The 115,343-nt window shown below is 38.6% G+C and carries 91 protein-coding genes and 1 tRNA gene (1 of these 92 running past the window's edge); 67 read left to right on the top strand and 25 right to left on the bottom strand.

Going from position 1 to position 115,343, the window contains the following annotated elements:
- Positions 1-239: the end of a DUF5689 domain-containing protein gene (locus tag QPK98_RS09410; protein WP_310993001.1), read on the top strand. The gene continues 1,156 nt to the left of window position 1, outside the view; the window shows 239 of its 1,395 coding nt (coding positions 1,157-1,395); its start codon lies beyond the left edge, outside the window; its stop codon occupies positions 237-239.
- Positions 240-339: 100 nt separating this feature from the next.
- On the opposite strand, the gene QPK98_RS09405 is transcribed toward QPK98_RS09410, so the two are convergent.
- The 3 genes from QPK98_RS09405 to QPK98_RS09395 all read right to left on the bottom strand — a co-directional run bounded on the left by QPK98_RS09405 (position 340) and on the right by QPK98_RS09395 (position 5,311).
- Entirely contained in the window at positions 340-2,229 is a 1,890-nt protein-coding gene (locus QPK98_RS09405) for an OmpA family protein (RefSeq protein ID WP_310992999.1), read from the bottom strand.
- A gap of 23 nt (positions 2,230-2,252) precedes the next feature.
- Positions 2,253-3,170: a PorP/SprF family type IX secretion system membrane protein gene (locus tag QPK98_RS09400; protein ID WP_310992998.1), complete on the bottom strand. Its 918-nt coding sequence runs from the start codon at positions 3,168-3,170 to the stop codon at positions 2,253-2,255.
- Positions 3,171-3,295: 125 nt separating this feature from the next.
- Entirely contained in the window at positions 3,296-5,311 is a 2,016-nt protein-coding gene (locus tag QPK98_RS09395) for a T9SS type B sorting domain-containing protein (protein ID WP_310992997.1), read from the bottom strand.
- A 355-nt stretch (positions 5,312-5,666) separates the two neighbouring features.
- Between QPK98_RS09395 and hflX the strand changes: the two genes are divergently transcribed.
- A complete protein-coding gene (gene hflX, locus QPK98_RS09390; RefSeq protein ID WP_310992996.1) occupies positions 5,667-6,878 on the top strand; it encodes a GTPase HflX in 1,212 nt (403 codons plus the stop codon).
- Between the two features lie 46 nt (positions 6,879-6,924).
- Here the strand turns inward: hflX and QPK98_RS09385 are convergent, their stop codons facing one another.
- The 3 genes from QPK98_RS09385 to pyrH form a co-directional block, all read right to left on the bottom strand.
- Complete coding sequence (locus tag QPK98_RS09385; protein ID WP_310992995.1) at positions 6,925-8,190, bottom strand: DUF5686 family C-terminal domain-containing protein; 1,266 nt, start codon at positions 8,188-8,190, stop codon at positions 6,925-6,927.
- An 86-nt stretch (positions 8,191-8,276) separates the two neighbouring features.
- Entirely contained in the window at positions 8,277-8,831 is a 555-nt protein-coding gene (gene frr / locus QPK98_RS09380) for a ribosome recycling factor (protein WP_310992994.1), read from the bottom strand.
- A 123-nt stretch (positions 8,832-8,954) separates the two neighbouring features.
- A complete protein-coding gene (gene pyrH, locus QPK98_RS09375) occupies positions 8,955-9,662 on the bottom strand; it encodes a UMP kinase (protein WP_310992993.1) in 708 nt (235 codons plus the stop codon).
- 184 nt (positions 9,663-9,846) lie between these two features.
- Here pyrH and QPK98_RS09370 point away from each other — a divergent pair, with 184 nt between their 5' ends.
- Complete coding sequence (locus QPK98_RS09370) at positions 9,847-11,244, top strand: T9SS type A sorting domain-containing protein (protein ID WP_310992992.1); 1,398 nt, start codon at positions 9,847-9,849, stop codon at positions 11,242-11,244.
- A 124-nt stretch (positions 11,245-11,368) separates the two neighbouring features.
- Here the strand turns inward: QPK98_RS09370 and tsf are convergent, their stop codons facing one another.
- The 9 genes from tsf to polA all read right to left on the bottom strand — a co-directional run bounded on the left by tsf (position 11,369) and on the right by polA (position 24,785).
- Entirely contained in the window at positions 11,369-12,334 is a 966-nt protein-coding gene (gene tsf, locus QPK98_RS09365; protein ID WP_310992991.1) for a translation elongation factor Ts, read from the bottom strand.
- 97 nt (positions 12,335-12,431) lie between these two features.
- Positions 12,432-13,310, bottom strand: a complete 879-nt coding sequence (rpsB, locus tag QPK98_RS09360) for a 30S ribosomal protein S2 (RefSeq protein ID WP_310992990.1) — start codon at positions 13,308-13,310, stop codon at positions 12,432-12,434.
- 301 nt (positions 13,311-13,611) lie between these two features.
- Complete coding sequence (gene rpsI, locus QPK98_RS09355) at positions 13,612-13,998, bottom strand: 30S ribosomal protein S9 (RefSeq protein ID WP_310992989.1); 387 nt, start codon at positions 13,996-13,998, stop codon at positions 13,612-13,614.
- Positions 13,998-14,453, bottom strand: a complete 456-nt coding sequence (gene rplM, locus QPK98_RS09350; RefSeq protein WP_310992988.1) for a 50S ribosomal protein L13 — start codon at positions 14,451-14,453, stop codon at positions 13,998-14,000. Before rplM ends, rpsI begins: the two co-directional genes overlap by 1 nt.
- Before the next feature lie 295 nt (positions 14,454-14,748).
- Positions 14,749-18,201 (bottom strand): pyruvate carboxylase, encoded by a 3,453-nt coding sequence (locus tag QPK98_RS09345; protein ID WP_310992987.1) that lies wholly within the window; start codon positions 18,199-18,201, stop codon positions 14,749-14,751.
- 128 nt (positions 18,202-18,329) lie between these two features.
- Positions 18,330-19,418, bottom strand: coding sequence for a hypothetical protein (locus QPK98_RS09340; RefSeq protein ID WP_310992986.1), 1,089 nt, complete (start codon positions 19,416-19,418; stop codon positions 18,330-18,332).
- Positions 19,419-19,493: 75 nt separating this feature from the next.
- A complete protein-coding gene (locus QPK98_RS09335; RefSeq protein ID WP_310992984.1) occupies positions 19,494-21,089 on the bottom strand; it encodes a T9SS type A sorting domain-containing protein in 1,596 nt (531 codons plus the stop codon).
- Between the two features lie 149 nt (positions 21,090-21,238).
- On the bottom strand, positions 21,239-21,796 hold the full coding sequence (locus tag QPK98_RS09330) for a nucleotidyl transferase AbiEii/AbiGii toxin family protein (RefSeq protein WP_310992983.1): 558 nt from the start codon (positions 21,794-21,796) through the stop codon (positions 21,239-21,241).
- 148 nt (positions 21,797-21,944) lie between these two features.
- On the bottom strand, positions 21,945-24,785 hold the full coding sequence (polA, locus tag QPK98_RS09325; protein WP_310992982.1) for a DNA polymerase I: 2,841 nt from the start codon (positions 24,783-24,785) through the stop codon (positions 21,945-21,947).
- A 250-nt stretch (positions 24,786-25,035) separates the two neighbouring features.
- Here polA and QPK98_RS09320 point away from each other — a divergent pair, with 250 nt between their 5' ends.
- Positions 25,036-25,986 (top strand): isoaspartyl peptidase/L-asparaginase family protein, encoded by a 951-nt coding sequence (locus QPK98_RS09320; protein ID WP_310992981.1) that lies wholly within the window; start codon positions 25,036-25,038, stop codon positions 25,984-25,986.
- A 154-nt stretch (positions 25,987-26,140) separates the two neighbouring features.
- On the opposite strand, the gene QPK98_RS09315 is transcribed toward QPK98_RS09320, so the two are convergent.
- Positions 26,141-27,013 (bottom strand): cyanophycinase, encoded by an 873-nt coding sequence (locus tag QPK98_RS09315; protein WP_310992979.1) that lies wholly within the window; start codon positions 27,011-27,013, stop codon positions 26,141-26,143.
- Positions 27,014-27,109: 96 nt separating this feature from the next.
- Here QPK98_RS09315 and cphA point away from each other — a divergent pair, with 96 nt between their 5' ends.
- The 4 genes from cphA (at position 27,110) to QPK98_RS09295 (ending at position 34,915) form a co-directional block, all read left to right on the top strand.
- Positions 27,110-29,746, top strand: coding sequence for a cyanophycin synthetase (gene cphA / locus QPK98_RS09310; RefSeq protein WP_310992977.1), 2,637 nt, complete (start codon positions 27,110-27,112; stop codon positions 29,744-29,746).
- Between the two features lie 92 nt (positions 29,747-29,838).
- A complete protein-coding gene (locus tag QPK98_RS09305; RefSeq protein WP_310992976.1) occupies positions 29,839-30,600 on the top strand; it encodes a toxin-antitoxin system YwqK family antitoxin in 762 nt (253 codons plus the stop codon).
- Positions 30,601-30,669: 69 nt separating this feature from the next.
- Complete coding sequence (locus tag QPK98_RS09300; RefSeq protein WP_310992975.1) at positions 30,670-32,937, top strand: hypothetical protein; 2,268 nt, start codon at positions 30,670-30,672, stop codon at positions 32,935-32,937.
- Positions 32,938-33,223: 286 nt separating this feature from the next.
- Positions 33,224-34,915 (top strand): SWIM zinc finger family protein, encoded by a 1,692-nt coding sequence (locus QPK98_RS09295; protein WP_310992973.1) that lies wholly within the window; start codon positions 33,224-33,226, stop codon positions 34,913-34,915.
- A 47-nt stretch (positions 34,916-34,962) separates the two neighbouring features.
- Here QPK98_RS09295 and QPK98_RS09290 read toward each other — a convergent pair whose 3' ends face one another.
- From QPK98_RS09290 to QPK98_RS09280, 3 genes are all read right to left on the bottom strand, one after another.
- Complete coding sequence (locus QPK98_RS09290) at positions 34,963-36,273, bottom strand: sugar MFS transporter (RefSeq protein WP_310992972.1); 1,311 nt, start codon at positions 36,271-36,273, stop codon at positions 34,963-34,965.
- 85 nt (positions 36,274-36,358) lie between these two features.
- Positions 36,359-37,357 (bottom strand): isoaspartyl peptidase/L-asparaginase family protein, encoded by a 999-nt coding sequence (locus QPK98_RS09285; protein ID WP_310992971.1) that lies wholly within the window; start codon positions 37,355-37,357, stop codon positions 36,359-36,361.
- Between the two features lie 102 nt (positions 37,358-37,459).
- Positions 37,460-40,402 carry a GH92 family glycosyl hydrolase gene (locus tag QPK98_RS09280; RefSeq protein WP_310992970.1) on the bottom strand — a complete coding sequence of 981 codons (2,943 nt, stop codon included), beginning with the start codon at positions 40,400-40,402 and terminating at the stop codon, positions 37,460-37,462.
- A 101-nt stretch (positions 40,403-40,503) separates the two neighbouring features.
- On the opposite strand from QPK98_RS09280, the gene QPK98_RS09275 reads away from it, so the two are divergent.
- From QPK98_RS09275 to QPK98_RS09260, 4 genes are all read left to right on the top strand, one after another.
- Entirely contained in the window at positions 40,504-41,754 is a 1,251-nt protein-coding gene (locus QPK98_RS09275) for a metallophosphoesterase (RefSeq protein ID WP_310992968.1), read from the top strand.
- Between the two features lie 193 nt (positions 41,755-41,947).
- Positions 41,948-42,412: a PIN domain-containing protein gene (locus QPK98_RS09270; protein WP_310992967.1), complete on the top strand. Its 465-nt coding sequence runs from the start codon at positions 41,948-41,950 to the stop codon at positions 42,410-42,412.
- Positions 42,402-42,560, top strand: coding sequence for a hypothetical protein (locus tag QPK98_RS09265; RefSeq protein WP_310992966.1), 159 nt, complete (start codon positions 42,402-42,404; stop codon positions 42,558-42,560). Before QPK98_RS09270 ends, QPK98_RS09265 begins: the two co-directional genes overlap by 11 nt.
- Positions 42,561-42,708: 148 nt before the next feature.
- Entirely contained in the window at positions 42,709-43,005 is a 297-nt protein-coding gene (locus tag QPK98_RS09260; protein ID WP_310992965.1) for a thioredoxin family protein, read from the top strand.
- 1 nt (position 43,006) lies between these two features.
- On the opposite strand, the gene QPK98_RS09255 is transcribed toward QPK98_RS09260, so the two are convergent.
- Together QPK98_RS09255 and QPK98_RS09250 are read right to left on the bottom strand one after the other, a co-directional pair.
- A complete protein-coding gene (locus tag QPK98_RS09255; RefSeq protein WP_310992963.1) occupies positions 43,007-43,672 on the bottom strand; it encodes a polysaccharide deacetylase family protein in 666 nt (221 codons plus the stop codon).
- Positions 43,673-43,677: 5 nt separating this feature from the next.
- On the bottom strand, positions 43,678-47,001 hold the full coding sequence (locus tag QPK98_RS09250) for a protein O-mannosyl-transferase family (protein ID WP_310992962.1): 3,324 nt from the start codon (positions 46,999-47,001) through the stop codon (positions 43,678-43,680).
- Positions 47,002-47,466: 465 nt separating this feature from the next.
- Between QPK98_RS09250 and QPK98_RS09245 the strand changes: the two genes are divergently transcribed.
- A tRNA-Gln gene (locus QPK98_RS09245) sits at positions 47,467-47,539 on the top strand.
- A 381-nt stretch (positions 47,540-47,920) separates the two neighbouring features.
- Here the strand turns inward: QPK98_RS09245 and QPK98_RS09240 are convergent.
- The gene (locus tag QPK98_RS09240) at positions 47,921-49,207 is read right to left on the bottom strand and encodes an NAD(P)/FAD-dependent oxidoreductase (RefSeq protein WP_310992961.1); all 1,287 of its coding nucleotides are present in this window, start codon (positions 49,205-49,207) and stop codon (positions 47,921-47,923) included.
- Between the two features lie 265 nt (positions 49,208-49,472).
- Here QPK98_RS09240 and flxA point away from each other — a divergent pair, with 265 nt between their 5' ends.
- The 35 genes from flxA (at position 49,473) to flxY (ending at position 85,265) form a co-directional block, all read left to right on the top strand.
- Positions 49,473-50,999 (top strand): flexirubin biosynthesis tyrosine ammonia-lyase FlxA, encoded by a 1,527-nt coding sequence (gene flxA / locus QPK98_RS09235; protein ID WP_310992959.1) that lies wholly within the window; start codon positions 49,473-49,475, stop codon positions 50,997-50,999.
- Positions 51,000-51,060: 61 nt separating this feature from the next.
- Complete coding sequence (locus tag QPK98_RS09230; RefSeq protein ID WP_310992958.1) at positions 51,061-52,194, top strand: WG repeat-containing protein; 1,134 nt, start codon at positions 51,061-51,063, stop codon at positions 52,192-52,194.
- A 171-nt stretch (positions 52,195-52,365) separates the two neighbouring features.
- Positions 52,366-53,097 (top strand): flexirubin biosynthesis SDR family reductase FlxB, encoded by a 732-nt coding sequence (gene flxB / locus QPK98_RS09225; RefSeq protein WP_310993008.1) that lies wholly within the window; start codon positions 52,366-52,368, stop codon positions 53,095-53,097.
- A gap of 86 nt (positions 53,098-53,183) precedes the next feature.
- Positions 53,184-55,082, top strand: a complete 1,899-nt coding sequence (locus tag QPK98_RS09220) for an OmpA family protein (RefSeq protein ID WP_310992956.1) — start codon at positions 53,184-53,186, stop codon at positions 55,080-55,082.
- A gap of 131 nt (positions 55,083-55,213) precedes the next feature.
- Positions 55,214-56,434, top strand: coding sequence for a beta-ketoacyl-[acyl-carrier-protein] synthase family protein (locus QPK98_RS09215; protein WP_310992954.1), 1,221 nt, complete (start codon positions 55,214-55,216; stop codon positions 56,432-56,434).
- A gap of 2 nt (positions 56,435-56,436) precedes the next feature.
- Positions 56,437-56,679, top strand: coding sequence for a phosphopantetheine-binding protein (locus QPK98_RS09210; protein WP_310993007.1), 243 nt, complete (start codon positions 56,437-56,439; stop codon positions 56,677-56,679).
- 18 nt (positions 56,680-56,697) lie between these two features.
- Complete coding sequence (locus tag QPK98_RS09205; RefSeq protein WP_310992953.1) at positions 56,698-57,579, top strand: lysophospholipid acyltransferase family protein; 882 nt, start codon at positions 56,698-56,700, stop codon at positions 57,577-57,579.
- Between the two features lie 51 nt (positions 57,580-57,630).
- Positions 57,631-58,542 (top strand): dialkylrecorsinol condensing enzyme DarA, encoded by a 912-nt coding sequence (locus QPK98_RS09200; RefSeq protein WP_310992952.1) that lies wholly within the window; start codon positions 57,631-57,633, stop codon positions 58,540-58,542.
- A 5-nt stretch (positions 58,543-58,547) separates the two neighbouring features.
- Complete coding sequence (gene darB / locus QPK98_RS09195; RefSeq protein WP_310992951.1) at positions 58,548-59,681, top strand: dialkylresorcinol biosynthesis protein DarB; 1,134 nt, start codon at positions 58,548-58,550, stop codon at positions 59,679-59,681.
- Positions 59,682-59,784: 103 nt separating this feature from the next.
- The gene (locus QPK98_RS09190) at positions 59,785-60,222 is read left to right on the top strand and encodes a hotdog family protein (protein ID WP_310992949.1); all 438 of its coding nucleotides are present in this window, start codon (positions 59,785-59,787) and stop codon (positions 60,220-60,222) included.
- Between the two features lie 89 nt (positions 60,223-60,311).
- Positions 60,312-60,776: a hotdog family protein gene (locus QPK98_RS09185; protein ID WP_310992947.1), complete on the top strand. Its 465-nt coding sequence runs from the start codon at positions 60,312-60,314 to the stop codon at positions 60,774-60,776.
- The gene (gene DarG, locus QPK98_RS09180; protein ID WP_310992946.1) at positions 60,773-61,174 is read left to right on the top strand and encodes a flexirubin biosynthesis protein DarG; all 402 of its coding nucleotides are present in this window, start codon (positions 60,773-60,775) and stop codon (positions 61,172-61,174) included. The genes QPK98_RS09185 and DarG overlap by 4 nt, the downstream gene beginning before the upstream one ends.
- Positions 61,175-61,321: 147 nt before the next feature.
- Positions 61,322-62,341, top strand: coding sequence for a BtrH-related acyltransferase DarH (gene darH, locus QPK98_RS09175; protein WP_310992944.1), 1,020 nt, complete (start codon positions 61,322-61,324; stop codon positions 62,339-62,341).
- Positions 62,342-62,449: 108 nt separating this feature from the next.
- Positions 62,450-63,193: an ABC transporter ATP-binding protein gene (locus QPK98_RS09170; RefSeq protein WP_310992942.1), complete on the top strand. Its 744-nt coding sequence runs from the start codon at positions 62,450-62,452 to the stop codon at positions 63,191-63,193.
- Positions 63,186-64,451, top strand: a complete 1,266-nt coding sequence (locus QPK98_RS09165; RefSeq protein WP_310992941.1) for an ABC transporter permease — start codon at positions 63,186-63,188, stop codon at positions 64,449-64,451. Before QPK98_RS09170 ends, QPK98_RS09165 begins: the two co-directional genes overlap by 8 nt.
- On the top strand, positions 64,441-64,875 hold the full coding sequence (locus QPK98_RS09160; RefSeq protein WP_310992939.1) for an acyl-CoA thioesterase: 435 nt from the start codon (positions 64,441-64,443) through the stop codon (positions 64,873-64,875). The genes QPK98_RS09165 and QPK98_RS09160 overlap by 11 nt, the downstream gene beginning before the upstream one ends.
- Positions 64,872-66,023: a beta-ketoacyl synthase N-terminal-like domain-containing protein gene (locus tag QPK98_RS09155; RefSeq protein ID WP_310993006.1), complete on the top strand. Its 1,152-nt coding sequence runs from the start codon at positions 64,872-64,874 to the stop codon at positions 66,021-66,023. Before QPK98_RS09160 ends, QPK98_RS09155 begins: the two co-directional genes overlap by 4 nt.
- A gap of 29 nt (positions 66,024-66,052) precedes the next feature.
- Positions 66,053-67,126: a methyltransferase gene (locus tag QPK98_RS09150; protein WP_310992937.1), complete on the top strand. Its 1,074-nt coding sequence runs from the start codon at positions 66,053-66,055 to the stop codon at positions 67,124-67,126.
- 55 nt (positions 67,127-67,181) lie between these two features.
- Positions 67,182-67,799, top strand: a complete 618-nt coding sequence (locus tag QPK98_RS09145) for a 3-oxoacyl-ACP synthase (protein ID WP_310993005.1) — start codon at positions 67,182-67,184, stop codon at positions 67,797-67,799.
- On the top strand, positions 67,796-68,053 hold the full coding sequence (locus QPK98_RS09140) for a phosphopantetheine-binding protein (protein WP_310992935.1): 258 nt from the start codon (positions 67,796-67,798) through the stop codon (positions 68,051-68,053). The genes QPK98_RS09145 and QPK98_RS09140 overlap by 4 nt, the downstream gene beginning before the upstream one ends.
- A gap of 109 nt (positions 68,054-68,162) precedes the next feature.
- Complete coding sequence (locus QPK98_RS09135; RefSeq protein WP_310992933.1) at positions 68,163-69,365, top strand: beta-ketoacyl-[acyl-carrier-protein] synthase family protein; 1,203 nt, start codon at positions 68,163-68,165, stop codon at positions 69,363-69,365.
- 211 nt (positions 69,366-69,576) lie between these two features.
- Entirely contained in the window at positions 69,577-69,846 is a 270-nt protein-coding gene (locus QPK98_RS09130) for a hypothetical protein (protein WP_310992932.1), read from the top strand.
- A gap of 373 nt (positions 69,847-70,219) precedes the next feature.
- Positions 70,220-71,284: a beta-ketoacyl synthase N-terminal-like domain-containing protein gene (locus tag QPK98_RS09125; protein ID WP_310992931.1), complete on the top strand. Its 1,065-nt coding sequence runs from the start codon at positions 70,220-70,222 to the stop codon at positions 71,282-71,284.
- On the top strand, positions 71,278-72,054 hold the full coding sequence (locus tag QPK98_RS09120) for a polysaccharide deacetylase family protein (RefSeq protein ID WP_310992930.1): 777 nt from the start codon (positions 71,278-71,280) through the stop codon (positions 72,052-72,054). The genes QPK98_RS09125 and QPK98_RS09120 overlap by 7 nt, the downstream gene beginning before the upstream one ends.
- Positions 72,047-72,673 carry a flexirubin biosynthesis/transport protein LolA2 gene (gene lolA2 / locus QPK98_RS09115; protein ID WP_310992929.1) on the top strand — a complete coding sequence of 209 codons (627 nt, stop codon included), beginning with the start codon at positions 72,047-72,049 and terminating at the stop codon, positions 72,671-72,673. Before QPK98_RS09120 ends, lolA2 begins: the two co-directional genes overlap by 8 nt.
- A complete protein-coding gene (gene lolB2, locus QPK98_RS09110; RefSeq protein WP_310992927.1) occupies positions 72,651-73,277 on the top strand; it encodes a flexirubin biosynthesis protein LolB2 in 627 nt (208 codons plus the stop codon). Before lolA2 ends, lolB2 begins: the two co-directional genes overlap by 23 nt.
- 3 nt (positions 73,278-73,280) lie before the next feature.
- Positions 73,281-73,646 (top strand): ApeI family dehydratase, encoded by a 366-nt coding sequence (locus QPK98_RS09105; protein WP_310992926.1) that lies wholly within the window; start codon positions 73,281-73,283, stop codon positions 73,644-73,646.
- A gap of 52 nt (positions 73,647-73,698) precedes the next feature.
- Positions 73,699-74,199, top strand: a complete 501-nt coding sequence (locus QPK98_RS09100) for a hypothetical protein (protein WP_310992925.1) — start codon at positions 73,699-73,701, stop codon at positions 74,197-74,199.
- A gap of 5 nt (positions 74,200-74,204) precedes the next feature.
- Positions 74,205-74,855: a hypothetical protein gene (locus tag QPK98_RS09095; RefSeq protein ID WP_310992924.1), complete on the top strand. Its 651-nt coding sequence runs from the start codon at positions 74,205-74,207 to the stop codon at positions 74,853-74,855.
- An 88-nt stretch (positions 74,856-74,943) separates the two neighbouring features.
- The gene (locus QPK98_RS09090) at positions 74,944-76,137 is read left to right on the top strand and encodes a DUF2062 domain-containing protein (RefSeq protein ID WP_310992923.1); all 1,194 of its coding nucleotides are present in this window, start codon (positions 74,944-74,946) and stop codon (positions 76,135-76,137) included.
- The gene (locus QPK98_RS09085) at positions 76,130-79,831 is read left to right on the top strand and encodes an MMPL family transporter (protein WP_310992922.1); all 3,702 of its coding nucleotides are present in this window, start codon (positions 76,130-76,132) and stop codon (positions 79,829-79,831) included. The genes QPK98_RS09090 and QPK98_RS09085 overlap by 8 nt, the downstream gene beginning before the upstream one ends.
- Positions 79,828-81,366, top strand: coding sequence for a phytoene desaturase family protein (locus QPK98_RS09080; RefSeq protein ID WP_310992921.1), 1,539 nt, complete (start codon positions 79,828-79,830; stop codon positions 81,364-81,366). Before QPK98_RS09085 ends, QPK98_RS09080 begins: the two co-directional genes overlap by 4 nt.
- Before the next feature lie 14 nt (positions 81,367-81,380).
- Positions 81,381-82,259: a cupin-like domain-containing protein gene (locus QPK98_RS09075; RefSeq protein WP_310992920.1), complete on the top strand. Its 879-nt coding sequence runs from the start codon at positions 81,381-81,383 to the stop codon at positions 82,257-82,259.
- Positions 82,260-82,264: 5 nt separating this feature from the next.
- Positions 82,265-83,926: a C45 family autoproteolytic acyltransferase/hydrolase gene (locus QPK98_RS09070; protein WP_310992919.1), complete on the top strand. Its 1,662-nt coding sequence runs from the start codon at positions 82,265-82,267 to the stop codon at positions 83,924-83,926.
- Between the two features lie 52 nt (positions 83,927-83,978).
- Positions 83,979-85,265, top strand: a complete 1,287-nt coding sequence (flxY, locus tag QPK98_RS09065; protein ID WP_310992918.1) for a flexirubin biosynthesis putative acyl-CoA ligase FlxY — start codon at positions 83,979-83,981, stop codon at positions 85,263-85,265.
- Positions 85,266-85,380: 115 nt separating this feature from the next.
- Here flxY and QPK98_RS09060 read toward each other — a convergent pair whose 3' ends face one another.
- A complete protein-coding gene (locus tag QPK98_RS09060; protein WP_310992917.1) occupies positions 85,381-86,202 on the bottom strand; it encodes a universal stress protein in 822 nt (273 codons plus the stop codon).
- Between the two features lie 163 nt (positions 86,203-86,365).
- Here QPK98_RS09060 and rimP point away from each other — a divergent pair, with 163 nt between their 5' ends.
- From rimP to infB, 3 genes are read left to right on the top strand one after another with little or no spacing between them, the layout of a single operon-like run.
- A complete protein-coding gene (gene rimP / locus QPK98_RS09055; protein ID WP_310992916.1) occupies positions 86,366-86,827 on the top strand; it encodes a ribosome assembly cofactor RimP in 462 nt (153 codons plus the stop codon).
- Between the two features lie 10 nt (positions 86,828-86,837).
- On the top strand, positions 86,838-88,070 hold the full coding sequence (gene nusA, locus QPK98_RS09050) for a transcription termination factor NusA (protein WP_310992915.1): 1,233 nt from the start codon (positions 86,838-86,840) through the stop codon (positions 88,068-88,070).
- A 59-nt stretch (positions 88,071-88,129) separates the two neighbouring features.
- Positions 88,130-90,994, top strand: coding sequence for a translation initiation factor IF-2 (gene infB / locus QPK98_RS09045; protein WP_310992913.1), 2,865 nt, complete (start codon positions 88,130-88,132; stop codon positions 90,992-90,994).
- Between the two features lie 463 nt (positions 90,995-91,457).
- Here infB and QPK98_RS09040 read toward each other — a convergent pair whose 3' ends face one another.
- Positions 91,458-91,853 (bottom strand): SPOR domain-containing protein, encoded by a 396-nt coding sequence (locus QPK98_RS09040; RefSeq protein WP_310992912.1) that lies wholly within the window; start codon positions 91,851-91,853, stop codon positions 91,458-91,460.
- A gap of 224 nt (positions 91,854-92,077) precedes the next feature.
- On the opposite strand from QPK98_RS09040, the gene QPK98_RS09035 reads away from it, so the two are divergent.
- From QPK98_RS09035 to queG, 11 genes are all read left to right on the top strand, one after another.
- Positions 92,078-93,409, top strand: a complete 1,332-nt coding sequence (locus tag QPK98_RS09035) for a c-type cytochrome (RefSeq protein WP_310992911.1) — start codon at positions 92,078-92,080, stop codon at positions 93,407-93,409.
- 31 nt (positions 93,410-93,440) lie between these two features.
- A complete protein-coding gene (locus QPK98_RS09030) occupies positions 93,441-96,506 on the top strand; it encodes a TAT-variant-translocated molybdopterin oxidoreductase (protein ID WP_310992910.1) in 3,066 nt (1,021 codons plus the stop codon).
- 39 nt (positions 96,507-96,545) lie between these two features.
- Positions 96,546-98,348, top strand: a complete 1,803-nt coding sequence (locus QPK98_RS09025) for a helix-hairpin-helix domain-containing protein (protein ID WP_310992909.1) — start codon at positions 96,546-96,548, stop codon at positions 98,346-98,348.
- Between the two features lie 2 nt (positions 98,349-98,350).
- The gene (locus QPK98_RS09020) at positions 98,351-98,887 is read left to right on the top strand and encodes a DUF3341 domain-containing protein (RefSeq protein ID WP_310992908.1); all 537 of its coding nucleotides are present in this window, start codon (positions 98,351-98,353) and stop codon (positions 98,885-98,887) included.
- 1 nt (position 98,888) lies between these two features.
- Positions 98,889-99,551 carry a c-type cytochrome gene (locus tag QPK98_RS09015; protein WP_310992907.1) on the top strand — a complete coding sequence of 221 codons (663 nt, stop codon included), beginning with the start codon at positions 98,889-98,891 and terminating at the stop codon, positions 99,549-99,551.
- 27 nt (positions 99,552-99,578) lie between these two features.
- Entirely contained in the window at positions 99,579-100,946 is a 1,368-nt protein-coding gene (locus tag QPK98_RS09010) for a quinol:cytochrome C oxidoreductase (protein WP_310992906.1), read from the top strand.
- 21 nt (positions 100,947-100,967) lie between these two features.
- Entirely contained in the window at positions 100,968-102,038 is a 1,071-nt protein-coding gene (locus QPK98_RS09005; RefSeq protein ID WP_310992905.1) for a cytochrome c oxidase subunit II, read from the top strand.
- Between the two features lie 19 nt (positions 102,039-102,057).
- Positions 102,058-103,884, top strand: coding sequence for a cytochrome c oxidase subunit I (locus QPK98_RS09000; protein WP_310992904.1), 1,827 nt, complete (start codon positions 102,058-102,060; stop codon positions 103,882-103,884).
- 234 nt (positions 103,885-104,118) lie between these two features.
- Positions 104,119-105,141 carry a Holliday junction branch migration DNA helicase RuvB gene (gene ruvB, locus QPK98_RS08995; RefSeq protein WP_310992903.1) on the top strand — a complete coding sequence of 341 codons (1,023 nt, stop codon included), beginning with the start codon at positions 104,119-104,121 and terminating at the stop codon, positions 105,139-105,141.
- Positions 105,142-105,187: 46 nt separating this feature from the next.
- The gene (locus QPK98_RS08990; protein WP_310992902.1) at positions 105,188-106,519 is read left to right on the top strand and encodes a cytochrome P450; all 1,332 of its coding nucleotides are present in this window, start codon (positions 105,188-105,190) and stop codon (positions 106,517-106,519) included.
- Between the two features lie 2 nt (positions 106,520-106,521).
- On the top strand, positions 106,522-107,448 hold the full coding sequence (queG, locus tag QPK98_RS08985; RefSeq protein ID WP_310992901.1) for a tRNA epoxyqueuosine(34) reductase QueG: 927 nt from the start codon (positions 106,522-106,524) through the stop codon (positions 107,446-107,448).
- A 51-nt stretch (positions 107,449-107,499) separates the two neighbouring features.
- Here queG and QPK98_RS08980 read toward each other — a convergent pair whose 3' ends face one another.
- Positions 107,500-109,374 carry a BamA/TamA family outer membrane protein gene (locus QPK98_RS08980; protein ID WP_310992900.1) on the bottom strand — a complete coding sequence of 625 codons (1,875 nt, stop codon included), beginning with the start codon at positions 109,372-109,374 and terminating at the stop codon, positions 107,500-107,502.
- Positions 109,375-109,571: 197 nt separating this feature from the next.
- Between QPK98_RS08980 and QPK98_RS08975 the strand changes: the two genes are divergently transcribed.
- The 5 genes from QPK98_RS08975 to QPK98_RS08955 all read left to right on the top strand — a co-directional run.
- Positions 109,572-111,872, top strand: coding sequence for an NADP-dependent malic enzyme (locus tag QPK98_RS08975; protein WP_310992898.1), 2,301 nt, complete (start codon positions 109,572-109,574; stop codon positions 111,870-111,872).
- An 810-nt stretch (positions 111,873-112,682) separates the two neighbouring features.
- A complete protein-coding gene (locus QPK98_RS08970) occupies positions 112,683-112,913 on the top strand; it encodes an RHS repeat-associated core domain-containing protein (protein WP_310992897.1) in 231 nt (76 codons plus the stop codon).
- A 91-nt stretch (positions 112,914-113,004) separates the two neighbouring features.
- Positions 113,005-113,568: an REP-associated tyrosine transposase gene (locus QPK98_RS08965; protein ID WP_310992896.1), complete on the top strand. Its 564-nt coding sequence runs from the start codon at positions 113,005-113,007 to the stop codon at positions 113,566-113,568.
- 150 nt (positions 113,569-113,718) lie between these two features.
- The gene (locus QPK98_RS08960) at positions 113,719-114,174 is read left to right on the top strand and encodes a hypothetical protein (protein ID WP_310992894.1); all 456 of its coding nucleotides are present in this window, start codon (positions 113,719-113,721) and stop codon (positions 114,172-114,174) included.
- A gap of 712 nt (positions 114,175-114,886) precedes the next feature.
- A partial coding sequence (locus QPK98_RS08955; protein ID WP_310992893.1) for a transposase occupies positions 114,887-115,343 on the top strand: 457 nt, incomplete at its 3' end.

Here is a 115,343-nt window from a genome sequence, read left to right as displayed (position 1 = left end):
AATTAACTACAAACTTTACGGGTGATGTTACTACTACAGACTGGACTAGTTTGAATGCCATTATTTCAACAGGCCATACCGATGGATATGGACCCGAATTTACATTTTCAGGGCCGATTAATCTGTCGGCTTATGTTGGAGAAACAGTTCATATCGCCTTTCAATATTTAGGATCTTCTAGCGGTGGCACCAACACGACGTACCAAATAGATAATATTTCGGTTGTTGATAATCCTTGAGAACAACATTGAATTAAAAAAACCTTCGCAATAATCGATTTCTCGAATCTGCGAAGGTTTTCGGTTGGTTATTTAATTGAAACCGTTAAGAAGTTTATCTCTACTTCTTCACCACAATAAAGTCTGAACGTCTGTTTTTATGGTGCTGTTCTCTGGTGCAATTTGGAGCACAATCAATGGCTGGTCTGCTTTCGCCGAAACCTTCTCCACTAATTCTGTCTTTTGCAATTCCTTTAGACAGTACATACTGTACAGTACTTTTAGCACGTCTATTAGATAGATCCATGTTGTAAGCGTCAGAGCCACGGTTATCTGTATGACCTTCTACTTTGATTACCATATCTGGATTTTTCTCCATTAGTTGTACTAATTTATCTAATTCAAAAGCTGCTTGTGGCTTGATGTTGTGTTTGTCAAAGTCAAATAAGATAGGGTTTAATTTTACCATATCATCTTCAACAATTTCATCAATTGGACGAAGTGCTATACGTACGTTCACCTCACTCTCATCGGTTGAAGGAACGGTTTCCGAATTGCTTTCATAGCCGTCCATAAATGCTTGCACCACATGATTTTGGCTACCATCTATGGCTAACATGGTTTTTCCTTCTGTATCTGTATCTTGCGATTTTAGCTTATTCTCACGATCGTCGTATAAAGCTACACGGGCCCCTGATAACGGTTGATTGGTGTTTGCATCTACAACCAAAACATTAAGCTCCACAGCGTCTGTTTTTCCAATCAAGTAAATATCATCAGATCCTTTTCCGCCTAACCTGTCAGAAGAAACATAACCTATTTTAGTTTCTGGGTTGTAGATAAAGGCAAAATCATCTGCGCTACTATTGGCGCCTATACCCAGGTTTTCAGGTTTTGCAAATGCATCGTTTTCTGCTTTAGCTGAATAAACGTCTAAACCGCCAATGCCCAAGTGTCCATCACTACTAAAATATAGGGTACCGTCAGAATCTACAAATGGAAAACCTTCGTTCCCTTCCGTGTTAATGGTGTTGCCTAAGTTTTCAGGCACTCCAAAGGTACCGTCTTCTTTTATTTCTACCTTATACAAGTCTGCATTTCCAATGCCTCCTGGACGGTTGCTTGAGTAGTATAGCGTCTTTCCGTCTGGGCTAAGCGCTGGGTGGCTGTTGGAATATTCCTTATCGTTAAAAGGTACAGGTTGGATGTTGCTCCAAGTACCATTTACATTTTCGGCGTAGTATATATTTAGTTGGTTTATACCTTGCGAGTTTTTCTTGTATTTTCCACCGTAGTAATCGTTTCGGTCAAAATACATTCGCTTTCCATCTGCAGTTATAGCCACAGAACTTTCATGGTATTTTGTGTTTACATCTCCTTTTAGAAGCTTCGCATTTTTTACCTCGCCATTGGCAGAAACGGTACCTTTATAAATCTCTAAATAGGGTTCTTCGTTCCACCCGTAAACTTTTCCGGTAATATTTCTTGCTGAGCTAAAATAGAAATCGTTTCCTACAACAGTTCCGCCGAAATCAGAATACTTTGAATTTAAATCCTTAAGATTGGTTACAAAATATTTCTGAGCATCCCGATCCATAATTTTAGGAAGGTAGTTTGGGTTTTCCATAAATGCCACAGCACGAGAATCGTCAGGAACCATTTTAGAAAACAATCTCATAAATTTGTTGTATTCCTCAAACTTGCCATTGGCTTTTAAGGTTTGAGCATAATTATAAACGGTTTCAGAGGTAATACCTTCGTCATTTATGGCCTTTACATAATATTTTTCGGCATTCTTGGTGTCGTTTACAAAATAGTAGCTATTCGCTAAACGCACATATACATAGGTAGTTTTTTCACCCTCATCTAAGAGTTTTTTATAAGCCTCTGTAGCTTCAGTATATTGAAGGCGATCATATTTTTGATCGGCTTTTTTTGTATTACGATTTTGGGCAGTTACCATAGAGGTACTAACTGCTATCAGTAATAGTATTGTATAAATCTTGTTCATATTATATGAAGTTTTTTTTGTTATTAGAAGAATCTTGGCGAACGTAATACTCTTGGTTTAAAGTATAGATCAAAGGCAAAGTACACTTCGTGAGAAGTTCGTGCAATTGCTGAGAGTCCTCCAGAAACATGATCATAAGCATAACCAACTTTAATGTTGTCGGTTAGCTGAAAGCCAATTAGGCCGCTAAATGTTTGCTCAAGTCTGTAAGATACTCCTAGTTCAAAAGTGTTGTAAAATAGAGCATTCACGTTCATGTCGTACGAAGTTGGTGCGCCACCAGCTCCTTTTGCCATAATAGAAGGCTTTATTCTTAGGTTCTTATTGATATCAAAAATATAACCAGCTGTGGCAAAATAATGGTTTACCTCAGAGCCGTACTTGATACCGTTTTCGTCTAAATGAACCGATTTGAGCATGTTAGGAACCGATATACCTACATAAAAGGCGTTGCCATATAAAAAAGCACCAGCACCAACATTAGGGTAGGTATTGTTTATATCTTCAGAAAGGAACGGGTCATTCGGATCTTGTAGTTCCAAGCCTGAGAGTCCCACCTTATGGAATGTTGCTCCTGCCTTAAGCCCCAACGCAAGTTTTATGGTATTACTTACGGGCACAGTATATGAGAAATCTGCATAAACATTGGTCTCTTGTACTGGTCCCACTTCATCTCTAATGGCTGAGACACCAACACCTACTCTATCACTAATGGGTGAATGTGCCGCGAAAGCGAAACTAATAGGATGGCCATCAAAACTTGACCATTGATCTCTGTAGAGTGCGGTAAAGGAAAGGCTTTCCTTTGATCCTGCATAGGCGGGATTTACCACATTCATATTGTACATGTATTGTGTGTATTGAGGGTCTTGCTGAGCCTGAGCGTCTTGAAATAGCAATACTGCCATCAATACTATTAAGCTATATATATGTTTTTTCATCTGTAGAAAATATTTTATAAAATGGAAGATGGAATGCCCAAAAAATTCATCTTGTTTTTATTTTGAGTTGTGTTAATGGGCATTTCATATTTATCTATTTTGATAGTTAGAAAGAAGTTTTGCGTCTAGTTTGCTTTCCGGTTTAGGTAAATCCAGCCGGTAGTTCGTCCTCCATAAACAGCATCTACTTCTTTAAGATCAATAACATAGAAATAGGTTCCCGTTGGGAGCTCGTTGTCTCTATTGGTTTGGCCATTCCATTGGTTGCTATAATTGCGTTGGTCAAAAACCAAAGTTCCATATCTGTTGTAGATTTTAAGCTTAACGATTCCACTTCGGTCGTTTAACCAGCTAAGTTCTAAAGAATCATTATACCCATCGCCGTTTGGTGAAATTCCTTGGGTGATAACACAATTTGTAAGATCGTATAGACTTACATCTACTGAATCTGTACCTGTACATCCGCCAGACGAAATTACAACAGAATACGTTTGGGCTCCCATTGTTCCTTCACCTATCATAATGTCTACCGTACTATTGGTTTCACCAGGTAAAAGGTCACCATTTAGATACCATTGATACGTAGCATCGCTTTCTCTGGTTTTGGCAGTTAGTGTATGCCCTTCTTTTGGACAAGTCTGGAAATCATCATCAACAGTAACAACAAGGTCATCTTGAGCTAGAATTTCTATCTCGTCACTGGTAGCGCAACCGGCCACATCAACATCTACACTATAAATTCCATAATCTGTGGCAGTGAGTGTTGAGCCCGACGCTTCTACGATTACCTCACCATTTAGACTCCATACATAAGTAGCATCTTCAGGGTTGTAATTTGAAGGAGCAGCGTCAAGAATTTCAGGTTCTGCAAAACATGTTTCAATGTCAGCTCCCAAATCAACTTGGGGTAATTCGTTAAAAATAACAACTACGGAATCGGTAACAGTAACATCGCCAATAGTAACATCTACTGAATACGTGTCAGATGTAGTTACGGTTATACTTTGGGTAGTTTCGCCTGTGCTCCATAAGAATGTGGCTTCAGCTGGGTTACCATCTGTAATTTCTGCCGTAATTTCATAACTTGGTACATCACAGAATTCTTGGTCTTCTCCAAGATCTACCGTAAAGGAGTCTGGTTTTGTAACTGTAATATCATCGGTTTCAGTTACCACATCGCCATTACAGTTGGTGTAGATAGCTTGAGCTGTATAAACGGTTGTGGCTTCAGTTGGGCAAACATTAATAGTTCGCTCGTCACTGATAAAAGTACCATCAGCATCTAACCATGAAAAATCTACATTAGAATCACCATCTGGTGTAAAGCGCCAAGCTTCGTTTGAGGCACTCCAGTTTCCGGTGTTTCTTCCTGGAGGCGTGAAGCCTTCGGTACCACCTTCGTTTTGGATACCTACAACAGCGTTTCCGTCATTCCAAGTACATTGGTCTGATCTTTCTTCTATATATACTTCTACCACATTGGTGGTTTCGTAAATAACTACTTGCGATGTTAAGGAAAGGTCGTTACAACTATAATATGGTACCCCTGGAAAGTTAACTACCATAGTTCGGCATGGTGCTTCCCCAAAAACAGTCCAATTTATATTGCCAGAACCTGATATTGATGGATCTACATCCATAAAGGGTCCAAAGATTGCTGCTGAAAATAACCCTGGATCTGGAACAGATTCGTCAAACGACCAAGTGCAATACCCTCCAGGAGTGTTATTCGCTAAATCGAAGGAAATTACTGCGTTCGAGCCAATTACCATTTCGGTATAGGTTTCACCAAAAAAGCAAAAGTCAAACGGTAAGTCAATTGCATCAGACCATACATCGTCTGTGTTTACTGACACCGGTGTACCCCCTGTAGAAGGGAAGGGTGGGTCGAAAGGGATGGAAGAAACCGCATAACTAGTGGTTTCTCCAGTTTCCAGATAACTCGCGGTTATATCTGTACAAAGTTCGCCTGGTTCTAGTTCAATATCCTCCCCAGCAAATACGTTAGGACATCCAGGTCCTTGCGCAAATGCAGAAAATGATAATAAGAAAAAACTAAAAATCGCGAGAGCTTGCGTTCTCAAGTTGGCTTTAAAAAATTGAAGACAACTCTGTAAATAGAGAGGTAATTTTTTATTCATAAAGTTTTTTTTGTAGTGAATGTAAATTTTTGTGCATTAACTATTATTTAACACGAAAATAGTCAATTTTTATGAAAAATAAGAACCTCAGCGCTTAATTAATTTATTGAGTTATAAAAAGACGACAAGTCTTCTGCTCTTGGTGATACTTATAAAATGCTATAATTATTAATTTTTGTATTCTAATTCTTTTGATGATAAGGCCTAGATGCAATGTTTTAATGAAAAACGATGTTAATTGCTTCCAAAGTACAGAAAATCCTTTCCTTGTGTTTTGTACATTTGCAGTTGTGCGGCTTTTGTGCTACCTTATAGTATTAAGATTTAACCAAGGCGCTAAACCTAATGAGAATATATGATTGAACAAACAAACATTTCTTATGAAAATACAGTGTTAATCGGGCTGATTACACAATATGAAGATGAGGAAAAATCAACGGAGTATTTAGACGAATTGGAGTTCTTGGCCTATACGGCTGGGGGTGAGGTCTTAAAGCGATTTACCCAAAAAATGGATGTGCCAAACCCTAAAACTTTTATAGGAACGGGAAAATTGGACGAAGTTAAAGATTATGTGAAGGAACACGAGGTTGGCGTTGCCATTTTTGATGATGAACTTTCTCCTGCACAACAAAAAAATATTGAAAAAATCCTTCAATGCAAAATAATAGATAGAACCAACTTGATTCTTGACATTTTTGCGCAACGTGCCCAAACCAGTTATGCCCGTACGCAAGTAGAATTGGCGCAGTATGAATATCTATTGCCTAGACTGGCCGGTATGTGGACGCACTTGGAACGCCAGCGCGGTGGAATTGGAATGCGTGGTCCTGGTGAGCGTGAAATTGAAACCGATAGACGGATTGTTCGCGATAGAATCTCATTGCTAAAAGATAAATTGAAGAAAATAGACCGCCAAATGGAAGTGCAAAGGGGTAACCGCGGCGCTTTGGTACGTGTGGCACTGGTGGGTTATACAAACGTGGGGAAATCTACCGTGATGAATGCGGTTAGTAAAAGTGAGGTTTTTGCCGAAAATAAGCTTTTTGCTACCTTAGATACCACCGTTCGGAAAGTTGTATTGCGGAACTTGCCTTTCCTTTTAACCGATACCGTTGGTTTTATTAGAAAGCTGCCTACATCTTTGGTTGAATCTTTTAAAAGTACGTTAGATGAAGTTCGCGAAGCCGATTTATTGCTGCATGTGGTTGATATTAGCCACCCTTCATTTGAAGACCATATTAATTCTGTCAATAAAACCTTAGAAGAAATTGATTGCGTAGACAAGCCAATGGTAATGGTTTTTAATAAAATTGACGCCTATCATCCCGAAAAAATTGATGCCGATGATCTAATAACCGAAAAGACTGAAGCTCATAACACTTTAGAGGAATGGAAACAAACCTGGATGGCAAAGTCAAACGGTGACGCTATATTTATTTCGGCATTAAACAAGGAAAATTTTGATGAATTCAGAAAAGTGCTATATGAAAAAGTGAAAGAAATACATATTACGCGTTTTCCATATAATAACTTCCTGTACGATGATTACAGCCAAGAGGAGTAATTGCAAATGTTAGTTTTAAGGAAGGAAGCAAACTGAGGTTTTACAACTAGATTTTCAAGTTAAAAGTAAACTTGAACGAAATATTATCTTCAAACTTTGGCAAGTGGTAATATCCATAACGATAGGCGGCACTGAGGCCAAAGCCTAATACAATTTTGTTTATTTCCAGACCGCTTTCGCTGTATAGCTGATCTAAGGTATTAAAAGGAATCCCAAAATGACGGTCTGTATTGGCCATATCTCCCCAAGCATGTCGCGTAACAAAAACAAGTTCGGGTTTCCAGTTTTCTGATAGTTTAAATCTTCGTAAACTGTGTTTAATTTGAAGGCTTGTTAATTTATCTGAAAAAAATTCGCCAAAATACATGGTTTCAAAACTATGTACGCCAGCTACCGAAAAGCGATCGCTTATCTTCGCCTTATTAGGTTGGTTGGGGTAGGAGTGAAATAGATGCGTTAGAGGCACATCGCCTGTTGCCAAGGAGCCTTCCAGCAAAATACTGGTTGAGGAAAGATTTGTGCGCTTTATAAAATAATCAAGCTTTAAGGTGAATTTGGTATAGTTGAAATCGCTGTTGGCAATGCCTTTAAGCCCTTGCGTTACTTGTGCACTTATTTTTGGGAAGCCGTCAAAATATTCTTTGGTGCCATCTTCGTTCGTGAAAAAATTTGTTTTTGGGCTTATTCTGAAAGAGAGGGTGGCTTCGGCCAGGCTATAGTCTCTAAAAGGCACGCCATCATTTATAAAATAATAGCTTTCAACATTTTCAATTTGGCTGTGAGCTATGCGAAATTCTGAAAGTATTTTAGGCGAAAGCTCACTGGCAATATTGGCATTCCACTTTTTGTATTTATAAAACTGGGTAATATTAACTAGTCTTGGTTCAAAAAGAGAATACACGCGGGCATCGGTAAGATAGTCAGACGTTCCTATTTCCTTAATGTCGTCTGCATAATAAAGGCTTATCCAGGCTTTTTTTTCCTTATTTACACGTGCGCTTCCGCCCAGACTGTATTTTAACGCACGGTCTTTAAAGCCGTAAGCTACATAACCTCCAAATTTATATTTTTCAAATAGCTTATCATTTGTTAGGCCGCCTATTCCAATTCTAAAACCTTCGTAGTTGTTGTATTTAATTAAGGTTTTAAGATCAACGTCAAAAAAGGCTATGGGAAAGTAACCTGTGGAAAGAGGATGCTCTAATTTCTGCTCGATTGTTGAAATTGTGTCCTTTCCTGTTTTTATTGCAGGAACTTGTGCATAGATCAAAAACCCATTAAAAAATAAAAAGAGGAAGCAGAGTTTTTGCATAGAATTGAAAAGGCTGACGTTATTGACTTTAAAATATAATAAAGCGGTATTTGAACCGCTTTATTATATTGCGAATTACGTCTGGGTTAAACCGTCATAATCTCCTTGTCTTTTTGAGCCAATATTGCATCAATCTTCTTGATATGTTGGTCTGTAATTTCCTGAATATCGTTTTCTAGGCTTTTTTGAAGATCTTCTGAAACATCTAAGTCTTTGAGTTCGTTATTTGCGTTTTTACGATCGTTTCGAACGCCAATTTTAGCTTCTTCAGCGGCAGCTTTTGCCTGTTTTGATAGCTCTCTCCTTCGTTCCTCGGTTAATGGCGGAACATTAATAATTACGCTTTCGCCATTGTTCATAGGGTTAAAGCCTAAATTTGCAAGGTGAATACCGCGCTCAATTTCAGGAATCAATGATTTTTCCCAAGGTTGGATGGAAATGGTCATGCCGTCGGGTGTGTTTACATTGGCAACTCGACTCAATGGGGTTGGGCTGCCGTAATAATCTACCATAACACTACCAACCATAGAAGGTGATGCTTTTCCGGCACGAATGTTTGCCAGTTGTTTTTCAAGGTGTTTTATGGCATTTGCCATAGCTTCTTTTGTGCTGTCAATTAAGAAATCTATTTCTTCTTCCATAGTAATTAAAATTCAACCCTTTTATTGCACTTCTACTTTGCTTGTTAACTGTGCCAAGGGATGATGGGTTAAATATAACAATATTACAAATAAAACAAAATATTCGTCAACTTGAGCTTGGTCTTACAAATTTACTTTTGTTCCAATTTTTTCTCCGGAAACAACTTTTAATAAGTTTCCTTGGGTATTCATATCAAAAACAATAATTGGAAGCTCGTTTTCCTGGCTTAAAGTAAACGCAGTTGTGTCCATTACTTTAAGGCCTTTTTGTAGTACGTCTTCAAAACTGATAAAATCAAATTTTGTAGCAAGGTTATCTTTTTCAGGATCGCTGGTGTAAATGCCATCTACGCGAGTACCTTTTAAGATAACATCCGCCTGAATTTCAATGGCTCGTAAAACGGCTGCAGAATCGGTAGTAAAGTAGGGGTTGCCCGTGCCACCGCCAAAAATAACCACCCGTCCTTTTTCTAAATGGCGTATTGCTTTTCTTTTTATAAAAGGTTCGGCAACTTCATTGATGTTAATTGCGCTTTGCAATCGGGTAGGCACGTCTTCATTTTCTAAGGCACTTTGCAGCGCCAAGCCGTTAATGACCGTTGCGAGCATACCCATGTGGTCGCCCTGAACGCGGTCCATTCCGCTACTTGCTCCTGCTAAACCTCTAAAAATGTTTCCGCCGCCTATAACAATGGCTACTTCTACTCCCTTTAGGGTTATTTGTTTTATTTCTTGTGCGTATTCCTTAATACGAAGTGGATCAATTCCATATTGTTGATTACCCATTAAGGCTTCGCCGGAAAGTTTTAAAAGAATTCTTTTGTATTGCATAATTGAGATTTGCTGGCTCAAAAATAACTAAAATATTTGATGCGCTAAGGATAATCAATAAAAGTAGTTTGTGCTAAATTCTTTAAAAGAACTTGAATTTTTCACGCTTTTTTTGATGACATGCTTTATAGGGCTGCGATGTTAATATAAGAAACACACAATAAATCCTTAAAACCTTATAATTATGAAATCACAACTATTTTATGTACTGTTACTATTTTCAACCGTGACCTTGGCTCAAAATAAAGAAAGTAAATTGCCGCCAACCCCGGTTTCGTTTCATCCTATCACTATGGATATAACAACTTGTATTTCAGATGAACAAAGGCAGGCGGTATTACAAGATATTAAAGCTAACAGACAGATAATTCTTGATAATAATCCAGATGCTTTTCAGCAACGAACCACTACACATCCACTATTTACCTTGCCGCTTCGGCCAAAAGATGGCTTTGAAGACTATGGGTACTATTCTTTGTTTAATCAAGTAGATCACGACCCGGTTGCAAACGGTAATTTGCTGGATTACAACTGTGGTGAACGCACCTACGACTGGGTTTCGGGTAATCACGGTGGTACTGATTATGTGGTATGGCCCTATCCATGGAAGAAAATGGACGACGATGTAATGGAGGTTATCGCTGCAGCTCCTGGGGTAATTATTCAAAAAGAAGATGGCAATTTTGATAGAAACTGTACCAACAATGGAAATCCGAACTGGAATGGAATTATTCTAGAACATGCCGATGGTTCACAAACTTGGTATTGGCATTTTAAAAGTGGAGCGATTACCAATAAAAATGTAGGCGATTCCGTGGCCCAAGGCGAATATTTAGGTGGCGCGGGAAGTTCTGGAAGTAGTGATATTCCCCATTTACATTTTGAGGTGTTTGATGCTAATGGCGATAGAATAGACCCTTACGCAGGCCCTTGCAACAGTATGAATACTGAAACCTGGTGGGCAGAACAACCGGATTATTTTATTCCAGAGATATTAACGCTCTCTACTCACAATTCAGACAATTTTGATACCGATTGCGGAATTACCGAGAACACGTACGAAGAGCTTAATTTTCTGCCAAATGAAACAATACGTTTCCGAATTTTCTATCGCGATTTACAAACCGATGCCAGAACACATATTACGGTTACCAAACCGGACGATAGCATTCTTTATGATTATAATTTTGACTCTACCTGGCCAGATTACACGGCAGCTTGGGCCGAATGGAACTTTCCGGTTGAGAGTTCGTGGATGGACGGCGTTTATACTATCACGGCCGAATTTGGGGGGAATACTTATGAAACTATTTTTGGGGTAAATACAAATCTTGGCCTTGAGGATTTACAACAGGCCGAAATAAAATTATACCCAAACCCTACAAATAACAGGATAAGCCTTGATGCTCCTTTTCAAATTGATGCCGTCCAGATTTATGACCTTATGGGAAGGAAGGTTATAGACGTAACACCTTTAGCTGAAAAATCCGAAATGGATCTAAGCCATTTAACTCTTGGAATTTATATGGCCGTAATTTCTTTCGAAGGAAAACAACTGGTAAAAAAGATTGTAAAGGAGTGATAGGAGTGATGTCGGAAAACGTAGAACTATCAACTTTGACAAAGTTTTGAACTTTGTCAAAGCTTACAAAAAAAAGAGGCTGATTGATTTCAGCCTCTTTTTAATATATAATAGTGTTTAAAGCTTAAGCCAAAGAAACTCTCTTAAAGCCAACTACTTCAACATCGCCGTATGTTTTTACGTATTCGGCAACGTTTTTCTTTTCGTCTTTAATGAAATTTTGGTCAAGCAATGCTTTTTCATGGTCCAATGTAGTGTTGTCACTAATAAAACGCTCCATTTTACCAGGAAGGATACGGTCCCAGATTTTTTCCGGTTTTCCTTCAGCTTCCAATTCAGCTTTTGCATCTGCTTCTGCTTTTGCCAAAACTTCTGGGGTCAATTGTGATCTGGAAATAAATTGAGGAACATTCTTTTTGGTTTTCCCTAAACGTCCTAATTCAATATTCCCTTTTTCAATTTCTGCAATACGTGCTTCGGTTTCCGACGCAACATATTCAGGGTCAAAATCTTTATAAGATAGCGTAGTGGCTCCCATAGAAGCAACTTGCATAGAAATGTCTTTTGCTAACTCGTCTGCATTATCAACTGCTTTTGAAAGACCGGTAAGGGCAGCAATTTTGTTAACGTGAACATAAGAACCTACAAATGGGGCTTCTAAGATTTCAAAACCACCGATTTCTATTTTCTCTCCAATTACACCAGTTTGTTCGGTCAATTTTTCTGAAACGGTCATCCCGTCAAAATCTGCAGCTAAAAACTCATCTTTTGAAGATGTACCCAAAGCAATTTCGGCCATTTTGTTTGCCATTTCAACGTACGAGTCGTTTTTGGCAACAAAGTCCGTTTCACAGTTTAAAGAAATGATAACACCTTTTGTACTGTCGCTATTTATCTTTGCAGCGGCAACCCCTTCACTAGAATCGCGGTCTGCTCTTTTTTCAGCAATTTTCTGTCCTTTTTTTCTAAGGATAGCAATTGCCTCTTCCATATTTCCTTCTGCCTCAACCAAAGCCTTTTTACAGTCCATCATTCCGGCACCTGTGGCTTGTCTTAGTTTGTTTACTTCTGCGGCTGTTATTTTTGCCATTTGTATAAAGTTTTAGGTTTAATATTAAAAAAAGTCGTTTAATTTATTTTCAATATAGAAAAGAACCAAACGACTTTCAGATTTTTAAAAATCGAAATTATTCTTCTTCTTTAAGAACTTCTTTCTTAGACTTCTGACGAACAGGCTCCTTAGCTTCCTTCATCGCTTCTACATCTTCTTTATCAGTAGATGGAACTTCAGCAGCTTTTTTAGCTGGCTTTGCCGGCTTATCTTTTTTAGCAGCCTTTTTCATGTTTTCTTCGTCATTCTTATCTTTTCCTCCTGCTTTTCTTTCAGCAAGACCTTCGATAACTGCTTCAGAAACAAAGCTCATAATGCTCTCAATAGATTTTGAAGCATCGTCATTAGATGGAATTATATAGTCTATTATACGTGGGTCACTATTTGTATCTACCATTGCGAAAATTGGAATGTTCAATTTTAGTGCTTCGGCAACTGCAATATGCTCACGGGTTGTATCTACAACAAAAAGTGCTGCGGGAAGACGGCTCATATCTGAAATAGAACCTAAGTTTTTTTCCAATTTAGCACGAAGACGATCTACTGCCAAACGCTCCTTTTTGGAAAGCGTGTTGAAAGTTCCGTCTTTCTTCATTCTATCAATAGAAGACATTTTTTTAACCGCTTTACGGATAGTTACAAAGTTGGTAAGCATACCACCTGGCCATCTTTCTGTGATGTAGGGCATGTTTGCCGCCTTTGCTTTTTCAGCAACTATGTCTTTTGCTTGCTTTTTTGTAGCTACAAAAAGGATTTTGCGACCACTGGCTGCAATTTTCTTAAGAGCCTCACTGGCTTCTTCAATTTTTGCAGCGGTTTTGTAAAGGTTGATAATGTGGATTCCGTTACGCTCCATATAGATATACGGGGCCATGTTCGGATTCCATTTGCGGGTTAGGTGGCCAAAATGCACACCAGCTTCTAGTAAGTCTTTTACTACTACTTTTTCTGCCATTTTTGTTTTAGTTTACGTTCTGTGAAAGGATAGCAACCGGCTCTTTAATGGGTACTCCTTCGCTGACGCTATGGGAGCACAAAACAGAGCTTTGGTTTAGATGCTAAACTAACTTCTACATCGTCTGAAGCTTTGGCGAAAGAGAATTCTCCTTCCCTGAAGCTACGAAGCGTGTAGATAACAGCTTTTTTTAATTAATATTGATTATGAACTTGGGTAAAAAGTTATTAGGTTACTGAGTTATTACTTGCGTAGTTTGAAAAAACCGACTAAATAACTCAGTAACTCTATAACTAAATAATTATCTCTTAGAGAATTGAAATTTCTTACGAGCTTTCTTCTGACCGAATTTCTTACGTTCTACCATTCTTGGGTCTCTTGTTAATAAACCTTCTGGCTTCAAGATTCCACGGTTTTCGTCATTAAGTTCGCACATTGCGCGGGATAGAGCAAGGCGAATTGCTTCTGCCTGACCAGTAATTCCACCGCCAAATACGTTAACCGAAATATCGAAAGTGTCTTCGTTTTCAGTAAGCATTAAAGCTTGCTTTACTTTATACTGAAGGGTTCCAGTAGTAAAGTAGTTGTTCAACTCGCGCTTGTTGATCGTGATGTTTCCTTTACCTTCTTTTAGGTAAACACGTGCAACAGCGGTTTTTCTTCTGCCTATTTTATGAATTGTCTCCATTACTTGTTGTCGTTAAGGTTAATAGTTCTAGGTTTCTGTGCTTCCTGTCCGTGATTTGCATCTGCATACACTTTTAGGTTTCTGAACATTTCCGCGCCCAATTTATTTTTTGGGAGCATTCCTTTTACAGCTTTTTCAACAAGCCTTGCAGGGTCTTTTTTGTACAATTCTGTAGCGTTAAGACTACGTTGTCCACCAGGATATCCAGTGTGACGAATGTAGGTTTTGTCTGCCCATTTGTTTCCGGAAAGGTTTATGTTTCCGGCGTTGATAACAATTACGTTATCACCGCAATCTACGTGCGGGGTGAAACTTGGTTTGTGCTTACCGCGAAGTAATTTAGCAACTTCGCTTGCAAGACGACCCAATGCTTGCCCGTCCGCATCTACTACCAACCATTCTTTTACAACGGTGTTTTTGTTAGCAGATACTGTTTTGTAACTTAATGTATCCATTTAGTTCTTTGTCAATCGTTAATAAATCATTGTTTTCTCACCCTAAGACATAATTTTGCCTAAGAGGGGTGCAAATGTAGTGTTATTTATTTGAAAAACAAGCGGTGGGATGAAAATAGTAAGAAGAGATTAGCGGTGAGCGGGTAGAGCTATGAGAAAGTATCTTGTTGTTGAAAAAATTTACGTTTTATTGGTGTTGCAAGCTGTTATTAAGCTTCAATTTCATTTCAATAGACCTACAAGGATCGCTCGTTCCTCGCTCATACCTTGCAGGTCGTTGGATTTCATCATAAGCTTATTCAAGTGTCAATATCAAATCGCCTTTCATTACCATTGTTCCAGGTTCTAAGCTAACCGATTTAACTTTTCCTGCATTATTGGCGGTAATGGTGGTTTCCATTTTCATGGCCTCGATTATAAAAAGGTGGTCGTTTTTCTTTATTTCTTGACCTTTCTTTACTAAAACCTTATAAAGACTTCCTTGCAAGGGTGCGCCATATTGATTCACATCTTCTTCGTCAGCTTGAATATGGACTTCCTTTTTAACTTCAATAGACTTGTCTTTAATTTCAACAAATCGGTTTTCGCCATTTACCGAAAAGAATACAATCCGGATTCCTTCTTCATTTGGAATACCCACAGAGAGCAGCTTTACAATAACCGATTTACCCTCCTCTAGCTCTATAATGGCTTCTTCCTGAAGTTTCATGCCGTAAAAGAAGTTTGTAGAAGCGAGAATAGCCGTGTTTCCGTATAACTTATATTTTTCGTGAGCATCCTCAAAAACTCGTGGATATAGGCTATAGGAAAGGAAATCTTCAAATTCAATGGGGCGGGAAAAGCCTTTTTGAAATTTCTTTTTAAACACGTCGTATTCCGTTTTAAAATCTATAGGCTCTAAATGGGCATTCGGCCGGTCGGTGTAAGGAGTTTGATTTTTAAGGATAATTCGCTGAAGTTCCTTCGGGAATCCACCCAATGGCTGCCCTAAATCTCCTTTAAAAAAATTGATGACAGATTCGGGAAACGAAATGTCTTCGCCGCGTTCCATAATATCGTCAGGATACAGGTTGTTGGTAACCATAAAAATAGCCATATCGCCAACTACTTTAGAACTTGGAGTAACCTTTATAAGATTCCCAAACATTTTATTAACCAAACCATACATTTTCTTTACTTCACCAAACCGATCGCCAAGTCCGAGCGCTTCAGACTGGGGCCGTAAATTTGAATATTGTCCTCCTGGAATTTCGTGCTGATAAACTTCGGCCGTTCCTGCTTTTAGGCCAGACTCGAACGGATAATATACTTCGCGTACATCTTCCCAATAATTTGAAAATGAATTGAGCGTCGGGATATCAAATTGGTGTTCGCGCTCTTGGTTTCGCATCATTTCAACTACCGAGTTAAAGTTGGGTTGCGAGGTAAGCCCAGATAGGCCTCCTAAAGCTACATCAACCACATCTACGCCAGCTTCAATAGCCTTTAAATAGGTGGCAGATTGTATAGATGAAGTGTCATGTGTGTGCAAATGCAACGGAATATTGACAGTGTCTTTTAATGCCGAAACTAATTCATTGGCGGCATAAGGTTTTAACAGACCAGCCATGTCTTTTATCGCAATCATGTGAGCACCAGCGTTTTCAAGATCTTTTGCCAGTTGGGTGTAGTATTTTAAGGTGTATTTGGTTTCTTTTGGGTCAAGGATATCGCCAGTGTAGCTAATAGCTGCCTCTGCAATTCCGCCAGTTTTATTTCTTACATAATTGATGCTGGGTTCCATGGCCTTTACCCAGTTTAACGAATCGAATATTCTAAATACATCAATTCCGTTTTCCCAAGAGGTTTCAATAAACTTCTCGATTAAATTATCGGGGTATGCTTTATAACCCACTCCATTAGAACCGCGAAGAAGCATTTGAAAAAGAATGTTCGGCATCAGTTTCCGGAGTTCGCGCAGACGGGTCCACGGACTTTCATGTAAAAACCGTAAACCGACGTCGAAAGTGGCGCCGCCCCACATTTCTATACTAAATGTATTGGGATGGTTCTTGGCAAAACTCTCGGCTACTTGCAGCATATCGTAAGTTCGCATTCGTGTAGCTAACAATGATTGGTGGGCATCGCGAAAGGTGGTATCTGTGTAATGAATCTTTTTTTCGTCTTTTAGCCATGCGCAGAATTTCTCTGGACCCATTTCGGTAAGTAGGTCTTTTGTTCCTTTTGGATAACCGTTTACTCCTTCAACTTTTGGAATTTTTGGAGTTCTGAATACTTTGTTTTTGTCTATGTTTTTTACATCAGGGTTTCCGTTTACAATTACTTCACCTAAATAATTTACAATTTTTGAGGTACGATCCTGGGGTAATTTCCATTCGAAAAGTGCTGGGGTATTGGCAATAAAGTTAACCGTGGCTGCTCCACTTTTAAAGGTATCGTGTTGTATTACATTCTGAAGAAAACGGATATTGGTCTTTACCCCGCGAATTCTAAACTCTTTTAGGGCACGCACCATTTTCCGGCCGGCTCCGTCTAAAGTTCTTCCATGTGCCGAAACTTTTACAAGCATAGAGTCAAAAAACGGACTCACGCTATACGATTGATAAATGCTACCAGCGTCTAGTCGAATTCCCATCCCCGCGGCGCTTCTATACGTAGTTATGGTGCCGTAGTCTGGGGTGAAGTTGTTTTCTGGATCTTCAGTTGTAATCCGGCACTGCATGGCAAAACCATAGGTTTCCAGAGTGTCCTGATCATAAATTTTTATCTGCTTGTCACTTAGTTTATAGCCGCCAGCAATAAATATTTGAGTTTTTATCAAGTCTATTCCAGTTACCATTTCGGTAACGGTATGTTCCACTTGAATCCTTGGATTCACTTCAATAAAAAATACGTTGTCTTCGGCATCTACCAGAAACTCTACGGTCCCAACATTGTTGTACTTTACTTCTGTAGCTATTTTAACCGCGTATTTATAGAGCAGTTCTTTAACCTGTGCTGAAATATTAAAAGAAGGTGCAACTTCAACAACCTTTTGATGCCTGCGTTGAACCGAGCAATCACGTTCAAATAAATGCCGAATGGTACCGTGGTTATCAGCTACAATTTGAACTTCCAAATGCTTGGGGTTCTCAACATATTTTTCAAGAAACATAGTATCGTCTCCAAAAGCGGTTAGCGATTCATTTTTGGCAGATTCAAAGTTATTCTGCAAGTCTTCGTCAGATCGTATTACCCGCATTCCCCTTCCGCCTCCACCGGCGGCAGCTTTTAGCATTACCGGATAGCCAATGGCATTAGCTTCAGAAAGTGCAATTTTTAAAGAGGATAACTTTTGCGTATTGCTCTTAATAGTTGGCACATCACATTCTTCTGCAATTTTCTTGGCAGTAATCTTATCGCCAAGCGCATCCATTACTTTAGGATCAGGACCGATAAATACAATTCCGTTTGCTGCACAGTTTCTTGCAAAGTCTGAGTTTTCAGATAAAAATCCATATCCCGGATGAATGGCATCTACATTTTTTGCTTTTGCAATGGCAATAATTGCGTCTCCGTCTAAATAAGGTTTTAGTGGGGTGTCGTTTTCACCAACTTGGTAGGCTTCATCTGCTTTGTAGCGATGTTGCGAATAGCGATCTTCATACGTGTAAATTGCAACTGTGGTAAGGTTTATCTCGGTACAGGCACGTAAAACTCTAATGGCAATTTCACCACGATTAGCGACTAAAACTTTTTGTATTTTCATCAAAAGGACTTTTAAAGGATAATATTAAGGCTATAAAGATAGAAAACACAATGCCCCAAAATGTAAAAATGTGAAAATCTTTACAGTATAATTTTAAAATGTAAAAATGAAGATAGCTCCCAGATCCATTACTTCTTTTGTTTTTGGCGTGCGCGTTGCTCTCTTCTTTTCTTTCTTATAATATAAGGGTTTTCACTTTTATAATTACGAATTACAAACTCTAAGGCACTTTGCAGAACCTGCCCCATATTAGCTGCTTTCTTAAAGTTAACATCGCCAGTGAGTGCGAAGAGATCCATTTGTAACTGCTCCACTTTTTCTGGTGGCGAAATAGTGTCGTTTTTCATACAGGACATCAAGCCTTTTAACCGTTTTTTCTCGCTCGAGGCTCGTTTTGCCAATAAGGATCTTTCTTCACTTATATATTGGTCTATGGAAGTTTGGTGGAGTAGTTCCATGGTCATTTCAACCAATTCGTTGTTTTCCTTTAAAAACTGGGGCTTATAGACTTTTGCATTGCCTTCGTAAGATTGTTGGTCAAAATCTATGGCCCGTATTCTATATTGAATTCGGTCAAAATCGTGGGTAAGGACCATAACATAATTGTAGGAGCGCATATCGCCTAGTAAACGTACGAAGCAGCGTTCGTTGAACTTTACAAATTCCTTGGCTATTTCTACTTTATCGCGCTTAGTGCATTCTTCTAAATGGTTGTTTATAAAATCGTCTCCCGGAATGCCCGAAATGTGTTCCTCTATTAACGTGTTTTTCCGAACCAAAAAGTTGATGTGGTTTGGCGAAAGTAGATCTTCCAGTTCCAGGCCGTAAATACGCGAGGCATCGGCTTTTTTAATGTAGAAATAGAGGTAATTGTCGTTTAGAATATTGCGCACTTTTATTCTAAAGGGTTTTGAATTACCAAAAGTGCAAAAATCTATACGGTCTATATTTAGGAATGGCAAAATGGTATCGCCACCATCAGAGTGCAAAATGGAATACACTTTTTTTAAGCTCTGGTTGATTTCTTCGGTTTCAAATTCAGAATAATAAACACTTACCCACAAGGTATCCTTCCCGTTTTTGTCATATACCGTTACCGAGCCCTGAAACCGCAACAGATCGTCGTAATAAATTGGGATTTTAATGGTGCGGCCGTGACGGGTTAAGTATTTTAAAAGCGCCGGCGAAATAGGATACGCGGGCTTCTTTTTAGACATGAGCTTTTGATTGTTCTCCATAAGTGTGGGAAATATGGCATAAAGATATGGATTTTCAAAATTCTGAATTCTGTATTAGTTTTTTACAAACTTTTTTAAAGCTACATTTTTTCCAGAATAAAATTGAATATAATAAACCCCCGAAGCCAAGCTGGAAACATCCAAGGTTGGAGAAATACTGTCAACATCCAACTGCAAAACTTTACTGCCCGTCATGGTGTAAATGTTTATTTGGTTAATTATTTTGTCTTGGGTGTTAAGTTGCAATGTGTTTGTTGTTGGGTTGGGGTAGAGGGTTATTGCGGTGTTGAATGGGTTTTCTTCAAGGCTTAAAGTTTGGGCATGTTTTATGATCCAGAAATCGGCTTCTCCTCTGCTGTTTTCTGTTTTATCGCCTGAAATATTTGAAGCTGAATATCCTCCTAGAAAAAAACTATTATCATTAGTTTGAAATAGTGAATATAGTCCATCAAAATTGGCTCCTCCTATCGTGTTTTGCCATTCAATTATCCCTACATTATTGATTTTTAATAACCAAAAGTCTTCATCACCCTGAGAATTTTCGGTCTTGTTGCCAGAAAGATTAGACTTTGATATTCCTCCTATAATGTATCCTCCATCATTTGTTTGTGAAATAGATTTTATTTGTTCTCTATCATTACCACCAATTGTTTTTTGCCATTCAATATTACCTACATTATCAATTTTTAAAATCCAAAAATCTAAATCGCCATAAGAATTTTCAGATTTTTCTCCAGAAATATCCGAATTTGAATTACATCCTAAAATATATCCGCCATCGGCAGTTTGCTTAATGCGATATCCTTCATCTCCGCCAGCTCCTCCAATTGTTTTCTGCCATTCAATATTAAATGTTGAATTTAATTTTATTATCCATACGTCTAGAGATCCCCGAGAGTCTTCTGTTTTATCACCGGAGATGTTGGAATTAGAACTTCCTATTAACATAAACCCATCGTCATTACTTTGAATTATATCATGCGGAGCATCAAAGTTAGAACCTCCTATAGTTTTTTCCCATTCAATAATTCCTGTTGGGCTTAGCTTTATGCTCCAAAAATCTACATTACCTTTAGAATCTTCACTTTTATCACCAGATGTATTATTATCGGAACTACCAGTTAGCATGTAACCACCGTCACTTGTTTGGGATATGGATTCAAGTATTTCATAGTCTATAATATTTTCATCACCAGCTCCAATAGTGTTTTCCCATTCTATTGCACCAAATGCATCTAATTTCACCACCCAATAATCTGTAAATCCTAAACAATTTTCACTTTTATCACCAGAAATATTTGAATTAGAAATGCCTCCAATAATATACCCATTATCAATAGTTTGAGAAATTGAGTATGGACGATCATCCGAAAAACCACCTATTGTTCTTTGCCATTCAATATTATGTACATTATCTAATTTTATTATCCAAAAATCAGTGAGACCAATACTAGCGTTAGTTTTATCTCCAGAAATATCCGATTCCGAAAATCCTCCTAAAATAAAACCTCCATCGCTCGTTTTATTTGATGCTAATAAAAAATCTCCTTCACTCCCGCCAATAGTCCGCTGCCAAAGAATATTAGGGTCTTGGGCGTAAAAAGAAAATACTGAAAATAATAATGCTAAAAGGGTAATGGTCTTTTTCATCCTAAATTTCATTTGGGTTTTCGGGCACAATATATATATAATTGCAATCAAAAATTAATATTTCTAAAATGGAAAGATTTTAAAATGGGGGATAAAACAAATTAAATGTTTTATAAAAGAATGCTTTTGAAATATTTAATAAAACTTGTTTACTCCAACATTACAGTCTCTGTGAGAATGGTATTTTTTACTTTTCCCCACTCTAAAGGTTCGGTCATAATGGGCATTTCCTCATTTTCGGCATCTTCAAAGTAAACCAAGCTTTTCAATAGCAGAAAATGGGAGCCATCTTCATATTTTTTATTATAGAATTCCATCATTTCTTTTAAAGAAAAGGTTTGCAGAAGAAAATACAGATCAATAAAATCTTTTTTGCTTCCCCGTCCAGAAATGGCATTGAGCTTCATAGCTGCAATATCTTCCAAAGAAACTAAACGGATAGAATCAACTGTTTCAATATTTTTTAAAAGAGGATAATGGTAATTTACAAAATCTACTTTTAAACCATTGACAGCATATATTATGATATTTTTACTCTTTTTTAGGACAACAGGATTTCCAAATTTGGAAAGTTCTTGGGCAAATTCCAGTTCGTTAATTTCAGAGCTTCCGAACATATCAATAGCAACAGAAAGGCGGTGCCCAATTTGAAGTGCCAACGCGGTGCCACCCACAAGATTGAAACCTTTAAGAGTTTCAGGTTGCATGACATTGGAGATTGAATGAGTATCAAATCTTTGAAAGAAAATTGATTTCGTTTATCAAAAATATCGAAAATAATGTTATGACCAACTTTTTGGTCCCGATAGCAATCGGGATGGGATTTGTTTTTTTGGAATTTTCGTATCAAGGTGTTTAATGCGCCTCCAGCCAATTTTCGCCAACGCCCAGATCCACGTCCAATGGTACAATTAATTGGTAAGCGTTCTCCATTTCGTGTTTTACCATGGTTTTTAAATCTTGCAATTCGGGTTTATAAACATCAAAAACCAGTTCATCATGAACCTGAAGCAGCATCTTGCTTTTAAATTCCTTTTCTTCCAGTTTTTTATGGATGCTTATCATTGCAACTTTGATGATGTCTGCTGCACTTCCTTGTATTGGCGCGTTTACGGCGTTTCGCTCTGCTGCGCCACGAACCATTTGGTTGCTTCCGTTAATGTCTTTTAAATAGCGTCTTCTTCCCAAAACGGTTTGTACATAGCCGTGTTCGCGGGCAAAAGTTATTTGTTCACTTATATAATTCCGAAGTTTTGGATAGGTTTTATAATAGGTGTCTATCAACTCCTTGGCTTCGGTTCGGGAAAGGTCGGTTTGGTTGCTTAGGCCAAAAGCCGAAACGCCATAAATAATCCCGAAATTCACGGTTTTGGCGTTGCTTCTTTGCTCGCGGGTTACTTCTTCTATCGGAACGTCAAAAACCTTGGCGGCCGTGGAAGCGTGAATATCTTCGCCATTTTTAAAGGCTTCTATCATATTGTCTTCTTCGCTTAAAGCCGCGATAATCCGAAGCTCAATCTGCGAATAATCCGCCGCCATTAAAACGTAATCTTCATTCCGTGGCACAAAGGCTTTTCGCACCTGTCGTCCGCGCTCGGTCCTGATCGGGATATTCTGAAGGTTCGGGTTGTTGCTGCTCAATCGGCCCGTTGCGGCAACGGTTTGCATATAATCGGTGTGTACGCGACCTGTTGTTGGCTCAACCTGTTCTGGTAGGGCATCAACATACGTACTTTTTAACTTTGCCAATCCGCGGTATTCAAGCACATCGCGAATTATCTTGTGGTCTTTTGATAGTGCGGAAAGTACAGCTTCCGCCGTGGAGTATTGTCCTGTTTTTGTTTTTTTCGGTTTGTCGATCAGCTTCATTTTTCCGAAGAGAATCTCGCCCAATTGTTTTGGAGAGGCAATGTTAAAAGTTTCACCAGCCTCTTCGTAAATTCCTTTTTCCAGCTGAAGAATATCCTTGTCTAAGGCATCGGCCAGACTTTTAAGAAAATCCTGATCTAAGTTAATCCCTTCCAATTCCATTGCTGCCAAAACGCGAAGTAAGGGAACTTCAATTTCATCGAATAATTTTTGGGTGTTGGCATCGCCCAGTTCTTTTTCAAAATGTTCTTTTAGCTGAAAAGTAATATCGGCATCTTCAACGGCGTACTCGGTTTGTTTATCAACTTCAACCTCGCGCATACTGCGTTGGTTTTTACCTTTCCCAATCAATTCCGTGATGGGAACGGGGGTGTAATTGAGGTAAGTTTCACTCAACACATCCATATTATGGCGCATATCTGGGTTTATAAGATAGTGCGCAAGCATGGTGTCAAACAATTTGCCCTTTACGGTAATATTGTATTTTGCCAGCACTTTTATATCGTATTTCAAATTCTGACCTATCTTCTGAATGGATTCATCTTCAAAAAACGGACGGAGTTCTTCCAAAAGTTGTTGTGCTTCTTCACGATTTTCAGGGAAAGGAATATAAAACCCTTTTCCTTTTTCCCATGAAAATGCTATCCCGACCAATTCGGCTTCCAGAGGGTTCAAACCAGTGGTTTCGGTATCAAAACAGACACTTTTCTGCTTCAATAAATTCTGAATAAAAAGTTTAGTACCCATGCCTTCTTTTACCGTTTGATAAAAATGTTCGGTATTTTCAATTGTGGTACGCGAGTTATAATCTGTTATTTCTTCGGAAGTGTTTCCGCCGCCAAAAAGTGAGAATTGTCCGCTGCCAGCAGTTTTTTTCTGGTCATCTGTGGCCTTTTTCGGTGCAGAAGCGGTTTGATCTTTTGTATCTGAATTTATGTTTTCTGAAGAAAATAATTTTAAGAATTGATCTTTTAGCCTTCTAAACTCAAGGTCTTCAAAAATTTGTTGCACTTTTTCGCCGTCTGGCATGGAGAGCTCAAAGTCCTTTTCATTAAAAGTAACATCGCAGTCGGTAATAATGGTTGCAAGCTTTTTAGATAGCCTTCCGAGTTCTGCATTTGCTTCTACTTTCTCTTTCATCTTTCCTTTTAGGGTATCGGTATTATCCAGTAGCGCTTCCATAGAACCGTATTTTGCAATAAACTTTTTTGCTGTTTTATCGCCTACGCCTGGTAAACCGGGAATGTTATCACTGGCGTCGCCCATCATCCCCAGATAGTCAATTACCTGTTCGGGACGTTCAACTCCAAAGCGTTTTTGAACTTCCGGAATGCCCCAAGTTTCAATTGCGTTGCCCATTCTAGCGGGGCGATACATAAAGATATTTTCAGAAACCAATTGTGCGAAATCTTTATCTGGCGTTACCATAAAAACCTGATAATTTTCTTTTTCTGCCTGTTTTGCCAGCGTACCTATAATATCATCGGCCTCTAAACCTGAAAGTTCTATGCAGGGAATGTGCATGGCTTTGATTATTTCCTGAATTATGGGTACGGATTGTTTAATTACATCTGGCGTGGCATCGCGGTTAGCTTTGTAGTCTTCAAAGAGCTCGGTGCGCTCGGCACTTCCGCCTTTATCAAAACACACGGCAAGATGGTCTGGGCGCTCGCGGCGAATAACGTCAAAAAGTGAATTGACAAAGCCCAAAATGGCTGAGGTGTCCTGACCTTTAGAATTGATGGTCGGGTTTTTTATAAGCGCATAATACCCACGGAAAATAAGGGCGTAAGCATCAAGAAGGAAAAGACGTTTTTGGGTGGTCATTAGAATATGATTTAAAAATGGTGACTGAGCATTACGGCTTTGCTCAATATAAATTCCGTTGAAGTCCAAAAATAAAAATAACCCCCCACAATTAAGGTCTTTTCTGTGAAAAAGAAATAATCCATCTTGGGCTATCCGGTTTTTGAAACCTGTTTGGTCATTTTACATCTATATTTAAAACCAAAGTGTACTTTTGTGAAATTTAAATTAAGATTCAATAATCAAAAGATAGCCTTCGCGGGCAGGAATTATGAGTAAAAAATTTTCAATAGCCATTCATGGTGGTGCCGGAACACTAGTAAAAGGATTGATGACGCCCGAAAAAGAAGCGCAGTACACTGCGGCACTACGCAGCGCCGTTGAAAAGGGGTACGAGGTGCTGGAAAACAAAGGTAATGCGATGGATGCGGTTGAAGTTGCCGTAAAGCACTTAGAAGATTCACCGTTGTTTAACGCGGGGAAAGGAAGTGTTTTTACCAATGATGGCACCCATGAGATGGATGCTTCAATTATGGACGGAAACACCTTGCACGCAGGGGCGGTTTCACTGATTACGGGTATAAAAAACCCTATTTCCTTGGCGCGAGATATCATGGATAAAAGCGATCACGTGTTTTTGGCGGGAGATGGAGCAATGCGTTTTGCTAAATCCTTGGATTATAAATTGGAATCGCCTGAATATTTTTACGACGAACTTCGCTATCAGCAATGGCAGGAAATAAAAGACAGCGATTCGTTTCAGTTGGATCACAGTGTTAAAAAGGACAGTAAATTCGGAACCGTAGGAGCGGTAGCCTGCGATGCAGATGGCAATCTTGCCGCTGCAACTTCAACAGGCGGAATGACCAATAAACGCTGGGGCCGCGTTGGTGATAGCCCAATGATTGGTGCTGGAAATTATGCAAATAACAAAACCTGTGCAGTAAGTTGTACGGGTAGTGGTGAGTTCTTTATCCGTGGGGTAGTGGCGTATGATGTTTCCTGTTTAATGGAATACAAAGGAATGTCTTTAGAAGAAGCTTCTGCTGAGGTGATAAACAAACGGGTTTTGGAAATTGGCGGTGATGGTGGCCTAATTGCCGTTGATGCCGAAGGGAATATTGCAATGCCCTTTAATACCGAAGGAATGTATCGCGCATTTAAAACTTCGCACCACGACGGACAGGCCGAAGGCAAAATGGAAGTGCGTATTTATAAATAAGTTACTTGAGTATTGAAACTTCTATAAAAGAAAAGCCTGCAGTTTCCTCATGATTAAAAATGAGAAACCTGCAGGTATTACACTTACTGACTACTGATCAATGCGTACTGAATACTGACCACTGACCACTGACCACTGCGTACTGACCACTGGATCATAGCGTTTCCGCATCGGTCATTTCAAGATGGATAGGCGAAATATGTACGCGCTTTTCTTTAATATCTAGTTTATCGCCGTTGGCTAAAATATGTGTCTTTAAATTGGTTATAGACATAGGGGAGCCTTCTGGTACTGCATCGCGGTTGTTGTGTATTAGCCTGCGCGGATCAAAAAGAATGACCATTCCTGAGCCAATTACTTCACATTCGTTACGGTTTTTTATTACCATTCCGGTGTCTTCTGCTAGGCCTATGCCAACTTTCATAGGGAATTTTGATACGGCTTCGGCCAATCGTCCAAAACGTCCACGACGTATAAAGTGCGAATCGATAATAAAGTTTGGTATCAAGCTCATGCCTTTCCCCATTCTAGTTGCACCTTTGGTAAACGCTTCTTGCACGCCTCCACCGGTAATCATTTCTTCACTCATACACATAGCGCCGGCACTGGTTCCTGCAATTACAAAATCTTCGTTTTCGTATTTGTCTTTTATAATGTCGTGTAAGAGGGTTCCGCCAATATATTTCACTATTCTAGATTGATCACCACCAGAAAACATAACGCAATCGGCTTTTTTCATCAACTCCAAAAATTCTGGCTTTTCTGCATCTTCGCGGCTTCTAATGTCCATAACATGAACATTGTTACATTCCAGTTTGTTAAAAGCATCTAGATAGTTTTCGCTTACTTCAACCGGAATACTCGATGCTGTTGGAATTACAATTATTGTAGGGTCAACACCGCCGCTTTCGCGCACTACTCGGGAGAGAATCCCATCTTCTACATACTCTAAGGTGTACTGTTCGTTTTCACCATTTCCTTTGTCTTCATTTCCACCAATGGGAATTAAGGTTCCTTTTACGTTCATGGATTTATTTGATTTGTGGGCAAAAATACGCTAATTGTTAGAAAAAATAATCATATATTTATCAAATTCATATCAAACAAATAAAAACACCAACTTATGCGAATTAGAGAAATCAACGCTATGCGAGGACCTAACTATTGGTCTGTTCGTCGTCATAAACTAATTGTAATGGTTCTGGACCTAGAAGAAATGGAGGATTACCCATCCAATAAAGTAGAAGGTTTTAGTGAAAGGCTTCAGGCCAAGTTTCCTACCATGTACAGTCACCGATGTAGTGTTGGGGAAGCTGGTGGTTTTTTTCAACGGGTTGAAGACGGCACTTGGATGGGGCATATTATAGAGCATATTGCGCTCGAAATACAGACCTTGGCCGATATGGATACTGGTTTTGGAAGAACTCGTGGTTATGGCGAAACTGGGGTTTATAATGTAGTTTTCAGTTATATTGAAGAAAATGTAGGTCGTTATGCAGCAAAGGCAGCGGTTGATATATGTCAGGCTTTAATTGATAATGAAGAATACGACCTAGAACCCGATATTCAACGTATGCGTGAAATTCGTGAAAGCGAACGTCTTGGCCCTAGCACTGGTTCTATCGTTGAAGAAGCTGAAAGTCGTGGTATTCCTTGGATTCGCCTAAATAAATATTCGCTTTGCCAACTTGGTTATGGCGCCAATCAAAAACGTATTCAAGCTACCGTAACGAGTGAAACCAGCAGTATTGGGGTTGAACTTGCTTGCGATAAGGAAGATACAAAATACCTTTTAGAGCAAGCCGAAGTACTTGTGCCTCGTGGCGATATTATTGCGCGCGAAAGGAGTCTTGAGGAAGCCTGCCGCTACGTTGGCTTTCCATTGGTAATTAAGCCTATTGATGGCAACCACGGAAGGGGAATTACCGTAAACGTGAAAAATTATGATGATGCCTTGGTGGCTTTTAGAGAGGCAAAAGAGGTTTCGCATAAAATAATTATCGAAAAATATATCCAAGGTGAAGATTACCGCCTGCTCGTTATAAACAATGTGTTGGTAGCTGCTGCAAAACGCACCCCAGCAAATGTTGTGGGCGATGGAAAATCTACCATTGCAGAACTTGTAGAAGAAGTAAACAAAGATCCTAGACGTGGTTATGGCCATGAAAATGTACTTACCAAGATAACTATTAATAACCTTACCAAAACCATTTTAAAAGAAAAAGGGTTTACCGAGGATTCTGTGCCACCCGAAGGTGAAGTTGTAATTTTAAAAGACACTGCCAACCTAAGTACGGGTGGTACTGCCGAAGATGTTACAGATATTGTCCATCCGTCTAATGTTTCAATGGCAGAACGAATTTCAAAAATAATCGATTTGGATATCTGTGGAATCGATATTATGACCACAGACATCAGTCAAACCTTGGAGGAGACTGATGGAGCGGTGCTTGAAGTAAATGCAGGTCCAGGGTTTAGAATGCACTTAGCACCAACTACGGGCTTGCCTCGAAATGTGGCGGCACCAGTAGTTGATAAGTTGTATCCTATTCATGGCGATACAGGCCGTATTCCAATTGTTTCGGTGTCAGGGACTAATGGAAAAACCACTACTACACGGCTTATTGCTCATATTGCAAAAATGAAGGGCCACAGGGTAGGTTATACCACCAGTGATGGAGTTTACATCCAAAATAGATTATTGATGACGGGCGACTGTACAGGCCCCGCAAGTGCCGAATTCGTGTTAAAAGATCCAACGGTAAACTTTGCCGTACTGGAATGCGCCCGTGGCGGGCTCTTACGCGCAGGGCTCGGATTTAAGAAGTGTGATATAGGTATTGTAACCAACGTGGCGGCAGACCATTTGGGCTTAAAAGGAATCCATACTATAGATCAACTTGCAAAGGTAAAAGGCGTAATCCCTGAAACCGTTTTACCCGATGGATATGCAATATTAAACGCCGATGATGATTTGGTGTTTGATATGCGCCGGAATATAAACTGTAACCTCGCATTGTTCTCTATGGATGAGGATAATCCACGTATAAAAGCACTTCAAAAGTTAGGTGGTATTACTGCGGTCTATGAAAATGGATATATAACCCTGTGTCGCGGAACCTGGAAAATGAGAATTATGAAAGCCGAAGATATACCATTAACCTACGGTGGAAAGGCAACTTTTATGATCCAGAATGTGCTTCCGGCCGTTATTGCTGCTAATATTAGGGGTATAGGTATGGAAGATATAAAAGTGGCGCTGCAAACCTTTATTCCATCTGCAAATCAAACCCCGGGACGCTTAAATATGTTTGAGTTTGAAAACTTTAATATTTTATTAGACTATGCCCACAACCCAGCAGGAATGCGCGCGCTACAAAATTTTACAAACAATCTTGAAGCCACGGTAAAAGTTGGGATTATTGCTGGAGTAGGTGATAGAAGAGACGAAGATACCAATGAAATAGGAAGTATTGCCGCTGAAATGTTTGACGAAATTATAATCAGGCAAGACAAACGCCTTCGTGGTCGTACTGAAGAAGAGCTTATAAAACTCCTTAGCGACGGAATTAAAAAGAAAGACCCAAAGAAAAAAACAACTATTATCCCTTCGGAAAAAGAGGCGATTACCTATGCAGTAAAAAACGCCAAAAAAGGCTCCTTGATTATTTTGTGTAGCGACGTTATACCCGATGCGCTTGAATTGGTTACCAAGTTTAAAGACATGGAGAGCAGAGGAGAATTGGTTTTTTCGGAATAACTTATTTAAACGAAATTATTAAGTATAAGAAGCTGGAAAGTTGATGTTTCGGCTATATTATATTGGTAAAAACTAAAAATAGCAGGTTAAAAATGCGCAGCAGTAACATATATTTATTTTTTATAAGTATGCTTACTGCTGTGTTTTTAGTTCAATGTAAAACAATTAACGAAGACGATGTAAGAAAACATCAAACTCCTATTCAAGACAGTACAGAAGAGCCTTTTAAGGATTTCTATCCTTCCGGAAAACTCAAAATTGAAGGACAATATATTGACAATAAAAAAACCGGAAAGTGGGTGTCGTATTATGAAAACGGGGAAGAGCGCGCAATAAAAAATTATCTAAAAGGCGAACTGAACGGCTATCAAAAAATGGATTACTCCCAAGTTTTGTACATGGAGGGAAATTCAAAAGATGGAGTAAAAGTTGGAACATGGAAAAGCTACTTTAAAGAAAATAAGCAGCTTAAATACGTAAAACATTTTGACGATAAGGGAAACGCAACGGGTGAATGGAAAACGTATTACGAGACTGGTGAACTTTATCTAATTGAAAACTATTTGAATAATAGGCCCCATGGAAAACAAGTAGAATATTTTAAAAATGGTAACATAAGCAGTGTCGGCAAAAACCTTGATGGACAAAAAGAAGGCCTGTGGAACTATTATTATGAAGACGGAACGCTACGCAGCGAAAGAGCGTTTAAGAATGGCGTAGCAAACGGAAAGTATATCGATTACTTTAAAAACGGCAAAGTTTATACAATAGGAAATAAAGAAAATTTTAAAAAAGTAGGGGTTTGGAAAACCTTCAATAAAGAAGGAGGTTTAATTGAAACAGTTACGTATTGAAAATTTTAAACTGAAGGGTGGGGAGAACTTGGTTATATATAAGTGTTGCCTGCAAGCTGAAAAAAACATATGGAACTAAAATACATTATTGAGATTTGTGTTGCAGTTGACATTGCGATTCTAGGTATTGCGTATCCAATAATTGTAGATAAAATCTCAAATATTGGAGATAAATATTCCTCAAATTATCTTTCCGAATTGTTTAGTGTAGAATTTCCTCAAAGAGCGCTTTTTAAAAAATACAACTCACTTTCTTTTTTTAAAATTCTACTATATTTGACAATTTCATTATTCCTGTTATTAATATTTCCTTTAAGGCCTATTTTTTCTACAGATATATTTTGGCTGGATTGGGTTATAGGTAATTCAGCTGAACTTTTAGTTTTAGTTACAACTTTAGCACTCACTATATCATTTTTTATATGGCTTGATAAAGTAGTATTATATAATGGGAAGTCAACAACTCTTCTAAAAAGGATAATTCGAAAATATCGTAAACTAGATGAAGTTAGTCCTTTAAAATCTTATCATCTAAAAACAATTAATGAACTTACATATTATGCCTTAAATAAACCAGATAAGCATATTCAGGAAACTCTGACTGAATTCTATTATAATGAATTTTCGAAAATAAGACGAAATCACGATAAGACTAAACCATTAGAATATCCATACGAACTTTACGAATTTGTTCACAACTTATGCTTTGAAGTTATAAATCAAAAAATCGTAAGGCTACCTGTAATCGAACATCGTGCAGTAAGTGGATGGTGGCTTCTGGGAGAGGACTTTGAAGAGATTACAATCTCGGAAACAACATATTATTGGATATGGAGAAATTTGACTTTGATTTGTAGGACTGACAAATATGTTAAGGCCTATTGGTCTACAGCACATCAATATTTTGATTATAAATTAAAAGCTATTAGAGAAGACTATGACTTCGAAAAAGGAGAAATCATAAATATCAATGAAGTTGAAAAAAGATATGAAGAAAGACGTATATTTTTAGAATTCCATTATGCTCTAGGTGGACTATTAATGTATATAAAAAACTATACGACTATTAATTACCTATTTAATTATACACAATCATCACCACCTAGTTATGCTCTCCTACCAGAGACAATGACTGAAATCTTTATCTTTTTTGAAGAATTTCGTAATGAGTTTAAAAATCGAAAAACTCCAATTGATTTAAAATATTACTTTCCAGAATTAGATAATCTTGGTAATAGACGACAAGTTAATTATTGGATTTGTTGTTATATCACCCTACTTTTCATTAGACAATTCGCACAAAACGAGATATATACATTTCAGGACTTTACTGGACAGCCAACCCTTCCGGAAGATATTTTAGAATTGAATAATTGGTATGACGGTGTTTCATATTTCGAGAAGTGTTTAACAGATACTATTGATAATAGTTTATTGATGAATGCTGTTGGTTTTGAGAATATTGTCAAAGAGAAAAGAACGAATTTCCTTTGTTTTTTACAAACATTAAAGGAAAATATCAAAGATAGAATTGGGACAGAAAAACTAAATGCACATTTATCCGAAGAAAAAATTGAGGCGTTTAATCAAAAAACTAAAGATATCATAAACGAGGCTTTTAAACAATATAATAAAATCTTCATTCCACTAGACAATACAATTGAAAAAGATGATTTAAAACTAACCTTGCAAGGTTCAAAATTATTGTTCTCCAAATCAGCTTTTACTGACAAAGACATTCCGAACTTAAATTTCGATAGAGTTTTAGCCAACCAAATAGCAAATGGCACTATTAAAAAATATATTCCTAATTCGTTTTTAATTTCAAGAACAAGAAGATTTCTCTTAGAAGAAGCAACTCTTTTAGATGGCATAAAGAGACTTAAAATTAATAAAAACGAGTTTGTTATTGTTGGAGTAAATTTATCGCAACATTTAGAGAATGTAATTTCAAATTATAAAGATATTCTGATTAAAATACCTTCCACAGAATATCAAGTTAAGGATACTCTTTACGTAATAAATAAAAGAGATTTACCAAGTATTGAATTTAGAGAGTTGTCAAGTGAATCAATTGAAGATAATGATTTAAAAATTATTGATAATAATATAAAACTATATACATCTATAGTTGAAATTGATGATGATGAACAAAAAGAAAAATGGAAAGAAATTAATAATCCAAGAGATATAAATGTCAATGTTAGTGTTACAATTGCGTTTCTAGCTTTAATTTTATGGAATAAGAAGCGCGATATTGTTCAACTAAATATTATTTCTCCTTATAGAGAACAAGGAATACCAAATTCATTAAACGAAATATTGCCATTCGAATAAAAAGCCAGCAGGTAACACTGTATAAAAAAAATAGGGCAAGTAAGTGCTAAACCCAATGTTTCGGGAGCAAAAGATTTGGCTTGTGGATAATGCGAAAGGTAATTGCTTATTTAGAGCCCTACTTCTTTTATAATAAGCGTTTTAAATGTTAATTTTGCACTTATTACTTGAACTTAGATCAATCTGTTTGCGGACAAAATAATGTTACAGAATTAAAAGCAGTTTTAGAAAAAATTGACCTAAACCTTTAAAATTCAATTTAACACGCTCCTAACTTCTAAAACCTATGAAGATACCCATAGACCAATTTGAACAATATATAGACGAAACTATTCTGAAACGAGGTCATTCCTATTTTAAAAATGGCAATGTGGATGCTGTAGAGGAATTGAGCGACCATAATTTTGAAGCCATTGTTTCCGGAACGGACAATTATCGGATAACATTTTCAATTGAAGACCGTCATTTTATGAATGCTTCTTGCACCTGTCCGTATGATTACGGCCCTATCTGTAAACACATGGTAGCCGTTTTTTTGTATGTTTTACAGGAGGAGCTCGGTTTGGATGCGCCAAAGGCCAAAAAACCACGTAAAAAACGAAAGACAATCCAAGACCAGGTTTCGGAAATTTTAGCGGAACTTTCCCCTAACGAATTAGCGGATTTTTTAAAGGAACAAACTGAAATGAATCGGGAGTTTCGGGAGCTTTTTTTAGCAAGGTTTGCCCACCTTACACAAAAAACGGACAAAAAATTCTACCACGCCCAAGTAAAACGTCTTTTAAGAGCGGCCAAGGGGCGTCATTCCTATTTAGATTATCAAGGGGCAAGGGAAGCTTCCATTCTGGTGTCCGAACTCTTGGATACCGCTTCTGGATTCCTTCAGAAAAACAAACATCTCGATGCCTTTAATATGGCTGCAGCGATACTTGAGGAAATGATTAAAGCACTGGATTTTGCTGATGATAGCAATGGCGATATTGGATATTGCATAGATGGGGCGTATGAGATTTTGAATACACTTTCGAGAGAAGAAGATCTTCCTGAAAAATTTAGGAAGCATTTTCTTGAATATTCCTTAAAGACGTATAAGAAAAAGCTTTTCAAAGGGTGGGACTGGCATTTGGGAATGCTGGGAATGGCGGTGTCACTGGTTCGGGATCCAAAAGAAATAGTAACCCTGAAATCTCTTTTAATTGCGGTTGATAAAGAGGAGTATGATTATGAATTCCGTGAAGCTCAAAACCTGATGTATTTTCTTATTGGGAAATCAGAAGGAGAACAGAAGGCGTATTCGTATTTGCTCGAAAACTTAGATAATTACAATTTCAGAAAGAAAGCTATTGACCAAGCTATCAAAGCCAAGGAATACCAACAGGCCATTACTTGGGCCGAGGAGGGAATAGCACAGGACACCAAAGATAGACCTGGTCTCGTGCACGATTGGCAAAGAAGGTTATATCAGGTTTATAAAGAAAAAGAAAACACCGAAAAAGCCGTTCATTATGCCAAAGCGCTTTTTATAAGCAATTTCCACAACGAATTGGATTATTTAGAAGAGCTCCGAAAATTGATTGCTAAAGATGAATGGAAAGATTTTATAGAGAGTTTATTAGCAGAAATAACCAACAGCCGCGGATATGCCAAAAGGGTACTAGTTGAGAAAATTTTGATAGCCGAAAAAATGTGGCCGCAACTTCTGGTTTTCGTCAAAAAAGAAGTGGGGCTGGAGCACCTTCATAATTACGAAAAATATCTGTTGAATGACTATCGCAATGAAGTGATAGCGTGCTATGCGTTGGGAGTTCAAAAATATTTAAAAGATAATATAGGCCGTAAATATTATCGGCGTGCCGCCAAATACATCAAGCATATAAAAATTTTGGGAAACCCAGAAAAGGCAAACGAACTAAAAACTGACTTGATGGAGCAATACGACAATAGACCGGCACTATTGGAAGAGTTTGCAAAAATTTAAAAACAGGGAGTTTTTCGTGCTCTCAAGCTGTAAAACCGTTTTTAGTTTCAGGACGCTAGACTACTTCTTCTTTTTATAATTCCGAAGAAAAGAATATAGCCATAACACGCAATCACTAAGAATAGCGCTATTTTAAATCCGAGATTATCAGTTAAAAATCCGTATGCCGGAGGGATTATTGCTCCACCAACAATTGCCATACAAAGCAACCCAGAAGCCTGGGGCTTTAAATCGCCTAAACCGTCAATGGTCAACGCAAAAATGGTAGGGAACATGATGGAGTTAAAAAGACCTACTGCAAGAATGGACCACATAGCCACTAACCCAGTGGTGTTTATAGAAACCAGCAACATCAATACCGCGAGAAGTGCAAAAACAGATAGCACTTTAGGCGGAGCTATTATTTTGGTTAAATACGCGCCAATAAACCGCCCTACCATAGCCCCGCTCCAATAAAACACTACAAAGGCACCTACAATGGCCTTGGCGTCAACAGTGCTTAAATCTGTGTTTAGAAGGCCTGCAGCTATGGCATTCATGGTTTCGTTTTGCAAAATTATTTCAGAAAGGTTCATGCTCGTAAAATAATTTACCAAATAGCTGCCAATGGCAACTTCCGCACCAACGTAAACGAAAATCCCGAGCGCACCCATCATCACAATTTTATTTTTTAATAGCTTTCCATAACCTCCCACGGGCGTTTTCTCCAAGATTGTTGGGAGCTTTATAAATACGAAGAGCAGAGCCAAAAGGCCAATAAACCCTGCAATATATAGAAACGGCGTCTGTACGGCAGATGCTTCGGAAATGTAATAGTTATTTCTATCGATATCTGTTAAAACTGAAATTTCTTCAGAAGACTTTATCGTGTCGCTCAGCAAAAAGGAAGCGCCAATCAAGGGAGCAATCGCAGTTCCCAACGAGTTGAAGGCTTGCGAAAGATTCAGTCTGCTGGAAGCGCCGTCTTCACTTCCCAAAACGGAAACATACGGGTTGGCGGCTACTTGTAAAACCGTAATACCGCCTGCCAGAGTAAAATAAGCAACCAAAAATATCCAAAATACCCTTTCGGAAGCGGCTGGGTAAAAAAGTAAGCATCCTACGGCCATGGTAACCAAACCAACAATAATTCCTTTTTGATACCCAATCTTAGAAAGCAGTGCTCCCGCTGGGACCGAAATAACCAAATAGGCAAGAAAAAATGCAAACTGTACCAATCCTGCCTGAAAATAACTGAGTTCGAAAACGTCTTTTAACCGCGGGACCAAGCTGTCAACAAGAACGGTGATAAACCCCCAAAGAAAAAACAGGACGGTTACAGTTATAAAGGCGGCGCGGAAAGATTTTTTTTCGGTCATAGGAAGTTTGTTAATGATATGCTTTGTGCTCTCTGTGCCTCCGTGGTGTAAATTTTACCACAGAGCCGCAGCGGACACAGAGAATTTATTTTTTATTATAAAATTCAGAAGGAATATTCTCGTTTTTATCACCTTGATATTTGGTTACGGAAAAACCATCGTGAATGGAATAATATCCAGTTTCACCTTTTTTGTTCACTGCGATGTAACCTACCTGAAAATTGCTGTAATCTGGATTCTTCTTAATAATTCGTCCAATCGCTTCTTCGCAAGCTTCTTGGGGTGTTCTTCCTTGTCGCATTAGTTCCACAATCAAGAAACTACCCACGGTTTTTAAAACTTCTTCACCCATTCCTGTAGCCGTGGCGCCACCAATTTCATTGTCAATAAACAACCCTGAACCAATTATTGGGGAATCGCCTACACGGCCTGCCATTTTATAGGCCAAACCACTTGTTGTGCAGCCACCAGAAATATCACCATTTTTATCAATGGCGAGCATGCCAATAGTATCGTGGTTTTCAATGTTGATAATGGGTTTGTATTCTGAAGTCTTTTTCCACTCCTCCCAATCTTTTTTCGATCTTTCGGTAAGTAGGTCTGTGGGTTTAAATCCTTCAGAAATAGCGAATTGTTCAGCTCCTTTTCCCGCTAAAATTACATGGGGTGTGTCTTCCATAACTTTTCGTGCAACGGAAATGGGGTGGAGTATATTCTGAAGATAAACCACCGCGCCATAATCGCCGTCTTTGTTCATAATGCAGGCATCCAAGGTGACGTTTCCATCGCGATCTGGCAAGCCGCCAAGCCCTACCGATTGCCCATCGGCATTGGCTTCTTCAACCATACAACCTTTTTCTATGGCGTCTAGGGCAGATTTTCCTTCCTGTAGAACGCGCCAAGCTTCGGCCGTACTTTCTTTTACATTCCAAGTAGCGATAACCAGAGGGAAGTCTGCTGCTTCAAATTTCGGATTTATAACTTCAGCAGTTGACGCTTCAACTTCCGAAGCGAAAACTGAGCTGCCAACTACAACTCCCAAGCTGGAAAGGGTGGCGTTTTGTATAAATTTTCTGCGTTTCATGGAAAAATTAGTTTTTGGTTTTAAGTTTCTTGTTTCAGGTTTAGTCGTGGCTCTCTTCCGTCTTGCTTCTTGTTTCAAAACCCTTTGGGGTTTAGTCTTGACTCAATTAACCTCAATCTCATCCACAAAAATCCAAGCTTTTCCGCCATATCCTAGATGTCCTTTTGGTAAATCGCCGAGGTTTTTTGCTTTTATTTTTATGAATTGAATGTTCTTGCCTATATCAAATTTAATCGTTTTGATTTCTACTTTTTCCGATGGTTTTTCAGATTCTATTTTTTTAACGGATAGTTCTGTAAAGTTTTTTCCATTTTCTGAAACATAGCAGGTAACTTCAGTTGGATAAAAAATCCAGCTGCGTTGATCCTGTAGGAATCCAACAGAAACTGATTTCACCTCTTTTCTTGAACCTAAATTTACAGTAGCATCTAAATCTATATCGTGATAGCCCTGCCAAGTGCCCGTTCTAAAATCATTAGCGCCATGGATGCCGTCTATCAACGCGTTCTTGCCGCCGCCATTGTATTGGTTTGCATATTCGGTTTTGAGTTTTAGGCTGAGGTTTGGGTCTATCTTATAGAAATGCGTGGTTAATATTTCGCTTTTGCGAGCTCCTTCTTTGGCATAAGTTCTTAAAACACTTTCTTTAGAAATAGTAAAAGGAGCTGCATATTTTTGATATTCTGAATTATCTAGCGAATAATAAATTTCACTTTTTGATTCAGAAACTCCTAAGGAAACTTCAGTCTTGTTTTTAAAAGCGATATCGCCTTCTGCAATAAAAGGTGCGGGAACAATTAGATTTTCTGTTATTTCGGTTTTTGGAATGTCAGCATCTTTTGTAGCCCATGTTGACGGTTTATCGGTCATGTTAAAAACCAGTTTTCCGCCGTTGATAACTTCAGAATGATAAATAAAACTTCGGTTTAATGACTTTCTGTTCAAAGTTGCCGAAGCGATATACTTATTTTTATCGGAAATATCGTTTGCGATAACCTCAAAGGTTTTTCCATCGGCAAGATTGATTTTTGCACTTTCAAACAGCGGCGTCCCGATTATGTATTCATTGCTTGCGGGGGTTACAGGATAAAATCCTAAGGCGCTAAAAATATACCAAGCGCTCATCTGCCCGCAATCTTCATTGCCGGATATTCCGTCTGGACTGTTTTGATATTGTGCAGTTAAAATTTCATGAACGCGTGCTTGTGTTTTAGCTGGTTTATTGACGAAATTATAGAGATATGCCATATGATGGCTGGGTTCATTGCCATGCGCGTATTGCCCAATTAAACCAGTAATATCTACTTGATGACGGCCAGAGGTTGCTACTTCGGCGGTAAAAAGTTTATCCAGTTGAGTTTCAAACGCACTTTTGCCGCCCATCAAATTTATCAAACCAGTTAAATCTTGCGGTGCGTAAAAGCTGTATTGCCACGAGTTTGCTTCGGTATAGTTAAAGTTGACCTCATACGGATCAAAAGGTGCAAACCATGTGTTCCGGAAACGACCGCGCATAAATTTTGTTTCGGGATCGTACACGTTTTTATAGTATTGCGCTCTTTCAGTATAGGTTTTGTAATCTTCTGTTTTCCCCATGGCTTTGGCCATTTCGGCAATTGTCCAATCGTCATAGGCGTATTCCAACGTTTTTGAAACGGATTCACTTTCTTCTTCCACGGGAATAAACCCAAATTCCTTATAACTTTTTAACCCTAATTGGTCCTGGGTTGCAGCGTGTTTCATTGCTGTAAAGGCTCGTTCGGCATCAAAACCGCGAATACCTTTTAAATAGGCGTCAGCAATTACGGGCACGGCGTGATAACCAATCATGCAACCCGTGTAATTTCCTGCCAAAGGCCAAATGGGCAGGATTCCGCCTTCGTCGTGTTTTGCCAAAAGCGAGTTTATAAAATCGGTGGTTCGTTCTTGCTCAATGATAGTATATAATGGATGTGTGGCGCGGTAGGTATCCCAAAGTGAAAAAACGGTGTAGTTTGTAAAATCCGTTGCTTGGTGAATTTTTAAATCCATTCCCCGATAACGTCCATCAACATCTTGATAAAGGTTCGGCGCGATCATAGTGTGGTAAAGAGCCGTGTAAAAAATCGTTTTTCTGTCAATGCTTTCTTGGTTGTTGAGCCCTCCGGCTTCGTTCAGGGTAAGCTCAGTCGAAACATTGATTTTATTCAGTTGATTTTCCCAAGCTGCTTGGGCTTCCTGTTTTATCTGTTGAAAAGATTTCTCCCCAATTTCAGCTTCCAAATTGTTTTTAGCTCCAGTTTCATCTACGGCCGAAATTGCAATTTTTATATCGAGTTCATTGCTTTCTGAAGCATCAAATTCAAAGGCTGCAATTACTTTTTCGCCATCGGTTCTATCGTTTAAGTAGGTAACTTTTTTATAAGGTCGGGAAAACTGAATATTATAAAACAAGCGTTGATCCAGTGCCCAAGCTTCAGAATGTCGATGCCCTGAAATTTCGGTTTTTGAAATAGTTTTTACTTCCGAACTCAGTACTTTATCGCGATGTTCTAGATCTAAGATTACAATTTGTTTGGAATCCTTTGGAAAGGTGTAATGATGAATTCCGCTTCGTTCTGAAACTGTCAGTGCTACATCAATATTGGTGTCGTCCAAATGAACTTCATAATATCCAGGCGAGGCTTTTTCGTTTTCATGCGAAAACTGTGATCCATAGCCTTTTTTTCCATCTGCGCCATTGTTAAAAATAATGGCATTCGTAGGCATCAGCAACACATCGGCATAGTCGCTCACGCCGGTGCCGCTAAGGTGAGTGTGGGAGAATCCGTAGATGTAATCGTCGCTGTAATGATAACCGCTACAGCCGTCCCAACCATCTAGGCGAGTATCGGGGCTCAATTGCATCATTCCAAACGGCATTGTAGCACCGGGATATGTATGGCCGTGACCACCCGTGCCGATAAAGGGATTTACGAAATCGGTAAGAGTTTCCAGCTTAGCGTCTGCTTGCGAAAAACAGATAGAAGCCAATAAAATAACAAGAAGGGATAAGGGCTTGTACATTGTAAAAAGTTGAATGCACAAGATACTAAAACCGTTAAAATAAAGTGAAGTTGAGTTTTAGTATTTTAAAACGGCCTACCTTTAAAAATTTTTCTTACTCTATGCGCTGGTTCATATTTATAGTCCTTTATATTTTAGTTGATATTTACGCCTTTCAAGCGGTAAAAACACTTACCAAAAACCCTTGGGTTTACGGTGTGTATGTTTTTCTGTCGGTTGCTATTTTAGGGGTTTTGGTGTACGAGATTACCACCTTGGGCAAGGGCAAGGTCTTAGACATAAATACCATGTATGCTTTTGGGCTTTTTCTCACCTTTTTTGTACCCAAGCTCTTGCTTATAATTTTTATGTTTAGTGAAGATATTGGTAGATTTTTCGTGGGCACTTTTATGAAAGTTGCTGGAAGTAGCGATGTTCCGTTTATGGCTTCGCGCCGAAAGTTTGTTAGCACCATTGCCTTGGGAATTGCTGCCATACCTTTTGCTTCTCTGCTCTACGGAATGGTTAAGGGCAGATATAATTACAGAGTTTTGAAATATTCCTTGGAATTTGACGATCTGCCAGACGAGTTTGACGGCTATACCATTACGCAATTAAGCGATATCCACAGCGGTAGTTTCGACAATCGTGAAAAAGTGGAATACGCTATAAATTTGGTAAATGAACAGAAAAGTGATGTAATTGTCTTTACTGGCGATTTGGTAAATAATGTAGCCGAGGAGTTAGATGATTGGAAACAACTTTTTTCAACTCTGAAAGCATCTGATGGTGTTTTTTCAATTTTAGGAAATCACGATTATGGCGATTATGTAAAGTGGGATACTAAAGAAAGCCAAGCCTTAAACCTTCAAAAGCTAAAAGACACTCAAAAAGAAATGGGTTGGGATCTTTTGTTGAATGAAAATAGATATTTACATAAAAATGATGCGAAAATTGCGCTGGTTGGTGTTGAAAACTGGGGAGAAAACGGATTTAAAAAGGCGGGAGATTTAGATAAGGCCATGGAAGGAGTTTCTGAAAGTGATTTTAAAGTTTTATTGAGCCATGATCCTTCACATTGGCAATCGGTGGTTAGGGAAGATCCGCGTAACTTCCATTTAACCTTAAGTGGCCATACCCACGGCATGCAGTTTGGTATTGAAATTCCGGGTATTTTAAAATGGAGCCCTATTAAATACAGATATAAATATTGGGCGGGGATTTATAAAGAATTTGGAAGGTATATTAACGTAAACCGCGGCTTTGGATACTTGGGCTATCCCGGACGCGTGGGGATGTGGCCAGAAATTACAGTTATTAAACTTAAAAAGAAAAGCCTCATTACTCCCAAGGGGGAAACCAATGCAGTGTAGCGAAATTCACTAAAGATATGTGGTTTAATAAATGCCATTTCATTTTAGTGAAAAATTAAAAAATCCCGCTCTTTGCCGCATTGAAAACACATAGGGCACTTATTTTATTATATTTGTGCATACAATTGTTGGTACAAGGCAGGAAAAATCGTGCTAAAATTGACCATCTCGCTGAATTTTGTAAATTTATAGAATGAAAAAACAGCGGATTTATTTAGACACGTCAGTTTATGGTGGATATTTTGATGACGAATTTCAAGAGTTTACTAAACCCCTATTTGAACGGATAAATAAAAGTGAATTCACAATTATATTTTCAACTATGCTTGAGGGAGAATTGGAATTAGCACCCGAAAAAGTTCGAAAATTAGTTCGTGAAATAGAAAATGAGGATACGGAATTTGTTGAAGAAACAAATGATGCTGTTGAGCTGGCTACTGAATATATATCGGAGAATGTAGTTGGCAAGATCAGTTATCCAGATTGTCTTCATATTGCATTAGCGACAATCAATCAAGTGGATTTACTCATTAGCTGGAATTATAAACACATTGTTAATATTCAGAGAATTAGAGGTTACAATTCGATAAATATTAAAAACGGATATAAACCATTGGAGATACGTTCCCCAAGAGACTTAATGGATTATGGAAGCTAAAGCAGAAAAAAAATTCGATGCCGTTAAAATGGCTCGCGAAATTAAGGGCAAATTGGATGCTAAATTATCCAAAATGACCAAAGAAGAAATTGTTGCATACTTTAGAGAGCAACGGAGGAAACCAAACCGAGTAAAGCCCAGTGCCTAATATTGTATAGGTAGATAAGCTATGGCTTGGTCTCTCCTCACTTGAAAAATCATGAGGATGTTACAAAGTCAGTTTTTATTTGATAAGATTGGTGCTAAATCATGCACAGCTCATGTACATAACCGTTCAACTTACAAACAAAAGACGTATGTCAAAATTTGGAGAATTAATTGAAACCCGTACCCCAGTCCTTTTAGATTTTTATGCCGAATGGGACGAGGCCTGCAAAGCCATGAACCCAGTGCTACGCGATGTAGCTGCGGCACTTGGCGAGGATGCGCGGGTTATAAAAATAGATGTTGATAAAAATAAAGAACTCGCAGATGCCTTGCGCGTGAAGGATTTGCCAACATTGATGATTTACAAAAATGGCGAAATGAAATGGCGCCAAAGCGGAGAACAAGATGCCGATACACTTGTTGGGTTGGTTAAGGAATATGTGTGATTCAATTGTGAATTGAGGCACATTTCCAGCCTTTTTCCGATATATGCTCTAAAACCTTGGGCAATACATAGCTAAGGTTTTTTTCTGCCTTTACACTATCGTGAAAAACAACAACACTTCCTGGTTTGATGTTTTTTATAACGTTTTCAAGACATTTTTCTGCTGAAATAGTTGTGTCAAAATCATAGCTCACAATGTCCCACATCACGATTTTATAGCCTTTCTTCTGAAGCATTTTTGCTTGTTCCGAAGTGATTCTTCCATAAGGTGGTCGGAATAATAATTTTGAACTGCTTCTTTCAGCATCCAACTTCCAGCTCTTATCAATTTCTAACTGTTTTTTAGCTTTTTCGGTGTTCTCAATATAAACCGATAGTTCTGTTTTCCAGCCGTTTAAATGATTAAAAGTGTGGTTGCCTACCGAATGTCCCTCGGCAATTACGCGTTTATAGACTTCAGGGTGCTTTTGGATGTTGTTGCCTATACAGAAAAATGTGGCCTTGGCATTGTGCTTTTTTAGTTCTTCCAAAACCCATGGGGTTACATTAGGGATGGGTCCGTCGTCAAAAGTGAGATATACGGTATTGTCTTTACGTGAAAATGCCCAGATCCGTTCAGGGTATAACCGCTGAATAAACCGGGGCATCTTTACTAATTTTAGCTTCAATCGTACTAGTTTAAAGGCGTTTCTAGTTCAGATTCCTTGGTGGGTTTCTGCTCCATTTGTTTTAAAAGACTAGAATCTACAGGGATTTCAAATCCTGAATCTTTTTGGATGTCATTGTCTAAATCCATTGCTTCGTCTGGGGAATAGAAATGGCGGAACAACTTTAAGTAATCATTAAACTCATTCGCTTCACTACGTCCAAATTCTTCGCTATCATAAATAGCCGCTACTTGCACCAAGCTACGATACCGCTCCATATTGGTTATAATTTCATCGGCAATAAGTCGTTGCCTGTTAAATTTCAATCCACTGTAATACAGTAGTTTTTCCTGATATTTTGCGGTTACATCATCATATACCTTTCGTGCTTTTTCAGTTTTATCCAATTCGTAATAACCAATAACAAAGGGCTCTAAAAGTGAGTAATACTCGTAGTATTTTATCGGCATTTTTTCCATTGCCAGATCCAGTATTTTTTCGGCCTTTTCATTTTTTCCTTCATTAATCAAGGCTTCGGCAAGACGCGCCAAGTTGCTTCGGTATGTTATTCCGTTACGACGGGTTTCGGTGTCGTGATATATATCTGGACTTCCGCTATTTCCCCAATCCCAACTCATAACAATATCATACATTTTATCGGCCTTTATTCGTCCCATATCAAATGGGCTTCTTTTGTCTATTGGCGTTTTTATTGGCACGAGTTTATAAACCACACCATCTAGTTGAAGATAGTCCTTCATCCATAGATAATCATCATCGCCAAAACTACCGCCGCTAAAGTAAATAGGGCGTTCCCAATCATTATTGGCAATAATATCTAGCATCATCATGCGGTTTTTATAAATAATATCGCCAGAAAGGGTAATATCTATGTAAGGCACAATTTTATCGGCATCTTTTTCAGTTACAATACCATTGCGAAGTACAGCTTCCTTATCTACCGGAATGCGAATTACTTTTGAAGGAAATGTATTGATAACTTGCCCATTTTGAAGTTCCATTTGCGTTGCCGGGCTGTCATTGGCAACAAAATTCATCCAGGTTTTTATATCGATAGTGTCCCTTTTGGTTTGCTGATAAATGAGGAAATCACGCGTTCCACCTCGGTATTTTTCATGGGTTAATTGCGAAGGAATTGGATCGCTGGTAAAGGCTTTCTTCTTCATATCGTCAATATACCAGTCGGTTTGGAATAAGCTGGTGTTTACAATTCTAACATCTTGACGATAGCCTTCCACATTTTGTGCATACCAGAGTGCGAAGGTGTCATTGTCTCCAATAGTAAAGAGAATTGCGTTTTCTTCGCAGGAATCCAAATACATTTTACCCATAGATTGGGCGGTGTATCTACCGCTACGGTCGTGGTCGTCCCAGTTTTGGGAAGCCAGTAAAATGGGTCCGGCTAAAATGGTTGCAACCATAACGATGGGCAATGCAATTTTTGGTTTTAAGTAATTCTTTGCCAGATCAAAAAGCGCATAGACGCCAAAACCAATCCATATAGCAAAAACATAGAAGCTTCCCACTAGGGCATAATCCCTTTCCCGCGGTTCAAAGGGGCGTTCGTTAAGGTATATTTTTAAGGCGAGTCCCGTAAAAAGGTAGAGTACCAATAACACCCAAAAGCTCTTTTGGTCGTTTTTAAAGTGAAAGACCAAGCCTATAATTCCTAAGATAAGCGGAAGGAAAAAGTAGGTGTTCCGGGCTTTATTGTTTTTTACATCACTGGGCAGGTTTTCTTGAGTGCCTAGCCTAAGTTCGTCTATAAAATTAATACCGCTAAGCCAATTGCCGTGCAGGTCGGTGTATTTTCCTTGCACATCGTCCTGTCTTCCCGTGAAATTCCACATAAAATATCGCCAGTACATATATCCAAATTGGTATTCGAACATAAACTGCATGTTTTGAAGAAACGATGGCCGTTTAATATCTAGATATTGGCCAAAATTCTTTAAAAACTTGTCGTAGTCCTGCGTATCAACCATGCCTTGGTTGTAGGCTTGCTTAAACTTATTGACTTCTGTTACTAATCTAGGCTCGTTGAGGTATTCACTTTTGACCGAAAAATCGAGTCCGCCTGTGAATTCCATATAATTGGCATTGTGCTCTGTACTCCACATTCTAGGCAGAATACCTTTTTGGGCATCATCGGTGTTCTGTCCTGCGTTTTTATAGTTGTTTACAATTATATACTTACCACTTGCGGTGTCTTTTTCGTAGTTCGGTTTTTCGTCTATATATGGGTTTTTTTCATCCAGACCTACGTAGGCTTCGGTAAAATTAGGACCGTAGAAAAGGTGTGTTGCCGGATACTGCTCGCGGTTGTAATAAGCCAAAAGCTCCCGTGCGTTGTTGGGGTTGTTTTCGTTGATTACCGTTCCCGCATTCGCGCGAATAGGAAGCATCAGCCAACTTGAGAAACCAATAAAAATAAAGAGTATGCACAGTACCAAGGTGTTAAGGTGTACAAAGCCTTTAGAACGACTATAACGCAATAGATAGTAAAATAAACCGATAAAAACGAGACCGGCAATAATGGTTCCGCTGTTAAATGGCATTCCTACGGTGTTGACAAAAAATACTTCCGCCGCACTAAAGAATTTCATTGTCATGGGCAGCAAGAAGATAAAAATAAAGAGGAGGATTGCTACACTAACGATATTTGCAACAACAAAGTTTTTTACCGTTACGGTTTTATAATGCTTAAAAAAGTATAGAAAACCAATGGCAGGAATAGTTAGCAGCGCCATAAAATGCACCCCAAAGGAGAGGCCAATAATAAAAGCGATTAGGATTACCCAACGGTTGCCACGGGGTTTAAGCATGTCGCGTTCCCAGCGCAAGGCAGTATAAAATAGAATAGCCATTAGGCAGGCTGCCATGGCATATACTTCGGCCTCTACGGCGTTAAACCAAAAGCTATCGGTATAGGTAAATGCTAAAGATCCAATTGCAGAGCTGGCAAGGATTGCCATTGCGTTGGTTTTATTGATTTCTTGATGTTTAGAAATAAGGTTGGTCAATAAAATACTGAGCGACCAGAACATAAAAAGGATGGTAAAGGCACTGGCAAAAACGGACATTAGGTTTATGGTTAGTGCGATATAGGTGGCATCTGGTGCAAATATGGAGAAAAACGCACCCAGTAATTGGTACAATGGAGCTCCGGGAGGGTGTCCAACCTCTAGATTACTTGAGGTGGTAATATATTCGCCGGCATCCCAAAAACTAGCGGTAGGTTCTACCGTGAGCCAATAAGTGGTAAGGGCGATTGCGAAGACAAGCCAGCCCGTGATGTTATTCCATTTTTTAAAGTTGAAAGAACCCATAATTACATTTAAATTTTAATGGCACGAATTTACTAATAATAAATATAGCCTCACATACGTAAATAGGGTAACGTTCAATATGCTATGATATTTTTTTCTAATGTAAATTATGATGCAGTAAAAGAACCTGTGTTTTCATCACGATTGCTTGGTTAAAGTGCCAATATAGCTTCAATTGCTAGAAAAAAAACGAAAAGACTAACCGGTAACTAGTCGAAAAGTATTTGTTTTTCAGAAATAAGACTTCTCTGTAAACGCTTTGTTTGAAGATTTCAATTACTCATAGCGATAACTATGAGAGCGCTTTAAGAGCTTGCGATAAAAGAAATTGCGCTAATAAATCTGGCGTCAACAAATTTTTTTTGAAAAAAATTTGCGCAAGCCAAAATATGTATTAAATTTGCCACTCCTAAGCGAGAAATTGTTTCTCTTCTTGGGTAGGCGAAAGCCTTAATTTATTGGAATTGGCCCATGGTGTAACTGGCAACACGTCTGTTTTTGGTACAGAAGAGTCTAGGTTCGAGCCCTAGTGGGCCAACGTAAATGATAACTCAATTTCCCTTTGGAGGTTGAGTTTTCTTTTTTGCATTAAGGCGATGGGGCGAGAAGCCTGTCCCGATTGGAACGCTAGTGAAACATCGGGAAGCCCTAGTGGGCCAACAAATAAAAAGTCCTGATCATTAATGGTTAGGATTTTTTATTTTCTGCTATTTTTTGAATAATCAAAACTTAGTTGGCCCACGTGAATGTGGGTGGTAAAAGCACAAAAGCTGGAAGCTTTTGTGCTTTTACCGTTTCCCTCCTCCACTCCTGATTTTTATTTAGGTTGGGACTTTTTTAGGATCAAACCCAATTGTTGTGTTTATACAAAATTTGCCGATTCCTTTAATTTACAAGCGCATAGCACGATAAAGTATGCCTATTTACCCACTTTCTCACTCTCCATATCAATAACCTTCGCCACCGTTTTTACCAAACGATCGTGATTTTTTACAAACGGATTAGTTTCATCCCAAACATAACCTGCGAGTACGGCACAAATTTGTTCTTTAATTACAGGGTTTTCAGGACGGTGGAAAAATATTTTCTGAAGATTGCCAGTGTACCACTCTTTAACATAGGTTCTAAAAACGTCAACGCCTTTCATAATATAACCGGTATAATCGGCCTCCCAATCAACTTTTTCGCCTTGTAGTTCTTTGGTTATTAATTTTGCAGCTTTTAATCCAGATTCCGTGGCAAAAGTAACGCCAGATGAAAATACAGGATCCAAAAACTCGGCGCTGTTCCCGGTGAGAGCGTAGCCTTTTCCGTAAAGTTGTTTTACAGCTTTTGAATAATTTTTAATCATGTATGGGTCAAAAAGAAACTCCAATTCTTTCAGTCTATCGTAATAATAATCTGAAATTTTTAGCATTTCCTTCATCTTTTCGGTATTTGTGCCTTTAAACGATTCTATAAATTCCGTGGGGCCTACAAACCCAATACTGGTATTGCCGTTTGAAAAAGGGATAACCCAAAGCCAAACATCATCTCGTACTACATCAAAAGTAATAATGGTTCCTTCGGTGCCTTTGGGGCGATTGGGTTCGTTAACATGCGTAAAAATCGCAGAATTTGCATCTAGGGAAGATGGCATATCCAAGTCTAAAAGTCTTGGTAAAACCCTACCAAAGCCGCTACTGTCAATTATGAATTTAGCTTTTATTTTATATACTTCGCCATTTTCATCTTTTACTGTTGTAATAGAATCGCCAACACCTTGAGGAGAGTGATCGCCATCTCCGAGGGGAGCTGAGGAGACAAACTCCACATTGGTCACTTCATGGCCAAAGGAAAGATCTACACCTTTTTTAACTATTTCCTTGGCGAGCGTATGGTCAAAATCTGCACGTGGAACCTGCCAGGTATAATCCCAGCCGGGCGTATATTTTTTACCAAAATCAAAATTACAGACAATACCATTCTTTAAGAAGCGCGCGCCAGACTTCACTTCAAAATCTTGTTCCATTAAGCAGTCTAGAAGCCCTGTTTCTTCAAAATGATCCATACAGCGGGGTAAAAGGCTTTCGCCAATTACAAAGCGGGGGAAGGTGTTTTTTTCAACAACTTTGCAGTTAATTCCGTTGTTTTGTAGGTAAGAGGCTGCCACGCAACCAGAGGGTCCCGCACCAATAATTAACACATCAACAGTAATAGTATCCATACAGCTTAAAAAGAAATTTAGTTAGTCTATACTTTTTTGATTCCTGCATAATTTAATCATTTTGTCTTTAAATCGGGGTGTTTTTTGTGTTGTATAGTACAATTATGTGTCTGTACAAGTTGAATAATTGGAGCAAAATGACAATTTTTTGGCAAATGGGAAAGGTTTAATCCATTTCGCCGTTAAAAAAACTATAAATTTGCAATCTAAAGTAATGCATTATTTTTGCTACTCACATTTAATCAACCTATTGATTCTATACTAAATGCCAATATTAAAAGGAAAACTGGAAATTGCCGATTTTGAGAAAACAATTTTCAAGAATGAAACCGTCCAACTTCACAAAGATATATTAGAAAGCACACAAAACAGCTTTGACTTTCTTAAAAAATTCGCTGAGAATAAAACTATTTACGGTGTAAATACTGGTTTTGGCCCCATGGCGCAGTATAAAATAAAGGACGAAGAGCGCATTCAGTTGCAATACAATTTGGTTAGAAGCCACGCTTCAGGCACCGGCAATCCAATTGAGCCAGAATACGTTCGTGCTGCAATGTTAGCCCGCCTCAACACTTTGAGTCTCGGTAATAGTGGGGTGCATCCTTCGGTGATAAACCTTATGACCCAGTTGCTAAACAAAGATATAATCCCACTTATTTACGAACACGGTGGAGTAGGTGCAAGTGGCGATTTGGTTCAGCTTGCCCATTTGGCTTTGGTATTGATTGGCGAGGGAGAGGTTTTTTATAAAGGAGAGCGGAAAGACACTGCTTCGGTTTTTAAAATTGAAAACCTAGAGCCCATTAAGGTTGAACTTCGCGAAGGCTTGGCTTTAATGAATGGCACATCGGTAATGACGGGAATTGGCGTAATAAATGTGCTGTATTCAAAAAACATTCTACAATGGATGATTAAGGCTTCCTCAGCTATAAACGAAATTGTAAAAGCCTATGACGATCATCTTTCACTTGAGCTTAACGAAACCAAAAGGCATAAGGGGCAACGCGAAATTGCTAAAAAGATGCGTGCTCATTTAACTGATAGCAAATTGACCCGTAAGCGTGAGCATCACTTGTACAACGGGTCAAAAAATGTAGAGGTTTTTTCAGAAAAAGTACAGGAATATTACTCCCTGCGTTGTGTGCCGCAAATTTTGGGCCCCGTGTTAGACACCCTTAATTCGGTAGAAAACATATTGATTGAGGAAGTTAATTCGGCAAATGACAACCCTATTATAGACGTTGAAAAACAAAATGTATATCACGGCGGAAACTTCCACGGCGACTATGTTTCTTTAGAAATGGATAAACTAAAAATAGTTGTTGCAAAAATGACCATGCTTTCGGAGCGCCAATTAAATTACCTGCTCAATTCAAAATTGAACGACATCTTACCGCCATTTGTAAACTTGGGGAAGCTCGGGTTAAATTTTGGAATGCAAGGCGTACAGTTTACCGCCACTTCAACCACCGCTGAAAGCCAGATGCTCAGCAACCCAATGTACATTCACAGTATTCCAAACAACAATGACAATCAAGATATTGTTAGTATGGGTACTAACGCGGCGCTCATTACTAAAAAAGTGATTGAAAATGCTTTTGAAGTGGTTGCGATTGAACTTATTACTATTGTTCAGGCCATCGAATATCTAAAGGTTCAGGATGAGGTTTCTTCCGAGACCAAAAAACTGTACGATGAAATCCGTAACCTAGTGCCACCATTCACGGAAGATGTAGCAATGTACCCGTACGTAAATAAGGTGAAAGATTTCTTAATAAATTCCTCTAAATAAGCGCATTGTATTTCAGTAAAATTGTTTATTTTAACGTCAACTAACTAAAATATATTTTATTATGAAAACAATTCTCACTTTGGTGTGCACTTTCTTTATTGGAATAGCTGCTAGCAATGCACAGGAACTTGCTTTGGTACGTGATGACGGCGATTTCGGTTATATTGATAAATCTGGAGATTTTGCCATTCAACCACAATTTGATAAGGCCGATAGTTTTTCGGGCAAGTATGCTGCTGCAATGAAAGACAAAAAATGGGGTTTTATCGATGCCTCGGGAGCATGGGTTATTCAACCTGAATACGATCGTGTAAAAGCCTTTAACTCTGGATATGCCTTGGTTTCAAAAGATAAGGACTGGTGGTATATTAATTCGAAAAATGAAAAGCTGGAAACTCCGGCTACCGATAAATACTACGATTTTGATAACGGTGCTGCCATTATCAGAAATGGCGATATGGTGGGCCTGATAGACACCAACGGAAATACTATTTTAGAACCAAAATATACCGAAATTAAAGGTTTTAACAACGGATATGCCAAGTTTAAGACAGATGAAGCTTGGGGTTTGCTCAACAATAAAGGCGAAGTGTTTATACCTGCCGAGTATGATGAAATTGGTGATTATAGCAAAAACGGACTATGGGCGCGTAAAGGTGATACGTTTGGCGTTTTTATTGAAAAAAGCTTTACCCCGATTAATGGCGTTGAAAAAATATGGAACTTCACGGATGATGCACCCTTAACATATGCAAGAAGTAATGGAAAAATGGGCTTTATAAACGGTATAGGCGAATGGGTAATAAAGCCAGCCTATGATAAAGCACGTGCTTTTAACGCAGGTCTTGCACCTGTAACTGAAGGCAAAGATTGGGGGTATATTAATGAAAAGGGCGAAAAAGTAATAGACTTTAAGTATAGAGATGCCGAAGTGTTTTCAGACAGTGGTTTAGCTCCAGTAAAGGAGCGAAAACGCTGGGGGTTTATTGATAAAACCGGAAAATTGGTAATTCCTATGGAATATGATATTTCAGTGGGTATGTTTGGCTTTTTGCAAAAGAACACTAAAAAGGGTTTTCACAATGGCCTAGCTCGGGTAAAGAAAAAACGAGATTGGGGCTTTATAGATGAAAACGGAAATGTAGTGGGTAAATGGTTCAAAAATGCTGAGAATTTTGTAGATACCTCTAAGTAAAAAAGTGGAGCCCCGATAATTATTGGGATTAAGAAAGTCAATAAAAAAAATGGTTTAGAAAGTTCCTCTCGTTTTTTCAAGAGGAGAACTTGTACCGAATTTTTTTCGGTATGCTGAAGGCGGAGGGGTTTCTTCGTGTGAAAAAATTATATGAAAAAGAAAAAGGAAAAAATGAAATACGCCTTAGTAACAGGAGGTTCGCGCGGTATTGGTCGTGCAGTATGTATTCAACTAGCGAAAGATTTAGATTATAGCCTACTAATAAATTACAGCAGTAATAAGGAGGCCGCCCTGCAAACCCTTAAAGAAGTTGAAGAGCTTGGCGGTAAAGGCGAAATTATGCAATTTGACGTAACAAACGCCGAAGCCGTGAATAAGGCATTTGACTTATGGCATGAAGCTAATAAAGACGCTATTATTGAAGTAGTTATAAACAACGCCGGAGTTACCAGAGATGGTTTGTTTATGTGGATGAATCCTGAAGACTGGAACAAGGTGGTCAACACCAGTTTAAACGGTTTTTACAATGTTACCCACTCCTTAATTCAGAAGTTGTTGGTCAATAAATACGGTAGAGTCATCAATATGGTATCGGTTTCGGGCCTAAAAGGAACGCCAGGACAGGTGAATTATTCTGCAGCAAAAGCGGCTGTAATTGGTGCAACAAAGGCTTTGGCGCAAGAAGTTGCCAAGCGGAACATTACCGTTAACGCAGTGGCACCTGGTTTTATAAACAGTGATATGACTGCAGAATTAGATCAAAAAGAGCTTAAAAAAATGATTCCGGCAAATCGCTTTGGTGAAGCTGAAGAAGTAGCCCATTTGGTAAGTTTTTTGGCGTCAGAAAAATCTTCGTATATTACAGGAGAGGTCATTAGTATTAATGGGGGTATTTATTCTTAGGGAAATGCTGAAGGCTAAATTAGGCTTTTACTTTCATGTTTTCTAAGAGAATTTCTTCTTACATAAATCAAAGAAAGAAAAGCTATATGAAAATTTCTACTTTATTCCCAATAGCAGTTGCAATAGTATTGTTTCAGGCAAGGGCAATTGGACAAATAAAACCAATCATACACATTTCGGGTAATAGTGATAAACAAGCAAAAGAAATAGCTGATTTTGAGCTAGATTTTGACAATATAGTCTATGTTCCTGATAGGGATGGAAATGAAAGCTCTGCTTTTAAATTTGACGGTAACAGTTGTATTAAAGTACACCGTGATATTAACCCAAAGAATATGCCTGAGCTAACCATTAGCTATTGGGCAAAACCTGATTTTGATAATAAAAGAATGACCGTTTTCTCACATGACAATGGTGGTTTTGATAGAACTATGGCTGTTGATGCAAGAGGCGGCAATGCCTGGAAGTGGACTGCATATTGTGGTAGTCCAATTGCCGGAGCAAAGGTTGACACGAATAAATGGTCCTTTGTAACTGTGGCTTTCAATCAAAAAGAAAATGAAATATTAATTGCTGTAGATGGAAAGTTCTACAGGAAAGAAGCAAAATCGTCCAAAGGTTTAAGTTTTTTCCACATAGGAAACAATCCGTCTTTTGGCGATCCATATTTTGGGTTGTTGGATGATATCAAAATCTACGATGTTGCATTGACCGAAGAGCAAATTTTGAAAGAATTCACTTCAAAAGGTGGGGAAATAGAAGTTTCTGATCAATATTATTACGCTGAGGACGATCAAAAGGCAGATATCGTTGTAAGGGTAGGAGATATAGACAACCTTGGTTTTGGTTGGGAAGAAGGCTTTGATCCATTTTGTGGTATGAATACTAAGAAACATTCCTACCCCTGGCAAACGGATCCAAACGACTACCCAGGTACAGATCGTATTATGGTGGTTAGCAGTTATAAAACTGGTAGAAGCGATGGTTATGCTTCAAGAACCAAAAAGATTGATAATTCACCAATTCCTATTGAAATCAAGTATGATAAACCCAGTATAGATGTTGAGAAGGTCGTTATTCAAATGATGTTGGATGATTTTCAAGCTCCGGTTTGGGGAACGTCATTCCAATTTCATGTCAATGGGAAACGGCTGACGTATGTAGAAGATGTAATTAATCAGTTGAAGCAAACTGGTCCTACGGGAAAATTAGTGCAAGTTGGTTTGTTGCCTGAAGATAATAAGCTCTTTGAGTCTGGCAGTGTATCTATAGAAATAGACGACCCTATTACAGGTGCCGGAGACGGGTTTGCAATAGATTTTATTCAGTTGCTTCTCAACCCCAAAGGGGAATATAATTGTACGGGAAATATTTCGGGAACCGTGAAGGACGAAGCTGGTAATTGGTTAAAAGATGTAATCGTCTCTGCAAATGGTTTAAAAGAAGGCTTGACGAAAAACGACGGAAGTTTTGAATTAATTGCTGTTCCTATTGGTATGATTACCGTATCGGCCAACAAGAGCGGATATACCACGGCAAATGCCAGTTTTGAATTAGAGCGCGATAAAAATGAAACTGTCCATTTGGTGCTGAAGAAAAAGGAGTCGGAATCTTCAGATTATTTAAATCAGGAATTAAAAGAAAAGGGTTTTGTTAATCTCTATGGAATTCATTTTGATTCTGGAAAAGATAGCCCTAAGAGCGAATCGGAAAATACTTTAAATTCTTTAGCCGATTTCTTGAAGAAAAACCCTGATAATAAAATTGAAATAATCGGGCATACAGACAGTGATGGAGATGAAGCCATGAATCAGGACCTTTCTTTGAGAAGAGCAAAATCGGTAATAAGCTGGTTAAAGGAGCATGCCATTGCGGTTTCGAAAATTAAAGCGACAGGATTGGGTGAGGCAAGTCCCATAGCAAATAACGATTCCCCATCTGGAAAAGCGTTAAACAGGAGGGTGGAAATAAGACTTCTTGAATAAGTTTTTATACATATAGTTGTATTCTTATATTTATTAAAAGAAACTTTGTGCGCATCAATTTAAATAACATACTTTAACAAAATGTGGAAAAATGAATTGATTGTCTAAGGAGTTAAACTTGAATCTAAAAAATGAGAAGAGTAGTAATAACTGGAATGGGTATTTATTCCTGTATAGGTAAGAACCTTAAGGAAGTAAAGGACTCATTATATAACGGAACCTCTGGTATTATTTGCGACGGAAAACGAAAAGATTTCGGGTATCGTTCGTGTCTTACCGGATGGGTAGAGGAGCCTAATCTAAAAAAGGAGCTTTCGCGTAGGGAGCGGATTAGTTTGGGTGAAGAGGGCGCTTATGCTTATGTTGCTACTGTTGAAGCTTTAAAGCAAGCAAAAATAGATCAGCAATTTCTCGATGATAATGAAGTGGGAATTCTCTACGGAAATGATAGTACGGCAAAATCGGTAATAGAGTCTGTAGATAAAATTCGCGAGAAAAAAGATACAACACTCGTGGGTTCAGGAGCTATTTTTAAGGCGATGAACTCTTCGGTTACCATGAATCTTTCAACTATATTTAAGTTAAAAGGAATCAATTTTACAATTAGTGCCGCATGCGCCAGTGGCTCACATTCTATTGGAATGGCGTACTTTCTTATTAAAAACGGTCTTCAGGATTGTATAGTTTCTGGGGGAGCCCAAGAAATAAATGAACTCGCAATGGGCAGTTTTGATGGTCTTGGAGTTTTTTCAACAGCAATGGACCCGGAAAAGTCGAGCCGGCCATTTGATAAAGATCGCGACGGATTGGTGCCAAGTGGCGGGGCTGCCACTTTAGTTATTGAAAGTTATGAAAGTGCCGTAAAACGCGGCGCACCAATTTTAGGTGAAATTATAGGATATGGGTTTTCTTCTAATGGAGAGCATATTTCAACACCCAATGTTGATGGTCCTGCCCGGGCAATGAAAAAGGCGCTGGATCAAGCAAATATAGCTGCCGCTGATATTGATTACGTCAACGCCCATGCTACCTCTACACCGGTGGGTGATGCCAATGAAGCCCTTGCAATTACTGAGGTTTTTGGTGAAAATGGCCCGTGTGTAAGTTCTACAAAATCTATGACCGGCCACGAATGTTGGATGGCAGGAGCTAGTGAAGTTGTCTATTCTATGTTAATGATGGAAAACTCTTTTATAGCTCCAAATATAAACCTGGAGACCCCAGATGATGCGGCTTTAAAATTAAACCTTGTTAACAAAACGTTAAACAAAAAAATTGATGTATTTTTGTCCAATTCTTTCGGTTTTGGGGGAACCAACTCCGCATTGATAATTAAAAAATGTACACATTAAAAATGAATAAAGAAGTTATAGAAGAAAAGATAAACTACTTTTTGGTGGATGAGTTTGAGGTGGAATCTGATGACATAGAACCAAAAGCCAATTTAAAGGAAACTTTAGAGTTGGACAGTTTGGATTTTGTGGATTTGGTTGTTGCCATTGAGGCTAACTTTGGTGTGAAATTGACCGGTGAGGATTTCCTTAATGTGATTACGCTTCAGGATTTTTACGACCTGATTGAAACAAAAATCAGCTGAAATTTGCAATAGATTTTTATGGCGGGTGAATGGGAAGGCAAGAGCAAAGGCACCGTTTTAGGATATAAAATTTTTATATTTTTTATTACAAAATTAGGGGTTAGAGCCGCTTACGGGCTGCTCTACTTTGTAGCGCTATACTATGTTTTTTTTGCGGGCAAAAGCACCCGATCTATTTACTACTATTTCCGAAAAAGGTTAAAATATCCACAATTCAAGAGTGTTTTTAGTATTTATAAAAGTTATTACGTTTTTGGTAAGACTATTATCGACAAGGCCGCAATTTCCTCGGGCTTAAAAAACAGGTTTACCCATGAATGCGATGGGGTAGAAAACATTACACAGCTTTTAGACAAGCAACAGGGCGGAATTATGATAAGTGCCCATGTGGGTAATTTTGAGGTTGCCGAGTTTTTTTTTCAGGATATTGATACCAGATCGCAGATAAACTTGGTTACTACAGATGCCGAGCATCAACATATAAAGGAGTATATGGAAAAAGTTAGCCTTCGCTCCAATATAAAGTTTATTTTGGTGCGGGATGATATGTCGCATATATTCCAAATAAACAATGCACTAAGTAATGGTGAACTCGTTTGTTTTACGGGCGATAGGTACATGAAGGATCAAAAAGTATTGACTGAATCCTTATTGGGAAAAGAAGCAAATTTTCCCGCTGGCCCGTTTTTGTTGGCTAGCCGTTTAAACGTTCCGGTTTTGTTTGTATACGTAATGAAAGAAACTAACAAGCACTATCATCTTTATGCGCGAAAGACAGCTGTAAAAAATCGGGATGCACAAGGTTTGTTAAAGAAATATACCAAAAGCCTTGAATGGATGTTGGAAAAATATCCCTTGCAATGGTTTAATTATTTCGATTTTTGGGATACAGACGATTAACATTTTAAATTTGCCTGTAAGGCTTAAGCGATTCGTAGGTGTTTAATTAGTATGAAAGAAGTTTTAATAATATATTATTCCCAGACGGGCCAATTGACGGATATCTTAAAACGTATCGCCTCCACACTTTCTGATGAAAAAGTAAATATTACTTATTACGAGATTCTTCCGAAGAAAAAATTTCCATTCCCTTGGAAACAGGAAGCGTTTTACGGTGTATTTCCCGAAACATTTTTACAGATTCCTACGCCTTTAGAGCCTATTCCCGCTACAATACTTAAGAAAAAATACGATTTAGTGCTTTTGGGATATACCACTTGGTATTTAACGCCTTCCATACCTATAAATTCATTTTTGAAATCTTCCGAAGCTAAAAAGCTGCTTGCCAATACCCCGATTGTTACCGTATCAGCGAGCCGAAATATGTGGATTATGGCGCAGGAAAAGGTTAAAAAACTTCTGGTTGCCAATTCGGGAAAACTGGTGGGTAATATCGCTTTGGTTGATAGAAATTTGAACCATATAAGCGTGATTACAATCGTACATTGGTTAATAGGCGGTAAAAAAACCAAAATGCTGGGCATCTTTCCAAAGCCCGGGGTTTCTGATACTGATATTATGGATGCGTCCCGTTTTGGAACTCCAATAAAATCAGCATTGCATCAAAATGAATATACAGATTTGCAAACCAATTTGTTAGCAATTGGCGCTGTTAAGGTAGATCCGTCATTAATTGCCACAGATATTCGCGGAAACATGGTTTTTACCAAATGGGCCAATCACTTAATTAAAAAGGAAGGTCAAGAAAGAAAGAAATGGCTCGTTTATTTTAAATATTATTTGTTATTTGCAATATGGCTTATAGCTCCAATAGTATTTATTGTATTTTTGCTCACGTATCTCCCAATGTACCGTAAAATTCAGCGGGAAAAAGCCTATTATTCATCAGTTGGATTAAAGTAGAATTAATGAAGAACGTTTACATTACTAGAATTGCAAAATTTTTACCCAATGAACCTGTAGCAAATGAGGCTATGGAGGAAAAACTAGGCGTTATTAATGGAAAAACATCAAAAGCACGCCGGATTATCCTTCGGAACAACAAAATTAAAACCCGTTATTACGCTATTGATAAAGACGGGAATGTAACCCATAACAATGCGCAACTTACTGCAAAAGCGGTTGAGGCCTTATGTGATGCTGGTTTTAATAAAAACGAAATTGAATTGCTATCCTGTGGTACTTCCAGTCCAGACCAGATTCTTCCTAGCCATGCAACCATGGTCCATGGTTTTCTGGAAAATGGAAATTTAGAAGTAAACTCTCCATCTGGCGCGTGTTGCAGTGGTATGAACGCTTTAAAATATGGCTATATGGCCATAAAGTCTGATCAGGTTAAAAACGCGGTCTGTACCGGTTCTGAACGGACTTCCTCTTGGATGAAATCTGATATTTTTGAAGATGAGGTCTCCCATTTAAAAGAAGTAGAAGAACAACCCATTCTTGCTTTTAATAAAGAATTTTTACGTTGGATGCTCTCTGATGGTGCTGGAGCCGTACTTTTAGAGGCTGAGCCCAAAGGTGATACTCCGCTAAAAATTGAATGGATGGAAGGTTATAGTTATGCTTTTGAACTTAAAACTTGTATGTATGCTGGTGGTGAGAAGCAAGAAGACGGGAATCTAAAGCCATGGAGTGAATATCCTGCCGATTCTTGGGGTAAGATGTCACTTTTTGCCATGAAGCAAGATGTGAAATTGCTTGCTGAAAACATTCTTCAAAAAGGGGTGGCAAGTATGAAAGAAGCTTTAGAAAAACACAAGATTACAGAAGATGATATAGATTATTACCTGCCTCATATTTCGTCGTATTACTTTAAGGAAAACCTGTATAACGAAATTGAACGGCAAGGGCTTCATCTGCCTTGGGAAAAATGGTTTATAAACCTGGAGAAAGTTGGTAATGTGGGAGCGGGATCAGTATATCTTATGCTAGAGGAATTGGTACACTCTGGAAATCTTAAAAAAGGCGATAAAATATTGCTGCAAGTTCCAGAAAGTGCGCGGTTTGCATATTCCTATGCCTACTTAACGGTTTGTTGATGGAATCAATTAAGCTGTTTAGTCCAAGCGGTTTAAAAGGTGAAACTTTGCCTTACTCACTATGGTTTGGGTTTCAGCATGCTTCCTATAAATTAGTAATTCAATGAGCGATTTCAACAAAGCGATAACAGATAAGGATTTTGTAGGAAAATTAATTCCGCAGAAACCTCCATTTGTAATGGTTGATAAATTGCTTCATTTTGAGGATAATAAAGTGGTTGCTGGCTTAAAAATTTCTGAAGAAAACATTTTTACGCAACATAAAAAATTTACCGCTCCAGGCTTGATTGAGCACATGGCGCAAACGGTTGCTTTATATACGGGATATCAATATTTTTTAAAAAAGGAAGCTGCTCCGGTGGGTTATATTGGTGCTATTAAGAAGGCAGAGATAATTGAGCTTCCAGCTGCCGGGAAGGAGCTTGTTACAACTGTAGTTGTTCTTCATGATATTATGGGGGTTACGCTGGTAACTGTGGAAACTAGATGTGAAGAGAAAATAATTGCTTCTAGCGAAATGAAAACCGTATTGGCCGCTTAATATCACTTGTTCAAATTTTACTCAAAAAAATGATTAAACAATAGATTTAATATTTCCCAAAACCTTCTAAAGCATATAATTTTGAGTTTATGAAGACTACAGATGTTTCGCAAATTAATATTTCAAACTTCCTGCCGCATCGCAAACCAATGTTGATGGTGAATGCTGTATTAGAAATAGATGAAAATTCTGTAGCTACCCAATTCCATATTTTGGAAGATTGTATTTTTCTGAAAAATGGCAAGCTCACGGAAGCCGGATTAATTGAAAATGTAGCGCAGGCTGCATCAGGCGTGGTGGGACAAAGCTTTTTTGATAAAGATGATGTAAACGGAACCGGCAATAAACTTGTTGGTTATATCAGTGCTATTAAAAAGATTGAAATTCTTGAATTGCCCAGCCTTGGCGCAACAATTATTACCAAAGCAAAATTGCGTTCACGCATGGATACTGGCCAAATGACCATGTGTAGCCTTGAAACGGAAACTTTTCTCGATAAAAAATTAATTGTATCTTCTACTATAAATTTTTTAATTCACGAAGTAAGCAAATGAAGAAGAAAGAAGTACCCCAGGACAAAAGCAATTTAGAATCGGCAAATTTTCGCGAACTCTGTTATGCAGTAGATGAAAACGGTGAATACACTACTGAAAACAGCAGTGGATGGGAGCCAAAAACCGTTGCCCTGAGCAATGCAATAGAAGAAATTAACGCACGGATAGAGGCGGCTAAAGAGCGTGTAATTGCTGGTAAAACAAGCCCTATTGAATACTATATGGAGCTTCATAAAATGGATCTTGGTATTTTGGCCAGTTATGTAGGCCTCTGGAAATGGCGGGTAAAACGACACTTTAAACCTTCGGTGTTTAAAAGATTAAGAGATAGAACATTAAAGAAATATGCTGAGGTTTTTGATATTTCGGTTGCCGAATTAAAGAAATTTGCTCCATAAAAAACTTGCTTGTATAGGGGTTTGGTATTCTAGTTTAATATTTTGTACATAAAACATTGCGGTTTTAAGATAGCTTGAATTTCCTCCCATTGTTCCAAAGCCTTCGACAAAAATAAAATTTAAAAACGTTAACAATATACCAGAAATTTGAAAGAAGAAACAATAATAGATTTTACCCATCATCAAGCTGCCCATTGCGAAAACGGTGTGGTTTCAAATTTAATGAAGTACAAGGGCTTTAACGTCAGCGAACCTATGGTATTTGGAATTGGTAGTGGTTTGCTGTTTTTTTATATTCCATTTTTAAAAGTGAACCGGGCTCCTGTTTTAACTTACCGTGCAATGCCGGGGCATATTTTTAAAAAATTTGCAAAACGTACTGGGATTAAAATTAAGCGTGAAAAATTCAAGAATAAAAAAGATGCACAAGCGCGTTTGGATGAGAATTTGCTTCGGAATAACCCTGTAGGCCTACAAGTTGGCGTTTATAACCTCACGTATTTTCCAGATGAGTACCGTTTTCATTTCAATGCTCATAATATGGTGGTTTACGGAAAGCAAAATGGGCGTTATTTAATTAGTGATCCGGTAATGGAGGATGTTACTTCGCTTACTGAAAAGGAACTTGAAAAGGTGCGTTTTGCCAAAGGCGCTTTTGCTCCTAAAGGACATATATATTACCCCATTGATTTTCCCGAGAAGCTAAATCTAGAAACGGCCATAATAAAAGGTATAAAAGATACGTGTAAAACAATGCTTGCCCCGGTTCCTATTGTTGGGTATAAAGGTATCCGTACGGTTGCTGGCCTTATTCGAAAATGGCCAAAGAAAAATGGCGCTAAAAAAGCTAGTCATTATTTGGGGCAAGTGGTGCGAATGCAAGAAGAAATTGGCACCGGAGGTGGTGGTTTTCGGTATATTTATGCTGCATTTTTACAGGAATCAAGTAAATTGCTGGGAAATGAAAAACTAAACGAACTTTCTAAAGAAATGACCCAAATAGGAGATTTATGGCGCGATTTTGCCGTTGAGGCCTCCCGAATCTATAAAAACAGATCTCGAAACCTCGGAAGCCAAATAGATAGCTACAATCAAGTAGCCGACCAATTGGACCATATTGCCGACTTGGAAAAGGCTTTTTTTAAAAAACTGAAGAAAGCTATTTAGTTAGCAACAAGTGAAAATAGTGTCATTTGAATGCGTGCTCGGTATTATTATCAAATAGAAAAAACTTATATAAGCTTGTGTTGTTTTCCGTAAGGCGGAGTATTAATTATGATAGAAATTACCCAACTTTCAAAAAAATACAAATCGGCAGAAAATTATGCGGTCAACAACCTCAGTTTAACCGTGGCAGATGGCGAAATATACGGCTTGCTTGGGCCAAATGGCGCGGGGAAAACCACCTTGATTTCAATGCTAACTTCGCTATTAAAGCCAACTTCTGGCTCGTTTAGCATACACGGCCTTGATTTTAAAACCAATAAAAACCAATTAAGACAGTTAATTGGTATTGTACCACAAGAATACGCACTTTACCCAAACCTTACGGCCTTCGAGAATCTTCAGTATTTTGGAAGTATGTATGGCATTAAAGGAGAATCGCTAAAAAACTCCATTATGGAGCATTTGGAAATTATGGGGCTCTCAAAGTTTGCAAATAAAAAAACAGCTACTTTTTCTGGTGGAATGAAACGCAGGGTCAACTTAATTGCCGGAATTCTTCACCAGCCCAAAGTTTTATTTTTAGATGAACCTACCGTTGGCGTAGATGTGCAATCTAAAAATGTGATTATTGATCATTTAAAATTGATAAACAAGCAAGGTGCTACAATTGTTTATACCTCGCATCATTTAAATGAAGCCGAAACATTCTGCACGCACGTTGCGATAATTGATAATGGTGAGATTGTGGTAAAAGGAGTCCCTTCAAAATTGATAAAAAACCAAGCTGGTGCCCATAATCTTGAAGATGTATTTTTAACGCAAACCGGTAAAGGCCTTCGCGATTATGCATAAACTCTGGGCTTCAACATACAAGGAAATTCTGTTGCTGATCCGCGATTTGGGCGGTATTGCCATTCTATTTATAATGCCTTTACTGCTGTTAATTGTAATAACCTTGGTGCAGGACAGTACGTTTAAAACAATCAGCGATGTTAAAATCCCCGTACTTTTGGTAGATAACGATCAAGGGGAAGTTTCAAAAAGCATTATTGAAAACTTATCGGAATCTAACACTTTTGAAATACTTCTTAAAGATGAAGAAGCCAAGGCGAGAGATGCAGTTTTTGCGGGAAAATATCAATTGGCAATTGTAATTCCGGAGAATCTTTCGGTATCACTTCAAAAAAAAGTAGATCAGAATGTAGCGGGGATATTGTCGAAATTTGGAATGGAAGAAGATAGTCTAAAGCTGAAAAAGGAACTAATTCCACAAAATGAGGTTCGGCTTTATTTTGATCCCGCAACCCAAGTTAGCTTCAAGTCTTCGGTAAAAAACGGGATTGATAAGATGATTTCAAAAATTGAAACCCAAAACATCTACAAAACCTTTCAAACTGAGTTGGGCGAGGAGGTAGAACCCATTTTTGATACATCGGGTTTTATAGCTTTTAAGGAAATTCTACCCACAAAAAATAATAAAGAGGTTATTCCAAACTCTGCCCAGCATAATATTCCTGCGTGGACGCTTTTTGCCATTTTCTTTATCATCGTGCCACTTTCCATCAATATGGTAAAAGAGAAAAACCAAGGTACGTTTGTACGTTTACGAACCACACCAGTAAACTATGCCACTGTATTGGGTGGAAAGACGGTGGTTTATCTAGGAGTGTGTTTAATTCAGTTTACCTTAATGTTGTTATTGGGAATTTATCTTTTTCCAGCTATCGGGCTTCCGGGCATTGATGTGCATGGTAAATTGCCCCTACTTTATGTGGTGGCTCTTTTTGCCGGTTTGGCGGCCATTGGTTTAGGTCTGCTTTTAGGAACCATTGCAAAAACACAGGAACAAGCCGCTCCGTTTGGATCAACTTTGGTGGTAATTTTAGCTGCCATTGGCGGGGTTTGGGTTCCCGTTTTTGTAATGCCAAAATTTATGCAGCTCGTTTCAAAAGTTTCGCCAATGAACTGGGCCTTAGAGGCTTTTTATGATGTTTTCTTAAGAAATGTGCATTTTGCGGAAATTCTTCCTAAAATTTCGTTATTATTGTTATTCTTCCTTGCAACCATTAGTATTGCCATAATCTATAACCAAAGAAAGAATGCAGTCTGAGAATAATATTGAAATAAGTTTTACTTCTGAAATTCGAGTGCGTTTTACTGAAACCGATCCCTTGGGTATTGTTTGGCACGGCAATTATATACAGTACTTTGAAGACGGCCGCGAAGCTTTTGGCCGCGAACACGGCATATCGTACTTAGAGCAAAAAGAAAACGGCTACACCTCACCCATAGTAAAATCTTCCTGCGAGCATAAACTGCCCTTGCGTTACGGCGATGTGGCACGTATTAAAACCACATATATAGATTCGCGAGCTGCAAAAATGATTTTTCAATACAGAATTTTCGATCCCAAAGGTCGCCTCGTTTGTCTGGGCGAAACTACACAAGTTTTTTTAAATGAAATGGGCGAGCTCGTACTGACAAAACCACCGTTTTTTGCCAAATGGAAAGCGAAAATGGGACTCCTAACATGATTAAAACCTACCTATCATACAACAGTATTTTCAGCAGTCTAGGCTTTGACAGCAAAGGTGTTGTTGAGAATGTATTCAAGGGTATTTCGGGTTTGGAACATTATAACGACAGAGGCCTTCTGCCCGAACCTTTTTGTGCTTCAATGGTTTCTTCGGAAAAAGTAAAAGCGGAATTCAGTAAAATTGATGATCCAGGTAAGTTCACCAAGCTGGAACAAATGATGATTCTTTCGTTAAAGCAAGTTATTGATGCTTCAAAAATTTCCTTAGATAAAAAAGTGGGATTAATTATTTCAACCACTAAAGGAAACATTGATGTGCTTGAAAAAAAGAATGACTTCCCTGAAAACCGTGCTTATTTAAGCGAATTGGGAAGAACCATTCAAGAGTTTTTCGGTTTTAAAAACGAAGCGATAGTAATTTCAAATGCTTGTGTTTCGGGTGTTTTGGCTGTTTCGGCCGCAAAGCGCTTTATTTCAGAAGAGAAATACGACCATGTTTTTATTACCAGTGGCGATTTGGTTACAAAATTCATTCTTTCTGGGTTTAATTCATTTCAAGCCTTATCGGTAGAACCGTGCAAACCCTATGATAAAAACAGAGTAGGAATCAATCTTGGGGAAGTTAGCGCCAGTGTTTTTGTGACTTCAAAAAAGGGAAATCTTCCCAAAGAAGCCGTTGAAATATTGGGCGATGCTACGTGTAACGACGCCAATCATATTTCGGGGCCATCGCGTACGGGCGAAGGGCTTTATAGAAGTGTAAAAGTGGCAATGCAGGAAGCTAATGTTGAGGCTTCGGCAATTGATTATATTTCTGCTCACGGAACTGCAACTAGTTTTAATGACGAAATGGAAGCTATAGCATTTAATAGATTGGGACTGGAAAATGTACCTCTAAATAGTTTAAAGGGGTATTTTGGACATACTTTGGGGGCTTCGGGTTTATTGGAAACCATTGTAGGCATGCATGCTATGAAAGAGAATATTCTTTTTTCTTCCAAAGGGTTTTCCGAACTTGGGGTGTCAGAGAAAATTAGCGTCATAGAGACGAACACGTCAAAGGCGCTCCAGGTTTTTCTGAAAACGGCTTCAGGCTTTGGCGGCTGTAATACTGCAGTAATTTTAAAAGCTTACAATACAGAATAATCAACCATAACCAACCATAACCAATTGCAATGTCAAACTCAATTAAAAAAATGAATGCGCTGGAGGCCTTAGAAGAAGCCCATCGGATTGCTTTTGCACCCTTTGTTTTCCAGGCTTCGGTCTCGTTACGGAAACTCGGAATTCTCGACTATATTTTTGATCAAAGAAAAAATGGCGGCCCTACGGTTGAAGAAATTTCAGAAACCCTTAATCTGAGTCTGTATGGCGTTGGCGTACTTTTAGAAATTGCCTTGACCTCTAATATTGTCAGCAAGAATGAAAATAACACTTATGAGCTTACGAAAGTGGGTTATTTTTTAAGCTATAACGAAACCGCCAGTGTAAACCTTAATTTTACCCATGAGGTATGTTATAAAGGCTTGTTTCATTTAAATGAATCTATAAAAACCGGGAAACCAGAAGGGCTTAAGGAGTTAGGAAAATGGGGAACGATATACGAAGGGCTTTCACAATTGAAACCCGATGAGCAGAAAGCTTGGTTTGATTTTGATCATCATTATTCTGATGATATTTTTGCCGAAGCACTTGAAAAAATATTTGAGCGGAACCCAAAACAGCTTTTTGACATTGGCGGCAATACGGGCAAGTTTTCCATTAAATGTTGTGCTTTTAATAAGGATGTTGCGGTAACTATTGTAGATTTACCGGGCCAGTTAGATATGGCCATGGCCAATGCGGAGCGCAATGGCTATACAGATAGAATTTCTGGCCACGCTATTGATTGGCTTTCGGAAAAACCACAAATTCCCAATGGGGCCGACCTAATTTGGATGTGCCAGTTTTTAGATTGTTTTGCTGAAGATGAAATAGTAAAGGTTTTAAGCACCTGCGCCGCAGCCATGGATGACAAGGCCGAGTTGATAATTGTAGAAACCTTTACCGATAGGCAGGAATTTCGTGCTTCACAATTTATTTTGGAAGCTACATCGCTTTACTTCACGGTGCTTGCTAACGGAAACAGTAAGATGTACCCCGCTAGTGTTTTTTTAAAGCTGATTGCTAAGGCAGGCCTTGAATTACAGGAAGATATTGCGCTTGGTGATTACCACACCATGCTTGTTTGTAAAAAGAAAGTAGCATAATTAACCCTTGCGGAGAACCCGGAAAGTTAGAAAATGAATTTTTACCGTTAAAATGATGCAGCAGGAATTTTACATAAAGCGCTATTGTCATATTAAAAACCAGAGCCTATCGGTAAATGGAGATGAGATTTTTACAGATCAGGCTGATGATTTTCCCGACTTTATTAAAAACACGTACAAGTTTTTAAAAACGGATTATGCTAAGTTTTTTAAAATGGACAATTTGAGCAAGCTGGCTTTTTTGGCGGCTGATGTTCTTTTAAAGCAAGAAAACTTAAGTGAAACGGAAAATAATATTGCCCTTGTTTTTTCCAACAAAGCCTCCAGTTTAGACACAGACAGAAAGCATCAGGAAGCCATTGAAAATAAGACGGAATACTTTCCTAGCCCGGCAGTATTTGTTTATACACTGCCTAATATTTGTATGGGTGAGATAAGTATTAGGCACAAGCTGTTTTCTGAAAATAGTTTTTTTATCTTTGACCGCTTCAATGCCGAACATTTACAACTGTACGCCAATAATTTAATGCGAAATGGAAAGGCCGAAAAAGTACTTTGTGGATGGGTAGATTTTGATAAAAACAGCTATGAGGCTTTTTTGTACTTAGTTGATAATGAGGGTGGCGTTGAGAACAACAGTAAAGAAATAACGAGATTATACAATAGATTATGAGCGAATTAAAAGAAGAATTGAAGGTGAAAATTATAGAGCAGCTAAACCTTGAGGATGTTGCCGTTGCAGACATAGCAGACAACGATGCCTTGTTTGGTGATGGTCTTGGTTTGGACTCTATTGATGCTTTAGAGCTTATTGTAATGCTAGATAAGGATTACGGTATTCGTTTAAGCGACCCTAAAGAAGGTCGAAAGATTTTTGAATCTGTGCAAGTCATGGCAGATTATATTAAGGAACACCGCACAAAGTAAACTTTTTCTTATCCTGCAAAGTGAGGTGTATTGAGCTAGTTGATGTATTAATTTATGTATTACATCAAAGAAAACCTCTTTGTAGGGCTTACTCGCAACCTAAAATAAAATGAATAAAGGCGTAGCCATAACCGGAATGGGTATAATTTCTGCCATTGGAAACAATGTGGCGGAAAATTATGATGCGCTTATCAACGAAAGAAAAGGAATTACCAGAGTTGATAATATTGAAACGGTACAGCGCGATGAGATTATGGTTGGGGAAGTTAAATTGACCAATAACCAGTTGATTGCCCAGTTAAACTTACCGTCGTCTAATAACTATTCCCGAACTGCTATGCTCGGTGCTATTGCAGCCAAGGAAGCATTTGCCCATGCAAGGATTAGCGATGTTAAAAAATATAAAACCGGTATTGTGTCTGGCACCAGTGTAGGCGGTATGGATATGACCGAAAAATATTATTACGAATACCTTACCGAAAAAGAACCGCAAAAGTATATTGAAAGTCATCATGCAGGCGACTCTACTCAAAAAATAGCAGAGCAATTGGGTATTGAAGCCAGTTTGGTAACAACCATAAGTACTGCGTGCTCTTCGGCAGCAAATGCCATAATGCTTGGGGCGAGATTGATAAAATCTGGAAAACTGGATCGCGTTTTGGTTGGCGGTGCAGATTGTCTTTCAAAATTTACCATCAACGGTTTTAAGACTTTAATGATCTTGAGCGATACCTACAGCACGCCTTTTGATGAAAACAGAAAAGGATTAAATTTGGGTGAAGCTGCAGCATTTTTAGTTCTGGAAAGTGACAAAGTGGTTAAGGCTGAAAACAAAAAAGTGCTAGGTTATGTATCGGGCTATGGAAATGCAAACGACGCTTTTCATCAAACAGCCTCCTCAGAAAATGGAGATGGCGCCACTTTAGCGATGGAAAAAGCTTTAAAGGTTGCCGGTTTAGAAGCTTCAGAAATAGATTATATCAATGCCCATGGAACTGCTACAGGAAACAACGACCTTTCGGAAGGTCGGGCAATTCTGCGCGTTTTTGACAAGCAAATACCAGCATTTAGCTCTACAAAAGCCTACACCGGCCATACCTTAGCGGCCGCGGGAGCCATTGAAGCGGTTTATTCTATCTTGGCCTTACAGCACAATATAATTTTCCCAAATCTTAATTTTAAGACCCCCATGAAGGAATTCAATATGATTCCAGAAACGGCATTGAAGGAAAAAACCTTGAATACGGTGCTTTCTAACTCACTAGGTTTTGGCGGGAACTGTTCTACCTTGATATTTACAAAGGAAGCCTAATTTTCGTATTAGCTTATCTTTATAATTTAAGCATACATCATGAAAAGGCTTTTTATTATTGCAGGCTGTAACGGTGCCGGAAAAAACAACGGTTTCCTATACCATTTTGCCTGACATTTTGTAATGTGACGAGTTTGTAAATGCAGATGAAATAGTAAGAGGTCGTTCCCCATTCAATCCTGATAAAAATCCTTTTTAAGCTGCAAGACTTATGTTGAAGAGAATAAAGAATTTGATAAAAACCGGAAGCGATTTTGCATTTGAAACCACTTTGTCAACCAAAAGCAATAAGAATATTGTTGTTGAAGCTCAAAATATAATTATAAGACGCTATGAAAATGGTTTAAATAACTTTTTCAGTATCTTTAAACCTCTTGTGGATTTTTGGACTTTTATTGATGCTTCAGATGGTGCCTATATATTTATTGCCGAAGATGGCGGTTCGTTTGAAACAATAACGGGTTTGGAAATCCTTAAATGAAAAATATCATGACTGAAACTAAAAAAAAAGCAGAATTTAGATTTAAGTTGAACAAGGGATTTGATTTGACCTACCAAAGATTACTTACTTTTAAACGATATAAGTAAACTCCGTTAATAGTCTCGAAAAATAATAAAATAGTAGAAATTGATTCCGATGCTTTTGAACTTCAACTTAAGGGTTTAAAAGAAGCGAAGCCTTATCAAAAGCTACAAAAGATTGAATTTGTAAATGAACCTTTCAGAAAATCATCCCCAAAATAATAATAAAGGTTTTTTATCATTTATTTTATGTTTTACGTTTTCTCGTCCTAATTCAATTTATAAATCTTCTAAATTTACCCTTACGTAAGTCATACTAAGCAATTCCAAAAATGAAGAAAGTATATATAAACAGCGTCGCCTCTATTTCACCTCAAAAAACTTATGATAACAATAGTTTTTTGGAGGATATTATAGATTATAACGATACTGTAATTTCTGCCCACAATCCCGATTATAAAAAATACATCCCGCCGGCTGCAGCACGTAGAATGGCAAAAGGTATAAAAATGGGAGTGGTGGCTTCCAAAATTGCAACCCAGGAAGCTGGAGTTACAAATGTAGATGCTATTATTACGGGCACCGGAATGGGCTGTATGATAGATTCTGAAAAATTTGTAAGCGCCATTATAGATAATGAGGAACAGTATTTAACGCCTACATCGTTTATTCAAAGTACGCATAACACTGTTGCAGGCCAGATTGCGTTGGGGATGAAGTGTACGGCCTATAATTTTACTTATGTGCATTCCGCAATCTCGTTTGAATCGGCCTTGATGGATGCTAAAATGCAATTGGAAACTAATGAAGCTGATACGATATTAGTTGGCGGCGTTGAAGAGTTGGGTGCACATACAACCAATGTACATCGCGCAATTAACCATATAAAGCCAAAAAACGCTTCTGTTTCAACAGTTTTAGATTCTAAAACTGAAGGAGCGGTTTTTAGTGAAGGAGCCAATTTTTTTGTGGTTTCAAGCCAAAAAGAAAAAAGCTGTTATGCCGAATTGGTTGCAGTTGAAACGTTTAATACACTCCAAAAGGAAAAGGTTTCCGAAACAATAACACACTTTTTAAATGATAATAAGGTGAAGCTCGAGGATATAGATCTCGTTGTTTTAGGCAATAATGGCGATGTAGATTTTGATGGGTACTATCACGAGGTTTCTCAAGGTGTTTTTGACAAAACTCAACAAGTCTATTACAAACATTTGGTGGGGGAAAACAACACCGTTTCAGCTTTTGGGGTATGGTTAGCTTCAAAAATATTAAAATCGCAGTGCATTCCTGAAATTGTTAAGATTAACGACATTGAAACACCCAAGATGCGTACTGTATTGTGCTACAATCAATATCGCGGTCAAAACCACAGTTTAGTATTATTAAAAAAATGTTGAGATTTTACACCATAAACGCGCTGGCATTAGTATTCTTTTTCGGATTGCTACTACTGGGATTTTTTGGTGATGTTCCCACCTGGTTGTATGTTGTTTTTGTTTTTATTTGGGTTGCAATCACTGCCATAGGTTCTTTTCAGATTAGGTGGAACTATCATTTAGAAGCTTTAAATCACAACTATAAAACTTCAGAAAAACATGTTTCCATAACTTTTGACGATGGACCAAACGCAACCTTTACACCAAAAATTCTGGCGCTACTAAAGCAGCATCAGGCAAAAGCTACATTTTTTATAATTGGTAAAAATGCTGAAAAACACCCTAATATTGTGCGCCAAATAATTGAAGATGGGCACAGCATTGGCAATCATTCCTATTCGCATGCCAAAAACTTTGGATTTTTCTCTGCAAACAAAGTTGCTTCAGAATTAATGCATGCCAATTCAGTACTAAAGAAAATCACAGGAAAGGAGTTAAAAATGTTCCGACCACCTTTTGGAGTAACCAATCCGAACATTAAAAAAGCCTTGCAAAAAACCGACCATTTAGCGGTTGGTTGGAGCAAACGAAGTCTTGACACTACTAGTCTTTCCGAAGATAAAATAGTAAAAAGGATAACAAAAAACTTAAAAAGCGGCGATATCATTCTGCTTCACGATAGCACGGCAAAAAACCTTGCCGTAGTGGAACGGTTATTGTTATTTTTACAATCGCACAAATTACAGTCTGTTCCTGTTGATAGGCTGCTAGAAATTAGAGCTTATGCGTAATTATTTTCTATTATTTTTTATAGGTTTGGGTATTGTAGCCAATGCACAGGATCGCAAAATGAGTGCTTCAGAAGTTGCATCATTTAAGCAGGAGGTAATTGCTTCGGCAAAAACTACCACCACTATTACAAGTGATTTTGTGCAATATAAGCATCTTGATTTCTTGGCCGATGATGTAAAAACTTCCGGTAAAATGATTTTTAAAGCCCCTAACTTGGTAAAGTGGGAGTACACAGATCCGTATCAATACAGTGTTATTTTTAAGGAAGACAAGCTGCTAATTAACGATGGAGGTACTAAAAGTAAGGTGGACATTGGCAATAATAAACTTTTTAAAAAACTAAACCAATTGATTGTAAACAGCGTTAAGGGCAATATGTTTAACGATGCAGATTTTTCTATTTCGTTTTTTAAATCCGCAACCTACAATAAGGCCGTTTTTATACCAAAAGACAAGAAAATTGGAAATTATATTGCCTCGTTTGAACTGCTATTCCATAAAGATGATGCTCAGGTTTACGAAGTAAAAATGGTAGAGCCCTCTCAAGATTTTACCCGGATTATATTTGAAAACCGAATTTTAAACACACCAATTAATGATACGGTTTTTAATAATTAGTTTGCTGTTTGGAGCTCTGCTATCCTCCTGTTCGCTAAAGACCACTGAGGGCCTGCGGCAAGTTGGTTTTAATAGGGTTGAGGTAAACAACCCATACTTTTCAAACCCTACAATTGACTATGTTTACAAGGCTAAAATTCAATTGTATCGTAAAAATTTTGGTGGAATATTGATTCTAAAGAAATTGGGGCCTAAGAACCACCGTATAGTTTTTACCACGGAATTTGGAAGCAAGCTGTTCGATTTTCAGTTTGAAGGGGATAGCTTTACTAAACATTTTGTTGTTAAAGATTTAGACAAAAAGTTTATTATAAATACGCTTCGAAAGGATTTTAAATTGCTGATTACAGAGCGTGCAAAGGTTTCAGCTGTTTATTTAAAGGATAATCAACGCTTGTACAAAACCCAATCTGATGGAAGTTTCAACTTTTATTTTTTGGATGATGAAGCTGAAGTCTTGCAGAAAATTGTAAATACGTCTAAAACAAAAGAGAAAGTGGAGATCGGTTTTAATACTTATGAAAAAAAGGATATTGCAGACCGCATTTGTATCAAACACCACAACATCAAGCTTACAATAGAGTTGGAAAAATTTAAAAAATAAAATATGCTTATTGAAGGATTATATAAAGTTACTTCCACCGAAAAAACGGAAACTGGTATTTCGGCACAGATTCACTTAAACAAAGACCATGAAATTTTTAAAGGTCATTTTCCGGGAAATCCAGTGATGCCTGGGGTTTGTATGATTCAAATTATAAAGGAGTTAACCGAGGAGGCAACAGAAAAGGAACTGTTTTTATCGGTTTCTACAAACATAAAATTCATGGCGATTATCAACCCAGAAAAAAACCCTGATTTAAAGTTAGCTATTGCTATTAGCGAGGAGGACGGAGAAGTGAAAGTGAAGAACGTCACTTCTTTCGACGAAACAGTAGCGCTAAAGTTGAATGCTACATTTAAAGTTGTTTAATGGCCTTAAAATGCCTCAAAAACCATTAGACTTGGTTTAAAAGATAAAATTTATGCTTAAGAATTTAGTTGTATTCGGTTTCCTTTTGGTCTCTGTATATGCAAGTGCTCAAAGCTTAGCTGAAACCCGGACGCAATACCCAGAAGCTGTTAAAAATTCTGAAGTTGCCACCAAACTTGACGAGGAGCTTACAGATGTTAAACTCACAGACAAGCCTGTTTTAGCAGCATACAAAGGTGCTGCTTTAACACTTAAGGCGAAATTTGCGAAAGGTATAAAACACAAAAAAGAGTTTTTTAAAGAAGGAGTTTCTTTTATTGAAGCAGCTGTAAAAGCTGATAGTACTAATATTGAAATTCGTTATTTACGAATGTCTGTTCAGGAAAACTCCCCGAAAATTTTAGGCTACCATAAGGATGTTGCAGAAGATAAAGCGTTTATATTAAAGAATTATTCAGTTGTTTCCTCTAGGAATTTAAAGGATGCTGTCAAGAAATTTGTTTTGAATTCTGATAATTTTGATGCATCTGAAAAGGAAAAATTTTTAAACTAACTTATATGAAATATTACTACGTACTGCTTTTGTTCTTTTGTATTTCGAATTCTTTTTCTCAAGATATAATTATAACAAATGATGGAGAGCTCATCCAATCTAAAGTTGTTAAAATAACCACGGAGAGTGTTGAGTATAATAAATATAATAATTTAAACGGTCCCTTATATGTTTTGCCTGTTGATGCTATTGAAAGGATAAATTTTGAAAATGGAACGGTTGAGTCTTTTACCGCAAACGATGTCGATGAAAAGATTTCTATTGAAGATTTGAAGGAGTTAATTATAGATAGTATTGATAAACATGCATTTACTAAAAGTGGGAAATACAATTATAGTGCAGAATTTAATGGAAATGATATAAAACTTATTCCTCAAAAGGTTAGAACGAATGAAGTTGGTGAATACAAGCTTTATGAGTTGAGTGGGGTGTGTAACTTTCATGATATTTCATATCGAAAAGATGATGTCAGTTATATAAATATCATAATAAATGAGTATAATAATAGATATCTCGAAGGAGATACTTTGAGTAGATTTTCTCGGCAGACCGAAAAGGAACGTATGAAATTAGTTATTCTTGTAAAAGGGCACGACGAGGCAAAAGTTATCTATGACGCTTTAAAGAAATACAATCAGTATTTTAAGGAAAGTTAAATGCTATATTTGCTACACGTTTCTTGGGTTACATCGGTGTTATAGTTTGCCAGGAAGGAACAGAATTAGCTTAGTATAAAAATCTCGAATGAACCAAAAACTACTTTCAGAAAATTTTAAAACCCTGAAATGTTGCGTAATTATTCCAACGTTCAATAATTACAAGACTTTACAAGAGGTTATTGAAGGTGTTTTGGCTTATACCGAAAATGTGATTGTGGTAAACGATGGTTCTACAGATGCCACTTCTGAAATATTGGCTGAGTTTCCGCAGATTCAACAGATCCATTTTTCAAAAAACAAAGGGAAAGGCAACGCCTTACGCCAAGGTTTTAAACATGCCAGTAGTTTGGGGTATCATTACGCTATTACCATTGATAGCGATGGCCAACATTTTCCTGAGGATATTCCATTGTTTATTGATGCTTTGGAACGAGATCCCAATCCGGAAATACTCCTTATTGGCTCCCGAAATATGACTCAAGAAGGTGTTCCAAAAAAGAGCAGTTTTGGGAACAAATTCTCCAATTTTTGGTTTTGGGTAGAAACCGGAATTACCTTGCAGGATACGCAGTCTGGGTTTAGATTGTACCCGCTTTTCGCAATGCAAGACTTAAAGCTCTACACTAATAAATTTGAACTAGAAATTGAAACCATTGTAAAGGCTGCTTGGCGCGGTATTGAAGTAAAAAACATTCCCATTCAAGTACATTATGAACTGGTAGATCGGGTTTCGCATTTTCGGCCGTTCAAGGATTTTACGCGAATTAGTATTTTGAATACGTGGTTGGTTATCGTTGCATTTTTATACATAAAACCGAGGGACTTGCTTCAAAAATTAAAAAAAAAAGGGTTCAAGCGCTTTTTGATGGAAGACTTTCTGGGTAGCAATGACTCGGCTGAGAAAAAAGCGTTCTCTATTGCTCTTGGCGTTTTTATTGGGCTTTCCCCTATTTGGGGTTTCCATACCGTGTCTGTTCTTTTTCTGGCCATCCTTTTAAAACTGAACAAGGTTATTGCCTTTGCATTTTCTAACGTAAGCCTCCCACCCTTTATTCCTTTTATTCTTTATTTCAGTCTTAAACTTGGAAGTTGGCTTCTGGGTGAAAATTTTGTACTATCTATGGATGAAATAGAACCTGGGCCGGAGCTTATGAAATACTTAAAATCCTATCTTGTTGGTAGTTTGGTGCTTTCGGTAACTATTGCCTTATTTGTTGGCTTTCTAGGCTATGTTTTCTTGACGTTATTTAAACGGAAAAAGATTTTCGGCAATGGGTAATTGGTTTTTTAAAACATATAAATTTCTTAATAATAATAAGCTGGGGAGTGCCATGTTCTTGGTTCTGCTTATTTCTTTCCTTGTTTTTTTGGTTTCAAAAATTAGGTTTGAAGAAGATATTTCAAAATTGGTTCCGGTAAATAGTGATGCAAAAGACATTCAAAAAGTCTTGCAGACCGTCAATTTTAAGGATAAAATCATTGTTACAATTCGCCGTGAGGAAAATACCGAAATTGATGAGCTCACCAATTATGCTACTGAGTTTGTAGATAGCCTGCAAGCTAATTCATCACAATATATAAAAAGCATCCGCGGTAGGGTTAACGACGACGACCTGTTGCGCACAATGGATTTTGTCTATAACAATTTGCCCTTGTTTTTAGACAACGATGATTATAAAACTATCGCTAATAAGCTTAAAAAGGACAGTATTGCCGCTAAAACGGAGGCCAATTATAAAACTTTAATAGCACCTTCGGGCATTGTCTCTAAAGATATTATTTTAAGAGACCCGCTTGGACTTTCCTTTATTGCGCTAAAGAAACTGAGGCAGCTGGGAGTTGCTGACGACTTTGTGTTGAAAAACGGATTTTTAGTAAGCAAAGATGAGCAAAACATCTTGCTTTTTATAAGTCCGCAGTTTTCCAGTAGCGAAACTGCCGAAAACGGAAAGTTTGCCGAACAGCTTTATACGCTACAAAATACACTCAATAAAAAATACGCACAACAGGTGAGCAGCGAATATTTTGGAGCGGTGCTCATTGCAGTGGCAAACGCGAAACAAATAAAAAGCGACATCCAGTTTACGGTAGGGATTGCCTTTTCATTGCTCATTATTGTCTTTATCTTCTTTTACAGAAAGCTATACATTCCTATTGTCTTGTTTGTGCCAACGCTTTTGGGCGGTTTATTGGCAGTAGCTGTATTGTACTTGATTCGCGAACAGATTTCGGCAATTTCCTTAGGTATTGGTTCGGTTTTGCTGGGGGTAACTTTAGATTATTCGTTGCATATTTTAACCCATATCCGAAATAACGAAACCCTTGAAAGTCTATATAAAGATGTAACCCAGCCCATTTTAATGAGCAGTCTTACTACGGCTTTGGCGTTTTTATGTCTTCTGTTCCTAGATTCTCAAGCCCTGCGCGATCTTGGTATTTTTGCAGCTATAAGTGTTATAGGCGCTTCGTTTTTCGCACTTTTCTTTATTCCGCTGGTGTATAAAAACCCGCTTGTACAAAAACAACAAATCAATATTTTAGACAAGGTTGCCGATTATCCATTTCATAAAAATAAATGGTTGTTGATAGGCTTGGGCGCAGTTTTAATATTGAGTGCTTTTACATTTCATCGGGTTGCCTTTAACAAGGATATTTCAAAACTCAATTATGAACCTGCCGAAATACAACTTGCAAAACAGCATTTGGATGAATTGACCGATATTTCATCAAAATCGGTTTATTTGGCTACCTACGGGAAATCTGTAGAGGGAACCCTGCAACTAAACGATTCTATTTATAACACCTTAGAATTGCTAAAAGATGAAGGTGCAATTGGTAGTTTTAGCTCCATTGGTGCCTTGGTACATTCGCAGCGTGACCAGCGTAAAAATCTGAAGATGTGGGAAGAATTCTGGAATGAGACCCGCGTAGCAAATACAGAAGATGCGTTAGTTGAAATAGGTGCAGAAAGCGGCTTTAAACCTTCAACATTTCAAAAATTCTATAGCTTTATAAAGAAAGACTTTACCCCCCTAAAGCCTGAGGATTATCAAGACGTACCTTCTTTTCTTTTGGAAGATTATATTAGTACAAGGGCCGATTTCACCACGATTACTACCTTGATAAAATTAGAGGAAGACAATGTTTCGGAAATAAAAAGTACTTTTAAGGGCATTCCAAATACAATGGTCATTGATAGGCAGGAAATGAACGAGACGTTTTTGGGGAATCTTAAAAGCGAGTTCAACAGCCTAATTGGGTATTGTTTGTTGGTGGTTCTGCTAATACTCCTGCTGTTCTTCAGAAGCTTTTCGCTTACCTTGGTAACGATTACACCTATATTCCTTACGTGGTTTATAACTCTAGGAATTATGGGGCTTTTAGGTATTGAATTCAATATTTTCAATATCATTATTTCAACTTTTATCTTCGGATTGGGTATTGATTACAGCATTTTTATGACCAAGGGCTTGCTGAAAAAACTCCGTACCGGCGAAAAAGTTATGGTTACGCATAAAACCTCAATTATGCTTTCAGTATTGACAACCGTTTTGGGGGTTGGCGTACTGATTTTTGCCAAACACCCGGCGTTATATTCAATTTCCATTGTTTCTATTATCGGTATTTTTTCGGCTATGCTTACGTCGTTTACGGTTCAGCCATTGCTTTTTAAGCTTTTTATAGGCAGTTCAGAAAAACGCCCCATCCGCCCAAGAATGTTTGTGCATTCCCTGTTTTCCTTTAGTTATTTTGGGCTTGGTGGGTTCTTCCTGTCACTTTTTAGCGTTAGCTTGATGCCCATATTTACAATTAATAAAAAAAGGGCAATGGAACGGTTCCATAAAGTGATTTCAAAATTTATGAAGTCGGTGCTTTACACCAATCCGTTTGTAAAAAAAGAGATTATAAATAAAACGGGCGAAGACTTTGCTAAGCCTGCTGTTATTATTGCAAACCACACTTCTTTTCTTGATATTTTAGCCATGGGAATGTTATACCCGAAAATTTGTTTTTTTGTAAACGACTGGGTTTATAACTCGCCCGTGTTTGGAAAAGCCGTTCAGAAAGCAGATTTCTATCCGGTTTCTAGCGGCATCGAAAACAGTTTAGAATTGCTTCAGAATAAAATAGACGAAGGTTATTCCATAATGGTCTTTCCGGAAGGCACGCGCAGTAAAACCAACAAGATTAGAAGGTTTCACAAGGGGGCATTCTATTTAGCAAATCAATTTAATATAGACGTTTTACCTGTTTTAATTCACGGGAATAGCGAGGTAAACCCAAAGGGAAGTTTTATTATTAAGGATGGCAGTATTACGGTCAAGATTCTACCACGAATAAAGGCCGATGATATTTCCTTCGGAAAAAATCATACCCAACAAGCCAAGAAAATAAGAGCTTACTTTACAAGGGAATTTATAAAACTTAGGCAGGAAATAGAAGGGCCTAAGTATTTTGAAAAAATTCTTTTGGAAGAATACCGATATAAAGGCGATAAATTACACCGCAAGGTGAAAGCTAATTTTAAAGAGTTTGCAAATACTTATTATCAAATAATTAGCAATCACATTAGTAAAACTGCGCGTGTAGCACATTTATCAAATCAATATGGTCAACTGGATTTACTGCTAGCACTTGATGGGCCTGACAGAAAGATTTTCAGTTTTATTGAAGATTCTGAAGTGAGGAAAATGCTTCAAAATACGTATATAACCCATAGATATAGCGGGCTGTATTTTACAGAGTCGGCGGCGGAAATCTTTCAGGAAAATATTGATACCTTCTTAGTTAGTTCAGAAAAAATGATTCCCCAATTGTTGCAGCAATTACCAAATAATGTGATGCCAACAATTGTAGTCTTGCATTTTAAAACCTTCCAAAATGAAGAGAAACTTGCGGGATTAGGGTATCAAAACGTGCATCAAGATGCTAATATTAGTATATTTAAGCCAAAGGGAAATAGAGCGGTATGAGTGAAAAATATGATGTTGTAATTGTAGGTAGTGGCCTAGGCGGATTGGTCTCCGCTATTATTTTAGCAAAGGAGGGCTATAGCGTTTGCCTGCTAGAAAAGAATCAACAATACGGTGGAAACCTGCAAACTTTTTCTCGCGATAAAACCATTTTTGATACCGGCGTTCATTATATTGGCGGTCTTGCTGAAGGGCAAAACCTGTACAGATACTTTAAATACCTGGACATTCTGGACGATATTGAGCTTAAGAAAATGGACGAAAATGGGTTTGACAGAATTACTTTTGACGACGACCCCAAAGAATACCGTTATGCGCAAGGATATGAGGGTTTCACTAAAACGCTTTTAGAAGAATTTCCCAACGAAGAAGAAGCCATCAATGCCTATTGCGAAAAAATGAAGGATACCTGTAGTTTTTTTCCACTTTATGGATTAAAACTCGGCAAGCCATACTATGAGAACACCGAATTATTTGAAGTAAAGGCAAAAGAGTTTATAGATTCGCTTACAGAAAATGAAAAACTCCGCGCGGTATTAAGTGGTAGCAATTTGCTGTATGCTGGTGAAGGAAAACGCACTCCTTTTTATATGCATGCCCTTTCGGTAAACTCGTATATTGAAAGTGCGTATCGTTGTGTAAACGGCGGAAGTCAAATAACAAAAGCCCTCCTGGCCCGATTTCGTGAAAACGGCGGAAAAGCCTTTAAACGGCATGAAGTTACCAAGTTTGAAACCGAGGATGGCCTGGTTACTTCGGTAAAAACGGCTAATGGAAAGACTATTGAGGGCGATATATTTATTTCGAATGTGGACCCTAAGGTTACATTAGATTTAATTGAGCACGACCATTTCAGAAAATCATATATCGGGCGTATTGAAAATATAGAAAGCACCATTGCAGCTTTTAGTCTTTACGTGGTTTTGAAGCCCAATTGCTTTAAATACTTAAATTATAATTATTACCATTTTAAGGACCACCGCGCTGTTTGGAATGCGCATAATTATACTGAGGAAAGCTGGCCAGAAGCTTATATGATTTCTATGGGAATAAAAAAAGGCAATGATGAGTGGGGCGATAACTTGACCGTGATGACGTATATGCGTTTTGAGGAAATGAAACCTTGGATAGATACCTTTAATACAGCGGCAAATAAAAATGAACGCGATGAAGCCTACGAAGCCTTTAAGGAACATAAATCTGAAGTTGTAATTAAGGAGTTGGAAAAGAAATTTCCGAATATAAGAGATTGCATTAAATCGGTTTACGCATCTACACCATTATCTTATCGCGATTACATTGGCTCTAACAGAGGTTCTATGTACGGTTATGTAAAGGATGCTGACAACCCGCTAAAATCATTCGTTTCGCCGCGAACAAAGATTAAGAACTTATATTTTACGGGGCAAAGTTTAAATATGCACGGTATTCTTGGCGTTACTATTAGTGGGGTGGTAACCTGTTCAGAGATATTGGGAAGCGAATATTTGCTGGAAAAAATCCTTGAAGCGAATACAAAAGAAGAAATTTCATAATTTAAATTTAAGATATGGGACAAATCAAGACTACATCAATAGCGAGAGTCCGAAATATATCTAAAGCAGACTTTATTAAAAAGTACTATAAACCCCAGAAACCGGTTTTAATTGAAGGATTGACCAAAAATTGGGAAGCTTTTCAGAAGTGGAATCTCGATTATATTCAAGAACATGCTGGCGAGCAAACGGTGCCGTTGTACAATAATGAGCCAACAAAAGGCAAGCAGAACTCTGCCGAACCAGCCACCGAAATGAAAATGACGGACTATATTGAACTGATAAAAACCAAACCCACAGACCTGCGCATTTTTTTTTACGATCTAAAAGTAAAATTCCCTGAGCTCTTAAAAGATTTTGAGTATCCAGATATTGGGCTCAAGTTTTTTAAAAGACTTCCCGTGCTTTTCTTTGGGGGAGAAGGCTCTAAGGTTTTACCCCATTACGATATGGACTTGGCAGATTTAGTGCATTTTCATTTTCAGGGCACCAAGGAAGTACTACTATTTGCTCCAGACCAGACCAAGTACATGTATAAAATTCCATTTGCGGTCCATAACTTGGAAACCATTGATCTAGACAATCCAGATTTTAAAACCTATCCGGCGCTGCAGTACTTAGAGGGCGTAAAAGCTACCATGAAGCACGGTGATGCTCTATATATGCCCAGCGGTTATTGGCATTATATAAAATACATGGATGGCGGATTTTCCATGACGCTTCGTGCTTTTCCGCGGCATCTTGGGCGGTTTGGAAATATGCTTTACAATGTTTTCTTTATGCGACATTTTGAAAACCTAATGCGAAAATCTTTCGGACAAAAATGGATTGACTATAAGGAAAACCGTGCCTTGTCAAAAACGAACAAACGCGTGGCTAAGCTGATAAAATAATTGAGATGAAGTTTTCAGGAAAAATAGTGGCATTTGCGCTTTTGGTTGTTTTTCTGAATTCATGCGGAGTTTCCAAATCTATGCGCGATAGGCCCGATGTTAGTGGTTATGACGGAAGCATTCCCGAAAAAATAAAGATAAACGATTCTACTTTTGTCGCAGGAGATAACTTTCTTCATAAAAACGCTCAAGGACATTGGGAGTTTTATGTGGAGGGAAATCCGTTGCAAATCGGTAAACTCACTGGTAGCCTGACTCAAGATTTGATGCAGCAACAGGAAGCCTATTTTTTTAATAAGGTGGAAGAGTTTGTGCCTTCAAAATTTCAACAATACTTGCTAAAGAAGTTTTTAGCCTGGTACGCCCGAAAAATGCATTTGCATATTCCCGATGAATACAAAACCGAACTTTATGGACTTTCGCAATTTTCATCAGCTAACTTTCAGGAAATTGGCGATCCGTATTTAAGGTTGCTCTACCTTCATGCCGCTCATGATATTGGCCATGCCATGCAAGATTTAATGCTGGTGGGCTGTTCTTCTTTTGCCGTTTGGGGTGATAAAACCGTAGATGGCGAACTGCTAATAGGAAGAAACTTTGACTTTTATGTAGGCGATGATTTCGCAAAGAATAAAATAATTGCTTTTGTAAACCCTTCCGAAGGCCATAAATTTACCTCCGTTACTTGGGGAGGTATGATTGGGGTAGTCTCCGGAATGAACGACCAAGGGCTTACGGTAAGCATTAACGCCGGGAAATCTGAAATACCCATGGTGGCCAAAACACCTATTTCAATAGTAACTCGCGAAATTTTACAATATGCTTCAACCATTGAAGAAGCTATTGAAATTGCCAAAAAAAGAGAAGTTTTTGTTTCCGAAGCTATATTTGTGGCTAGTGCACACGATAAAAAAGCAGTGATTATTGAGGTTGCCCCAGATAATTTTGATGTGTATAAGGTAGAAAATACAAAGCGTTTAATTTGCAGCAATCATTTTCAGGGCGAGGCTTATATGCAAGATGAGCGCAATTTAAAATGGATTGCCGAAAGCCATTCCATGTACCGTTTTGAACGAATGGACGAATTAATTTCAGAATATAAAAAACTTGATGTTCCTGATGCAGTTTCAATTCTTCGGAATAAAAAAGGGCTTGCAGATACCGATATTGGCTTCGGAAACGAGAAAGCATTAAATCAACTTTTGGCGCACCACGGAATTGTATTTAAGCCTGAAAGTAGAAAGGTCTGGATTTCTTCGAATCCGTATCAGTTGGGTGAATTTGTAGAATATGATTTGAACGAAGCTTTCAGTAATAGAGAAGGCAATCCTTCCATGACGACACTTTCAAATCCAAAAGGAACCATTCCGGAAGATCCTTTTATTCATTCAAAGGAATATAAAAATTATGAAGCTTATCGTATTTTGGAACGGGAAGTGGAAGCCGCAATTGAAAACAAGGAAACGATTTCACCAGAAAAATTGTCCGCTTTGCAACAAAAAAATCCTGAGTATTGGAAGGCGTATTATTTAACAGGAAAGTATTACTTTGAAAAAAATTACAACGCTGCCGCAAAAACAGCTTTTGAAAAGGCATTAACGAAAGAAATAACAACAGTGCCTGATAAGGAAAGGATTAAAAAGTATTTAAAAAAATTAAAACACTAACATTAACTTTGACAAAGTTTTAAACTTTGTCAAAGTTGTACGATAGCAAAAAATGATTCCAGATATAGAAAAAGCATCCCAAGACAAAATAAAAACCTTTCAGGAAGAGAAACTGAAGGAAACATTAGAGTATATAGCTAAAAATTCACCTTTTTATAAGCGGTTTCTCCAGACCAACGACATAGATATTTCAGTAATAAATTCGTTGGAGGACCTCAAGGAATTGCCTATTACAACTAAAGAGCACCTACAACGCTTTAATGATGAGTTTATCTGTGTGCCAAAATCTGAAATTATAGATTATGTAACCACCTCTGGCACTTTGGGCGATCCGGTAACTTTTGCGTTGACCGATAAAGACTTGGAAAGGTTGGCGTATAACGAAGCAATTTCTTTTGCGTGTTGTGGGGTTGGAAAAGATGATACCTTGCAATTAATGACTACCATGGACAGGCGTTTTATGGCGGGTTTGGCCTATTTTTTGGGCGCGCGAAAACTGGGATCAGGCATTGTACGCGTAGGCTCCGGAATTCCAGAGTTGCAATGGGACTCAATTTTAAAGTTTAAACCCACGTATTTAATAACGGTTCCTTCCTTTTTATTAAAATTGATTGAATACGCTAAAAATCAAGGAATCGATTTTAAGAATAGTGGTGTAAAAGCGGCTATTTGTATTGGAGAGCCTATCAGGGAACAGGATTTTTCATTAAACACCTTGGCGAAAAAGATAAAAAAAGATTGGGATATTGAGCTATTTTCAACCTATGCCTCTACCGAGATGAGCACCGCCTTTAACGAATGTGAATTTCATAACGGTGGCCACCATCATCCGGAGCTTATTATTACTGAGGTTTTAGACGACAATAATTTGCCCGTTCTAAACGGTGAAGTAGGGGAGCTTACTATCACTACACTTGGGGTAGAGGCCATGCCTTTGCTACGCTTTAAAACTGGCGATATGGTTCAAGCACATTCAGGGCCATGCGACTGCGGCCGAAACACCATGCGGTTGGGTCCAGTGGTTGGCCGTAAAAAGCAAATGATTAAATACAAGGGCACCACCCTTTATCCGCCGGCTATGTACAATATCCTGAATGATTTTTCGGAAGTGGAAAGCTATGTAATCGAAATTTTTCACAATGATTTAGGAACGGATGAAATACTAATTAAAGTGGCTGTTGAAAATATTTCTGAAGAATTATTACTTCTGATAAAGGATCATTTTCGGGCGAAATTGCGGGTAGCACCTACGATAGAATTTGCTACTTCTGAGGAAATTAAAACCCTGCGTTTCCCCGCCATGAGCAGAAAACCTTTGAACTTGATAGACCATCGGTAATTCCAAAATTTACGGCTTATTGCCTTAAACACCTCCATCTTTGACAAAGTTTGGAACTTTGTCAGGGCTAGAACAAACTTTGTCAAAGCTAGAAAGTTAGATAGCAGAGTTAAGCCTAAATCTTAAAAGTAACCACTGGCATATTCGCGTGGTTTACCATATCTTCACTGATGCTGCCGTTAAAAAAGTGCGAGATTCCTTTACGGCCGTGCGTGCCCATACCAATTAATTGCGCATTTATAAATTGAGTGAAACTCAGGATTCCTTTTTCAACAGATGTGTCGTTATAGATATTGAGGGTGTAATTTTCAACCCCCATCCCGTGTACAAAGTTTTCCATTATTTCTTGGGCCTGTGCCGATGTTTTAAACCCTGCAGGTGTATTGACGTAGAGTAGGTGCATTTTTGCCCCAACTTTCTTCGCAAATTTTTGTGCCTTGTCCAGCGCGCCACGCCCTTCTTCAGAAAAGTCGGTAGCAAACACAAAGTCATTAATAGTAAGGTCTGGATGGTGATTTTTTATAACCAAAACCGGAGTTTCAGAAGTTCGGACCACCTTTTCGGTATTACTACCAACAAACATTTCTTTAAATCCGCTCGCGCCATTTGAGCCCATGACGATAAGGTCTATGTCGTTGTTTTTACACGAAGCTTCTATGTCTTCATAAATTTCGTCGTGGCCAATGGTTTTATTAAGTTCAATGCCGTCTAAATATGGTTTTTCCCCAAGTTCGTTAAAGCGTTTTTTTGCGAGCTTTATAAAAAATAAAGATTCAGGAAGACCGCCGGAGTTAGAGTTTGTAGCTAAATGTAGCGGCGTTTCCATAGAGTGTAGCACGAAAATTTCGCTATCGTGTTTTCTAGCAATTTGTAAGGCGACTTTTAGGGCATTTTCTGCTTGTTCGGAAAAATCTGTAGGTACGAGGATGCGTTTCATATTAAATTTGGTTTATCGGTTGTTTTTAGCAGTGTCAAATTACAAAAATAAATCGTTGGGTCTTGGTTTTTATAGTTTTAAAATTTATAGTATATTTGCACCGAATTTGATACGAAAAATATCTGAGGGGACTAAAAGTCCCCTCTTTTTATAGCTTAAACTAATGCGTGAAAAGGTAGCAAAATTGCTCAACGATGCGCTTGATAAAAACAAGTCACTGTTTTTAATTGACCTTGATGTTTCTGAACTTAATCAAATACGGGTCATTCTTGACGGCGATAAAGGCGTTACGGTAGAAGACTGCATAGCTGTTAGCCGGGAAATTGAACATAATTTAGATAGGGAAGAACATGATTTTTCATTAGAGGTCATGTCTGCAGGCGTTTCTGAGCCGTTAACCATACCCAGACAGTTCAAGAAAAATGTAGGCAGAAAACTAAAAGTTAAAACAACAAAAGAAGAAAAAATTGAAGGCGAGCTTATTGCTGCTAACGACGAAAGTTGTACCTTAACATGGTCTGCGCGCGAGCCCAAACCGGTTGGCAAGGGAAAAGTTACCGTTCAAAAAAAGGCTGAATTGCCTTACACAGATATTATGGAAGCAAAAGTGAAGATAACATTTTAATTGAATTGATATGGAAAACTTAGCACTAATCGATTCTTTTTCGGAATTTAAGGACGACAAACAAATAGACCGAGTAACGCTAATGGCGATACTTGAAGAGGTTTTTAGGAGCGCTCTTAAACGAAAGTACGGAAGTGATGATAACTTTGACATTATTGTTAACCCAGATAAAGGAGATCTTGAAATATGGAGAACCCGAATTGTAGTTGACGATGGCGAAGTAGAAGATCCGAATGAGGAAATTTCATTGTCGGAAGCTCAAAAAATTGAACCCGATTTTGAAGTTGGAGAAGATGTTTCGGAAGAAGTAAAATTAGTAGATCTTGGCCGTCGCGCTATTTTAGCACTTCGCCAAAACCTAATTTCAAAGATTCACGAACACGACAATACTATTATATATAAGCACTTTAAAGACCTAGAGGGCGAAATTTATACCGCCGAGGTGCATCACATACGGCATCGCGCTGTAATTTTATTGGATGATGAAGGAAATGAACTAATCCTTCCGAAGGATAAACAAATTCCTTCAGATTTCTTCAGAAAAGGAGATAATGTTCGCGGAATTATTGAAAGTGTTGATTTAAAAGGAAATAAGCCAACGATTTTAATGTCAAGGGCAAACCCTATTTTTCTAGAAAAACTATTTGAGCAGGAAATCCCTGAGGTTTTTGACGGTTTGATTACGGTTAAAAATGTGGTTCGTATTCCTGGTGAAAAGGCGAAAGTAGCTGTTGATTCTTACGATGACCGTATAGATCCAGTTGGAGCCTGTGTAGGGATGAAAGGATCCCGAATTCATGGAATAGTTCGTGAGCTTGGTAATGAGAATATTGACGTTATCAATTATACTAATAACTTAAACCTCTATATTACACGAGCGCTTAGCCCTGCAAAAGTCATTTCCATTAAAATTGATGAAGAGAGAAAACGGGCTGAGGTTATGCTTCGTCCAGAGGAAGTGAGTAAGGCAATAGGCCGTGGCGGACATAACATTCGTTTGGCTGGACAATTAACGGGTTATGAGATTGATGTAATTAGAGAAGGAGCCGAGGAAGATGTTGAGTTAAGTGAGTTTTCAGATGAAATAGAAGGCTGGATTATTGAGGAATTCAAAAAAATTGGACTGGATACCGCTAAAAGTATCTTAGAATACAATATTGGCGATTTGGTTAAGCGTACAGATCTTGAAGAAGAAACAATACGTGATGTAATTAATATATTAAAAGAAGAATTTGAGGAGTAGTTGAAACTTTAATTACTTTTATACAAATTTTTTAAAAAGACAAAACAGGAGAAGCATTTATGGCTGGAGTAAAAAAGAAAAGACTAAGTCAGGTATTACGAGAGTTTAATATCTCTTTGGATCGTGCCGTGGAATTTCTAGGTTCCAAGGGGTTCGAGGTGGACGCTAGTCCCAATACTAAAATATCGGGTGATGAATATGAAGTCCTTTTTGAAGAATTTGAGACCGATAAGAGTAAGAAAGATGCTTCTAAAGAAGTAAGCGAAGAAAAACGCAAAGAGAAAGAAGAACTTCGTTTGGAGCGTGAGCGCGAACTAGAGGAAAAACAGAAGAAGGAAGAAGCTTCTCGTGTAGTCAAGGCCGAAGCAAAATTAGACGGACCAAAGCAAGTTGGTAAGATTGATCTTGACGGAGGAAAAGCGAAGAAAGAGGAGGCGCCTAAGGAGGAAGTACCTGCTGAGGAAACGCCTAAAGAAGTGGAAACACCTATTGAGCCCGTAAAAGAAGAGGAGAAAAAGCCTGCTGAAGCGGCCGAGGAGTCTAAGCCTGAAGAGAAAAAGGAACCAGAAGCGAAACCTGCTGATACTCCTAAAAAAGTAGATAAAAAGAAGGAAAAGAAAGTAGAGAAGAAGGAGGAGGAGAAGAAAAAAGAGTCTGAGAAATCTTCAGAAGAACCGAAAGAAGCTCCGGTTGCAAAAGAAACCAAGGAGAAAGCGGAGAAAAAGGAAGAAACTAAAGACGAGCCAAAAGAAGAGCCGAAGCAGGAAGATTCTAAAGATTCTGATACGGTAACAACAAAATACCGCAAGCTGGATGGCCCTAACTTTACCGGACAAAAAATAGACCTTACCCAATTTAAAAAGCCAGAAAAGAAGAAGAATGCTAAGGCTGACGATAAAAAAGGTAAAAAAGGAAAACGTCGTCGTATAAGTAAAGACACTACAAAATCTGGTGGAAAACACAGAGACAAACGCGGATCTGGAAGAAAAGCAAGAAGTAATAAGCCAAAAGAAGAGCCGAGCGAGGAAGAAGTACAAAAACAAGTACGCGAAACCCTAGAAAAACTTCAGGGGAAATCCTCAAAAGGGAAAGGCGCGAAATACAGACGTGAAAAACGTGATACACACCGTCAAAAGACTGAAACTGAACTTGCACAGCAGGAAGCAGACAGCAAACTAATAAAAGTTACCGAATTTGTTACGGCTAGCGAAATGGCTACCATGATGAATGTGCCGGTTACCAAAATTATCTCGGCCTGTATGTCCTTGGGAATGATGGTAACCATGAACCAGCGTTTAGATGCTGAAACCTTGAGTATTGTTGCTGACGAGTTTGGATACGAAGTAGAATTTGTAACCGCAGACCTTGAGGAAGCTATAGAAAAAGAGGTTGATACGCCAGAAGATCTTGAGGCTAGAGCGCCAATCATTACTGTAATGGGGCACGTTGACCACGGTAAAACGTCGCTTTTAGATTATATTAGAAAAGAAAACGTAATTGCCGGAGAATCTGGAGGAATTACGCAGCATATTGGTGCATACGGTGTAGAATTGGAAGGCGGACAAAAAATTGCATTCCTTGATACGCCTGGTCACGAAGCCTTTACCGCTATGCGTGCGCGTGGAGCTCAGGTTACTGACCTTGCAATAATTGTAATTGCAGCAGATGATGATATTATGCCGCAAACAAAAGAAGCAATAAGCCATGCACAAGCTGCTGGAGTGCCTATTGTATTTGCGATAAACAAAGTAGATAAGCCTACCTCAAATCCTGAGAAAATTAAAGAAGGTTTAGCTCAAATGAATCTTTTGGTTGAAGACTGGGGTGGTAAAATACAATCGCAGGATATTTCGGCTAAAACAGGAGAAGGCATTAAGGAGTTGCTTGAAAAAGTACTCTTAGAGGCAGAATTACTAGAGCTTAGCGCAAACCCAAATCGTCGTGCAGACGGTACGGTTGTGGAGGCATTCTTGGACAAGGGTCGCGGATATGTATCAACTATTTTGGTACAAGGCGGAACTTTAAAAGTTGGTGATTATATTCTTGCTGGCCAGCACAGCGGAAAAGTTAAGGCTATGCAAGATGAGCGTGGTAATGATGTTGAAAAGGCAGGACCTTCAACCCCAGTATCAGTTCTTGGTCTTGATGGAGCGCCTCAAGCTGGAGATAAATTTAACGTATTTGAAGATGAGCGTGAAGCCAAAGCAATTGCCACAAAACGCACGCAGTTGCAAAGAGAGCAGTCTGTTAGAACACAAAGACATATTACACTTGATGAAATTGGAAGGCGTATTGCCCTTGGCGATTTCAAGGAATTGAACATTATTCTTAAGGGTGATGTTGATGGTTCGGTAGAGGCGTTGACAGATTCGTTCCAAAAGCTTTCTACGGAAGAGATTCAGGTTAATATCATCCATAAAGCCGTAGGGCCAATAACTGAAAGTGATGTATTGCTGGCTTCGGCTTCAGATGCGATTATAATTGGTTTCAACGTTCGCCCAATGGGTAATGCCCGTCAAATTGCCGATAAGGAAGAAATAGACATCCGCACGTATTCTATTATTTACGATGCAATTAATGATCTTAAAGATGCTATGGAAGGTATGCTTTCTCCAGAAATGAAGGAAGAAATTACCGGTACCGCCGAAATACGCGAGACTTTCAAAATCTCTAAAGTAGGTACTATTGCGGGATGTATGGTATTGAGCGGTAAAATTCTCAGAAGTGCTGGAATCCGTCTTATTCGCGAAGGTGTGGTAGTTTACACTGGGGAGCTCGCTTCATTAAAACGCTTTAAGGACGATGTTAAGGAAGTTTCTAAAGGTTATGATTGTGGTATTCAGATTAAAAACTACAACGATATCCAAGAAAATGATATTATTGAGGCCTTCCAGGAAGTAGCCGTGAAGAAGAAACTGAAGTAATTCAACAATTCTATAAATTACTAAAAGACCTGAAAATTAATTTTTTCAGGTCTTTTTTTTGTTTCCGGTAAGCTGCGAAGCAATAGCTTGTTTTCTTCGTTACGGCTAAGCTTGATAATGACTGACTTTATAATTTGTACTCTTAAGCTTTGTTTTAGATAAGGATCGTATGGGTAATAAATTGGTGCCATAAGAAATTTCTTAAAAGCGAATTGAATATTTTAAGAAAGTTAAACTCTTCCTCTTTGTGTAGTGGATGGAATAAAGCTTTATGCTATTTAGAAGTAGTAAGAGCAAGTGATTTGTATCTAAAATATCTCCTAGAGCACAGTCGAGAGTTTTATGGGTCTCGATTGCTCGCCAAAACAATTCTTTGGCACAGGCGATTACCCAGGCATAATACGTGTAATAAGCATTACCCAGCTATCTTGAGTTCAGAGTCTAAAAGGAAATATTTAAGGCCTTACTTTCTGCGTTCCGGCTTAAGGATAAACGCTGAGGAAAAACGCTTTTGAATTTCCAGAAGCGCACGATCGGCAGCTATACGCGTACTAAAGTTACCTGCCCACACTTTATAGTTTGGGGTTTCATATTCAAGAGATGCGGGCCAATTTGAAAAGCTTGACCTGTATTTTCTTAGAATGTCCTGTGCAGTCGAAAATTCGCCGTAATACAGTTGTATCGTGTACCCGTCAGAAAGTTTGTTGTTTTTCTCCAATTCTTTCTTGGCTGATAGTAATTTTGCAATCCTCGGGTCTTCATTTACTGAAAGCGTCGCAGATTGGGCAAAGCCCTTGGCAGTAAAGAAAACCATTAAAATACTGGCAATAATAAGTTTGGAGAAATTTTTCGAAATCATATACTGGATATTTATTGCAAATGTAAAACTTAATAACTTGATGAGGAGCAAAATTATTATTTAGAACTAGTATAAATTGACCGTTAACACTTTGTTTACATTTCCCAAATGGACTTTATAATGTATTTTTGCTCCTTTATTTGCGGTACGGAACGAGCATTTAAAGATATTTTTAAGCTAACTAATTCTGTGCCAAACTATCGACAATAATTTTAACAATTAGTATGAAAAAGGTGAATTTTATACATCTACGCTCAAAATTGCCACTCCTTCTGTTAGTGTTTGCACTAACCTTTTCAACTACCATATATTCTCAGGACGAAGCTGATGCTGCTCCTGCTGAAGCGCCTGCAGAAGATGCTGGCGGTGATGTTGCTGCGGGTGAGTCACTATTTAAAGCAAACTGTGCTGCTTGCCACAAAATGGATAAAAAGGCGGTTGGTCCGGCTCTAAGGGGCGTGGCTGACAAGTTTGATCGTGACTGGCTGTACGATTGGATTAGAAATAGTCAGGCGCTTATTGCTTCTGGTGATAAGCAAGCTATCAAGCTTTTTGAGGAAAACAATAAAATGATAATGACTCCTTTCCCGGGGCTTTCGGATGAGGACATTGATAATATTCTTGCGTATACAAGTCAGCCTAAGGCCACGCCAAAAGCTCCTGCTGCCGATGCTGCTGGAGTAACTGCTGCGTCTAGCGATGGTGGTGGTGTTTCTAATGGTCTTGTTTTGGGTGCTTTGGCGCTAATCTTTTTGTTGTTGGTCATTATGCTTTACTTGGTGACCAATACCTTGAAGCGCATAGCGGAAGCCAATGGCGTTGTTTATGAAGAAGAGAAAAAAGAAAAGCGACTTCCTATCTGGAAGGCTTTTATTCAAAATCAATTTTTAGTGATTGTTTTCTCTGTCTTTTTACTTCTTGCAGGAAGTTATTTTGCTTTTGGTTATTTGATGCAAGTTGGCGTAGATAAAGGATACGCTCCGGTGCAGCCAATTCACTATTCACATAAAATACACGCGGGCGACAACCAAATTGACTGTAATTTCTGTCATAGTTCTGCCAGAAAGAGCAAGGTTGCCGGAATACCTTCATTGAACGTTTGTATGAGCTGTCATAAAAATATTTCGGAAGTAGCCGAAGAAACCGCTACTGATGAGTACTCAAAAGAGTTTTACGATGGGGAAATCGCCAAGCTTTATAAAGCTGTAGGTTGGAATCCAGACGAACAGCAATATACCGGTGAAACCGAGCCTGTAAAATGGGTTCGAATCCACAACTTACCTGATCTTGCTTACTTTAACCACTCACAGCACGTTACTGTTGCTGGTGTGGACTGCCAGACATGTCATGGTGAGGTTGAGAAAATGGAGGTTATGGAGCAGTTTGCACCGCTAACCATGGGCTGGTGTATTAATTGTCATAAAGAAACAAATGTGAATTTGGAGAATAATGAATACTATGCCAAAATTCACGAGGAGCTTTCTAAAAAATATGGTGTCGAGAAGTTGACAATCGCCGAAATGGGTGGATTGGAATGTGGTAAATGTCACTATTAATTAAGTTTAAAGGAAAATTACAGATAGCAATATGTCATCAAACAAGAAATACTGGAAAAGTGTTGAAGAGCTGAACGAAGACAGCGCAACTGTTAAGTCGCTAAAGGATAATGAGTTTGTAACGGAAATCCCTACAGACGAATTTCTTGGCGATGAGGAGACCTTGAAATCTTCTTCAACTACACGTCGTGATTTCTTAAAGTATGTGGGCTTTACCACGGCTGCAGCTACGTTGGCAGCTTGTGAGGGTCCCGTAGTTAAGTCCATCCCGTATGTGATTCAACCGGACGAGATAGTTCCTGGTGTGCCGAATTATTACGCTTCAACTATAGCAGATGGTTTTGATTTTGCCAATGTATTGGTGAAAACAAGAGAAGGACGTCCAATTAAAATTGAAAAGAACGATTTAGCCGTAAACGGCGGAAGTGTTAATGCACGTGTTCACGCATCTGTTCTTTCATTATATGATAAAAATAGATTGCCAGGTCCACTTCTTGATGGAGCCGGCGTTTCTTGGGCAGAGTTTGATACAGCCGTAGCTCAGAAGATGAATGAAATGTCTGGAAAGGACATGGTGCTACTTACGCAGACTTTTGCTAGTCCGTCCACTTCAAAATTAATTTCTGAATTTACAGCGAAGTATCCAAATGTTCGTCATGTAGTTTATGATACGGTTTCTAGCTCAGCGGCTTTAGATGCGTTTCAAAATAAATACGGGATGCGTGCCCTTCCTGATTACGATTTTTCAAAAGCCGATGTGATTGTGTCTGTTGGAGCCGACTTTTTAGGAGATTGGCAAGGTGGAAGCTACAGTAAAGGTTATGCCCAGGGAAGAATGCCGAAAAACGGTAAAATGTCTCGCCATATTCAGTTTGAGGCTAACTTAAGCTTAACTGGAGCTAAGGCAGACAAACGTGTGCTTTCAACCCCGTCACAACAACTTCAAATATTAAAAGCTTTAACTGGCGGAAGCACATCAGGCTTGCCAGAAAATATTGCCGAAGCGGTAAATGCTGCAAAAGCACAATTGCGAAAAGCAGGCGGAAAAGCATTGTTGGTAACTAACTTACCAGATGTGGCTTCACAAACAATGGCGTTAGATTTTAATGCCGATAGTGCTGCAATGGATACCGATAAGCCTTTACTTATCAGTCAGGGAAGTAACGCTGAAGTAATGAACGTTGTTAACGGTGTTATTTCCGGTTCTATAAAAGGTTTGATTTCCGTAGGAGTAGATCCTGTTTATTCGTTACCTAATAATGTAGAGTTTGCTGAGGCATATCAAAATCTTGAAATGAGTCTTGCTTTCGGAATGAAACAAGACGCTACTGCTTCCTTGGCAAAAATGGTTGCTGCAACACCACATTATCTTGAATCTTGGGGTGATGCTCAGTTTAAGAAAGGTAGTTTTAGTCTTATGCAACCAACCATTCGTCCGTTGTTCAATACACGACAGTTTCAAGATTGTTTATTGAAATGGACTGGAAGCTCACAAAAATATTACGATTATATAAAAGAAACCTGGAATAGCACTATCCTTGAAGGCGGTTCCTGGAATAAAGCTTTAGAAGCTGGAGTTCTTGCGAGTAACGCAGAAGTTACTATGGAGGCGGTTAACGCTTCAGCCGAAGGATCTGCTACAATGGAGGATAGTACTTCAGATGCTGCACTTTCTTCACTTTTTGAAGAAGGAGGCTATGAGATGACCTTGTACACTTCAACTGGATTGGGAGATGGGCAACAGGCTAATAACCCATGGCTGCAGGAATTTCCAGATCCAATTACTAGAGCCTCATGGGATAACTACTTAACCGTTTCACAAAAAGATGCAAAGGACTTAGGTCTCGTTAATGAGAATGTTTCTAACGGTGCTTTAAATGGTAGTTACGTAAATGTAACGCTTGGTAATGTGGTGTTAAAAAATGTTCCTGTTATTATTCAGCCAGGACAGGCAGTTGGTTCTGTAGGATTGGCGTTAGGGTATGGAAAAACAGCTGCTATCCAAGAGGAGATGCAAACAGGATTGAATGCGTATCCGTTGTACCAGAACTTCTCTAATGTTCAGAAAGTTGGAATTGAAAAAGCCAGCGGAATGCACGAGTTTGCTTGTGTTCAATTACAGAGTACAATGGCGGGTCGTAGTAACGATATTATTAAGGATACTACCCTAGAGGTTTTCAACTCTAAGGATGTTAAGGAATGGAATGCTGTTCCTGTAGTTGATTATGATCACGCCCCAATTGAGGTTCGTGATAAAAATGCAGATTTATGGAGTCCGTTTGATACTTCTATTGGGCATCACTTCAACCTTTCTATAGATTTAAATGCCTGTACAGGTTGTGGGGCTTGCGTTATTGCTTGTCACGCCGAGAATAATGTGCCTGTTGTTGGGAAAGATGAAGTTCGAAAATTCCGCGATATGCACTGGTTGCGTATTGATAGATATTATTCCGCAGGAGATACTTTCCAAGAGGAGATTGAAAAATATGAAAATTTACCTGCCTTTGATAGTTATGAAGCGGTAGAGAATCCAAATTACGAAACACTTGAGGTTGCATTCCAGCCGGTAATGTGCCAGCACTGTAACCATGCGCCTTGTGAAACTGTTTGCCCAGTAGCGGCAACATCACACGGGCGTCAAGGGCAAAACCATATGGCGTATAACCGTTGTGTGGGTACACGTTATTGTGCCAACAACTGTCCTTATAAAGTACGTCGTTTTAACTGGTTCTTATACAACGAGAATGATGAGTTTGATTACAATATGAATAATGACTTAGGTAGAATGGTGCTTAACCCAGATGTGGTTGTACGTTCGCGAGGGGTTATGGAAAAATGTTCACTATGTATTCAAATGACCCAGAAAACAATACTTGATGCTAAGCGTGAAGGTAGGCCTGTAAAAGATGGCGAATTCTCCACAGCTTGTGTGAACGCTTGTGAAACTGGCGCCATGGTTTTTGGAGACATTAATGATAGTGAGGCTGAAGTACTGGAGAAGAAGGAAGATGATAGAATGTACTACTTACTTGAGAGTGTAGGAACAAAACCAAATGTTTTCTATCAAATGATTGTTAGAAATACAAATGAAGCATAAAATTTAAATCAAGAATCAATAATTATTTAATAGTTATATATGTCGTCACACTACGAAGCACCTATAAGAGAACCCTTGGTTCTGGGAGAGAAGTCTTATTCTGACATTAGTTCAGATGTAGCCGCTCCCGTTTTAGGAAAAGCAAATAAATCTTGGTGGATTGTTTTTACCATTGCCCTCATAGCATTTTTATGGGGTCTAGGGTGTATTATCTATACGGTTTCCACTGGAATTGGAGTTTGGGGCTTGAACAAGACCATTGGATGGGCTTGGGATATTACAAACTTTGTTTGGTGGGTTGGTATTGGTCACGCAGGAACACTGATTTCTGCCGTACTGCTACTCTTCCGCCAAAAATGGAGAATGGCTGTAAACCGTTCTGCGGAAGCCATGACAATCTTTGCCGTTGTTCAAGCGGGATTGTTCCCTATTATACACATGGGTCGCCCGTGGTTGGCATATTGGGTACTTCCACTTCCAAACCAATTTGGATCGTTATGGATTAACTTTAACTCTCCATTGCTTTGGGATGTATTCGCAATTTCTACCTATTTGTCTATATCCTTAGTGTTCTGGTGGACAGGGTTATTGCCTGACTTTGCAATGATTCGTGATAAAACTACTAGTCCTTTTCAGAAGAAAATATACGGAATACTTAGTTTTGGTTGGAGCGGTCGTGCAAAAGACTGGCAACGATTTGAAGAGGTTTCCTTGGTTTTGGCTGGTTTGGCTACGCCATTGGTACTTTCGGTACACACAATTGTATCTTTTGACTTTGCTACATCGGTAGTTCCGGGGTGGCACAGTACAATTTATCCACCGTATTTCGTGGCAGGTGCTATCTTCTCTGGATTTGCAATGGTGCAAACCCTCCTTATTATTATGCGTAAAGTATCGCATCTAGAAAATTATATTACTGTGCTTCATATTGAATATATGAACAAGGTTATTTTGTTAACCGGTGGTATAGTATCGGTTGCATATGGTACTGAATATTTTGTTATGTGGTATTCTGGAGTTCCTTATGAAGATTATACCTACCTTTCTTTTGGAGCAGCTACTGGTCCATATTGGTGGGCATTCTGGGCGTTGATTATCTGTAACTTTGTTGTGCCACTTACCTTATGGGTTAAAAAGTGGAGAAGAAACATTGCTTGGACGTTCTTGGTGGCGTTGATTATTAATATTGGAATGTGGTTTGAGCGTTTTAATATTATTGTGGTAAACATTACAAAAGATCGATTAACCTCTTCTTGGAGTATGTTTCAGCCCACCTTTGTAGATATTGGAACTTTTGTAGGTACAATTGGCTTTTTCTTTGTTCTCTTCTTGCTTTATGCGCGTACCTTCCCGGTAATTGCACAAGCAGAGGTTAAAACCATTTTGAAAACTTCAGGTGAAGGATTTAAAAAGCTTCGAGCTAAACACGGTGACGATGTTAGTCACGTACAGCATGTTGAGGAATATCCAGCTGAAGCAGGTCCATCGGCTAACGTAAAAGGAAAACATTTTTCGTCTCCATTTGACGATGCGAAAAATGACGACTCAGCTAATGCCGATCTTGACTTAGCTCCACATAAAGAAAATGTGAACGCTTTGCTTGCGGCTGTCGGTACTTTTGACCCTGATGTTCAAAAACAAGACGACCTTAAGAAAATTAATGGAGTTGGTCCAGTGATGGAACAAAAACTACATCAATTGGGTATCTTTACTTTTGAACAAGTAAGTAAAATGACCGATCGCGAATACGATTTATTGGATGATATTATTAGTGAATTCCCAGGAAGAGCCAAGCGTGATGATTGGGCTGGACAGGCACTAACATTAAAAAATAAAAAATAATTATGGCTGCTAAAAAGATACATGCTATATACACGGACGACGACTTGTTGATGCAGGCCGTTACACAGACCCGCGCGGCAAACTATCATATTTCTGAAGTGTTTACCCCATTTCCGGTCCACGGACTGGATCATGCGCTAGGTTATGCGCCAACGCGACTTGCAATAACCTCCTTTCTTTATGGTTTGGTAGGTTTGACTGTCGCAGTGTTAATGATGAATTACATGATGATTCAAGACTGGCCACAAAACATTGGAGGAAAACCGAGTTTTACTTTCTACCAAAACATGCCTGCTTTTATCCCTATTATGTTTGAGTTGACGGTGTTTTTTGCAGGTCACCTTATGGTAATAACCTTTTACATGCGCAGTAAGCTATGGCCATTTAAGAAGGCTGAAAATCCGGATGTACGTACAACAGATGCTCACTTTTTAATGGAAGTAGATGTAGATAACCACGATGTTGAGAAACTTTCAAAGTTTTTATATGACACTGGCGCATCAGAAATTAGTTTAACTGAAAACGAAGAAGATCATTAATATGAAGACACTTATAAACATAGGAATTGCCATTGTCGTTTCAGCAAGCATGGTTTCTTGTTTTAATGATAAGGCACCCAATTATCAATATTTCCCTAATATGTATGTATCGTCTAGTTATGAAACTTACGGTGCCTACGAAATATTCCCTGGAGAGCAATCTGCAATGATGCCAGTAGAAAACACTGTGCCACGCGGATTTGTGCCTTATGAATACGAAGATAGTTTCGAGGGCCTCGAAAAAGCTAAGGCTGAACTTAAAAATCCATACGAGGTAACAGAAGAAAACCTGGCTACCGGAGCACATTTATACACGTTATACTGTGCGGTATGCCACGGAGATAAAGGAGATGGGAAAGGAATTTTAGTTGAACGTGAGAAGTTCTTGGGAATACCGAGCTATGCCGATGCGGGACGTACTATTGTTCCTGGTGGAATTTATCACGTTGAAACCTTCGGCTTAAATTCAATGGGCTCTTATGCCTCGCAAACAAGCGAAAAAGAACGTTGGCAAATTGCGATGCACGTTATGGATTTGAAAGCATCACTCAATGGTGAACCTAGTTATTTAGAAACTGCTCAAGCAAACAAAAAAGAGGAGGTTATTGACAACCAGGATCAAACCACAGCAACCAATACTGCTTCGGAAAACGAAGCAAACTAAAGATTTATCAAGAGAATGGCTAAAGATATGTACACGCTACCAAGTAAATTAAAACTGTTTTCTATTATTCTAATGGTCTTAGGACTTGCCGGAATAATCTTCGGGTTTTTGACTACGCCGAAAACCATCGATGACGTTAAAAAAATAATGGCAGAGCAAGAAGCCCACCACGGGGAAGCCCATGATGTGGCAGATGGCTCAAGCGAAACTGCAAACTTTGTTGATGTGGCCCGTGGAGAAGAGGGATACTCGGCTGAAGCCATGGAGCATGCAACCGACTTAAACCCACAGCCCGGATCTTCACACGAGGAGCACGTTTTGCATCAATTGCAAGCTAGACCATGGTCTGCAACTTTTATAGCGGCGTTTTTCTTTTTGATGATTGCGCTAGGCGTACTGGTGTTTTATGCTATTCAGATAGCTTCACAATCAGGATGGTCTCCGGTTTTATATAGGATCATGGAAGGGATTACAGCCTACCTATTACCAGGATCTATTCTTGTTTTTGTTCTTGTGGTATTCGCTGGCACACACTTTTACCCTTGGCAAGATGCCGATTTGGTAGCAGGTGATAAAATTTTACAAGGAAAGGCTGGTTACCTCAACTTTCCATTCTTCGTTATTCGTGCTGCACTCTATTTGGTGGGTTGGAATTTATACCGTTATTATTCACGTAAAAACTCGCTTGCACAGGCTGAATCAAACAACTTCGACTATTATAGAAAGAACTTTAAAGCAACAGTGTTCTTCCTTATATTCTTTTTAATTACAGAAGCCACAATGTCTTGGGATTGGTTTATGTCCATGACCCCGCACTGGTATAGTACGTTATTTGCCTGGTATGTGTTCTCTAGTATGTTTGTTTCTGCAATTACTGTAATTGCACTTGTTACTATACATTTAAAGAACAGAGGCCTTATTCCATTTGTAAGTGATAAACACTTGCATGATTTGGCAAAATATATGTTTGCATTCAGTATTTTTTGGACTTACCTTTGGTTCAGTCAATTTATGCTTATATGGTATGCAAACATCCCGGAGGAAGTAACTTATTTTATTATTAGAGTTCAAGAGTACAATTTGCTGTTTTTCGGTATGCTAGTTCTTAACTTTGTATTCCCATTATTGGTATTAATGAACAGCGACTTTAAGCGTGTTCCTTGGTTTGTTGTAATTGCTGCGGTATTCATCTTAGTAGGACATTATATAGATGTCTTCCTATTGGTAATGCCTTCAACAGTTGGACATAATTGGAGCTTTGGAATCCCAGAAATTGCCGCACTATTGTTTTTTAGTGGACTGTTTATTTTTGTTGTGGGAAGAGGGCTTGGTAAAGTTTCCCTAAAACCGCTTAACGATCCATTTATAAGAGAAAGCGAAAATTACCATTTTTAATAAAAAAGAAGATATTCAAAGATGACCGCATTTTTAATCATACTCGTAATCTTACTCTTTTTAATAGCCGTTTGGCAAATAAAGAGAATATTCCAGCTAGCACAAACCAAGACGGTTGGCCATGCCGATATAGCAACAGACAAAGACAATAATAATCAAGGTTACTTGATGCTGGGCTTTTTGGCATTTATTTATATCTTGACCATTGTAAGTTTTTGGTTGTGGTATGGTACATTGCTTCCTGAGTCAGGTTCTGAACATGGATCGCAGATAGACAACCTGATGTTGATTTCAATGATTCTTATATTTTTTGTAGGAATTGTTACACAAGCTGTTTTGCATTACTTCGCATTTATCTATCGCGGTAATAAAGTAAAAAGAGCTACATTCTATGCAGATAATGATAAGTTGGAATTTATCTGGACTATTATTCCAGTAGTAACTTTGGCAGGTTTGATTATCTACGGACTGTTCACCTGGACCGATGTTATGAATGTAGATATGGACGACGATCCTTTAGTGGTTGAACTTTATGCGCAACAGTTTAATTGGAAAGCGCGTTACGGAGGTAATGATAATACCCTCGGCGAAGCAAACGTACGCCTAATTAAAGGAGTGAACATGCTTGGGGTTGATCCGGCGGATCCTAATGGTCAAGATGATAAAATCGTTACCGAAATGCACTTGCCAGTAGGTAGAGAAGTGGTTATTAAAATGCGCTCGCAAGATGTCTTGCACTCGGCCTATATGCCGCACTTTAGAGCACAAATGAACTGTGTTCCCGGAATGATTACTCAGTTTGCATTTACACCTACGGTTACCACCGAAGATATGCGATTAACAGATCATGTTATTGAGAAAGTTGATAATATTAATGAAATACGCAGGGAAAGAAGTGAGGAACTCCAAGCTAACGGAGACGAACCATTAGAACCCTATGAGTTTGACTATTTAGTAATCTGTAATAAGATTTGCGGAATTAGTCACTACAATATGCAGATGAAGATTGTTGTAGAATCAGAAGAAGATTACAAAGCATGGTTGGCAGAACAGCCAACACTTGCAGAGCAACTTAGCAAAGAAAACAATTAATACATTAGTTTAGAAAGATATGTCAGCACACGCACAGATCAACGCAGTAGAAGATAATCATGACGGTCACGGACATCATAAGCAAACCTTTGTAACTAAGTACATCTTTAGTACAGATCATAAAATGATCTCAAAGCAGTATATGATTACCGGTATCTTCATGGGGGTTATCGGTATATTGATGTCTTTGTTGTTTAGATTACAACTTGCCTGGCCAGATCACCAGTTTACTATTTATGAAATATTTTTAGGTAAATGGGGTGCAGAAGGGGTTATGGACCCTAGTGTTTATTTAGCATTAGTAACCATACACGGTACCATAATGGTGTTCTTTGTTCTAACGGCAGGACTAAGTGGAACCTTTAGTAACCTGCTCATTCCCTTACAAATTGGAGCCCGAGATATGGCTTCAGGGTTTTTAAATGCGGTTTCCTACTGGTTGTTCTTTATTTCCAGTATGATTATGGTTGCATCTTTGTTTGTTGAAGCTGGACCAGCGTCAGCAGGATGGACAATTTATCCTCCACTTAGTGCCTTACCACAAGCTATACCTGGATCAGGTATGGGTATGAACCTTTGGTTAATCTCCATGGGTATATTCATTGCATCATCGCTATTGGGTTCACTCAACTTTATTGTTACGGTATTGAACCTTAGAACGGTTGGTATGTCTATGACTAGACTTCCACTTACCGTTTGGGCTTTCTTTTTAACCGCTATTATTGGTGTTGTTTCCTTTCCTGTTCTATTTTCAGCTGTGTTAATGTTGATTATGGATAGAAGCTTTGGAACTTCCTTTTTCTTATCAGATATATATATTGCAGGAGAGGTCCTCCATCATCAAGGAGGTTCGCCGGTATTGTTTGAGCACCTTTTCTGGTTCTTGGGCCACCCCGAGGTTTATATTGTAATCTTGCCCGCCATGGGAATTGTTTCAGAAATTATGGCAACAAACTCACGAAAACCCATTTTCGGCTATCGTGCTATGGTTGCTTCCCTTTTGGCAATTGCTTTCCTATCTACAATAGTTTGGGGGCACCACATGTTTATATCTGGAATGAACCCATTCTTGGGCTCGGTATTTACATTTACAACACTTTTAATTGCAATTCCTTCTGCCGTAAAATCCTTTAACTGGATTACCACATTGTGGCGCGGTAAGCTACAAATGAACGTGGCGATGTTATGGAGTATTGGTTTTGTTTCTACCTTTATTACCGGAGGATTGACCGGGATTATTATGGGGGATAGTGCCTTGGATATTAACATTCACGATACCTACTTTATTGTAGCCCACTTCCACTTAGTAATGGGTATTTCGGCAGCATACGGATTTATCGCTGGGGTTTATCACTGGTTCCCAATCATGTTTGAGGGTAGAATGATGAACAAAAAACTAGGCTATATCCACTTCTGGGTGACAGCCATTGGAGCCTACGGAATATTCTTCCCAATGCACTTTGTTGGTCTAGCAGGACTGCCGCGTAGATATTATACAAACACTGCATTTCCGTATTTTGACGACTTGCATGATATTAACGTGGTAATGACGGTCTTTGCAATCATGACAATTGGCGTTCAGGTATTGTTCTTATACAACTTTATACACTCTATGTTCTACGGAAAAATGGCACCTAAGAATCCTTGGAATGCAACTACCTTAGAATGGACTGCCGAAAGAAAACACATTCACGGAAACTGGGACGGACCAATACCACACGTTCACCGTTGGGCTTATGATTATAGTAAGCTGAACAAAGACGAAACAGATTTTGTTATTCCAGGGCAGGATTTCGTACCACAGTACGTGCCGCTTCAGGAAAATGAAGACGAGCTAGATCATTAACTTGATTTGACTATATATAACTTAAAAGCCCTTCAAAGTAATTTGAAGGGCTTTTTACTACTTAAAAATTACGTAGTATTACTTATTTCAGGTTTTTATTGCATAGCCTATCTTCACCATATTGTGTTAATAATATGTAGGAAGTGAGGAATCTACATTTAATTTAATAAGCCATGCTGAAAAGTATGGCTTTGTTTTTTTAAGAAGCATCTAAAGGATTGCTATATTTGTTATATGAATGAAAACCTCGATCCTACTGGAGAAAATCTATCGCCTCAGGAGTTGGATATTGAAAAAAAATTGCGCCCGCTTAGTTTTGATGACTTTACCGGACAGGATCAGGCATTGGAAAATCTTCAAATCTTTGTGCAGGCTGCAAACCTGCGCAGTGAAGCCTTGGACCATACCTTATTCCATGGGCCGCCGGGACTTGGAAAAACCACCTTGGCCTATATTCTTTCAAACGAACTGAACGTTAATATTCGGGTAACCTCAGGTCCAGTTCTGGACAAGCCTGGAGACCTTGCCGGCTTGTTGACCAATCTAGACGAACGGGATGTCTTGTTTATTGATGAGATACATCGTTTAAGCCCCATTGTAGAGGAGTATCTCTACTCGGCAATGGAGGATTATAAAATAGATATCATGATTGAATCTGGCCCCAATGCACGGTCTGTTCAGATTAACCTAAACCCTTTCACTTTAATTGGTGCAACTACACGTTCTGGTCTATTAACGGCACCCATGCGCGCTCGTTTTGGAATTTCTTCACGCCTGCAATATTACACTACCGATTTACTTACAACAATTCTACAGCGAAGTGCGAGCATTCTACAGGTACCCATAACCATGGAGGCGGCTATTGAAATTGCGGGTAGAAGTAGGGGGACACCACGAATTGCAAATGCACTCTTGCGAAGAATCCGTGATTTTGCCCAGATAAAGGGCAACGGTAAAATTGATATAGCAATTGCGCAATTTGGCTTAGATGCCTTAAATGTTGACGCCCACGGCTTGGATGAGATGGACAATAAAATACTTTTAACCATTATTGAAAAATTTAAAGGTGGGCCCGTTGGCATCAGCACCATTGCCACTGCGGTTTCTGAAAGTCCCGAAACCATTGAAGAAGTTTACGAGCCCTTCCTGATCCAACAAGGTTTTATAATGCGAACGCCCCGAGGAAGAGAAGTTACCGAAGCGGCCTATAAACACCTCGGGAAGGTTAAAGGGTCAACTCAGGGTGGCCTGTTTTAAGGCTATTCGCGTAATTACAAGCTAGATCTAGGCAAACAATATTAGTATGTCAATAAAAAAAATTCCATCGGTTTCCCTGTTTAGGTTTTTATTGCATTCCTTAGAAATTCTTAAAGACCCCTTACCGTTTCATCATAAAAATTTTGAAACCAAGGGTGATACGTTTCGTTTAAAATTGGGTTTTGGAAAATCGGTTATCTTTTCCCGAGATGCTGGACTTGTGCAATATGCACTTCAGAAAAACCATAGAAATTTTAAAAAATCACCCATTCAAACGCGAGATTTGGTGAAATATGTTGGCCGAGGCCTACTTACTTCTGAAGGCGAACTCTGGCAAAAGCAACGCAAACTCATCCAGCCAGCCTTTCATAAAAAACAACTAGTAAATCTTTTAGATACGATTCAAGGGGCGATTAAAACCGAACTTACCCAAATTGAAACCGGACAACCAAAAGACATTTTTCCAGTTTTTAACAATCTCGCCTTTCAAACCGTTGTAAAATCGCTTTTTAGCAGTGCCGTAAATCAAGATGAAATAAATAGGTTGCAACACATTACCGAGTCGGCCCAAAAAATGTTGGTCAAGGAACTTCGGCAACCTTATTTGGGATGGTGGTTTAAAGGAAGTGGAAAAATAAAAAAACATATGAAAGCGGCAGATGAAGCCCGCGATATTCTCAGAAGACTTGTTGAAGAACGAAGAAATTCCGGCAAACATGAGGACGATCTGTTGGATATGCTTTTAAATGCCAGATATGAAAATGGAAGTGCAATGGAAGATGATCAGCTAATTGATGAAATATTAATTCTTTTTACGGCTGGCCATGAAACAACATCGAATGCACTTACGTTTACCTGCGAATTATTGGCGCGAAATCCAGAAGTTCAAGATAAACTCTATGCTGAAGTAGTACAGGCAAAAGCCAATTCAGAATCTCTAATGGCATTTATTAAAAACTGTACTTTTACAAAAAATGTTATCGAAGAATCGCTACGGCTGTATCCGCCAGCTTATTTTATAGACCGCGTTAATATTGACGACGATGTGTTTGAAGGTATGGTTATTCCCAAAGATTCCAGCCTTTTGTTCTCCTTACTGGAAGTTCATACCCATCCTGAATATTGGGAAGATCCAAAAGCCTTTAAGCCCGAACGTTTTTCTGGGGTGAGTGCCAGCCATTTTTCGGGGCAGTATTTTCCTTTTGGTGCCGGACCGCGCATGTGTATTGGTAATAACTTTGCGATGTACGAAATGATCTTGGCAATTGCCGAACTTATGGAAACCTATAAAATTAAGGCAAAATCGCTTCCTATTGAAGTGAAACCTTTGATTACGTTAAAGCCTAAAAATGCTATTTTAGAATTTAATAGAAGATAGATTTGATTGATAACCGCGCTAAATATTCGCAATTAATTAAAGCCGAAGCCAAACGCCTCGGGTTTCTCTCTTGTGGTATAAGCAAAGCCGAGTTTTTAGAAGAAGAAGCTCCGCATTTAGAAAGTTACCTAAAAAACAATAGAAACGGCGAAATGGCTTATATGGAAAACCATTTTGACAAACGTTTAGATCCAACCTTATTGGTTCCTGATTCAAAAAGTGTAATTTCTTTATTGCTAAATTATTACCCTTCCGAAACCCAAACGGAGGACACCTATAAAATTTCAAAATACGCTTATGGCACCGATTACCACTTTGTAATAAAAGACAAATTGAAGCAGTTGATGCATTTCATTTCAGAAGAAATAGGAGAAGTGAGTGGTCGTGCTTTTGTTGACTCCGCTCCGGTTTTGGATAAGGCCTGGGCAGCAAAAAGCGGTTTGGGATGGGTAGGAAAACACAGTTTGCTGCTAACTAAAAACGTAGGTTCCTTTTATTTTGTTTCAGAATTAATCTTAGACCTAGACCTGGAATACGACACCCCGGTTACCGACCACTGTGGCACTTGTACTGCCTGCATAGATGCTTGCCCTACAAATGCAATTGTTGCCGATAAGGTTGTGGATGGTAGTAAATGCATCTCGTATTACACGATTGAACTTAAAAATGAAATTCCAATATCGGAAAAAGGTAAATTTCAAGATTGGATGTTTGGCTGCGATATCTGCCAAGATGTTTGCCCGTGGAATCGTTTTAGCAAACCACATAACGAGCCGCTGTTTAATCCGCATCCCGAAATGCTTTCTATGAGTAAAAAAGATTGGGAGGAAATTACAACAGATGTTTTTCAGAAGATATTTAAGAAAAGTGCCGTAAAACGAACCAAGTTTTCCGGGTTAAAACGCAACATTGAGTTTTTAAAAGATTGAGGTTCCGCTCTTTTTGGCGCGTGTAGTTTCGCCTTTAAGCTGGTGTTGGGTTTAATTATAAATAACCGTTCTTGGTTTCCCAATTTGGAAGTTCTGAAACCCGAAATCGTCAGTTTCAAAGGCGTTCGTTTTAAAAATATTGTTGCCTTGTCCTGGAATATTGGGGTAGTAGGCCAGAGAAAATTGAAACGAGCTAAAGACCAAATAGTCATTACGGATAATAAATCCGGCGCCAATTGAGGAATAAATTGGGTTTCTGTTCCAACTTCTGTTACTTTCTGCTAGCATTCCCACAGTTATATTTACAAAGGGATTAAACCGAAACCCTAAGAATTCCCATGGCGAATAAAATTGGGTCTGCAATGCCAATACATATTTCTGGGTACCATCCAATGTACTGTTAAAGCCTTGTATTGCGCCATTTCGAGGATTGGAGTATAGGTTTCCGTAAACGCCATTAAAATCTGCCCGCTGGTTTAAACTCACTCTATCGGCTTCAGAATTTAATCTATTCATTCCAATTACCAGTTGTGGTTTAATAAACTGTCTCATTTTCCATCTGTCACCAAGCTCTAAAAGATGGGTAAAGTAACTAGCTCTAAAGCTAAAAGCCGTCTGTTCAGTGTGGGATCCATTGAAAAAACTTCCCAATTCAAAATCTGTGCTTAAAAACCCCCATTTAAAATAATTACCATACGATACTTTTCCACCAAGGTAAAGCCTGTCCTGCCTGTTTTTATGTTGAACGCCACCGGTTATCGAATATATAATGCCAACGGGAACGTCTTCCGTGATGCCATCCTTGAAAATATATTGATCTTTTACGAACTGTCTGGAGGCAACCCCTACACTGGCCAAGAAAAATTTTTCGTCAGCAAAAAAACGGATACTGTCGTATTCAATATTGGGGATGTCTCTATAATCTACCAATAGGGCACGACCGCTTAAAATAAGGTTTGTGGTCCGCTCTCGTTCTGTGTTTCCCTTAAAAATTCGAAAGGAGTGGCCACCCCAATAATCCTGGGTAATAAATTTGAAATTTTGGTTAATATAGGCCGAGGTATCATTTGGCAATGCTCTACTTAAATAACGCTCTTGCAGAAAGATACCCCCGGCCCATCGCGTTAAGGGCGAATAAAACTGCCGATCTATTGCGATGGTCTTTTCATAAAAACCTTCGTAATCAATTGCATATCTTCCCGTGGCCCTCACAAAAGTATTCATAAAATTAGGCACGGTGTAAGAGCCGTTAAAGGCTTCGTTACCATCATCTAATCGTTTTAAAAACCCAATTTTAAATTCATGGCCGGTACCAATAAAGTTGCGTTCCCGTAGTTTAAATTTGGTCTGAGAGCCAGAAAATTGGGCTTTGGGAATAATGCTCCACGAGTCTAAGGAGGTGATGACTACATCTACTGAATCCTTAGACGCGGCAACGGCCTGTGGTAAAATCTGTACTTCGCGAATGTAATTTTGCTCCCGTAAAAGTCGCGCCGATTCAGCAATCTTAAGGGTGTCCAAGGTCTGGTTCTCTTTTATGAGTAAGAAATTGCGGATGGCCAGTTCCTTGGATTTTATATGGATTGCATTTCCGGTTTTTTCCAGCCAGCTATTTGCCGTTTTTGTGCTATCGGTAAATGAAAAACCAAAAGGATCTTTGGTGTCTATAATAATCTTGCGAATAATTTTTCCCTCAAACTTGCTATACGAAGGGTTTTCGGCATGATGGGGCTCTCTTTCGGCTTTATTAGCTGTTGGTCTAAAGATCCATTTGTGGATCATTTTTGTAAACTTACTTTTTTTGGAATAGGTCTCAATCTTCTTGTAAATCTGCGTGCTATCCTGAGTTGTTTCTTTTTTTTGGGCAGAAAGCTCCAGAAAAGAACACAACACGATTAATACCAATAAATTTCGATTTACTTTCAATTTTGAGCTTCTAATAATTTAATACCAAATGTATTGAAACCCTAGCTGATTCTTGATATGAAATTTTAAAACATTTCGTACTAAGGACGCTATAAAAACGAGGAGCAAAAGCCTTGATGGTTCTTCCAAAACCAGTATCTTTGGTTTACTAACGATTCAAATGAATTGAGAGTACTTTCAAATAAATGCAACAAATTATGAGCAAACAAAGCAAGCGAAAAGAAGCACTTTTATACCATTCAAAGCCGAAGCCTGGAAAAATTCAGGTGGTTCCCACAAAAAGCTATTCTACCCAACGCGATCTTTCGCTGGCGTATTCTCCCGGAGTGGCGGTTCCTTGTTTGGAAATAGAAAAGGAGGTGAAAAATGTTTATAAATATACCAATAAGGGAAACTTAGTAGCCGTAATTTCAAACGGAACCGCGGTTTTAGGATTGGGAAACATTGGCCCCGAAGCCTCCAAGCCCGTGATGGAAGGAAAAGGTTTGCTTTTTAAAATATTTGCCGATATTGATGTGTTCGATATTGAAGTAGATACAGAAAATATAGAGGAGTTCATAGCCACGGTAAAAAACATAGCTCCAACATTTGGAGGTATAAACCTTGAGGATATTAAAGCGCCCGAAGCTTTTGAAATAGAGAAACGGCTTAAGGAAGAGTTAGACATTCCCGTAATGCACGACGACCAGCATGGTACTGCAATAATTTCGGCAGCGGCCTTGCTAAACGCCTTGGAACTGGCCGATAAAAAGATTGAAGACGCCAAGATAGTTATCAGTGGCGCCGGAGCAGCCGCAGTTTCATGTACGCGACTTTATAAAGCTTTTGGTGCAAAAGACGAACATATAGTAATGCTAGATAGTAAAGGCGTTATTAGAAAAGATCGTGAAAACCTCTCTGATGAAAAGAGTGAATTTGCTTCTGATAGAAAAATAGATACCCTAGATGAGGCTATGAAAGACGCTGATGTTTTTGTAGGTCTTTCGGTGAAGAATATCGTTTCACCTAAAATGCTAAAAAGCATGGCGCCAAACCCCATTGTTTTTGCAATGGCAAATCCAGATCCGGAGATTGAATATAATCTGGCCGTAAAAACCAGGGAAGATCTCATTATGGCTACTGGGCGTAGTGACCATCCTAACCAAGTTAATAATGTCCTTGGGTTTCCATTCATTTTCAGGGGTGCTCTAGATGTACGCGCCACAAAAATTAATGAGGCCATGAAAATGGCTGCCGTAAAAGCCCTTGCCGATCTTGCCAAGGAACCCGTGCCAGAGCAGGTAAATATTGCGTATGGCGAAACTAAACTCACATTTGGGAAAGAGTATATAATCCCAAAACCTTTTGACCCTAGGCTTATTACGGCTGTGCCTCCTGCAGTGGCCAAAGCAGCTATGGAAAGCGGTGTTGCTACAACCAATATTACAGATTGGGAAAAATATCAAGATGAGCTTTACGAGCGTATGGGGGGCGATAATAAAATTAGTCGCTTACTACTTAACCGAGCAAGACTCAAGCCAAAACGAATTGTTTATACCGAAGCAGACCATCTGGACGTGCTAAAGGCCGCCCAAATTGTATATGAGGAAGGTATTGGGATTCCGGTACTCTTAGGTAGAAAAGATATCATCAAGGACTATATGGAGCAATTGGAATTTGATGCCGACTTAGAGATAATTGACCCTAAAAGTGATGAAAAACCTGAGAAATTTGATACGTACGTTAAAACTTTTTGGAAAAAAAGAAAGCGTACTGGGGTTACGCGTTATGATGCAGAAAAACTCATTACAGAAAGAAACTATTTTGCCGGTATGATGTTGAGCGAAGGCGATGTTGATGCTATGATTTCGGGGTATTCCAGATCGTATCCGTTAGTGGTAAAACCAGTTTTTGAGACTGTTGGCAAGTTTGAGGGCGTAAATAAAGTTGCTACCACAAATCTCATGCTTACCAAACGGGGGCCGCTGTTTATTTCAGATACCTCTATCAATATTGATCCTACGGCCAAAGAACTTGCGCAAATTGCACGAATGACCAACCATACCATGAAAATGTTTGGTTTAGAGCCGGTTATTGCAATGATATCCTACGCCAATTACGGTTCGTCTAAGGACCCTCGCGCCACTAAGGTCCGGGAAGCAGTGGAGTTGATCCATAAAAGTAATCCAGATATGATCTTGGATGGTGAGCTGCAGACCGATTTTGCCTTAAATGCCGAATTGCTCAAAAATTCATTTCCGTTTTCAAAATTAGCGGGTAAAAAGGTAAATGCCCTAATATTTCCGAATTTGGACTCGGCAAACAGTAATTATAAGTTGCTAAAGGAATTAAATGGGGTAGAGTCTATTGGCCCCATTATGCTGGGAATGCGCAAACCCGTCCATATTCTTCAAATGGGCGCGAGTGTAGATGAAATTGTTAATATGAGTGCCGTTTCGGTTGTAGATGCACAGCAGAAGGAAAAGCGAGCAAAAGAGGCTTTAAAGAAAAAAAAGTAGCGTGTTAGTAGGCTACAGGTATTAAGACGCTGTTGCGCGAACCCTTTCGTTTGATCGTCGCTAGTGCTGGCGTCTGCTGCCTGTGTACTATAATGAACCAACAAATTCACGGTTTTCTAGTATTGCTTTTAACCTGCCGAAAAATTATTGTTTTTATATTTCGCTGCCGCGATTCCGAGGCGTCGGAAGCATCTCGTGGTTGTCTGCACTTATTTTTGATACAGGATAGCTTTAGAAATTTTAATATCCTAAAATTCGCTACCTTTAATCGGTGGTCACAAAATGCCAAATATATGGTAGTATAGCAATAGCTGGGTGTGGACAGAGAAGGCACGAGGCACGAGCGAGACGCATGCGCCAGGGGGGCTCTAACAACGGTAGGAGCATATATGGATCCTATATTTACTGCAGAAAGTATGAAAAATGAACTTTATAAAACAACGAAAAAGTTATAATAGATGAGTAGAGAATCTAAATTTTTACGCTTTTTCTCAATGATTTTTTTAGTATTAATTGTTAATTCTGCATTACTTTTAGCCCGAGAAACCAGCTATTATATTTGGTCAAGTTTATCAATTATAATCCTCTTATCGTTTTTGATTATAGATAGAAAGAAGCTCCTGAATTTCTTATCGAATCCATCTACAATCAAGGTTTCAAAATATATTATTTTATTATTTGTTTTCTTCCTAACTTACCCAAGCCATTATCAAGTATATACGCATGTCGAATATTTATATCTTATAATTTTTCAATTATTGAATATTAGCCTGTTTGTAGTTGTATTCTGTATCGAAACTAAAGATAATAATGGTATTTAATTTTATCGGCAAATTTGAAACTTTTAAGTACAAGTTCGGAGGTAAAGAATATGATGATACCTTTGACTTAAACACCTATGACTTCGGCGCGCGGAACTATGACCCCGCACTGGGCAGGTGGATGAACATCGACCCGCTGGCGGAGATGATGCGCAGGCACTCGCCCTATAATTACGCCCCGCTCCCGCACGATTGCATCGTGTGGTCTCCTACATTTTAATGAAGTGGCCATATTCCATCTCTTCTAATCTCCATTTCAGTTGGCTCCTTGCATTAATCCTGGTATTGAGAAAAAATACTACCTTTATAATATGAGCCGCAACTATAAATTCCATAATCCAGAAGGTCTTTATTTTGTAAGTTTCGCCGTTGTGGAATGGCTTGATGTTTTTACCCGCAATAAATACAAGGATATTTTATTGCAAAGTCTCTCGTATTGCCAAAAGGAAAAGGGGATGGAAATAATTGCATGGTGCATTATGGCCAACCATATCCATCTGATCTTTAGAAGTGTAAAGAATCAGCATCCGTCGCTCCTGTTGGGGGATTTTAAACGTTTTACGAGCAAGGCGGTGGTAAAGGCCATACAAGAGAACCCACGAGAGAGTCGAAAGGAATTCCTACTGGAGCAATTTATAAAGGCTGCGGCAAAATCATCCAACGTGAAAGAGTTTCAGTTTTGGAGACACGATAATAAGCCCATTGAGCTATGGAGCAATACGGTTATCTGGGAGAAGATCAACTATGTCCACAATAATCCCGTAGCGGCTGGATTGGTTTATAGGGCTCAAGATTATGTTTATAGCAGCGCTTCGGATTATGTAGATGAAAAAGGATTGTTGGATGATATTGTGGTATTTCGGTACTATGGTTGAATTGAGAATTGGAAAGTTTAATTAAAATTGGGCAAGGAACGCGATGCAATCGCGCACCAGCGGGGGAAGTACAATGGATAGAATTATAAATAAAGCAGGATTCACTCCAATGGTTACTCAGGCATTATATCAATATATAACTAAACAAAAATGAAAAAATTATTAATTACGTTGACTTCAGTATTTCTATTTAGTTCTTGTAATTTTTTCTCACATAATAATGAAAAAAAAACAACAGTCGATAAATTCGACTTTAAAGAGTTAAAAAATTTAAAGCTCACTGGAATTGTTTATTCTATTGAAGATGGGATAGGCAATGGTTATCATGGTAGAGGAATTGTAAGAGTTAATATTATAGAATCAAATATTCATTATTATGATCCGAGAGATGTCCAACAAAATTATTATTGTCTAATAAAGAACAATACTGCGGAAATTTATGGGACTAGTGCATCATACGTCAATATAGGCGACACTATTGTAATTGATGTAAATAGCAAAGTTTTAAATTATTTTAACAAAAAAAAGACTGGAAAGGTTAAAATATGGATTGGTCCTTCTAGTTTTTTCAAAATGATTAAGGAAAAGGGATATCAAAAATTTTAACAGAAATTGGAAACATTGATAAAAAAAATTAAAACGCGCGTAATATGTTACTTTATAAGTTTGGCCCCCGCTCCCGCACGATTGTATCGTGTGGTCTCCCAAGCATTAATGTAGTGACAGTATTAACTTTTCTTGTCTCGATATCATTTAACAGCCTTGGTTTTCTGATAGTAAGAAATATCCCCGCTCCCGCGCGATTGCATCGCGTGGTTTCCTACATTTTAATGAAGTGGCCATATTCCATCTCTTCTAATCTCCATTTCAGTCGGCTCCTTGCATTAATCCTGGTATTGAGAAAAAATACTACCCCGCTCGTGTTCCGCATCAAACTAGCTAAATTACAATTACGCACCCCCCCGCTCCCGCGCGATTGCATCGCGTGGTTTCCTGCACATTATTAAATAAATCCTCTCCTGCAAAATTAGCTATCTTTATTGGATGAGCCGGAATTATAAACCTGCCGGCAGGCAGGTTTCATAATCCTGAAGGATTGTATTTTGTAAGCTTTGCAGTAGTATATTTGCTGGATGTATTTGCTCGTAACGAGTATAGAGCTATCTTGCTGCAGAGTCTATCATCCCGCTCCCGCACGATTGCATCGTGTGGTCTCCTACATTTTAATGAAGTGGCCATATTCCATCTCTTCTATTTTCCATTTCAGTTGGCTCCTTGCATTAATCCTGGTATTGAGAAAAAATACTACCTTTATAATATGAGCCGCAACTATAAATTCCATAATCCAGAAGGGCTTTATTTTGTAAGTTTCGCCGTTGTGGAATGGCTTGATGTTTTTACCCACAATAAATACAAGGATATTTTATTGCAAAGTCTCTCGTATTGCCAAAAGGAAAAGGGGATGGAAATAATTGCATGGTGCATTATGGCCAACCATATCCATCTGATCTTTAGAAGTGTAAAGAATCAGCATCCGTCGCTCCTGTTGGGGGATTTTAAACGTTTTACGAGCAAGGCGGTGGTAAAGGCCATACAAGAGAACCCACGAGAGAGTCGAAAAGAGTTTTTACTAGCGCAATTTATAAAGGCTGCGGCAAAATCATCCAACGTGAAAGAGTTTCAGTTTTGGAGACACGATAATAAGCCCATTGAGCTATGGAGCAATACGGTTATCTGGGAGAAGATCAACTATGTCCACAATAATCCCGTAGCGG

The organism is Aequorivita marina (genome assembly GCF_031631895.2).
GTDB lineage: Bacteria > Bacteroidota > Bacteroidia > Flavobacteriales > Flavobacteriaceae > Aequorivita > Aequorivita marina.
The sequence above is the reverse complement of the archived record's forward strand: the minus strand, read 5'-3'. Positions and strand labels throughout refer to the sequence as shown.

Bases quoted from the DNA above. Each gene is read 5' to 3' on its own strand.
- QPK98_RS09015 (WP_310992907.1), top strand. From the start codon at position 98,889: ATGAAGACACTTATAAACATAGGAATTGCCATTGTCGTTTCAGCAAGC.
- QPK98_RS09185 (WP_310992947.1), top strand. From the start codon at position 60,312: ATGAAGACTACAGATGTTTCGCAAATTAATATTTCAAACTTCCTGCCG.
- QPK98_RS09010 (WP_310992906.1), top strand. From the start codon at position 99,579: ATGTACACGCTACCAAGTAAATTAAAACTGTTTTCTATTATTCTAATG.
- DarG (WP_310992946.1), top strand. From the start codon at position 60,773: ATGAAGAAGAAAGAAGTACCCCAGGACAAAAGCAATTTAGAATCGGCA.
- QPK98_RS09270 (WP_310992967.1), top strand. From the start codon at position 41,948: ATGAAAAAACAGCGGATTTATTTAGACACGTCAGTTTATGGTGGATAT.
- infB (WP_310992913.1), top strand. From the start codon at position 88,130: ATGGCTGGAGTAAAAAAGAAAAGACTAAGTCAGGTATTACGAGAGTTT.
- lolB2 (WP_310992927.1), top strand. From the start codon at position 72,651: ATGATACGGTTTTTAATAATTAGTTTGCTGTTTGGAGCTCTGCTATCC.
- QPK98_RS09395 (WP_310992997.1), bottom strand. From the start codon at position 5,311: ATGAATAAAAAATTACCTCTCTATTTACAGAGTTGTCTTCAATTTTTT.
- QPK98_RS09240 (WP_310992961.1), bottom strand. From the start codon at position 49,207: ATGGATACTATTACTGTTGATGTGTTAATTATTGGTGCGGGACCCTCT.
- QPK98_RS09370 (WP_310992992.1), top strand. From the start codon at position 9,847: ATGAAATCACAACTATTTTATGTACTGTTACTATTTTCAACCGTGACC.
- flxA (WP_310992959.1), top strand. From the start codon at position 49,473: ATGCCAATATTAAAAGGAAAACTGGAAATTGCCGATTTTGAGAAAACA.
- QPK98_RS09320 (WP_310992981.1), top strand. From the start codon at position 25,036: ATGAGTAAAAAATTTTCAATAGCCATTCATGGTGGTGCCGGAACACTA.
- QPK98_RS09330 (WP_310992983.1), bottom strand. From the start codon at position 21,796: ATGCAACCTGAAACTCTTAAAGGTTTCAATCTTGTGGGTGGCACCGCG.
- QPK98_RS09030 (WP_310992910.1), top strand. From the start codon at position 93,441: ATGTCATCAAACAAGAAATACTGGAAAAGTGTTGAAGAGCTGAACGAA.
- QPK98_RS09280 (WP_310992970.1), bottom strand. From the start codon at position 40,402: ATGTACAAGCCCTTATCCCTTCTTGTTATTTTATTGGCTTCTATCTGT.
- pyrH (WP_310992993.1), bottom strand. From the start codon at position 9,662: ATGCAATACAAAAGAATTCTTTTAAAACTTTCCGGCGAAGCCTTAATG.
- flxB (WP_310993008.1), top strand. From the start codon at position 52,366: ATGAAATACGCCTTAGTAACAGGAGGTTCGCGCGGTATTGGTCGTGCA.
- QPK98_RS09125 (WP_310992931.1), top strand. From the start codon at position 70,220: ATGAAGAAAGTATATATAAACAGCGTCGCCTCTATTTCACCTCAAAAA.
- frr (WP_310992994.1), bottom strand. From the start codon at position 8,831: ATGGAAGAAGAAATAGATTTCTTAATTGACAGCACAAAAGAAGCTATG.
- QPK98_RS09155 (WP_310993006.1), top strand. From the start codon at position 64,872: ATGATTAAAACCTACCTATCATACAACAGTATTTTCAGCAGTCTAGGC.
- QPK98_RS09305 (WP_310992976.1), top strand. From the start codon at position 29,839: ATGCGCAGCAGTAACATATATTTATTTTTTATAAGTATGCTTACTGCT.
- QPK98_RS09210 (WP_310993007.1), top strand. From the start codon at position 56,437: ATGAATAAAGAAGTTATAGAAGAAAAGATAAACTACTTTTTGGTGGAT.
- QPK98_RS09105 (WP_310992926.1), top strand. From the start codon at position 73,281: ATGCTTATTGAAGGATTATATAAAGTTACTTCCACCGAAAAAACGGAA.
- darB (WP_310992951.1), top strand. From the start codon at position 58,548: ATGAAGAACGTTTACATTACTAGAATTGCAAAATTTTTACCCAATGAA.
- QPK98_RS09100 (WP_310992925.1), top strand. From the start codon at position 73,699: ATGCTTAAGAATTTAGTTGTATTCGGTTTCCTTTTGGTCTCTGTATAT.
- cphA (WP_310992977.1), top strand. From the start codon at position 27,110: ATGCGAATTAGAGAAATCAACGCTATGCGAGGACCTAACTATTGGTCT.
- rpsI (WP_310992989.1), bottom strand. From the start codon at position 13,998: ATGGAGACAATTCATAAAATAGGCAGAAGAAAAACCGCTGTTGCACGT.
- QPK98_RS09000 (WP_310992904.1), top strand. From the start codon at position 102,058: ATGTCAGCACACGCACAGATCAACGCAGTAGAAGATAATCATGACGGT.
- QPK98_RS09060 (WP_310992917.1), bottom strand. From the start codon at position 86,202: ATGAAACGCATCCTCGTACCTACAGATTTTTCCGAACAAGCAGAAAAT.
- QPK98_RS09170 (WP_310992942.1), top strand. From the start codon at position 62,450: ATGATAGAAATTACCCAACTTTCAAAAAAATACAAATCGGCAGAAAAT.
- QPK98_RS09400 (WP_310992998.1), bottom strand. From the start codon at position 3,170: ATGAAAAAACATATATATAGCTTAATAGTATTGATGGCAGTATTGCTA.
- QPK98_RS09035 (WP_310992911.1), top strand. From the start codon at position 92,078: ATGAAAAAGGTGAATTTTATACATCTACGCTCAAAATTGCCACTCCTT.
- QPK98_RS09300 (WP_310992975.1), top strand. From the start codon at position 30,670: ATGGAACTAAAATACATTATTGAGATTTGTGTTGCAGTTGACATTGCG.
- QPK98_RS09140 (WP_310992935.1), top strand. From the start codon at position 67,796: ATGAGCGAATTAAAAGAAGAATTGAAGGTGAAAATTATAGAGCAGCTA.
- QPK98_RS08990 (WP_310992902.1), top strand. From the start codon at position 105,188: ATGTCAATAAAAAAAATTCCATCGGTTTCCCTGTTTAGGTTTTTATTG.
- QPK98_RS09025 (WP_310992909.1), top strand. From the start codon at position 96,546: ATGTCGTCACACTACGAAGCACCTATAAGAGAACCCTTGGTTCTGGGA.
- QPK98_RS09040 (WP_310992912.1), bottom strand. From the start codon at position 91,853: ATGATTTCGAAAAATTTCTCCAAACTTATTATTGCCAGTATTTTAATG.
- QPK98_RS09250 (WP_310992962.1), bottom strand. From the start codon at position 47,001: ATGGGTTCTTTCAACTTTAAAAAATGGAATAACATCACGGGCTGGCTT.
- QPK98_RS08970 (WP_310992897.1), top strand. From the start codon at position 112,683: ATGGTATTTAATTTTATCGGCAAATTTGAAACTTTTAAGTACAAGTTC.
- QPK98_RS09345 (WP_310992987.1), bottom strand. From the start codon at position 18,201: ATGAAAATACAAAAAGTTTTAGTCGCTAATCGTGGTGAAATTGCCATT.
- QPK98_RS09335 (WP_310992984.1), bottom strand. From the start codon at position 21,089: ATGAAAAAGACCATTACCCTTTTAGCATTATTATTTTCAGTATTTTCT.
- tsf (WP_310992991.1), bottom strand. From the start codon at position 12,334: ATGGCAAAAATAACAGCCGCAGAAGTAAACAAACTAAGACAAGCCACA.
- QPK98_RS09275 (WP_310992968.1), top strand. From the start codon at position 40,504: ATGCGCTGGTTCATATTTATAGTCCTTTATATTTTAGTTGATATTTAC.
- QPK98_RS09070 (WP_310992919.1), top strand. From the start codon at position 82,265: ATGAAGTTTTCAGGAAAAATAGTGGCATTTGCGCTTTTGGTTGTTTTT.
- QPK98_RS09160 (WP_310992939.1), top strand. From the start codon at position 64,441: ATGCAGTCTGAGAATAATATTGAAATAAGTTTTACTTCTGAAATTCGA.
- QPK98_RS09130 (WP_310992932.1), top strand. From the start codon at position 69,577: ATGTTGAAGAGAATAAAGAATTTGATAAAAACCGGAAGCGATTTTGCA.
- QPK98_RS09075 (WP_310992920.1), top strand. From the start codon at position 81,381: ATGGGACAAATCAAGACTACATCAATAGCGAGAGTCCGAAATATATCT.
- QPK98_RS09165 (WP_310992941.1), top strand. From the start codon at position 63,186: ATGCATAAACTCTGGGCTTCAACATACAAGGAAATTCTGTTGCTGATC.
- QPK98_RS09135 (WP_310992933.1), top strand. From the start codon at position 68,163: ATGAATAAAGGCGTAGCCATAACCGGAATGGGTATAATTTCTGCCATT.
- QPK98_RS09285 (WP_310992971.1), bottom strand. From the start codon at position 37,357: ATGAAACGCAGAAAATTTATACAAAACGCCACCCTTTCCAGCTTGGGA.
- ruvB (WP_310992903.1), top strand. From the start codon at position 104,119: ATGAATGAAAACCTCGATCCTACTGGAGAAAATCTATCGCCTCAGGAG.
- rplM (WP_310992988.1), bottom strand. From the start codon at position 14,453: ATGGATACATTAAGTTACAAAACAGTATCTGCTAACAAAAACACCGTT.
- QPK98_RS09005 (WP_310992905.1), top strand. From the start codon at position 100,968: ATGACCGCATTTTTAATCATACTCGTAATCTTACTCTTTTTAATAGCC.
- QPK98_RS08965 (WP_310992896.1), top strand. From the start codon at position 113,005: ATGAGCCGCAACTATAAATTCCATAATCCAGAAGGTCTTTATTTTGTA.
- QPK98_RS08960 (WP_310992894.1), top strand. From the start codon at position 113,719: ATGAAAAAATTATTAATTACGTTGACTTCAGTATTTCTATTTAGTTCT.
- QPK98_RS09200 (WP_310992952.1), top strand. From the start codon at position 57,631: ATGAAAGAAGTTTTAATAATATATTATTCCCAGACGGGCCAATTGACG.
- QPK98_RS09215 (WP_310992954.1), top strand. From the start codon at position 55,214: ATGAGAAGAGTAGTAATAACTGGAATGGGTATTTATTCCTGTATAGGT.
- QPK98_RS08975 (WP_310992898.1), top strand. From the start codon at position 109,572: ATGAGCAAACAAAGCAAGCGAAAAGAAGCACTTTTATACCATTCAAAG.
- QPK98_RS09230 (WP_310992958.1), top strand. From the start codon at position 51,061: ATGAAAACAATTCTCACTTTGGTGTGCACTTTCTTTATTGGAATAGCT.
- QPK98_RS09405 (WP_310992999.1), bottom strand. From the start codon at position 2,229: ATGAACAAGATTTATACAATACTATTACTGATAGCAGTTAGTACCTCT.
- QPK98_RS09145 (WP_310993005.1), top strand. From the start codon at position 67,182: ATGCAGCAGGAATTTTACATAAAGCGCTATTGTCATATTAAAAACCAG.
- QPK98_RS09290 (WP_310992972.1), bottom strand. From the start codon at position 36,273: ATGACCGAAAAAAAATCTTTCCGCGCCGCCTTTATAACTGTAACCGTC.
- rpsB (WP_310992990.1), bottom strand. From the start codon at position 13,310: ATGGCAGAAAAAGTAGTAGTAAAAGACTTACTAGAAGCTGGTGTGCAT.
- QPK98_RS09085 (WP_310992922.1), top strand. From the start codon at position 76,130: ATGGGTAATTGGTTTTTTAAAACATATAAATTTCTTAATAATAATAAG.
- QPK98_RS09295 (WP_310992973.1), top strand. From the start codon at position 33,224: ATGAAGATACCCATAGACCAATTTGAACAATATATAGACGAAACTATT.
- QPK98_RS09120 (WP_310992930.1), top strand. From the start codon at position 71,278: ATGTTGAGATTTTACACCATAAACGCGCTGGCATTAGTATTCTTTTTC.
- QPK98_RS09260 (WP_310992965.1), top strand. From the start codon at position 42,709: ATGTCAAAATTTGGAGAATTAATTGAAACCCGTACCCCAGTCCTTTTA.
- QPK98_RS09220 (WP_310992956.1), top strand. From the start codon at position 53,184: ATGAAAATTTCTACTTTATTCCCAATAGCAGTTGCAATAGTATTGTTT.
- nusA (WP_310992915.1), top strand. From the start codon at position 86,838: ATGGAAAACTTAGCACTAATCGATTCTTTTTCGGAATTTAAGGACGAC.
- QPK98_RS09385 (WP_310992995.1), bottom strand. From the start codon at position 8,190: ATGCAAAAACTCTGCTTCCTCTTTTTATTTTTTAATGGGTTTTTGATC.
- QPK98_RS09150 (WP_310992937.1), top strand. From the start codon at position 66,053: ATGTCAAACTCAATTAAAAAAATGAATGCGCTGGAGGCCTTAGAAGAA.
- QPK98_RS09020 (WP_310992908.1), top strand. From the start codon at position 98,351: ATGGCTGCTAAAAAGATACATGCTATATACACGGACGACGACTTGTTG.
- lolA2 (WP_310992929.1), top strand. From the start codon at position 72,047: ATGCGTAATTATTTTCTATTATTTTTTATAGGTTTGGGTATTGTAGCC.
- flxY (WP_310992918.1), top strand. From the start codon at position 83,979: ATGATTCCAGATATAGAAAAAGCATCCCAAGACAAAATAAAAACCTTT.
- QPK98_RS09095 (WP_310992924.1), top strand. From the start codon at position 74,205: ATGAAATATTACTACGTACTGCTTTTGTTCTTTTGTATTTCGAATTCT.
- QPK98_RS09205 (WP_310992953.1), top strand. From the start codon at position 56,698: ATGGCGGGTGAATGGGAAGGCAAGAGCAAAGGCACCGTTTTAGGATAT.
- QPK98_RS09090 (WP_310992923.1), top strand. From the start codon at position 74,944: ATGAACCAAAAACTACTTTCAGAAAATTTTAAAACCCTGAAATGTTGC.
- polA (WP_310992982.1), bottom strand. From the start codon at position 24,785: ATGACCACCCAAAAACGTCTTTTCCTTCTTGATGCTTACGCCCTTATT.
- QPK98_RS09340 (WP_310992986.1), bottom strand. From the start codon at position 19,418: ATGTCTAAAAAGAAGCCCGCGTATCCTATTTCGCCGGCGCTTTTAAAA.
- QPK98_RS09080 (WP_310992921.1), top strand. From the start codon at position 79,828: ATGAGTGAAAAATATGATGTTGTAATTGTAGGTAGTGGCCTAGGCGGA.
- rimP (WP_310992916.1), top strand. From the start codon at position 86,366: ATGCGTGAAAAGGTAGCAAAATTGCTCAACGATGCGCTTGATAAAAAC.
- QPK98_RS09265 (WP_310992966.1), top strand. From the start codon at position 42,402: ATGGAAGCTAAAGCAGAAAAAAAATTCGATGCCGTTAAAATGGCTCGC.
- QPK98_RS09315 (WP_310992979.1), bottom strand. From the start codon at position 27,013: ATGAACGTAAAAGGAACCTTAATTCCCATTGGTGGAAATGAAGACAAA.
- QPK98_RS09190 (WP_310992949.1), top strand. From the start codon at position 59,785: ATGAGCGATTTCAACAAAGCGATAACAGATAAGGATTTTGTAGGAAAA.
- hflX (WP_310992996.1), top strand. From the start codon at position 5,667: ATGATTGAACAAACAAACATTTCTTATGAAAATACAGTGTTAATCGGG.